We start from the raw sequence: 115,343 nt of genomic DNA, 5'->3' as shown, positions 1-115,343 counted from the left end.
TTTTCTATACCAACACCAATATAAATTGAGTCATACCGGTCGTGATTGGATTGAAGTTTTAATGTTGTTGTAGATGTATCTAAAATTTCATAAGGAAAAGCGGTATTTGTATACGTGTAATTAATTTGGGCACCAGTTTTAGAAGTAACTGCTTTATAATAATGAAAAAGTTGTTTTATATCATCTATTGAAACTGATTGTTGGTTGGATTTCGGTACAAGCGTAATAAAGGCGTGTTGCATATAAGTTCCCCCTAACTTAGTAGAATACTATCATTCTACATCCTACTGAATTTTTTGACAATTAAAAGGAGTATTACATGTTTTGTTTAATATACTATTAATGAAACGTGATGTAGAAAGGTGGAAACCAATGTTTGAAAAATTGTATGATGAGCATGAAAGTGTGAAGGTACGATTTTTAGGGTTTATGACACATGATACACGTTATGATTTTGGTGTTATTTATACAAATATGTTTTTTGGAAAGCCGCTCATTGTTTGTATGCAAACAGGAAGGTCTACTTTACTCGGACGAGATGATGTAGAGAATGTTCAATATATACAGGAGATTTTTAAATTAGGATCAGAAGAGGAAGCAAAGGAGTTAGCTCAGTTTTTCAAATTTCTAGTTCCGTCAACTTCTTTACATGCGGAATATGAAGAATAATTAATGTGAAACAGTCGTACTTATAAATATGGCTGTTTTTTATTTGAATATCGCATACTAATTTAAATTGAAAATATTTAATGTGTTATACTAAAAACCTATTGACGTAAAAAGTATAACATATTAAAATAAAGACAGAAAGTTAAGCGGTTACAAAAAAGTTTTTGGGATTATAAACTTAGGGGGAAATGAAAAATGGGAACAATCGTATGTCAAGATTGTGAAGGTACAATTGCACACTTCGAAGATGAGAAAGTAACGGTACTTTACGGGAAATGTGGATCTTGCGGATGTGATCACACAGAGCATACAAAAGCCCAATAATTGATAGGAAATGGACAGCTAAAAGTTTTTAGGACCATAAACTTAGGGGGAAATGAAAAATGGGAACAATCGTATGCCAAGTATGTGAAGGAACAATTGGACATTTTGAAGATGAGAAAACGACGGTACTTTACGGAAAATGCGGAACAAATTGTGACTGTGCTAGAAAAGATAATGCGAAAGCTTAATGATAAATAAATAGATTACTATTGAAACTCAGGGGGAAATGAAAATGGGAACAATCGTATGCCAAGTATGTGAAGGAACAATTGGACATTTTGAAGATGAAAAATCAACAGTACTATACGGGAAATGTGGATCTCATTGCGAATGTGACCATAAAGAACATACAAAAGCTTAATAATAAGAAAAAGCGCCTACATGTGTAGGCGCTTTTTTAATAAATTGTAGTTGTATGACCAACTGTTGCAACGATTGCATCATCCCTAATCGGAATAAAGCTTATGGAGGTCTGTGGTGTACTAGAAGAAGCGTATTGGCTCATTATACGACTATCGATACGGGTAATAGTATCGGTCAAGAAAGCTGAAATAAAAGCGTAAGGGACTCGTCGTTCATTTAATGAATAAATAATTTCTTCTTTTGTTTTTACACCTACGCCATGCCCGTAAAAAAAGAAATTTCCTAAATAGATTGTATTTTCTCCTTGCCATTCAATCGTAGCTGGATTTACTTGTGGGTTTTTAAAGTAAACGAGGTCACCTGGAACAAGATCGCCACCGTTTTTTGTTATGAGCCTTAGATCTTGGTCGTAGTCCCATGTATAAAGTAAAAGGTTTGCAAATAGACGATTGAAAGTTTCTTCCTCATACAATGATAGTAAAGCTTTATAAAAAATAATGATCATAGCGGTTGCGCATTCAGTTCCATATAGTTTTCCGTTTTTGAAAATATCCTGTATGGCAATAGAAGGTGGTATGTTTGGAAGAAGCTCGAATCCTCCAAGAGACGTTCTTTTCCAATACTGGGGGTTGCAAAAGGATTGCTGAAATGTACGAAACTGAAATCCACTTTGAAAAAGCTCTAGTGCAGAGATAATAATATTAACTCGTAAATTGAGATCAAAGCTGAGTTCATCAGCTGTTCGGAAGGAATAAACTTCTTGATTTCCTGCCATTATTGATAAAATTTGTTGTTTCTCTGCTGCAAATGGCTCGTATTCATTTGTAATATAAGGATGTACAATAGAACGGCCTATTACAATCATAATAGTATCCCCACCTATACGTTACATTCTTAAGTATCGTATGAAGAAAAGGAAAAAAGGTGAAAAAAAAGCCTATCAACTGATAGGCTTGTACTCTTTAATAACACGTAATGTTTGTAATGTCATATCTTCAGGACCTTGTACAGGTAAACCTGCTTCTAAGTTTTTACGAATATACTCTAAGTTTTCTTGTGTAATAATTTCCCCCGGAGTAAAGATTGGAATCCCTGGCGGATAAACCATAACAAAATCAGCTATAATACGACCCGCTGCATTTTCAAATGGAATGACTTCTGTTTCCGAATAAAAAGCATCTCGAGGAGAAAGTGCTAGCACTGGAATTTCTGGAATCTCTACTTGTACTTGAACACCTTTATCTGCCCTATTTCTAAATGTTGCTGCTAAATCTTGTAATGCTGCAATAAGTGTATTTGTATCACTTTCTGTATCTCCCAAAGTGATAAGACATAGTATGTTGTATAGATCTGAGAGTTCTACTTCAATGTTATATTGCTCTCTAAGCCATACTTCAGCTTGGTGGCCGGTAATACCTAAATCTTTTACAGATACAATTATCTTTGTAGGATCATAGTTAAAGGTAGCATCTGTACCTAACATTTCTTTTCCAGGACAGTAAAGATGCTCAATAGAATTTATAGCATCACGAACATGCTCAGCTAATTGTATTGTTTGTTCTATGAGTGCTGTTCCTTCTGTAGCAAGACGTTTTCTCGCAACATCAAGGGATGCTAACAAGATGTAAGAAGTTGATGTAGTTGTAAGCATGCTAATAATAGATTGGACATGCTTTACATTCACTAAGCCTTCTTTCACATTAAGAATAGAACTTTGAGTTAAAGAGCCTCCTAATTTGTGAACACTTGTTGCTGCCATATCCGCACCAGCTTGCATCGCTGACATAGGTAATTCATCGTGAAAATGAATATGAACACCATGAGCTTCGTCGACTAGTACAGGGATGTCATAAGAATGTGCTAATTGTACAATCTGTTCTAAGTCTGCAGCAAACCCAAAGTACGTTGGGTTAATAACAAGTAAGCCCTTTGCATCTGAGTGCTCTTCAAGTGCTTTTTTGACAGATTGAATTGTGATTCCATGAGAAATACCGAGCTTCGGATCGATTTCAGGATGCATGAAAATCGGTTTTGCACCTGAGAAAATAATAGCTGACATTACTGATTTATGCACGTTTCGTGGTACTAGGATTTTGTCACCAGGACCGCAAACGCTCATCACCATTGTCATAATAGCGCCACTTGTACCTTGAATAGAAAAGAAAGTATGATCTGCACCGAATGCGGCTGCTGCTAAATCTTGTGCTTCTTTAATCATACCTTTTGGATGATGTAAATCATCGAGTGGCGCAATATTAATTAAATCAATTGCTAATGCATTATGCCCAATAAATTCGCGAAATGTAGGATCCATGCCCTGTCCTTTTTTATGACCAGGAATATGGAATTGAATTGGATTTCGCTTACTGTGCTCAACTAAAGCGGTAAACAATGGTGTTTCGTATTGGGACAATCTATACACCCCTTCTTCTTCATAATATTTAGTGTAATTTGTTTTATATAATCCTGCTCTAAAAAAGTGTAGCCCTTTTTAGAATAAGGCTTGTTTTTCTGCCATTCAAAAAATCGTTTTTGAGATGGTAGCTTCACTTTATTTTCTATAAAACAAAAGCATTATATCACCAATAATTATAGATGTATAGAAAAAAATCTTTTTAAGGTGAGTATGTTTAATAGTTAGCCTCAACTAATGAATAGAGGAAGACAATTCCATTAAAATGAATAAATAGTGTATAATGCAGAGTGGCTATAATGAAGAATAAAATATTCTCTTTAAGATAGCATAATGAAACAAGAAGAAATGATAAATGAGGTGCAAAATGGAATATCAATATCCGTTAGATTATGATTGGTCAAATGAGGAAATGGTTACAATGGTGAAGTTTTATGAAGCGATTGAGAAAGCTTATGAAAAAGGAATTATAAGAGAAGAGTTAATGGGTTTATATCGTCGTTTTAAAGAGATTGTTCCATCGAAAGCAGAAGAAAAGAAAATTGATAAAGAATTTCAAGAGGTAAGTGGATACTCTATATATCGTGCTATTCAAAGGGCAAAAGAAGTCGAAGAACAAAAGCTTGTAAAAATGTAAAAAATATTTTGAAAAATAAAAACTGAAGTGATATAATGTGATAACAACTAAAAACGGACAATATAAATTGTCCGTTTTCTACTATCGATTACAAAGTGCATATAAAGGAAGGAGTGATTGCATCGTAGATTCAATCTTAGCAAGGAATTGTTCGTTGGTCATTGCTGAAAACTCCTCTGGTGATATATGAATACCAACTAATAATTCTGCTTTTTTTACAGTAGCTAATCGTTCAATCATCTTTTGTAAGTCTTCGGTTTCAAGTGTTTTATGTAATTTCACACTTGGTTTAGTATGGTCAATGGACCAAACGAAGTCATTTGGAATATTTGTTTTTAAATCATTTAAATGTTCTAAGAAGGCATGAGCCGTCTCAACTTTTTGTGGACACTCATAGATTAAACCAAAGTATATGAAGGCATGAGTACCCCATAAGCCGATTTGGAAATGCGGTAGCATTTTATATCCTCGTTTATTTGTTGAAAAAGCAACCCAAGTATCGTTTGGTGGATTGACTTTGCGGCGTGCGTGTTTTGCAACATGATAAAAAAAGTTCTCATCAGTTTGTTTGGATAAGTATTCTGCAAATTGTTCCCCTAAAGCTTCTAGCTTAGGATGAATGTTCGTTTTAATTGCACTCATTCGTTCTTCGAGACCATCAACTGTAAAGACATCAAAATCAGTTGACTTGAATGTTTGTATTGTCATGATTGTTCCTCCAACTCCTATTTTGCTTTTATTTTAGCATAGCTTGTACTATTCATAAAAAAAACAGCACAAAAAAATTTAAATAAAAAAATATAATTTTGTTGCATAGATGATTTATCCAACATAGTATAGTATAAAACAAAAAATCAGAAAATTGAATTAATTCTAGTCCGAGGGCAGACGAATATTGGGAGGAGGCAAATAATATGAGACAGGTGATTAATGCGTTAAAGAGAACAGATGCTGAAAAGAGAATACCGGTGCTACGTTTGGAGCTAGATTATGAATTAGCAACTTTATATGATGCGATGATGGAAGATGATAACCAGAAAAAAGAAGAGTGTGTACAAAAGTTAGAAGTGTTAAGACTTGAAATGATTCGTTTAGAAGCGTAATAATAGTATATGTATAAAAAATTAGTTGGTGCGAACCTTATAAAGGGTTCGTTTTTTCTGTGAACAGTATAGATCGGAGTGTTTAAACATGCAAGAAGTATGGAAAGACATCGATGCACACGCCAAACGGTGGATTCGGGATGCAGGAGAGCATTTAATGGCATCAATGAAAAAAGCACTTATTATAGAAACAAAATCAAATGCAGCTGACTTAGTTACAAATATGGACCGAGAGATAGAACAGTTTTTAATTGGGAAAATTAAAGAAACATTCCCGAATCATAATATTTTAGGAGAAGAGGGTTATGGAGACGAGATAACGTCTTCTGACGGGGTTGTTTGGTTAATTGATCCAATTGACGGCACGATGAACTTTGTTCATCAAAAAAGAAATTTTGCGATTTCAATTGGGATTTATGAGAACGGTATCGGAAAGATTGGACTTATATATGATCCAGTGCATGATGAACTATATCATGCAGTCAAGGGATCTGGAGCTTTTTGTAATGATATATCAATTCCTCCATTGGAAAAAGGAACTGTAGAGCAAGGTATTGTAGCTTTAAATGCGATATGGCTTACAGATAATCCATTGCTTAATATGGAAAGTATGATGGCACTTGTTAAGAAAGCAAGGGGCACAAGGTCATATGGCTGTGCAGCGTTAGAGATGGTATACGTTGCAACAGGAAGAATAGATGCATATGTAACGCCGAGATTATCACCATGGGATTTTGGCGGAGGGCAGATAATTGTAGAAGAAGTTGGAGGTAAGGTGACGACATTCTCTGGAGCGCCACTTTCTATCATAGAGAAGAGCAGTGTGTTAGTTGCAAAACCAGGAGTGTATGAAGAAGTGTTATCGTTTATATGAGAGCAACAAAAAAAGTAAGAGGCTGTGTATAAGCTTCTTACTTTTTAGCGTTATTGTGATTTGCGCATTTTTCTTTTTGTTACAAAACCGTATCCAACTGTAACAAATGTGCCGATAATGCAAATAATAATACCGATTGGACTATTTTCAGCAATCATAATGCCGATACCGATTAAGAAAATAACACCGATAATTGCAGTTAATAAAAAGCGATATTGAATGTGTTCCATTTCTTCACCCTCCAATCTCATTTTACTTTCACAAAAGTAAGAATACAACTATATTTTCATTCTTGCTTTTATTTTAATTGCTATTGTATCCCCTTCGCTCTTATAATAGAGAAGGATTAAAAAGACATTAGGAGTTGGACATGTTGAAAAAACGACAAGATTTACGTAATATAGCAATTATTGCCCACGTTGACCATGGTAAAACAACACTTGTTGACCAGTTATTACGTCAAGCGGGGACTTTCCGTGCGAACGAACACGTTGAAGAACGCGCAATGGATTCAAATGATCTAGAAAGAGAACGCGGTATTACAATTTTAGCGAAAAATACAGCGATTCACTATGAAGATAAAAGAATTAACATTTTAGATACACCTGGTCACGCTGACTTCGGTGGAGAAGTAGAACGTATCATGAAAATGGTCGATGGTGTTTTACTTGTTGTTGATGCATATGAAGGTTGTATGCCACAAACACGATTTGTTTTAAAGAAAGCTCTTGAGCAAAACTTAACTCCAATCGTAGTTGTAAACAAAATTGACCGTGACTTCGCTCGTCCAGATGAAGTAGTTGATGAAGTAATCGACTTATTCATTGAGCTTGGTGCAAACGAAGATCAATTAGAGTTCCCAGTTGTATTTGCATCAGCAATGAACGGAACAGCAAGCTTAGATTCAAATCCAGCAAATCAAGAAGAGAATATGAAATCATTATTCGATACAATTATCGAACATATTCCAGCACCAATTGATAACAGCGAAGAGCCACTTCAATTCCAAGTAGCACTTCTTGATTACAACGACTACGTTGGACGTATTGGAGTTGGTCGCGTATTCCGCGGTACAATGAAGGTTGGACAACAAGTTGCTTTAATGAAAGTAGACGGAAGCGTGAAGCAATTCCGCGTAACGAAATTATTCGGTTACATGGGATTAAAACGTCAAGAAATTGAAGAAGCAAAAGCAGGGGACTTAGTAGCCGTTTCTGGTATGGAAGACATTAACGTAGGTGAAACAGTATGTCCAGTTGAACATCAAGATGCGTTACCATTATTACGTATTGATGAGCCAACACTACAAATGACGTTCCTTGTAAATAACAGCCCATTTGCAGGTCGTGAAGGTAAATACATTACATCTCGTAAAATTGAAGAGCGTCTTCGTTCACAATTAGAAACAGATGTAAGTTTACGTGTAGATAATACAGATTCTCCTGATGCGTGGATCGTATCTGGACGTGGGGAACTACATTTATCTATCTTAATTGAAAACATGCGTCGTGAAGGTTATGAATTACAAGTATCTAAGCCAGAAGTAATCATTAAAGAAGTTGATGGCGTAAGATGTGAGCCTGTAGAGCGCGTACAAATCGATGTACCTGAAGAATACACTGGTTCTATTATGGAATCTATGGGTGCACGTAAAGGTGAAATGTTAGATATGGTGAATAACGGAAACGGTCAAGTTCGTCTTACTTTCATGGTTCCAGCACGTGGTTTAATTGGTTACACAACAGAATTCTTAACATTAACTCGTGGTTACGGTATTTTAAACCATACATTCGATTGCTACCAACCAGTACACGCTGGACAAGTTGGTGGACGTCGCCAAGGTGTTCTAGTTTCACTTGAAACAGGAAAAGCATCACAATACGGTATTATGCAAGTTGAAGACCGTGGTGTAATCTTCGTTGAACCAGGTACAGAAGTATATGCTGGTATGATTGTCGGAGAACACACTCGTGAGAACGACTTAACAGTTAACGTTGTGAAAATGAAACAACAAACTAACATTCGTTCTGCGACGAAAGATCAAACTTCAACAATGAAGAAACCACGCCTAATGACTTTAGAAGAATCATTAGAGTACTTAAACGATGACGAGTTCTGTGAAGTAACTCCAGAATCAATTCGTCTACGTAAAAAGATTCTTGATAAGAGTGAGCGCGAAAGAGCTGCTAAGAAAAAGAAATCTGTTGAAGCGTAAAAATAAAAAAACAACGCCCTTTATAAAGGGCGTTGTTTTTTTATTTTGTTTATTTTTTAGAATATTTACTCTTTTTTGTGGACAGTATTTTTTTTGCGAGTTACTCTTGTATTAAGTGTATAAAGAAAATTGCATTTTACTGCTAGGGGGGAAGAGTGTGTTAGAAAGGATGTCTTTTTTTGCAAAATTGTGTAAGGTAGATGAAAATCCAGAGTTAGGAATGTGGTTACTTTATGGGACGATTATTATATTAAGTGCTCTCGTTTATAATTTAGGGTTTGCTAGAAAGTTGTCTGTACTAAAAAATATTGTGATATACATATCATTAGCAATTGGATGCACAGTATTAACCTTTTTTGCTGTGTTTTTACCTGTTGGAGAAGGACTTGTTGTAGCGGCAATTGTACTTGGAATTTATAGACTGCGTTTGCGTCAAGCGAAACAACAAAAAGCAGGATAAGAAAGGGGAGTTTTCATGCGTTCAGTACAAGATGCACTATATAATTGGTTAACAATTAAAACAGTTGCGGAAGCACGTCCAGATGATAGTGCTGCAAAAGAAACATATTTGTTATTTCAAAATATGGTATATGAAGAACATAAATTAAGAAATGTGGAAGTCGAAAAGAACGAGGAAATGTATTTAATTACATATGAAATAAATGGAGAACGGAAATCTGCAAGGTTTCCGTTAGAAGCCATTGATTGTTTTTTGGATCAGATGAATCGTGAACCAGAAAAATATAAATAAGTCCTTATCTATATGAGTAAGGACTTATTTACATTTTACCAATCATCTTCGATTTTTTTATCACGATATAATCGGAAATTACCACTTGCATGACGTTCCATTGTACGCTCTGCAATTCGTTCCGAACATTCCATGCACATATATGTATGAATAGGGCGATTACGCAGTTTTTTTGCCATAGGATTTTCATCATCTAACATATCTTTTTTATCACAAATCATACATTTGACTCTCATTTCGTCACCTCAATACGAATTCTATCAGTATAAGTATATCATGGAAGTATAATGTTTTTGAATAATAGTGGGAAAAAATAATATTTTCGCAATTCAAAAAATAAGTTATGATAAGGATATACCAAGTATATTTGGAGGTGAAAATATGGCGAATGTAGTAGAGCCTACCTTAACAGAGGATTTAGTACAAACGTTGCGTAAAGAGTGTATTGTTATGATAGCAACGACAGATTTCGAAAAACAAGTTCCTAACGTAAGTGCTATTTCTTGGGTGTATGCAGTGAGTGAAACTAGTATTCGATTTGCAGTAGATCAACGTTCACGTATTGTGGAAAATATACGTCATAATACAGGTGTGGTATTGACTATAATGGCGAATGAATCCGTATTTTCTATAAGTGGTGCAGGTGAAATTTTGACAGATAGAATGGAAGGTATTTCTCTAAAATTAACTGTAATAGAAGTAAAGGTGCAAGAAGTGCGTGATGTTATGTTTTATGGAGCGAAACTTGCAATTGAACCAACATATGAAAAAACATATGATCTTCGGGCAGCGAAAAAGCTGGATAACGAAGTGTTAGTAGGGATAAGAGAATTATAAAGATGCTAAATAAGAAATTCGTTTATTCACTTTTGTAGTCGGTTATTGTGATTTAACGTTAATAATTATAATAAAAAGTAATATATTGAATAGAAATGAATAAAGAATAAATAAAAGGTTTAATGACTATGATTTTCGATTCTACCTCGTTTACACGGTACATATAATTATAACAATGGTTCGTCCATATTTTATGGATGAAACCCTTGTTCTACAAATTTAAAAGTGGAGTCAGGGGGTAACAGGTTGGATAAAATTTATGTGTTAGATACGAATGTACTTTTGCAGGATCCTTTATCTATTTTTTCATTTGAAACCAATGAAGTAGTGATTCCAGCAGTTGTATTAGAAGAGGTTGATTCGAAAAAACGTTATATGGATGAAGTAGGAAGAAACGCTCGTTATGTATCTAAGTTAATAGATAAATTTCGTGAAATAGGAAAGCTGCATGAAAGTATCCCGCTAGAAAACGGCGGAACATTTCGTATTGAATTGAACCATCGTTCATTTGTGCAACTACAAGATATTTTTGTAGAAAAAACAAATGATAATCGAATTTTAGCTGTAGCAAAAAATCTATCTTTAGAAGAACAGGAAAAAGAGGACGGGAAGTCTGTTATTTTAGTAAGTAAAGATGTACTCGTAAGGGTAAAAGCTGATGCAATTGGTTTGAAGGCTGAAGATTATTTAAGTGATCGCGTAATTGAAGTAGAAAATATATATTCTGGTTTTTTAGAAGGATATATATCAAAAGAACAATTGGATTATTTTTATGAGAAAGGTGAATTGCCTCTATCTGAAATTGCGAATCATCCTTTTTACCCAAATCAATTTGTAGTAATGAAAGATGCATTAGGGGGCTCTAGTTCTGCGCTTGGCATTGTGGATCACTTAGGGAAGAAGGTAAAGAAACTTATTTTTCACAATGAACAAGTGTGGGGGATACGACCACGAAACGTGCAGCAAATTATGGGATTAGAATTGTTGCTTCGTGAAGATATTCCGCTTGTAACGTTAACGGGGAAAGCCGGCACAGGAAAAACGTTACTTGCGTTAGCTTCGGGACTTATGCAAACAGAAGACTTAGGGTTATATAAAAAATTACTTGTGGCAAGACCAATTGTTCCAGTCGGAAAAGATATCGGTTATTTACCAGGAGAAAAAGAAGAAAAATTAAGACCATGGATGCAGCCAATTTTTGATAACCTAGAGTATTTATTTAATACGAAAAAGCCAGGAGAGTTAGATGCTATTTTAGCTGGAATGGGTTCGATTGAAGTAGAAGCCCTTACTTATATACGCGGGAGAAGTATTCCAGATCAGTTCATTATCATTGACGAAGCACAAAATTTAACAAAGCATGAAGTGAAGACGATATTAACTAGGGTAGGGGAAAAGAGTAAGATTGTATTGATGGGAGATCCTCAGCAAATTGATCACCCATATTTAGATGAATATAATAATGGCTTAACGTATGTTGTAGAGAAGTTTAAAGAACAGCGTATTAGTGGTCATGTGAAGTTTGTTAAAGGGGAGCGATCTAATTTAGCTCAACTAGCAGCAGATTTATTGTAAAAAGGAGTGAGCTTAAGCTCACTCCTTTTCTTTAAATAATTGTAAATTTACGGATGTTACGGATTGGATTTTGTTGATTAGATCCATCGTTGAAATAGAGATGAACAGGCCCGTCTTCTTTTAATGGTTTTCCTTCTTTTGAAAAGCCTAGTATAGCATTTTTGACAGTTTCTAATGGAAGTGTCATTGTATGATCTACCGTTTCAATTTCAACTTGCGTAGCGTCCTCTAAAATTTCAGCGTTAGCAAGGAATGGATGAAATGGTATACCAAATGTTCCAGTAATCAGCTGTTCTTTTTTATATTTCTTCACACTTTGTTGTATTGGAGGGAAAGCGGCACCATCACGGATTTCGCGATCCCAATGTTCTGAAGTGTTTTTTAAATAAGTTTCTAGTTCAGACGTGTTTTCTCTAGTTTCATCAAAGTAAGTTGTCAAATCTACTTTTCGATCATCAAAGATCCAAACAGTTGGATCAATAGTGATTGGAAAACGTACTTTTCCGTTAATAAATAAAATTTCGCTCATTGTTGTTCCCCCATTTGTGTTATACTCCCACTTTTCAGTATAATAGTATTAGACACTGTTGTCACAAAAAATGTTTCTATTGCAATTTATTAAAACTATCGCTAATATTAATAGATAGGATAGAGGAGAGTAGGACGGAAACGGAGGGAATCAATTTGGCGTCTGAGACAGTAGCAAATCATCAGGAAAAGGCACTAGCCCTTCTACAAGCGGATGCAGAGAAGATTTTAAGACTTATTAAGGTGCAAATGGACCATCTTACAATGCCGCAATGTCCATTATATGAAGAAGTGTTAGACACACAAATGTTTGGACTATCCCGCGAGGTCGATTTTGCAGTTCGCCTTGGTCTTATTGCAGAAGAACAAGGGAAAGCAATGTTAGGTGAGCTCGAACGTGAGTTATCTGCACTTCATGAAGCATTTACAAACAAACAACAATAACGGGTTCAAATAAGGGGGCTCAAACTAAATTAGTTTGAGCTTTTTATTTGTATAATAAAGCAGGAAGAATCAATGTACATATGGAATACAACAATAATTAAATTGAAACAGAAAGAGGAAATGAAATGAAAAAAGTATGGAAATCAATGGATTATTCATTGTTACTTCCTCTTGTTATCTTATGTGTGCTGGGAGTAATAATGGTATATAGTTCTAGTTCCATTGTTGCGATTTCGCGATTTGATAAACCAGCAAATTTCTTTTTTAAAAGACAATTAATTACTTTAGTTGTTGGGACAATAGTATTAATAATTATTGCTACTATCCCATATAAAGTTTGGAGAAAACGAATTTTTTTGTTGGGGAGTTACGGTGCTAGTGTTGCTTTATTAGCTGCAGCTGCCTTTTTCACTAAGTCAGTAAACGGTGCAAACGGATGGATATTTGGAATACAGCCTGCGGAATTTGTAAAGATAACGGTTATCCTCATATTAGCTCATTTTTTTGCGAAAAGACAAGAAACGAATACACCTGTTTTCAAAGGGTCAGGTCCAGTACTCATTGGTGTTGGTATAATCATGTTTTTAATATTAAAGCAAAATGATTTAGGTACTGATTTGTTAATTGCAGGAACAGTAGGAATTATGTTCCTTTGTTCGGGAGTACAGGTTAACTTATGGATTAAACGAATTGCTTTAACTTCTATAGTATGGATTCCGGCACTATATCTTCTTGGCAATTATGCATTAAATCCATATCAAAAGGCACGTTTTTCTGTTTTCCTTGATCCGTTTAATGATCCTCAAAAGGATGGATTCCAATTGGTGAATTCATTTATTGGAATTGCTTCTGGAGGGCTTAATGGTAGGGGATTAGGAAATAGTGTGCAAAAGTATGGTTATTTACCAGAACCACAAACGGATTTTATTATGGCAATTATATCGGAAGAACTTGGTTTTATAGGCGTAGCAATCATTTTGATTTGTTTATTGCTTATAATTATTCGATCATTTAGAGTCGCACAAAAGTGTACAGATCCATTTGGAAGTTTAATAGCTATCGGAATTGCAAGCTTGTTTGGAGTTCAAACGTTTATTAATGTTGGTGGTATGTCTGGAGTAATACCACTTACCGGAGTACCATTACCGTTTGTCAGTTACGGTGGTAGTTCTTTATTAGCTAATCTACTTGCGATGGGGATACTACTCAATATTGCTAGTCACGTGAAACGACAAGAGAAACAACAGAATGGATTAATGAAAGAAAAAGAACAAAATGGACCACATCTTGTAGTTGTAAAATAAAAACACATTGTGCTTTAGAGCATGATGTGTTTTTATTTTTAAGTAGTTTTAAATGTGATGTATTAATATATCTTTCGGTTAAACAATATATCACATTTAGTTTAATGTGATATACAATTAAGTTGTTAGAAAAGGAAGAGGTATGCTATACTATTTTTGTGAAACAAATTGCACAGAAAACTTATCATTTGTTAAAAAATAAGGTATGATGGATAAAAATAAAGTGAAGCTTTCTAAGTATAATATAATGTGGAAAGTGAAGAACTTCACGCTTTTTAAGGTGTGTATATATTTTATCTCTAGAGTGGTAGGAAAGTAGAGGGGGAAAATCATGACAAAGCTGCAACGTATTCAAAAAGTATTGGTAGCTAACCGTGGAGAGATTGCAATTCGTGTGTTTCGAGCTTGTTCGGAACTTGGATTAAAAACAGTTGCAATCTATTCTAAAGAGGATAGTGGTTCTTATCATCGCTATAAAGCCGATGAGTCCTATTTAGTTGGGGAAGGAAAAAAACCAATTGATGCTTATCTAGATATTGAAGGCATTATTGAGATTGCAAAAAGTAATCATGTAGATGCAATCCACCCTGGATATGGTTTCTTGTCAGAAAATATTCAATTCGCTAAACGTTGTGAAGAAGAAGGAATTATCTTTATCGGTCCGAAAAGTAAGCATTTAGATATGTTTGGAGATAAAGTGAAAGCAAGAACACAAGCGCAGCTAGCACAAATTCCAGTTATACCTGGTAGTGATGGTCCAGTAAATTCATTAGAAGAAGTCGAAAAATTTGCTGAAAAGTATGATTACCCGATTATTATTAAAGCATCCCTTGGGGGGGGCGGTCGTGGTATGCGTATTGTGCGTACTAGTGAGGAATTAGGAGAATCATATAATCGAGCGAAATCAGAAGCGAAAGCAGCCTTTGGTAATGATGAAGTTTACGTCGAAAAATTCGTTGAAAAACCTAAACATATAGAAGTACAAATTTTAGCAGATGAAGAAGGCAATGTTGTTCATTTATACGAGCGTGACTGTTCTGTACAACGTCGTCATCAAAAAGTTGTAGAAATTGCACCGAGTGTATCACTTTCAGATGATCTGCGTCAGCGTATTTGTGATGCTGCTGTGAAGTTAACGAAAAATGTAAATTATTTAAATGCAGGAACAGTAGAATTCCTTGTAAAAGATGATGAGTTTTACTTTATTGAAGTAAATCCACGTGTTCAAGTAGAACATACGATTACAGAAATGATTACGGGAGTAGATATTGTTCAATCACAAATTTTAATAGCTGATGGACATTCATTACATAGCAAAATGGTAGGTGTTCCGAAGCAAGAGGAAGTAGTTGTACATGGATTTGCAATTCAATCTCGTGTAACAACTGAAGATCCGCTAAATAATTTTATGCCGGATACAGGAAAAATTATGGCGTATCGATCAGGCGGTGGTTTTGGTGTACGTCTTGATACAGGAAATAGCTTCCAAGGTGCAGTTATTACACCGTACTACGATTCTTTACTTGTAAAAGTTACAACTTGGGCACTTACTTTTGAGCAAGCTGCTGCAAAAATGGAACGTAACTTAAAAGAATTCCGTATTCGTGGTATTAAAACAAATATTCCATTCCTAGAGAATGTAGTAAAACATAAAAACTTCTTATCAGGAGAATATGATACTTCATTTATCGATGCGTCACCTGAATTGTTCTTGTTCCCGAAACGTAAAGACCGTGGAACGAAAATGTTAAATTACATTGGTACAGTAACAGTAAATGGTTTCCCAGGAGTAGGTAAAAAAGAAAAACCAATATTCCCAGATGCTCGTATTCCATGTTTAAAACATTCAGAGCCAATCCAAAATGGAACGAAACAAATTTTGGACGAGCGTGGAGCAGACGGATTAGTAAAATGGGTACAGGATCAAAAACGTGTACTTTTAACGGATACAACATTCCGTGATGCACACCAGTCATTACTTGCAACTCGTATTCGTACAAAAGATTTACATCAAATTGCGGAGCCAACAGCGAGAATGTTACCGAACCTATTCTCAGCGGAAATGTGGGGCGGTGCAACGTTTGATGTTGCGTATCGTTTCTTAAAAGAAGATCCATGGGAACGATTACTAGATCTTCGTGAAAAAATGCCGAACGTTTTATTCCAAATGTTACTTCGTTCTTCAAACGCAGTTGGATACAAAAACTATCCAGATAATTTAATTCAAAAATTTGTGGAATGTTCTGCTCAAGCAGGCATTGATGTATTCCGTATTTTTGATAGCTTAAACTGGGTGGAAGGCATGAGAGTTGCAATTGACGCTGTACGAGACACTGGTAAAATTGCAGAAGCAACAATGTGCTACACAGGGGATATCCATGATCCACTGCGTAGTAAATATGATTTAAATTACTATAAAAATTTAGCAAAAGAGTTAGAAGCATCAGGAGCTCACATTTTAGGTATTAAAGATATGGCGGGCTTATTAAAACCAAATGCAGCATATGATTTAGTTTCTGCATTAAAAGAGACAGTGTCGATTCCGATTCACCTGCATACGCACGATACGAGTGGAAATGGTATATTAACGTATACGAAGGCAATTGAAGCGGGTGTTGATATCGTCGATGTAGCAGTGAGTTCTATGGCTGGTCAAACGTCACAACCAAGTGCGAACACGCTATACTATGCATTAGGTGGAAACGAAAGACAACCAGATGTTAATATAGATTCTTTAGAAAAACTATCTCATTATTGGGAAGATGTACGCAAATACTATGCACCGTTTGAAAGTGGTATGAATGCGCCTCATACAGAGGTATATATGCATGAAATGCCGGGTGGGCAGTATAGTAATCTTCAGCAACAAGCGAAGGCGGTTGGTTTAGGAGATCGCTTCGATGAAGTGAAAGTAATGTACCGCCGTGTGAATGACATGTTTGGAGATATTGTAAAAGTAACGCCATCATCAAAAGTTGTTGGTGATATGGCATTATTTATGGTTCAAAACCATCTGACAGAACAAGATGTTTTAGAGCGTGGACATGCTATGGACTTCCCAGGATCTGTTGTTGAAATGTTCTCTGGTGATTTAGGTCAACCGTACGGTGGTTTCCCGAAAGAATTACAAAAGATTATTTTAAAAGGGAAAGAGCCATTAACAGTAAGACCAGGTGAATTACTAGAGCCAGTAGATTTCGAAGCGTTAAAAGAAGAATTATTCCATAAACTTGGACGCGAAGTAACGATTTTTGATGTAGTTGCATATGCTTTATATCCAAAAGTATTTATGGATTATGAAAAAGTTGCTGAGCTTTATGGAAATGTATCTGTACTTGATACACCGACGTTCTTCTATGGTATGAGACTAGGTGAAGAAATTGATGTAGAAATTGAACAGGGTAAAACATTGATGGTTAAACTAGTATCAATTGGAGAACCTCAGCCGGATGGAAATCGTGTCCTTTACTTGGAATTTAACGGTCAACCACGTGAAATTATCGTGAAAGACGAGAGTGTAAAAGCAACAGTTGCACAACGTGTGAAAGGAAACCGTGAGAATCCAAATCATATTAGTGCAACGATGCCAGGAACGGTAATTAAAGTAGTTGTAAAAGAAGGCGATGAAGTGAAAAAAGGCGATTCTATGGCAATTACAGAAGCGATGAAAATGGAAACGACAGTTCAAGCGCCGTTCAATGGTAAAGTGAAGAAAGTATATGTTACCGATGGTGATGCGATTCAAACGGGTGATTTACTTATTGAATTAGATCACTAAAATAAAAAAAGAGCTGTGTAAAATACAGCTCTTTTTTTATTGCAAAAAATCCCTTGCCGAATTGGCAAGGGATTTTAGTTTTAAATTATTTTGTTTGTTTAGAAGTTAATTCGGCTTCTTTTGCATTCACTTTACTTCTTGTTCCTAACATAACTAAATAGCATAGTACGGCAAACAAGCAAGAAATGAATAGAGAATGTAACAATGCCATTGCTAAACTAGCGTTTGTAAATACAACTAAAACTCCTACTACAGCTTGAAGTGTAACAAGGATAAATGAAATGATCCATCCCCAATATACGACAGGTTGCTGTTTGTAATGGCGAATAGCGAGAATCATCGCGTATAGTATCCAAGCGAAAATTAACATCGCTGCAACTCTATGGCCCATTTGAACCCATTCATGTAGTTGAGTTGGCATAGGTCTGTTTTTGCTACATAAAGGAAAGTCTGGACAGGCTAAGCTAGCTCGTTCGTGACGTACTAAAGCACCTGTGTAGACGACGATATAACTGTAAATTGTTACACCATAAATATGAAATTTCATTTTTTTGTCCATAATAAGTGAACGTGCATCAAATTTTTGGTCAATTTCAAAGATAAGACACGTTAATAAAATGACAGAAGCAAATGAAATTAAGGAAATACCGAAGTGGATAGCAAGTACAGCTGGCATTTGGCCCCAAACAACTGCTGCTGCTCCCATTAATGCTTGTGCAACTAAAAATACGAAGGATAAAATTGCTAACGTTTTTGTTTCACGCACATGTTTATAATATTTCCAGGACAAAATACAAAGGAGAGTGACAAGAATTCCAGCTGATCCGGATGTTAATCGGTGGCTAAGTTCAATAATAGTTTCCATTGATAAATTAGATGGAACAAATTCACCGTTACAAAGTGGCCATGATTTACCACAACCTTGACCAGAACCTGTTTTTGTAACTAAAGCGCCTCCTAATAAAACTATTAATAAATCAAGGCTTGTAATGACTGCTAACCATTTAATAAAGCGTTGCAATCTCTTTCACCATCTTTCTGCTATGAAGTTATTGCGAAATATTTTCATTCCATTATGTATAGAATAAAACGCGCTAGTTCCTATGATATATAAAAAATAATAAAATAGCAAAGAAATGGAGGGGGAAGGAAAGGGGGAGAAAATAGGTGTAAAAACAGGGTTCATAAGGAAAATTTTAGGCGAAAAATAGGCTATTTTGAAAAGAAATGGGGAGAATACGTGTTAAATAAGACAAAATAGTTTATTATAGAAGGTAACATCATGTTATGATAAGGACAAGTCAGAATGAAGTTTTTTATATTCGACACAAAAAGTTCATGTTTTCTTCACAAAATGTTCGGGAAATATGATTTAATATATTGGAGTATGGGCGTAGATTAGTAGTAGAATGGGTTAACAATGTTTCTACTGTAATAATATTGCTATATAGAAGCGAATTATTTCATTTGAAATATGCGCAAAAAGAAAGATGAAAGTTTTAAGAGGGGGTTAGAGTGATGAACCATGCAACAAGTGAGCTGCATGATGAGTCCGCTGTTACAAGTGTACCGGAAACAACTCGGTTACAAGATTTAAAAGCACTCGTTAAAATGGGGATTGTAAACTCAAATACACTTACTGTATTTACAGGATTTTGGTTGGCATTACACTTTAATGGATTAAGTGTAATGGACAATCTGGATAAGTTATTCTTTACAATCGTTGGTTCTGGATTAGTTATGGCAGGGGTATGTTGTTTAAACAACTACATTGATCGAGACATCGATCCATTAATGGAAAGAACAAAGACCCGTCCAACGGTTACTGGAAAGTATAAACCAGGATTTGCACTTACATTTGGACTAGTCATATTACTTCTTGGTTTTGTATTTTTATTATTAACAACACCAATGGCAGTCTTAATGGGATTTATTGGTGCTTTCACATATGTTGTTCTATATAGTTTATGGACAAAGAGAAAGTATACACTAAATACTGTTGTAGGTAGTATATCTGGTGCAGTTCCTCCTTTAATTGGATGGGCAGCAATCGATCCATCTTTAGGCCATCCAATTGCTTGGATGTTATTTTTAATTATGTTTATTTGGCAAATCCCACATTTCCTTGCATTAGCAATGAAACGTGTTGATGAATATCGAAATGCAGGAATTCCAATGCTTCCTGTAGTTCATGGATTTGAAATTACGAAACGCCAAATTATGATTTGGACAGTATGTTTATTACCACTACCATTTTATATGAGTGGACTAGGGATAACATTTATGGTAATTGCAACACTGCTTAACATCGGATGGATCGTTTTAGGATTTTATGGCTTCCGTAAGAAAGATGACATCAAATGGTCCGTGCAAATGTTTGTTTATTCCCTAAATTATTTAACAATCTTATTTGTATCAATGATTGTAGTTACATTCTTCTAAGACAACGACATAATTGGATTTCTTTACGTTGAGATTTACTTTACTTAACTATAAAGTACAATCTAATTCACAAGGAAAGTGGGGGTTGTTTGTATGAAGAAACAGTGGCGACTGCTTTCGTTCGTTTCACTGCTGGCTTTACTGTTAGGGGGATGCGGTAAAGCCTTTCAATCTACTTTAATTCCGCAAGGAGAAGTAGCAAAAATGCAATATGATTTACTTCTACTGGCGAGTGCAATCATGGTAGGAGTAGTACTAGTAGTTACTATTATTTTCTTATATGTAATTGTGCGTTTCCGACAAAAGAAAGGTCAGGAAGATTATATTCCAGAGCAAGTTGAAGGGAATCACAAGCTAGAAATTATATGGACAGTTATTCCGATTATTCTTTTACTAATCTTAGCTGTTCCAACAGTTACATATACATTCAAACTTGCTGATGTAAGTGCGATGGAGAAAAAGAATATTGATAAAGATACTATCGTTGTTGATGTAACAGCGAATCTTTATTGGTGGGAATTTTCTTATAAATCAGAAAAGATAGTAACTTCGCAAGATTTGGTCATCCCCACAGGTAAGAAAGTGTATTTAAATTTGAAGGGTGCCGATATTAAACACTCATTTTGGGTTCCATCTTTAGCAGGGAAAATGGATACAAATACAGACAATGTGAACAAAATGTGGTTAAAGGCAGATAAATCGGGCACTTATAATGGTTTTTGTACAGAATTTTGCGGCCCATCACATTCTTTAATGCAATTTAAAGTGAAAGCTTTAGATGAAAGCGAGTACAAAAAATGGCTTGCTGATATGAAGAAGATTGATGGGAAGAAAGAAGTAGCTTCAACAAAGGCGCAAGAGGGCCAAGAAATATTTAATAAAAGCTGTATTGGTTGTCATGCAGTTGGATCTAATGATAGTAGACCACCTTCCGCTCGTATCGCACCAAACTTAGCAAACTTTGCGGATCGCGATATGGTTGCCGGTATTGCCGAAAACAATGAAGAAAACTTAAAAAAATGGCTGAAAGATCCTGAAAATATGAAGCCAGGAAACAAAATGACTGGCAAATATGGCAACTTAACGGATGATCAAATTGATGCATTAAATGCATACTTACAAACGTTAAAAGTTGAAAAGTAAAGAGGGATTATTCGCGAAGGGGAGGTTGAAAACGTGAGTTCTGTAGCAAAAAAACAGGGGATGGGTGCTGTCATATGGGATTATTTAACGACAGTAGACCATAAAAAGATTGCCATTCTCTATTTAATTGCAGGTGGATTGTTTTTTGTAATAGGCGGAATAGAAGCTCTATTTATTCGCCTTCAATTAGCGATTCCTAACAACGCTTTTCTTGTTGGGGATGCTTATAATCAAGTATTAACGATGCACGGTACAACAATGATTTTCCTCGCAGCTATGCCACTCGTGTTTGCATTTATGAACGCCGCTGTACCACTTCAAATTGGTGCACGTGATGTAGCGTTCCCGTTTTTGAATTCACTCGGATTTTGGTTATTTTTCTTTGGTGGAGTATTTTTAAATTTAAGTTGGTTTTTAGGTGGAGCACCTGATGCAGGATGGACATCTTATGCATCTTTAGCTTTAGCCTCTAAAGGTCATGGTGTTGATTTCTATGTACTCGGCTTGCAAATCTCAGGTATTGGTACATTAATTGGAGGTATTAACTTCCTTGTAACCATTATTAATATGCGGGCGCCAGGAATGACGTACATGCGTATGCCGATGTTTACATGGACGACATTTGTAACATCTTCGCTTATATTATTCGCTTTTCCGCCGTTAACTGTAGGATTAGGACTTTTAATGTTAGATCGTTTATTTGGAACAAGTTTCTTTAATCCGGCATTGGGCGGGAATACAATTATATGGGAGCATTTATTCTGGATTTTCGGTCATCCAGAAGTATACATTCTTATACTCCCAGCTTTCGGAATATTCTCAGAAATCTTCGCGACATTTTCGAAAAAACGATTGTTTGGTTATTCATCGATGGTGTTTGCGACTGTATTAATTGGATTTTTAGGATTTATGGTATGGGCGCACCATATGTTTACTGTTGGACTTGGTCCAGTTGCTAATGCTATTTTCTCGGTCGCAACAATGGCGATTGCGGTTCCAACTGGTATCAAAATATTCAACTGGCTCTTTACAATGTGGGGCGGAAGTATTCGTTTTACGACACCAATGATGTGGGCAGTAGCTTTCATTCCATCATTCGTAATGGGTGGAGTTACAGGGGTTATGCTAGCATCTGCACCAGCTGATTATCAATTTCATGATAACTATTTCGTAGTAGCGCATTTTCATTATGTAATCGTTGGCGGTGTTGTATTTGGTTTACTTGCAGGAGCTCATTATTATTGGCCACTGATGTTTAATAAAGTATTAAATGAAACATTAGGAAAGATAACGTTCTGGCTATTCTTTATCGGCTTCCATTTAACGTTCTTTATTCAGCATTTCCTTGGCTTGATTGGTATGCCACGCCGTTACTACACATATCTTGAAGGGCAAGGGTTGGAAATGGGGAATATGATTAGTTCCATCGGAGCGGTGTTTATGGCTCTTGGAACGATTGTTCTTCTATTCAATGTAATTAAAACGACAGTATCAAAAGAAAAAGCTGGTCGTGATCCGTGGGATGCACGTACATTAGAATGGACAATGCCAGCACCGACACCAGAATATAACTTTAAACAATTACCATTTGTTCGCGGATTAGATCCGTTTTGGATTGAAAAACGTGAAGGTAATAAAGAGATGACAGCAGCGGAACCAGTTGGTGATATTCATATGCCAAATCCTTCGTTTTCACCATTTGTCATTTCTTTCGGATTGTTTATAGCGGCATTTGGTGCGATGTATATGCAGGGCGGAAAAGATAAGTTCTGGTTATTAGTAGCAATTATTGGTTTAATCATTACATTTGGCGCAATGTTCCTACGTTCAGTAATTGATGATCATGGGTATCATATTCATAAAGAAGATTTAGAGGATAAGGGGGGCAAGGCATAATGCATGTAGATGAAAAATTAACGAATGAAACATTTCCAGCAGAGCCTGAAAAAGCAACCCTTGAAGGGAAAAATAAGTTTGTCGGTTTTTGGTTATTTCTTGGAGGCGAAACAGTGTTGTTCGCTTCCTTATTCGGAACATATTTAGCGTTAAAGAATTCTACAAATGGTGGACCAACATCTCAAGAGATGTTCCAAATGCCACTCGTTTTCATTATGACGATGCTTTTATTAACGAGTAGCTTAACGAGTGTATATGCGATGTATCACATGAAAAACTTTAACTTTAAGAAAATGCAGCTTTGGTTACTAGTAACAGTATTGCTAGGTTTAGGGTTTTTAGGGTTTGAGATATATGAGTTTTATCATTATACACATGAATTTAAGCATACTATGAGAAGTAGTGCGTTTGGCTCTGCGTTTTATGCTCTTGTTGGTACACATGGACTCCACGTATTGTTTGGGTTATGTTGGATTCTAACATTAATCTTTAGAAATGCGAAGAGAGGTCTAAATTTATACAATGCACCGAAGTTTTATGTTGCATCGATTTATTGGCACTTTATTGACGTAGTTTGGGTGTTTATTTTCACTGTAGTATATTTAATGGGAATGGTGGGATAAACAATGGCGATAAAGCAAACGAATAATCCTAAAGTTGATCTTGTTTATCGGAAGAGAAAAAGTGCGGAGGAAATGAGGCATCAAGTTATTACGTTTGCATTAATGATTTTTTTAACATTAGTTGCATTTGTAGCGGTGGCGTATCCAAAAACTTTTAGTCCGATTTTCTCTGTACCGTTTATTTTACTATTAGCAGTGGTACAAGTAATTTTTCAATTGTATTATTTTATGCATATGAGTCATAAAGGACATGAAGCAGCAAGTTTCTTTCTTTACTCTGGTCTGCTAATAGGGTTAATTACAATTTTAGCTTTTATGACAATCGTGTGGATTTGAAAAGTGAAAAATAAGGGAGCTTGTGTTGTCACAGCTCCCTCTTCATATTATGAGATAACCTTACGAAGGTAGGTGTGAAAATGAGTAACTTGTGGATATTTGGTTTTCAGGCTTTATGGAGTCCAATCTTTTTATTATTTATGCTTTCGATTCTTATTGGGTACTTCTTAATTATTGGGCCATATAGAATGCGATTTGAAAATGCGACGAAGGTAAGTAAGAAGCAAATTTTTTATTTTACGACTGGTATTGTTCTTTTGTATTTTGTAAAGGGAGGGCCTATTGATTTAATTGGCCATATTATATTTAGTGCTCATATGTTTGAAATGGCAGTCATGTATATTGCAGTTCCACCGTTACTGTTGCTTGGTATACCAATTTGGTTATATCGTTACATTACTTCTTTTAAGTTTGTTCAAATTATATTAAAGGCATTTGCTAAACCGCTTATTGCGTTATTTGTATTTAACGGCCTGTTTTCTTTTTATCATTTACCAGTTGTTTTTGATACGGTAAAACAAAGTCAAATAGCTCATCCTATTTGTCTCGCTATATTGTTTTTTACAGCAATCATGATGTGGTGGCCGATGTTAAATCCATTACCAGAATATCAAACATTAAGTGATATAAAGAAACTTGGTTATATGTTTGCTAATGGCATATTATTAACGCCTGCTTGTGCGTTAATCATTTTTGCGACAGCCCCGTTATTTGCAACGTATACGGATCCGGCTGCTTGGATGAAAGCGATGGAACTATGTGTACCAGCGGGCACTTTATCAGATTTAAATATAACGGGACCAGAATTTTTGCACTGGATGCCAGTCGTACAAGACCAGCAAACTGGTGGTATCATAATGAAAATTGTCCAGGAAATAGTGTACGGTACAATTATAGGCTATGTATTCTTTAGATGGGCACGTAGAGAACGTGAAAAGGATAAGGAGCAGTTGCAACAATTGCCGCCGTATTTACAGACTAAGTAAAAAAAGTGTATGGGATTCCATGCGCTTTTTTTACTTAGTTTTAGCTACCTTAAAAAGATTGAATTTTCTAATTTTTTATGTTAAGTTAGTGTAGGCGTGTACTAAAAGTGGAGATAAAATTTACTACTAGCTTTCATGCGTAATAATTCCATATGTAGTGCAAGTTTTTTAGAGAGTTACAAATATATATTGTTATCTTTAATAAACACGAACTATTTTAAGGGGGAGTTTAAATGGGTAGTAGTGGAAGTATGGTAAAGCCGATTAGTGGTTTTTTGACAGCACTAATTCAATATCCAGTACCAGTAGTAGAATCGCGTGCAGACATTGATAAACAAATTCAACAAATCATAAAAACAATTCATTCGACCAAATCAGGTTACCCTGGTTTAGAATTGATAGTATTTCCTGAATATAGTACACAAGGGCTCAATACAAAAAAATGGACTACAGAAGAATTTTTATGCACAGTGCCTGGGCCAGAAACAGACTTATTTGCTGAGGCATGTAAAGAATCTAAAGTATATGGTGTTTTTTCAATAATGGAGAAAAATCCTGATGGTGGAGAGCCATATAATACAGCAGTTATTATTGATCCACAAGGTGAAATGATTTTGAAGTATCGTAAGCTAAATCCTTGGGTGCCAGTCGAGCCTTGGAAAGCTGGAGATTTAGGCTTACCTGTTTGTGATGGACCTGGAGGAAGTAAATTAGCTGTTTGTATTTGTCATGATGGCATGTTCCCTGAAGTAGCTCGTGAAGCGGCCTATAAAGGTGCAAATGTCTTAATTCGTATTTCTGGATATAGTACACAAGTTAGTGAACAATGGATGCTAACCAATCGTTCAAATGCATGGCAGAATTTAATGTATACATTGTCGGTAAACTTAGCGGGTTATGATGGCGTATTTTATTACTTTGGTGAAGGACAAGTATGTAATTTTGATGGGACTACTTTAGTACAGGGACATCGAAATCCTTGGGAGATTGTTACTGCTGAAGTATATCCAGAACTAGCAGATCAGGCTAGATTAGGATGGGGATTGGAAAATAATATATATAATCTAGGTTCAAGAGGATATGTAGCAACTCCTGGTGGGGTGAAAGAAAATCCATATACGTTTGTAAAAGATTTAGCTGAAGGTAAATATAAGGTTCCTTGGGAAGATGAGATTAAAGTAAAAGATGGATCTATTTATGGATATCCAGTAAAAAAACGATTCATTCTTAGGGAAGGGAAATAAAACAAGCGCATCATATTGATGCGCTTGTTTTTGTTAATCAATAATTTGAAATTCTTTTAACTCTTTTTCGACATTTTGTAGGAGTTGTTCGCTTTTTTGAAGTACATTCGTTGGGAAAGTCTCATCATCACCATATTCAACGCCGTGAGGATAATAATGTTTTCCTAATAAGGGGGGGAGTAGTTTTACTTCAGCGTGTCTACTGCCAATGTCACCTTCAACAGCAACTCCTTGCACTCGTAAATAATAAACATCCTTTAATATTTCAAATTTATAATCGTATGTAACTCGCTCATAATCCCACTGTCCGGCAAGTACGAAGTGGTTGTTTTCCATGATTTCAGTTAAAAGAGTTAATTCAACGACGGCTCCATTAAATTGCGTATTTGTAAATTGCATATAATACCTCCTTTTTTAATGTTACACCATTATTTTTATAATAGTATGAATAATAAGAAAGTGCAATTCATATTGAGAGAAAAGGGATAATCCAGACTTTTTTCACAAAAATATGATATAGTGAAAAGAGTACGGTACACACAAAAAGAAAGAAAAGGATTTGTGTATATCTCAATTTTATGTTTTGTTCAGGAGGTATATCGTTTGAAGAAATTATTGCGTATCGTAATGATTACATTTTTAATTTTAGCTGTTGATTTATACGGGAAATTACTCGTTTCACAATATATATTAACCCCATCTCAATCAAAGCAAGAAAATAAAATTGTGAAAAAGAAAAAGCAAATTAAGGAAGACTCCTCAGACACTGTTTTAAATATGATTGGTGAAGACTCTGAAAACTTATTAGCGAAGTGGGGAGAACCCTCTCGAATAGAGCCATCTGCATACGGATATGAATGGTGGGTATACAACCAGGATTTAACTCAGTATGTTCAATTTGGAGTTTCTGAACGTAAAGTTGTAACGGCATACGCAGCTGGTGAACAAGTTAAGGTTCCACCTTATTATATAAATGAAAAATATGAAGAAGTATATAAAAAAAGTCCGCTTTCGCATGAAATTTCATTAAAAAGAGGGAAAAATAGTTATCAATTTGAGCTATCTGATACCGAAGTCATGGAACAACCGTTAATACCTGTAGAAGATGGATGGGCGCAATTGTATTTTGATCAATTTACACATGAGCTTATTGGTGTTCGTTATATGGATGATGAAACTTTATTACGCCAAAGACCGTATCAGCTCGTTTATTCAGGTGAATTAATAGCAGAACAACCATTGACTCCAGAAAAAATAAAACAAGTAGAAAATGGGAATATGCAACAAATTTTTGATTTAACAAATATCATTCGAAGTCGTCATAAATTACCATTATTAACATGGGATCAGGAAACAGCAGATGTTGCTGTTGGTCACAGTAAAGATATGAAAGACAATAATTATTTTTCTCATGACTCACCTACATTAGGTACACTAGGAGATCGTTTGCAGCGCGGGAAAGTAGGATTTCAACTTGCTGGTGAGAACATAGCGGCGCAACATAGTGATGGAATTGCGGCAGTGCAAGGTTGGTTAAATAGTGAGGGGCATAGAAAGAATTTATTAAATGAACAATTTACAGGATTAGGTGTTGGTGTATACGATAAATTTTATACACAAAACTTTATTCGAAAATAAAGTGAAATTGTAAGCGGTGGGGTGTTAACATCACCAAATTAGTTACTTCGTATTCACTGAATTGTAGGTGGGAATCTGACCGTATGCAAATAGCAGAAAAAAAGGTGCATGAATCGTCTAAAAATAGGCGAACCATGCGCCTTTTTTTTCTTACTATATAGTAGATATACATGGAGAGGTGAGGATTATGCCAACAACAAAAGGACCGTTACATCCATCGGTTCAACAGTTTAAAGAATTTGTAAACCATCACCCTAAAATGGTTCATGAGGTTAGAAGTGGTCATAAAACATGGCAACAATTTTATGAAGAATGGTACTTACTTGGTGAAGAAGATCCAATATGGGCAACTTATAGACCGGATGGAGCGCCTGCGTTTTCTTCGGTAAAAGAAAATAAAAAAGAAAAAGATAATCGAACTGAAGAGGAAAAAACTGCTGATGTGATGGGGCAAATGCTTTCTTTTTTTAAAAAGTTGGACGTGGAACAAATGCAGAACCATTTAGCCAATGTGACGAGTGCAATCGGGAGCGTGCAACAAGTTATTCAGCAATTTCAAGGTAACCGTACGCAGCAAGAGCAAAGTACTTCAGAAAATAACCCATTTTTCTTTCAAAAGGATTAGGGGGAAAGATGATGAGAGCAGAAATTATGGAGTTTATAAAGGCTGATGAGGATTTATCTCGCTATATTAGAGAGCAACCGTACTGGTATAGAAAATTAACACGAAATCCTGAAGAAAAAGAGGCTTTTGAGTTAGCGGCGATGCAACATTTCAAAAAAACAATACCAGATAAAGTGGAAAAGTTTCAAAATCAATTGGCCGTTGCTTCGATCATGATTGATATGTTTCAGTATATGAAGCAACAAAATGCAACCTAATTGGAAGTGAAAAATATGTCCGTCATGCAGAACTTTTGTTACAATAGAGGTTGATTATTTAAAAAGGAGTTGCAGCATGACGGAAATTTGTTTAGTACGACATGGACAAACTGATTGGAATTTTCAAGAAATTATTCAGGGGCGAGAAGATATTCCGCTTAATGAAGTTGGTAAGAAGCAAGCGAGTCAGAGTGCAGCTGCTTTACAAGAAGAAACGTGGGATATCATTATAAGTAGCCCGTTAATTAGAGCGCAAGAAACGGCTAATGAAATTGCAAAGACAGTTGGATTACAATCGATTTTATTAGATGAGCGATTTGTTGAACGGAATTTTGGAGAAGCTTCAGGGAAGCCGGTTGCGGCTGTTAGAGAGTTGATTGCTGAAGGTAAAGTAGAAGGTATGGAGCGAGATGAAGAGATTGTAGCTCGTTGCTTTGCTGCTTTAGAAGATGTTGCGACAACTCATTTTGGCAAACGTATTATTATTGTTGCTCACTCACACGCGATAAAAGCGATTTTACATGCCATTGAACCAGATGAAATTACATTTAAGACACCATTAAAAAATGCGTGTATTAGTTATGTGAAACAAAATAGTGGAAAGTGGGATGTTCTTAAATATAATATAGCGGAACATATTAATGTATAAGTGTGTACGGATATAGTGTAAAAATAGTTTCATTATATCTTTCTTTTGAGTAAGTCACTTCAATTAGTAGTTCTAATCTAAATGTGGTATGATGGATACTCGGAGGTGTCTCTCATGATTGTAGCGACGCTAGAAAGCGTATTAATATTAGATAAGGCAGAGCAGCTTGCAAAAGCGATTATCTGTTCAGATATAGCAGAAGATTATCGTAAGTATTATAGAGAATTACATGAAGATATGGAACTTCAGACGCTCATTCAGCAATTTACAGCGATGAAAGAACGGTATGAGGAAGTACAGCGTTTTGGAAAATACCATCCTGACTATACTACCGTGTCAATGAAAATGAGAGAATTAAAGCGTTCTGTGGACTTACATGATAAGGTTGCAGCTTTTAAAAGAGCAGAAACTGCTTTGCAGAAGTTATTAGACGAAGTTAGTGTAGCAATCGGTTCGGAAGTGTCTTCTTCCATTAAAGTGCCAACAGGAAATCCATTCTTTGATGCTGGTGGCTGTGGTGGAGGTTGTGGTACTGGCGGAGGTTGTGGTTGTAAAAAAACGGGGTGATGTACCCCGTTTTTTAGAAGTTGGAAGAAAACGTATACAGAGTTTGTCCTGTAATGTTATAAATTTCTGATTGGTTTTCATAGAATATAAAATATATGTTTTTAAAAGGAGAAGATGGAGAAGATTATGTTCGGGCAACGACAAAGTATGATTGTTTATTTACATTCATTGAAACATGCCAAGATTTTAAGGAAATATGGTAACATACATTACATATCAAAACGATTAAAATATGCTGTAGTATATTGTGATATGGAACAAATTGAGCATATGATGCATAAGTTGAACAAACTTCCTTTTGTGAAAAAGATAGAACAGTCGTATCGCCCGTATTTAAAAACGGAATTTGAAAATTCCCGTCCTGATCGAGCAAAAGAATACGATTATAGCTAATAGAAAAAATCCCCGGCTAAATTTAGCCGGGGATTTTTCACTTGAAATAACGTGTTATTTCATCGGAGGAATGAAATTGTTCATTCGTAAAATACCAATTAAATGATTAAAAAATAGTTCTTTTTCTGGGAAAGTTGTAGATGGTTTTACAGTAAAGGTAGCCACTTTTTTTCCGAGTTGTTCTGCCGTTTCTTCAAATAAAATGACACGTTTACTTTTTTTATTTTCAAATACAGGAATGCCTTCACGACATATGTATAATGGTTGGAAATCACCAGTAGTAGTTGGTTTTAATATTACAACAAGCGAACATACTTTTTTATCGTTTTTTATCGTTTCAAATTGTAACATATGTGCTATACGTTCTTGATTTGTTTTGGCAATTTCAAGTAATTCATATAAATCAGAGTAGCCTTCTCCAAGTTCTATAAAGCGTTGAATCATATCTTTTCCTCCTCTTTCTTTTACTGTACCATTTCACTTTTTAAATGAAAAGCACACAAAGAAAAAAAACCCTGCATAGCAGGGCCCTTCTTATACTAGCATGTACTAGTAAGAAGGCAAAGGGAGAGGAGAAACCGGAGGAAGAACTTATGGGGAAACGTAAGTCTTCTCCGCGGTTGGCAACAACATCGAAGGTGATGTTGTTATAATTATTTATGTCCAATCTAAATGAAGATATACATAATGAAATTAAATTTTATGTTGGGCTTTTTATTTTTCTTTTTTTTATTTTGTGATAGGATAAAAAAGATAAAGTGGAACTAATATACATATTGGGTTCATATTAGTGAATGATGAGATGAATACATAAAAATAACGAGAGGTTATTTGAGGCCGAGTTTTCCTATAGTTAGGTGAATGTGGTTTGTTAACGGTTACCGAAGTGGGAATGGCTTTCTATAATCGCTCGATAGATTGAAATAAAGGTAGTGACAACAGATGAGAGTAGTTTCAGGAAAATGTAAAGGACACCCGCTTAAAGCGGTTCCTGGTAATACAACACGTCCAACGACAGATAAAGTAAAAGAATCTATTTTTAATATGATAGGTCCTTATTTTGATGGTGGTATCGCCCTTGATTTATTTGGTGGTAGTGGTGGTCTTGGAATTGAGGCTTTGAGCAGAGGGATTGATAAAGCAATTTTTGTTGATCGGGATAGTAAAGCGATAAAAGTAATTCATCAAAATTTAGAAAGTTGTAGAGTACAGGAACAAGCTGAAGTATATCGAAATGATGCTGAACGTGCAGTAAAGGCGCTAATAAAACGTGAAATGTCATTCGATCTTATATTGATAGATCCTCCATATAAAGAGCAAAAAATTGTATCTTTAATTAGTATAATGGATCAACATGGATTGCTACATAGTGATGGATTAATTATGGCAGAGCATGGTAATGATGTAGTTTTACCTAATTCAATAGGAAGGCTTGTAAAAGTACGAGCTGAGAATTATGGGATTACTGCAATATCGATTTATAAGTATGAAGGTGAGGGGACAGAATGACAAGTATAGCTATTTCTTCAGGAAGTTTTGATCCAATTACCCTTGGGCATCTGGATATTATTAAAAGGGGAGCAAAAGTATTTGATGAGGTGTACGTAGTCGTTTTAAACAATTCATCAAAAAAACCATTCTTTTCAGTTGAAGAGCGATTAGAATTAATTCGAGAAGCGACAAAGGATATCCCGAATGTAAAAGTAGATTCACATAGTGGGCTATTAGTAGAGTATGCAAAAATGCGTAATGCAAATGCAATATTACGTGGTTTACGAGCAGTTTCTGATTTTGAATATGAGATGCAAATTACTTCTATGAATCGAAAATTAGATGAAAATATTGAAACATTTTTTATTATGACAAACAATCAATATTCATTTTTAAGCTCGAGTATTGTAAAAGAAGTTGCGAGGTATGGAGGAAGTGTAGTAGATCTTGTACCTCCTATTGTAGAACGTGCTTTAAAAGAAAAGTTTCAAACCCCGTTAAAGTGAACGGGGTTTTTCTTTATATGTGCGCAAAAATAATAAAATAACATATAAGTATAGACAAAATAATGTGAAAATTGGTCCATAATGTATAAAAGATGTCCAAATTTCATGTAGTATAGAAGGATGTTCGGATAAAAATACAGGAATATCTTTTGGCATAGGCGAGAAAGAACTCACTTTCTCATAAAATGGTGTCCAAAATACAAATGTAAAAATAGGGGCAAGAATACTTTGAATAATTCGTGCGAAAAAATAGGGTTTAAATCGGATATCTGTTTCAGCTAATATGCTAGCAACTTGTGCCTGAATAGAAAGACCACTAAATGCTAAAATGAAGCTTGTTACCATAGCTTGTTGTAAGAGCGGTGTTTCATTTATTTGACTAATCATTTGGCTTCCGAGTGTCATTTCGAAAATACCTGATAATATAGGTATACTAAAATCTGTACTTAGTTGGAAGAATGATAAAATATGTTGCATAATAAAAGAAAGAGCTGCTGTAATGTGAAATACAGTAATCATTTTATTTAACACAGAGAATAAAATAATAAATCCGCCAATCATAAGTAATGTTTGAATAGAAGAAACAATGGCATCCCCAAGTAATTTACCAATTGGTCTTTTTTCTTGTAAGCGTGTCTCGTGAAGGATTAAAAAAGGGTTTTGAAAGCGACGTTTTTTTGTAGTGTGTGTATTAATTTTGTAAGCGGTATTATCGCCGTAAAAACGCATAATTAATCCGACAGCAAAGTTACTGAAATAATGGGCAGCGGCTAATATAATTCCTAATTTCGGATTATTAAAAAAACCGATAGACACAGCACCGAAAATAAAAAGTGGATTAGAAGAATTTGTGAAAGAAACGAGGCGCTCTGCTTCAATCTGAGTTAAAAGATTGCTTTTTCGTAGTCTAGCGCTTAATTTGGCGCCTGCAGGGAAACCAGAAGCCATTCCCATCGCCCAAACAAATCCGCCTATCCCTGGAACGCGAAAAAGTGGGCGCATGAGTGGTTCTAATATAACGCCAATAAATTTTACAACACCGATACTAATTAGAAGTTCCGCAATGATGAAAAACGGTAGTAGTGAAGGGAATACAACTTCCCACCATATATTTAACCCGCGAATAGAAGCTTGCAAAGCGGCTTGGGGGTGGAGTACAAGAGAAAAGGTTAAAAATAGCGTTGATATGGTAAGGAAAGCGGTTTTCCATTTTTCATACATGTAAGTAAATCCCCCTTTGTCCCAAAAAACGTTCATTTCAGTATACGTGGATACGTAGTGAATTTAGACCATAAGTATGAAAAAGGAATGAAAAAAATTAAAGGGTGAGAAAAATGAAAGAACCAAAGATTGGTTTAGCACTTGGGTCTGGAGGAGCGAAAGGGTTTGCTCATATTGGTGTAATAAAGGTTTTAAGGGAAGCGGGTATCCCTATTCACATGATTGCAGGAAGTAGTATGGGGGCGCTAATAGGTACGTTTTATGCGGCAAGTAGTAACGTTGAAAGATTGTATAAATTAGCATCTGTTTTTAAGCGGAAGTATTATTTAGATTTCACGGTACCGAAAATGGGATTTATTGCTGGAAAACGTGTCAAAGATATGATTAAAATGTTTACATATAATAAAAATTTAGAAGAGTTAGATATCCCGACGGCTGTTGTGGCTACTGACATATTGAAGGGGGAAAAAGTGGTTTTTACAAGTGGGCCAGTTGCAGATGCGGTGAGGGCTAGCATATCTGTTCCTGGAGTGTTTGTACCAGAAAAAATAGATGGAAGATTATTAGTGGATGGTGGGGTCATTGATCGCATCCCAGTATCGGTTGTGAAAGAGTTAGGGGCCGATATTGTTATCGCTGTTGATGTATCTCCAATTAAGGTAAATGGTGATGTTACGTCCATTTATGACGTAATCATGCAAAGTATTGAAATTATGCAGCATGAGCTTGTAATGAATCGGCAAATTGCATCGGATTTAATGATGCGACCAGCTGTAGAGCAATTTAGTTCACGTGCTTTTACAAACATTGAAGACATTATTCGAGTTGGAGAAGTAGAAGCAGAAAAACATATTTCAAATATTTATTTATTAATTGAGCAGTGGAAGGAGAAACATAATGTTTAAGCGTTTTCGGTTTATATATGCAATCTTAATAGGGGTTATATTGGCGATGTTACTTGTTTACGTACGTTTACCGTATTATATAACAAAACCAGGAATGGCTGCCAAATTAGAGCCTTATGTTCAAGTTGAGGGTGGAACGAAAGAATCTGGTGATTTTATGCTTGTTACGGTTTCAATGGGACCAGCAAATGTGGTGAATTTAATAGCGGCACAGTTTAATAAATATACACATATTTCGAAAGCGGAAGAAATATTGCAAAAAGGTGAGAGTGATGAAGAATATCAATTTCGCCAAAATTATGCGATGAAAGATTCACAAAATGCAGCGATTTATAATGCATATAAACGTGCAAATCGCTCAGTATCTTTTGAAAATAAAGGTGTATTAGTTGCTGGTGTGGCAAAAGGAATGCCGTCAGAAGGAAAGCTTAAGCTTGGTGATGTTATTATAGCTGTTGACGGAAAAACATTTGAAAAGACGGAGCAATTTATTGAATATATGACAGGGAAAAAAGAAAATGATGCTGTAAGTATTGAGTACATGAGAAATGGAAAACAATTGAAAGAGAATTTAAATGTAAAGACGATTCCTAATGGGAATGGACGTGTCGGTATAGGTGTTTCTATCGTTACGGAAAGAGAACTAGTGGTCGATCCGAAAGTGAAAATTAATTCTAATGAAATTGGTGGACCATCCGCAGGTTTAATGTTCACATTAGAAATATATAATCAACTTGTGGAAGAAGACTTAACGAAAGGACATGAAATAGCTGGAACAGGTACAATTAATGAAAAAGGAGAAGTGGGCCCGATTGGTGGTATAAATCAAAAAGTGGTGGCTGCTAGCGATGCTGGGGCTGAAGTGTTCTTTGCGCCAAATGAAAAAGGTGCGGAGAAATCGAACTATAAAGATGCACTTGAGACTGCAAAGGATATTAAAACAAAAATGAAAATTGTACCAGTGGATACGCTGGATGATGCGTTAACATATTTAGAAAAGATGGATAAGGAAAAAACCTCTCTGAAATAGAGAGGTTTTTTATAGGAATTTTGTAGTTGTTTCATCATAGCGAATAGGATGGTGTGTTATATCCTGTTTTAATAGTTGTGTGCGTAACGGTTCGTGCATGATGGAGAAATATACAGAGTTTGCTTTTTTCTCTATATCTAAAGCGGCATGGTCGAATGTTTTTGTATGAGTAAGGATTGGAAGTTCGATTTTTTTCTTATTTTTTGAAAGGTAAGTTTGTCCTTTTTGTGACATGCCTAGCAGGCGAATATATGGTGCGTGTTGTTCTATATTTGCGCTACGTATATCCTCTTTTGTTGTGTTTGTTAAAATGTGTGTACAAGCTCTTTGTAATCTAGTCCATGTATAACGTTTTGTTTTTAATGCTTCCATGAATGAATAGAAGGAGGAACTGTTTTGTATTTTTGATAAAATACGATGCTCTAAACCTTCTTCTATTTCATATATATGTCGTAAGTCCCCTGAAGACATCGTCATGAGTCTATATTTAAAAAATGAAAAGTATTGTTCCCAATTATGTAATATCCCGTAGTTTTGTTTGTAATTTGCTAAAAGCGAAGTGGTTGCCTGTGGGAGAAAAGGTTCAATTGTTGTAAATGATCCTTCTTCGCTAAAGAGTTGTTTTCGGATGCTTGTCGCGCTTGCAATATGTTGGTCATTAAATGTTTCATCATGATAATGAGAGGCAAATCTTTTTATAGTTTGAGCTTGTATAGAGCTATTTTGTGACAGAATTGCTTTCATATATTGGAAGCCTAAAATATTATTTGGTTGTGACATATCTATGTTTTTTTCAGATGTTAAAATGTGTGAGAAAGCATCCGATGTTGCTTTTGCATAACTATTACCAGCGTCCATGAATTGTTTTACAAGGCAGTTAAAAGTCTCTTCTTCGTTTTTTTGTATGGAGATGGTATTATAAAAATTTTCGATTTGTCCATCCTCACTACCGAAACAAATTTCGGAAACACGTAGGGCATTTAAAATGGAAATAGCACCATTTGAGAAGGTTTCAGCCTTTTGTGTTGCAAAGACGTATGGAAGCTCTACAACAAGGTCTACGCCGTTTGCTAAGGCCATTTTAGTGCGATACCATTTGGAAATGAGTGCGGGCTCACCACGCTGTAAAAAAGGACCACTCATAACGGCAATTATTATATCGGATTGTGTTAACTTTTTTGTCTGTTGCACATGATAAAGATGACCGTTATGAAAAGGGTTATATTCAACAACAATACCACCAGCTTTTATGGTAATCTCTCCTTTCGATGTAGCATCTTTTTGAAAAACGTGATACTCTATATATTATTTACTATGATGACTTCATTATAGTGTAAAGAAAAAACATTGACAAATATAAAATGGCTAGCTATAATTTTGTTTGTTGCCTTGAGGTGATATGATATGAAATGGTCCATCCATCAATTGAATAAATTGAGAAATAAAGGATTGACATTGGATGAGATGGTAGATGTAAGTGAGCTAAAAGAGGTCGAGAAAGATATTCGTGAAATTAATCCTGTTCATGTAACGGGAAGAGTTGATTTTGGCTCCGGTAAGTTTACGTTTCATCTACATATAACTGGAAGCATGGTTTTACCATGTTCTCGCTCTTTAGTAGATGTGACATTACCATTTGACATTAAAACAACTGAGGTGTTCCAAACTTCACAAGAAGAATTTGAAACTGAAGCTGAAATTCATTCTTTAGAAGGAGAAGTACTTGACTTACTGCCCGTAATCAAGGAAAATATACTTTTGGAGATTCCAATGCAAATTTTCAGTGATGATGTTTCTGGTGGAGCACCGACGCAAGGTCAAGACTGGCAAGTGATTTCGGAAGAAGACAAAGAAAAGACTGTTGATCCAAGATTGGCAGGACTTGCAAAGTTTTTTGACAAATAATCGGAAGACTGGTTCAGGCCTTCATATGAAAATAACTATTTCTTTTAAGGAGGTGGGAAGAATGGCTGTACCTTTTAGAAGAACTTCTAAAACAGTAAAAAGAAAGCGTCGTACGCATTTCAAATTATCAGTACCTGGTATGGTAGAGTGCCCAAGCTGTGGTGAAGCGAAATTAGCTCACCGTGTATGTAAAGCATGCGGTACTTACAAAGGTAAAGAAGTAATCAGCAAGTAATTGCGGGAAAATAAACGCAGAAGATATCTTCTGCGTTTATTTTTTTTTGTCTTAATCTTTAGTTGTTGTATTCTATCTTTTCTAGTAACTGCATATGCTTAATAAAAAATGCATAGGGAGGACTAGAGAGATGGCGACAACAAGACAAGATGCTTGGACTGATGATGAAGATTTGCTTCTGGCAGAAGTAGTACTCCGGCATATTCGAGAAGGTGGAACACAACTTTCTGCCTTTAAGGAAGTGGGAAAAAATTTATCTCGTACACCAGCAGCATGTGGGTTTAGATGGAATTCTTACGTAAGAAAGCAATATAAAGAACGTATTGAGGAAGCAAAGCAACTTCGTAAAGTAGAACATTATGAAGTGAAAGAGACAAAGGTGTTAGAACCTACGTCAATTACGTTGAATGATGTTATTGATTTCTTGCAAAATTATAAAGATGAAAACTCTTTAACGGTGTTGCAACAACAAGTTGAATCATTACAAACAGAAAGAGAGCGCCTTCTGGAGCGATTATCAGTATATGAAGAAGAGTATAGAACATTACTTGATTATATCGATCAAAAAAGAAGTGTAATGGTAGCGGAAAGAAACAATGCTCGCTCGAATGAGAAGTTAGAGAAGCTTAAGAAATAAAAAACAGCTGTTATACAGCTGTTTTTTTATTTTTTAAGCCGATTCTTCGTTTGTAACCGCATTCAAATTTGTTTCTGGATGCCAAATATAAAAATCACCATCAGTTACTGATACGGGGTTGAAATTTAATTTATCCCAAAAACCAGCTGAATGAATACGTGCTATTGTTTTAATAGGAAATTGCATTTGTTTCGCATGATTTACAAGCATTTGCCCGAATCCTTGTTTTTGAAAAGTTGGTAATACTTCAAGTTTATAAAGTTCTAGGTAAGGACCTGTAATTTCGAATGGTTCTCCGCCGTTTCTTTTCATATATAGACTCATACGTGCGATTAGTGATCCACCATAATAAATGCCATAAAATGGAGATTCACTGTCGTTTTCAATAATGTTTGCTTGCAATTCTTCCAGCATAGATAGTTCCTGGGCTCCGCACCCTTTAAATTTTTTGAATTCATCTAACGTTTTATAATTGATGAGCAAGCGCTCAACTTTTGGGAATCCCATTACATCACATCCTTTTGTTATCTTGTTGAATGCAGAAAAGTAAAAATATTTACAATAATATTATAACTCATTTTTTTATTTTTATGAAGAAGATAGTATATTTCTTTTATTATTTTTTTGAGGATTTGCTAAACTAAGAGTATAAGTGTATTAATAGGCAGTATTATACATAGCGAAAAAAGAGAGTGTATTTGTTTGACAGAGGACAACGAAATTATAGGGCGTGCTCATGTACTTTAAAAAGATATAAAAAGGAGGGGAGGCAAGGGCGCTTAATGTGAATCCCTTGTGTGAAAATGAAAATTGGAGTTGTCGGACCAGGTGCTATTGGTCTATTGTATACATTTTATTTACAAAAAAGTAACCAAGATGTTACGTTGTTTACAAGAACGGCTAAGCAGGCTGAAGAGTTGAATGAAACAGGTGTAACTTGTATTAGAGATGGAAGATGTGAAACAGTATATCCATCTGTTTTACCGATAGAAAGTATGGTAGCACAAAATTTAGATTATATATTTATTTCTGTGAAGCAATATCATATAGATGACGTACTACCGTTTGTGGAAGGGGCATCATCATTAATCTTTTTGCAAAACGGAATGTCGCATCTTCAAAAGATGCTGAAAATAGGGAGTGAAAATATAGCTGTTGGTATTGTAGAACATGGTGCGAAAAAAGAGGGAGGGCATATCGTTCATCATACTGGGATAGGGGTAACAAAATTTGGAGTGGTTTGTGGTCAATCTATACATTTCAAGAAAATATTCCGTTATTTTCCTGTTACTTATTTTCCAGTTCAAATAGAAACGGATTGGGAAGAGATTATGCACAAAAAATTAGTAGTAAATGTATGTATCAATCCATTGACAGCACTATTGGGAGTTAAGAATGGTGAATTAATCACGAATCGTTTTTTTTATCAAATGATGGAGCAAGTGTTTCAGGAGGTCGCATTTCTTATTAGAGGAGAAAAAGAAATGGTATGGCAAATGGTACGAAATGTGTGTGAAGGAACGTCTCGTAATACATCCTCTATGTTAGCGGATGTAAGAGCGAATAGACAGACGGAAATTAATGCGATTGTTGGATATGTATTAGAAGAAGCTAAGAAACAGCAACTACCAGTTCCGACACTTCAATTTTTGTTCGATGCAATAAAAGGGTTAGAAACAAGAGTATAAGTGTTATTCTTTGCTTTTACGTGAAACATTGACTACAATGTGGATTGGTGAGAGAACTGGATACGAAAGGAAGAATTATATGGAGATAAAAGAAATCTCTGTTCCGCAACAAGGTGTTGTAGCGGACTATATGAACGGTAAAAAAGAGATACAGTCATGTTTTGATTATATGTTAACAGAAGATGCTTTTAAACAACGTTTACATGATTTGCGTGAAAGGGAGTTTTTCCGCCAAGATTTAGTAGCGCATTTATTAGAATATAATACAAAATTACAAGCGGGAGAATCTACACTTCAAAATGTAAAAGCGCTTGGAGATGAAAATACATATGTTGTTATAGCTGGACAACAAGCAGGGTTATTAACTGGACCGCTTTATACAATTCATAAAGTTATTTCAATTTTACAGCTTGCAAAGGAAAAGGAAGAAAGTTTAGGAGTTAAAGTTGTCCCTGTCTTCTGGATTGCGGGTGAAGACCATGATATGGATGAGATTAACCATACTTTTGTAGCGAAAAATAAAAAGATGAAAAAAACTATTTTTTATGACCGTAATCCGAAAAAGGCGAGTGCTTCTGAGTCTGAACTTTCTGTTGAAGATTGTAGAAATTGGATTGAAGAGATTTTTAAAACATACCCAGAAACAAATTTTACAAAGGATGTATTAAAATTTGTTGATGATGCTTTGAAAAAATCGAATACGTATGTAGATTTCTTTGCTCATCTTATTACGAAAATCTTTGCTAATTCTGGTTTAATCCTTGTTGATTCACATCATCCTGAATTAAGAAAGTTAGAAATTCCATTTTTCAAGCGAATTATAAGTAAGTATAAAGAGGTACAAGAGGGGCTTCGTAATCAGCAAGAAGTAATTAAAGAACTAGGATACAAACCGATTATTGAAACGAAGTCTCATGCAGTGCATATATTCATGGAAATAGATAATGAACGAGTATTGCTTGAAGATCAACAAGGTAAGTTTGTTGGAAAGGATGGGGCGCATTCCTTTTCATACGAAGAGTTGATTGAAGAGATGGAGAGAAATCCGGCGCGTTTTAGTAATAATGTTGTAACACGTCCTCTTATGCAAGAGTATGTATTTCCTACGCTCGCATTTATTGGAGGTCCAGGAGAATTAGCTTATTGGAGTGAATTACAACAAGTATTCCATACTGTCGGTTTTCAAATGCCACCTGTCGTTCCTCGTCTTACAATTACTTATGTGGAGAGAGATATAGCGACGGATTTATTTGATTTGCAATTGAGAGAAAGTGATCCGTTTTTAAATGATGTCGATAAATTGCGTGAAAACTGGTTGTCTAATCAAATAGAGGAACCGATTGATGATCATTTTGAAAAGGCGAAAAAAGAAATTGCCGATATTCATACATCTTTACAGCAATTTGTAAAGAAAATAGAGCCAGGGTTAGGTGCGTTTGCAGGGAAAAACGAATTGAAAATTAATGAACAAATTGAACTGCTGGAAAGAATGTTGAAAAGAAATGTTGAGAAAAAGTATGAGGTTCAGCTAAATAAATTCCGCCGTATACAATTCGCACTTCGTCCATTAGGTGCACCGCAAGAACGTGTGTGGAATGTATGTTATTATTTAAATCAGTTTGGTTTGGATTTCGTTGATCGTGTAATGGAAAACCCTTTTTCTTGGGACGGAAAACATCATGTTATAAAACTATAAAATCTTGCTCTTTGGAGCAGGATTTTATTTTTATTCCGTTGAATTTACTGTGAAGTGATTTTTTTCTGAATTATCAATCAAAAAGTGTTAAATATGGCAATTGTGTTGGATACTTAAATATATGACAAAATAGCACAAAATGTAAACGTATTATTCGCTTTTTCGACAGTTTTTTATTTAAATTCCCGCAAAAGATGATAAAATTTAGTATATAATAAAAGAAAATAGCGATTTGTATAGTATGTTGCCTTTGTTGGTAAGTTAAATGAGTCGTTCTTTCGTATTATTTCATTCTCTAAGCGTGAAATATGTGTTTAGAGGAAGGGATACATTCAACATAATTAATTGGAAAAAGAGTAGGTGCAACAATGTTTAAACACGTAACAGTGCTTTTAAAGGAAACAGTAGACGGCTTAGATATAAAGCCAGATGGTACATATGTAGATTGTACACTGGGGGGAGGAGGACATAGTTCTTATTTATTATCCCAATTAACTGAAGGTGGAAAATTAATAGCGTTTGATCAAGATGAGATAGCGATTCAAAACGCGAAAGAAAAGTTCTCTTCATACGGTGAACAGTTTATAACAGTAAAGAGTAACTTCCGTTATTTAGCTGAAAAACTGCAGGAAATAGGTATAACAGAAGTAGACGGTATTTTATTTGATTTAGGTGTTTCATCCCCACAATTAGATACACCAGAACGAGGCTTTAGTTATCATCATGATGCACCGCTAGATATGCGGATGGATCAAGATGCCCCATTAACAGCGTACGATGTTGTAAATAGCTGGTCATATGAACAACTTGTAAGGATTTTCTTCCAATACGGTGAAGAGAAATTTTCAAAACAAATTGCAAGAAAAATTGAAGCTTATCGTGAGAATAAAGCTATTGAAACGACAGGAGAATTAGTAGAGCTAATTAAAGAAGGTATTCCGGCTCCTGCTCGTAGAACGGGTGGGCATCCTGCTAAGCGAGTGTTTCAGGCAATTCGTATAGCTGTAAACGATGAATTAAAAGTATTTGAAGAAGCATTGGAATCTGCTATTGAGATGGTTAAGCCAGGTGGAAGGGTTAGTGTTATAACATTCCATTCATTAGAAGATCGTATTTGTAAAACAACGTTTAAGCGAAATAGTACAACGCCACAATTGCCGCCAGGATTACCGATTATTCCTGATGAATTTAAGCCGAAATTAAAGCTTATTACAAGAAAACCGATTTTACCTTCTGATATAGAGCTAGAAGAAAATAATCGTGCGCGTTCTGCGAAGTTGAGAATCGCTGAAAAACGATAAAAGGGAGAGAGAGGTATGACTAATTTAGCTGTAAAGTACAAACAACAAGCGCAAGAAGAGGTGCAAATTCAAACGCCCCCACAGCAGATGGCTAAGCCGAAGGTTAAAGCGAAAATTACAAGAATCGAAAAACTGTTGTATGTAGCGTTTATTGGCTTTTTATTGTATGCCTGTGTCGCGTTTATTGGAAATAAAGCAGGCCTTTATCAAGTTAATGTAGAAGCAGCGACGATAGAAGAAAAAATTGTACAGCAGCAAAAAGAAAATCAAGAATTACAAGCTGAAGTAGAGAAGTTAAGTCGCTATGAACGAATCGCTGAAGTTGCAAAAAAACATGGGCTAGAAATTAATGCGAATAATGTGAAAGGCCTCAAATAAGGCAATAGGTGTGAAGGAACGATGAAGAAGAATATGACTAAATTTCATACCAATAAGGGAGCAGGTTATTTTATGATATTTTTCCTCCTGCTCTTTTTGCTGTTATTAGCCCGATTTTTTTACATACAATCAACAGGAACCGTTCATAATCAGGATTTAGATGCACTTGCTAAACAAAAGCATAGTAAAAAAGGAGTTCTTGAAGCGAACCGAGGAACCATTTATGATCAAAACGGTCATGTGTTAGCGCAAGACGCAAACTCTTACAAAATGGTAGCTGCACTAAAAGGTGCTAACTCAGTTGAGAATAAAGAAGATACTGCAAAGAAAATTGCAGGAGTACTTGGAAAAGGCGAAGAGGATATTTTAGCTTCTTTAAACAAGGAAGGTAGAAGTCAAGTCGAATTTGGAACGTTAGGCAAGGATTTGACGAAAGAAAAGAAGGAACAAATAGAAGCGTTGAAGTTGCCGGGAATATCTTTTATTACAGAAAATGCAAGGGTGTATCCAAACGGTGATTTTGCATCTTACGTTATAGGTCATGCAAAACCAAATGAGAATGGAACCTCGGTAGGTCAATTTGGCATAGAGAAAAGCTTGGATAAATACTTAAGTGCTTCGAATGGAGAAGTAGCATATACAGGTGATCGTAAAGGTGTGTCCCTTGATGGGGGAAAAGTTAATGTAAAGGCACCTAAAAATGGAGATAATGCTTATTTAACAATTGATCAACGTGTCCAAAGTTATTTAGAAGACGCGATGAAAGCAGCAAGTAAGCAATATGAGCCAGAAAGTTTAATAGGGATTGTTGCAGATCCGAAAACTGGGAAAATATTAGCGATGTCTACTAAACCTAGTTATGACCCTAATGATCGCCAAATTAAATATTTCTTCAATGACGCGATTGCCAATGCATTTGAACCTGGATCAACAATGAAAATTTTTACGTTAGCGGCAGCTATTAATGAAGGTGTGTACAAAGGACAAGATTATTATCAATCCGGGACATATCAAGTCGGAAATAGGAAAATAAAAGATCATAATGGCGGTGCTGGTTGGGGCTCTATCACGTTTGATGAAGGGGTAGAGCGTTCTTCAAACGTAGCGTTTGCAATTTTAGGAGATCAAAAACTTGGTCCAGAACGTTTCCGAAAATATATTCATAGTTTTGGATTAGATGAAAAAACGAACATTGATTTATCAGGTGAAGGATCGAATACAATTTTATTTGATCAGCAAATACAACAAGTGACAACAGCTTTTGGACAAGGTTCCACTGTAACACCAATTCAGCTTGTACAAGCTGCAACGGCCATTGCAAATGATGGGAAAATGATGAAACCTTATGCAATTGATAAAATTGTAGATCCGATAACAGACAAAGTAAAATTAGAACATAAGCCAGAAGAAGTAGGAAAACCTGTTACAAAGGAAACAGCAGCGCAAGTAAGACAGTTATTAGAACGTGTTGTTACATCTCCGAAAGGTACAGGGACAGCTTATAAAATTGATGGATATTCAGTTGGTGGTAAAACAGGTACAGCGCAAATTCCGGATGGAAAAGGCGGCTATATGACAGGAAGACAGAATTATATATTCTCATTCTTAGGTATGGCACCAATGGACGATCCACAACTTGTCGTGTATGTAGCTGTTAAACAGCCGAAATTAAAAGATGATGAGAACGGCGCACAACCTTTAGCTGATATTTTTAAATATGTAACAAAAAATAGTTTAGAGTATTTAAAGATTAAGCCAAATGAAGTGAAAGATCCGAAAAAACATCTGAAAGAACAACAAACTACTGTTCCAGATGTAACTGGTAAAACGATGGCTGAAGCGGGGAAAGCGATTGATAAAGCAAAACTTCGTCCAATCGTACTAGGTGAAGGGAAAGTACAGCAACAAGTACCAAAAGCGACTGAACAAACATTAAAAGGCGACCGAGTCTTCTTGGTAGGAGATAAGCCTACAATGCCAAATATACAAGGATGGGCACTGCGTGATGTTATGAATTTAGCGAAGACATTACAGCTTAACTTGAAACCTTCTGGTACAGGATACGTAACAGAACAAAGTGTGGCGGAAGGAACATTATTACAACCTGGTACAGAATTAGGTGTCACACTCGTACCGCCACTCGAACCACAGCAAGAAGCAGAAAAGCCGTAATGGTAAAAGAGAATAAGTTCTAATTAAATAAGTACAAGCATATATTGGAACAAGCTAGGCGTAAGGGAGGCTTGTTCCGATATGCGTGTATCAAATGTAACAGTTAGAAAACGACTTATTTTTATACTTATATCAGGTATACTTATTTTCACTATTATCGATATTCGTCTTGGATATGTGCAATTTTTTCTTGGGAATATGTTAACGGATCGTGCGAAAGATTCATGGAGTCGTAATATTACTTTTGAACCCGAACGTGGGAAAATTTTAGACCGAAATGGTGTGGAACTTGCCACGAATAAAAGTGCTCCAACTGTCTTTGTTGTACCGAGGCAAATTGAAAAACCAGCAGAGACTGCAGAGAAGTTAGCTGCAGTATTAGGTGTGGAAAAAGATGAGATTTATAAAAGGATTACAAAAAAAGAATCGATTGTAAGGTTAGATAAAGGCGGAAGGAAAATATCACATGACAAAGCGAAAGAAGTACGAGGATTAAGTTTGAAGGGCGTGTATATCGCAGAGGATTCTATCCGGTACTATCCATTTGGAAACTTTTTATCACATGTATTAGGTTTTGCAGGTAGCGATAACCAAGGTCTTATGGGACTAGAAAAATATTATGATAAAGAGCTAAATGGGGACAAAGGTCATGTGCGTTTTTTTGCAGATGCGAAAGGACAAAGGATGCCTAATGTTGGTGATGATTTCAAAAAGCCAGAAGCTGGTTTAAATTTAGGATTAACAATCGATGCGCGTATTACAAGGATTATGGAAAGAGAAATGAATATTGCGGAGTCAACTTATAATCCTGACGGTATGATTGCGATTGCAATGAATCCTAAAAATGGTGAAATTTTAGGTATGTCTAGTCGACCGAGTTTTGACCCAGCGGATTTTCAAAGTGTCTCTCCAGAAGTGTATAACAGAAATCTACCTGTATGGAGTACGTATGAGCCTGGTTCAACATTTAAGATCATTACATTAGCTGCAGCATTGAATGAAAATTTAGTAGACTTAGAGAAGGATACGTTTTATGATGATGGAGCAGCTGAAGTAGGTGGAGCTAGATTGAAATGCTGGAAAGCAGGAGGTCATGGCAGTCAAACGTTTTTAGAAGTCGTTCAAAACTCATGTAACCCGGGATTTATTGAACTTGGTGATCGCCTTGGTAAAGACCGATTATTTAAATACATTCGTAATTTTGGTTTTGGGCAGAAGACTGGAATTGACTTGCAAGGTGAAGGCAGTGGGATTTTATTTAATTTAGATAAAGTTGGTCCAGTAGAGCAAGCAACAACTTCATTCGGCCAAGGGGTTTCTGTTACACCGATTCAACAAGTAGCAGCTGTAGCGGCGGCTGTAAATGGTGGAACATTGTATCAGCCGTATATAGCTAAGGAGTTTATTGATCCGAAAAATAATCAAGTTGTTAGTAAAAAGACACCTGTTGAGAAAAGAAAAGTTATTTCCAAGGAAACTTCAGAAAAAGTTCGTTATGCATTAGAGAATGTTGTAGCGAAAGGTTCTGGTAAAGGTGCTTATATTGATGGATATCGTGTAGGTGGAAAAACGGGTACTGCTCAAAAGGTGAAAGATGGTAAATATTTAGAGAATAATTATATAGTATCTTTTATCGGATTTGCTCCAGCGGATGATCCAGAGATTGTTGTGTATGTTGCTGTTGATAATCCAAAAGGGGTTACACAGTTTGGTGGAGTGGTAGCAGCTCCGATTGTCGGGAATATCCTTCGAGATGCGCTTCCTGTTATGGGAGTGAAACCGAGAAAAGAACAAGTTGAGAAAGAATATAAATGGGGCGATACACCAACTGTGGAAGTTCCGAATTTAATTGGAATGAAAAAGAAAGACTTACAAACACAACTCGTCGATTTGAAGCTTGATATAAGTGGAGATGGAGAGAAAGTAATTAAACAATCACCAGAAGCGGGAGCTAAAGTAAAAGAAGGCTCAAAAATTAGAATTTACTTCGGGAATTAAAGGTAACATAGTACGTTTTATGGTACAATTGGTGGAAGTGAGTTCTTTATAGAACAGTTACTTAATTTGAGACAGTAAGTGTCTCATTCATAAATAGGTCAGTAGCACTTACCTCCTTATATAGGAGGTAATGTGTTGCTTACTGAAAAAAGATAAATAAACAATGTAGAGAGGGTTTAGTGAAATGAAGTTGCATACACTTGTATCATGTTTGCATGATTTTCCAGTTGTTCCAAAAGAAAATCCAGAAATCACATCTATAGAAGCTGATTCACGTAAAGTGAAAGAGGGAAGCTTATTTGTATGTATGAAAGGATATACGGTTGATAGCCATGATTTTGCTAAGCAAGCAGCGGCACAAGGAGCGGCTGCTATTGTTGCGGAAAGACCAATTGATGTTGACGTTCCAGTTGTACTTGTGAAAAATACTTTTCGTTCGTTAGCGGTTTTAGCTGATTATTTTTATGGTCAACCGACACACAAGTTACATTTAATCGGAATTACAGGTACAAATGGAAAGACAACAACATCGCATATTATGGATGAGATTATGCGAGCACATGGTCATAAAACAGGGCTAATTGGAACGATTAATATGAAAATCGGTGATGAAACATTTGAGGTGAAAAATACAACACCAGATGCACTAACACTTCAACAGACGTTTTCAAAAATGGTTGAACAAGGTGTGGACAGCACGGTAATGGAAGTTTCGTCACATGCGTTAAATCTTGGTCGTGTACACGGATGTGATTACGATGTAGCGGTGTTTACGAATTTAACACAAGATCATTTAGACTATCATAAAACGATGGAAGAATATAAACATGCAAAAGGGTTACTATTTGCACAGCTTGGCAATAGTTATAATCATAATCGTGAAAAGTACGCTGTGCTGAATAGCGATGATAATGTAACAGAAGAGTATATGAGAAGTACTGCAGCAACAGTTGTAACATATGGTATTGATACAACAAGTGATATTATGGCAAAAAATATCGTTATGACGAGTGGCGGGACTACATTTACGCTTGTCACACCATATGAAAGTGTAAATGTTACGATGAAATTAATAGGTAAATTTAATGTATATAACGTACTTGCAGCAACAGCAGCAGGACTTGTTTCGGGTGTGAAATTAGAAACAATCATTGCTGTTATAAAGGATTTAGCTGGGGTTCCAGGACGTTTTGAAGTTGTTGATGGAGGGCAAAATTATACAGTTATTGTTGATTACGCACATACGCCAGATAGTTTAGAAAATGTATTAAAAACTGCAAAACAATTTGCAAAAGGTGATGTGTATTGTATCGTTGGTTGTGGTGGCGATAGGGACCGAACGAAGAGACCGATAATGGCAAGTGTTGCAACAAAATATGCAACTCATGCAATTTATACATCAGATAATCCAAGAAGTGAAGATCCAGCGGCTATTTTAGATGATATGGTACATGGTGCAAGCGGGAAAAATTATGAAATGATCATTGATAGAAAAGAAGCAATACACCATGCAATCGCTAAAGCGAAAGCAGATGATATCATTATTATTGCTGGTAAGGGGCATGAAACGTATCAAATTATTGGTAAAGAAGTTCATCATTTCGATGATCGTGAAGTTGCTAAAGAAGCAATTACAGGGCGTTTAAACAACGAAGAGTAACAACGTGAGAGGAGGACTACATGTGCTTGAGCAAGGTTTATTAGTAACGGCTGGGGTAGCATTCTTAATTTCTGTTGCCCTTTCGCCATTGTTTATTCCATTTTTAAGAAAATTAAAGTTCGGACAGAGTATTCGTGATGAGGGACCAAAGTCACATCAAAAAAAATCAGGGACACCGACAATGGGTGGTATCGTCATATACGTATCTATGATGGTAACTTCACTTATTATGGCGATTAAGTTTAATTATTTAGGTGCAGAGGTTTCGTTATTACTATTAGTGACGTTTGGTTACGGATTGATTGGATTTTTAGATGACTACATAAAGGTAGTTAAGAAGAGAAATCTTGGTTTAACATCAAAGCAAAAATTAGTAGGTCAGCTTGTTATTGCTATTGCATTCTTTTTAATTGGAAAAGGGCAAGCGTTCCACACATACATCATGATTCCGGGAACGGATGTTAAGTTTGAATTAGGTTGGGCGTATTTCGTACTTGTACTATTTATGCTTATTGGTGGATCAAATGCAGTTAACTTAACTGACGGTTTAGATGGTTTATTATCAGGAACAGCTGCTATTGCATTTGGAGCATTTAGTATTATTGCTGTGGCACAAGAGCAATTTGGAGTAGCGATATTCTGTATGGCAGTTGTAGGAGCTGTACTTGGATTTTTAGTATTCAATGCGAATCCAGCAAAAGTGTTTATGGGAGATACAGGTTCATTAGCTTTAGGTGGAGCCATTGCAGCTGTAGCGATTTTATTAAAACAAGAATTGCTACTTGTAATTATTGGCGGAGTATTCGTAATGGAAACTTTATCGGTTATCATTCAGGTCATTTCATTTAAAACAACAGGAAAACGTGTCTTTAAAATGAGTCCATTACACCATCACTATGAATTATGTGGTTGGTCAGAGTGGCGTGTTGTTGTGACGTTTTGGTCTGCAGGATTTTTATTAGCTGTGTTAGGAATTTATATCGGGGTGTGGATGTAATTGAAAACTGTAACTGAATTTCAAAATAAGAATATTCTTGTATTGGGCATTGCAAAAAGTGGTTATGCAGCAGCTACATTGTTACAAAAGTTAGGGGCAAATGTTATTGTAAATGACGGAAAGCCTTTAGCAGAGAATGTACTTGCTGCAGAATTACAAGCAAAAGGAATGGACGTTGTATGCGGTGGTCATCCTTTAGAATTATTAGAGAGAAATATTTCTCTTGTAGTAAAAAATCCAGGAATCCCGTATTCTAATCCAATATTAGTTGCTGCGAAAGAAAAGCAAATTCCGATTGTTACGGAAGTTGAATTAGCATATCGTATTTCAGAAGCACCATTTGTTGGGATTACGGGGTCTAACGGTAAAACGACGACGACAATGCTGACATTTGAAATGCTAAAAGAAGGACAAAAGCATCCTGTAATTGCAGGGAACATTGGAACTGTAGCGTGTGAAGTAGCACAGGATGCAAAAGAAAATGAAGTTGTAGTTACAGAACTTTCATCGTTTCAATTGATGGGAGTAGAATTGTTCCAACCTAAAATTGCTGCGTTTTTAAATTTATTTGAGGCCCACTTAGATTATCATGGGACGAAGAAAGAATATGGTTTAGCAAAAGCAAATATTTTTAAAAACCAAACAGAAAATGATTATAGTGTAATAAATGCGGATGATGCAGATGTGATGGCTTTGTCTGCGTATTCTAAAGGTCAAAAAATCCTGTTTTCGACAACGAAAGAAATTGAAGATGGTGCGTGTATAAAAGATAACGCTCTTTATTTCAAAGGTGAAAAAGTTATTGAAGTAAGCGATATCGTTTTACCTGGTCAACATAATCTAGAAAATATTTTAGCTGCGATGAGTATTGCGAAATTATTAGGTACTTCTAATGAAGCAATTACGGTCGTGTTAAAACGTTTTACGGGTGTAAAACATCGTTTAGAATATGTAACAACGATTAACAACCGTAAGTTTTATAATGATTCAAAAGCAACGAATATGTTAGCGACTGAGAAAGCACTATCTGCGTTTACACAACCGATTGTGTTACTAGCAGGTGGGCTTGATCGCGGAAATGAATTCGATGATTTAATTCCGTATTTCAAAAATGTAAAAGCGATTGTAACATTTGGACAAACAGCTCCTAAACTAGTAAGAGCGGCAGAAAAAGCGGGATTAGATATAATTGAAAGTGTCGATACTTTAGATGAAGCAGTGGTGAAAGCTTATGCTCATTCTAAAGATGGTGATGTCGTTCTTCTTTCTCCAGCGTGTGCAAGCTGGGATCAATTTAAAACATTTGAAGAAAGAGGAGACATTTTTATACAAGCTGTGCATAAACTTATATAAAGTAAATCAAAACATCAGTAGGCTAACACCTACTGATGTTTTGTTACATAGGGCAAAAGGTTCTGCCTAAAGAGGTGGTGTTTGTGGGTAATGAAGAAAACGCCTGATTTTATTCTCATCATCGTAACACTTTCATTGTTGACAATCGGAATGATTATGGTTTATAGTGCGAGTGCAGTTTGGGCCTCTTATAAAATGGGGGACTCATTCTTTTTTGCAAAAAGACAATTACTGTTTGCGGGTCTTGGTGTAGTAGCTATGTTTTTTATTATGAAAATTGATTATTGGGTGTGGCGTACGTATTCAAAAGTGATTTTGCTAGTTTGCTTCATTCTTCTTATTCTCGTTCTTATTCCTGGAGTAGGTCTTGTTCGAGGAGGAGCACGAAGTTGGATTGGAATCGGAGCATTTTCGATTCAGCCGTCAGAATTTATGAAGTTTGCGATGATTATTTTCTTGGCAAAGTTTTTAGCAGAACGGCAAAAATTGATTACATCTTTTAAACGTGGTTTATTACCGGCTCTTAGTTTTGTGTTTCTTGCTTTTGGGATGATTATGTTACAGCCAGACCTTGGGACAGGAACGGTAATGGTTGGGACATGTATCATTATGATATTCATTTCGGGAGCGAGAGTTTTTCACTTTGCAATGTTTGGTTTGATTGGTGTAGCAGGATTTGTAGGGTTAATTGCATCAGCACCGTATCGAATGAAACGCATTACATCATATTTAGATCCGTGGTCAGATCCGCTCGGGAGTGGATTTCAAATTATCCAATCATTACTTGCAATTGGACCTGGTGGATTATTTGGGCTTGGACTTGGACAAAGTAGACAAAAATTTCTTTATTTACCTGAACCACAAACTGACTTTATATTTGCGATCTTATCCGAGGAATTAGGTTTTATTGGTGGTTCATTTGTGTTATTATTATTTAGTCTATTATTATGGCGCGGGATTCGTATCGCATTAGGAGCGCCAGATTTATATGGTACGTTTTTAGCAGTAGGTATTGTGGCGATGATTGCGATTCAAGTAATGATTAATGTTGGTGTTGTAACAGGACTAATGCCTGTTACGGGTATTACCTTGCCGTTTTTAAGTTATGGTGGATCAAGTTTGACATTAATGTTAATGGCGGTAGGTGTATTATTAAATATAAGTCGCCATTCTCGCTACTAAACCCTGTTTATAAGACAGGGTTTTTCGTATGTGTGTAAAAATGCAATATGTATATAGAAATAAATATAATGGAAATAAGAAAAGAGAAGCGGAGGAGTTAGTAGTGCGTGTATTAGTGAGTGGTGGGGGTACTGGTGGTCATATTTATCCAGCTCTTGCTTTAATTAGAGAAATAAAAAAGTTAAATCCAGAAGCAAGATTTTTATATATTGGTACGGAAAATGGACTAGAGAGTACAATCGTTCCAAAAGCAGGTATACCATTTCAATCTATTGTTATAAGTGGATTTAAACGAAAAATATCATTAGATAATGTGAAAACAGTAATGCGTTTTCTAAAAGGTGTACAGGATAGTAAACGATATATTCGTCGTTTTAATCCGGATATCGTAATTGGAACGGGTGGATATGTATGTGGACCAGTTGTATACGCTGCAGCCAAATTAGGTATTCCAACTATTGTACATGAACAAAATAGTGTACCAGGTGTAACGAACAAGTTTTTAAGCCGTTATGTTGATAAAGTTGCTGTTTGTTTTGAAGCAGCTATAGAGCATTTTCCGGAGTCAAAAGTGGTAATGACAGGTAATCCACGAGCATCAGAGGTAATGGAACAAAATGGAATGAAGGGGAAACGTTCAGTTGGGCTTTCTCTTCCTAAAAAGTCTGTACTTATATTTGGTGGAAGTCGTGGGGCTAGACCGATTAACGATGCCTTCGTTGAAGCAATTGAACAGTTTGGGAACAAAAGCTACGAAATACTATATGTAACAGGTGAAGTACATTATGACAAAGTGATGGAAGCCGTGAAGCAAAAAGGGAACCCAAGCAATGTTATTATTAAGCCGTTCATTCATAATATGCCAGAGGTACTAACTGGTGTAGACCTTGTTGTTTCAAGGGCTGGGGCAACAACACTTGCAGAATTAACAGCGTTAGGAAAACCAAGTGTGTTAATACCGAGTCCGTATGTAACAAATAATCATCAGGAAAAGAATGCACGTTCAGTTGTTGATAAAGGAGCGGCAAAAATGTTACTTGAAAAAGATTTAACAGCTGAAACGCTTATTCGTGATATTGATGAGATTTTATTAGATGCACAAACATTACAAAATATGAAGCTAGCTGCTAAGCAACTAGGTATTCCAGATGCAGCAAATAAGCTGTATGAAGTAATGAATAAACTTGTAAAAAAATAAAGTGAGGCTTTAATCAGTGGGGAGTGATTCTCTCTCTTTGATTATTACCTTTCACTAATCGGATGTTTACTGGTATCCTCATTCCGCCTAATTTCTTTGTTATCACCTAATTTTGATTTAGGAGCTGTACTGCCCGTAAATAGAGGGATAACGTTAGGTGAACGCCCTGCATATTATTGTCATAAGGAGACTTAATATGGGGGAGATTGTCTATGGAACAATTAGTAAATGAGCTTATAGAAGCAGACGTTGGTCGTGTTTTGGTTAACGAGCCGTTAGCACGTTATACAACTATGAAAATAGGTGGCCCAGCGGATATTTTAATTGTGCCAAAGCATGTAGCCGGTATTGAAAAAACATTACAGTTAGTAAAGCAATACAAAACGAAGTGGACTGTAATTGGTCGCGGTTCAAACCTTCTTGTATCTGATCAAGGCATAGAAGGTGTCGTTATTCGTTTAGGAGAAGGATTAGATCACTTAGAGGTCGAAAAACATAAGGTAAGAGTTGGTAGTGGATATCCTCTTATTAAATTGTCAACTTTACTTAGTCGTCAAGGGTTAGCTGGATTGGAGTTTGCAAGCGGTATTCCAGGAAGTGTCGGTGGTGCAGTATATATGAATGCAGGTGCACATAAATCGGATATATCGAGTGTATTATCGAAGGCTCTCATTCTGTTTGAAGACGGTGCAATTGACTGGTTAACGAATAAAGAACTGGAGTTTTCTTATCGGGCATCTGTATTGCAAACGAAACGTCCTGGTATTGTTTTAGAGGCGGTGTTTCAATTACAGGCGGGGAAACGTGAAGAAATTGTACGTAGCATGCAAAATAATAAAGATTACCGCCGTGAAACGCAACCATGGAATCACCCGTGTGCAGGAAGTGTATTTCGGAATCCAATCCCACATTTTGCAGGAGATTTAGTAGAAAAAGCAGGGCTTCGTGGCTATAGGATTGGTGGAGCTCAAATTTCTGAAATGCATGGCAATTTTATTGTTAATACTGGGGGAGCTTCAGCGCAAGATGTATTGTCTTTAATTGAATTAATAAAACATACAATTAAGGATAAATTTGATGTAGATATGCACACAGAAGTAGAAATCATTGGAAGATAACGGTTATTCGTTCCGCTCATTATCATTTATGTTATAATAAGAAGATAAGAACGGCATGAGGAACATGCCGTTCTTTATGTTACATAGGGGGATCGTACATGAATAATAGTAAAGTGATTAAACTACAAGATCGTGTACCAAAATTGAAAAATCAAAAGAAAAAAAACAAAAAAAATGTTAATCATCGATTGATTTTATACATATCAATTTTATTTTTATTAGTGCTCTTTTTAATTTATTTTCGGTCTCCGCTTAGTAATATAAAAAAGATTAGTGTGTTTGGAAATCACTATATGACGGATGAACAAGTAATGAAGGATTCAGGCGTGACATATGATACAAGTTATTTCCGAGTGACAGCACATAAAGCTGAAGAAAACTTAACGAAGCGAAAAGAAATTAAAGCAGTAAATGTAAAAAAACGTTTTCCAAACAATATTGATATTCATATCGAAGAATATTTAACGATTGGTTATATAAATAAAGAGGGAAAATTACAACCGTTATTAGAGAATGGAAAAACGCTTGATGTACTACCTAATGGAAAACTTCCTGTTGCAGCACCGATTTTCGAACCTTTTAAAGAAGAGAAAATGAAGGAGTTAATCGCTGAACTAGAAAAATTAACACCAGCTATTTTAAAATCTATTTCGGAGATTCGCTATTCACCAACGAATGCGAATGAAGATCATCTTACTTTATATATGAATGAAGGTTATGAAGTGAGCACTACAATTCAAAATTTCGCAAAACGTATGGAAGCCTATCCGCTTATTTTAAAAACAATTGAGCCAGGTAAGAAGGTATTAATTGACTTAGAAGTAGGTGCATATACGAAAGAATTAGGTGCGGAAGAAAAAAAAGAATAGAATGGTAGTTTTCGTTACTTATAGCAGAAAAAACGAAACGAATGTTCTATTATGTGTATACGAATTTAGAAGAATGGTTCATTTGATGAAAAATATGTAAAAATTCTTAGATTCATACTAGTATTGGTACAAGTTTCACTTTTCTATGAGTACATCTTAGTGTAGACTTATACTTGGCGGTAAACTTTACACTCGAAATAGAATTATTTCAAGATAAGCAGTTATTCATAGTTTACTGCGATATTCTTAATTGAATGCTAAATAAAAATAAGAAAAATATAGGGTTAAAAAAGGGAAACGTATAAAGACGTTGAATATTTTTCTTATAAATAGTAAAGTTGCGATTGTTGTTCCATATATTGAGTTGTATGGTATAAATAAAGAAGGAGGTGCCAAAGAATGAACAGCAATGAAATATATGTTAGTCTTGACATCGGTACATCCAATGTTAAAGTCATCATTGGTGAAATGGTTAATGACAGCTTAAACATTATTGGTGTTGGAAATGTAAAATCAAATGGTTTAAAGAAGGGATCGATAGTTGATATAGACGAGACTGTTCGATCAATTAAAAAAGCAATTGAACAAGCTGAGCGCATGGTGGGAATCCACATTGAGCAAGTTGTAGTAGGTGTCAATGCAAACCAGGTACAGCTACTTCCTTGTCACGGAGTAGTCGCTGTTTCAAATGAAGATCGTGAAATCGGGAATGAAGATGTCTTACGCGTTCTAGATGCAGCACAAGTTGTGTCAATTGCTCCAGAACGTGAGTTTATTGATGTGGTACCTCGACAGTTCATCGTAGACGGTCTTGACGAGATTAACGATCCACGCGGGATGATCGGTGTAAGATTAGAAATGGAAGGTACACTTATTACAGGCTCGAGAACTTTACTACATAACCTACTTCGTTGTGTAGAAAAAGCAGGTCTTGAAATTGTTGATATTTGTCTTCAACCTTTAGCGGCTGCAACAGTTGCAATATCTTCAGATGAAAAAAATAGAGGAGTAGCCCTTGTTGATATGGGGGGAGGATCTACAACTTTATCTATTTTTAAAGATGGAGAGTTACAAGCGACAAGCGTATTACCATTAGGTGGAGACCATATAACGAAAGATATTGCGATTGGGTTGAAAACTTCAACAGAAAATGCAGATCAAATTAAGTTGAAATATGGACATGCTTTTTATGATACAGCATCTGAAGAAGAGATGTTTACGGTTCCTATTATGGGAAGTGATCAAACAGAACAATATTCTCAGTTGGAATTATCGGATATAATAGAGGCTCGTGTAGAGGAAATTTTAATGTTTGTTCAAGATGAAGTGCGTAAGTTAGGAGTAAAGCAAGTGGCTTCTGGTTATGTACTAACTGGCGGAATTGCTTCTATGCCAGGTGTTCTTGATCTTGCATATGATATTTTACATGAAAATGTTCGTGTAGCAACTCCTGATTATATTGGTGTGCGTGAGCCCCAATATACAAGTGGAGTTGGATTAATTAAACATTCTTATCAAAAAGCTAAATTACGTGGGAAAAATGTGCAGGAAAAGCAAGAGCATTTTGAACCAGTACCAGCACCAGCACCAACGCCGGTACAACAGCAACCCACGAAACAAAAAACTCGTAATCAAAACAATAATAATCAAAATGATGACCGCATGATGTCAAAAGTAAAACGTGTATTCCGTTATTTATGGGATTAAAATTGGACACGAAAAATGAGGTTCTAGGGGGATTTCGACATGTTAGAGTTTGATACTACTCAAGATCAATTAGCGAATATAAAAGTTATCGGTGTCGGCGGTGGCGGAAACAATGCTGTAAACCGTATGATTGAACACGGTGTACAAGGTGTAGACTTTATCGCTGTGAACACTGATGCACAAGCATTAAATCTATCAAAAGCTGAAACAAAAATGCAAATTGGTGGAAAATTAACGCGTGGACTTGGTGCAGGCGCAAACCCTGAAGTAGGGAAAAAAGCTGCAGAAGAAAGTAAAGAACAGATCCAAGAAGCACTTCGTGGTGCGGATATGGTCTTCGTAACTGCCGGTATGGGCGGTGGAACTGGAACTGGTGCAGCTCCAGTTGTTGCTCAAGTTGCAAAAGAATTAGGTGCTTTAACAGTAGGTGTTGTAACACGTCCATTTACTTTTGAAGGACGTAAGCGTGCGACGCAAGCAGCATCTGGTATTGCAGCATTTAAAGAAAATGTAGATACTCTTATTGTAATTCCAAACGATCGCTTATTAGAGATTGTTGATAAAAATACGCCAATGTTAGAAGCATTCCGTGAAGCTGATAACGTATTACGTCAAGGTGTTCAAGGTATTTCGGATTTAATTGCAACGCCAGGTTTAATTAACTTAGACTTTGCAGACGTAAAGACAATTATGTCTAATAGAGGTTCTGCTTTAATGGGTATTGGTTCTGGTAATGGGGAAAATCGTGCTGCAGAAGCTGCGAAAAAAGCGATTTCTAGCCCATTACTAGAAACATCTATTGATGGAGCTCAAGGTGTTATCATGAACATTACGGGTGGCGCTAACTTAAGCTTATATGAAGTACAAGAAGCGGCAGACATCGTAGCTTCAGCTTCAGATCCAGAAGTAAATATGATCTTCGGTTCTGTTATTAACGAAGGATTAAAAGATGATATCGTTGTAACTGTAATTGCAACTGGTTTTGATGATAGCATTGCAACTCAACCACCAAAACCAATTATTCGTCCGAATGCGAACCACACGCAACAACAGCAACAACCAGTAGCTCAACCTTCAAAACAGCGTGAAGTAAAACGTGAAATGAAGCGTGAAGAGCCAGTTGTACATGAGCGTCATTCAGATTCAGATGATATCGATATTCCAGCATTTTTACGTAACCGTCGTAGACGATAAAAAAAGGAGCTTTCATGCTCCTTTTTATTTTTTATGGAAAAGACCTGCTAAGCAGGTCTTTTTTTATTTCGTATATTTCAATATATTTTGTTTGTGAAAATAAGAGTATATCATTCTATGAATTTGTACTTTTATTTTTTACCGACAGATTATGTCTAGAAATCACAAAATAACAAAAAAACACCTCCGCAAATTGACACACTTTCCTATTGGATATGCATTATACTAGTCTCAACTTGAAAAAAGAGGTGAATTGTTTGGTTGTTTACGCCGACGTTGTTTGGTTGTTAAACGCCTGCATTGATTTTCTTTTGCTTTTATTAACAGCTACCGTGTTAAAAAAGAAAATCAAAAGATGGAGGCTTGTGTTAGGGGCATTTATAGGTTCAACTATTGTTATTTTTGCCTTTACTCCTTTTGCTTCTATGATGACACATCCAATTATGAAACTACTGTACTCGTTACTTATTGTGTATACAGCATTTGGGTTTACGACATTTAGAAATTATGCACAAACTGTTTTTACTTTTTACTTTGTAACCTTTATGGTTGGCGGAGGATTAATTGGAACTCATTTCTTTTTGCAAACGAATGAAATGGTAAATGGATTGGTTCAATCTCAGTCAATTTCTTACGGTGATCCAATTAGTTGGTTATTTGTTATTTTTGGTTTTCCAGTAATTTATTATTTTTCTAAAAAGCGTATTGAAAGCGTAGAGGTCACGAAAATACACTATGATCAAATTGTGAAAGTAAAAATTCAATTAGCCGAAGAAGAACTAGAACTCGCAGGTCTTATTGACAGTGGGAACCAACTTTATGACCCATTAACAAAAACACCTGTTATGATTATGCATGTTTCATCATTAGAACATTGCTTACCATCTTGGTTAACAGAACAAATTTATTCCAAAACAGAAATTCCTCAAATACCAGAAAATGATTCTGGTTGGGCGACCAAATTACGCTTAATTCCTTTCCGTGCAGTAGGAGTAGAGAGTCAATTTTTGTGGGCAATTAAGCCTGACAGTGTGCAAGTTGACCATGAAGGTAGTTCTATTGTTGTAAACAAAGTATTAATTGGATTAAATACACAACAGCTGTCTACTAATGGGGAGTATCAATGTATTGTGCATCCAAAAATGTTGATTTCGCAAAAAATGGTGATCGCTTAATAAATGAGAGGCGGGATAATATGATGAAATTAAAATTTTATTTAGTATACCTTTGGTATAAAGTATTGCTGAAATTAGGAATTAAGACCGATGAAATTTATTATATTGGTGGAAGTGAAGCGTTGCCACCACCGTTAACAAAAGAAGAAGAGGAAGTTCTTTTGAATAAATTGCCAAAAGGAGATCAGGCAGCAAGGTCATTACTTATTGAACGTAACTTAAGGCTCGTTGTATATATAGCAAGAAAGTTTGAAAATACAGGGATAAATATTGAAGATTTGATTAGTATAGGAACAATCGGCCTTATTAAAGCGGTAAATACATTTAATCCAGAAAAGAAAATAAAATTAGCAACATATGCATCGCGTTGTATAGAAAATGAAATTTTAATGCATTTACGTCGAAATAACAAAAATCGTTCGGAAGTTTCTTTTGATGAACCACTAAACATTGATTGGGATGGGAATGAACTGTTATTGTCTGACGTGTTAGGTACAGATGATGATATTATTACAAAAGATTTAGAAGCTACTGTAGATCGTCACCTTTTAATGAAAGCATTACACCAATTAAATGATCGTGAAAAACAAATTATGGAACTTCGGTTTGGGCTTGCTGGAGGAGAGGAAAAGACGCAAAAAGATGTGGCTGATATGCTTGGGATTTCACAGTCATACATTTCGCGTTTAGAAAAAAGAATTATAAAAAGATTACGAAAAGAATTTAATAAAATGGTGTAAAGAATAAGACCAGCCGTTATGTAGGCTGGTCTTATTCTATTTAGTTGTATTAGGAAAGATAATTTAAATAATAAATCGTGAAAAAACCACATGCATAAAATCCCCTTCAAAGGAAATACTTTACACTGTACAGCAACTCCCGATAGGAGGGAACACTTTGACGAGAAACAAAGTAGAAATTTGCGGTGTTGATACAGCTAAACTTCCAGTATTAAAAAATGAAGAGATGCGTAAATTATTTCGTGAAATGCAAAGTGGAGAGATAAGCGCAAGAGAAAAATTAGTGAATGGAAACTTACGTCTTGTACTGAGCGTCATCCAAAGATTTAATAACAGAGGAGAATATGTTGACGATTTATTTCAAGTTGGTTGCATCGGACTTATGAAATCAATTGATAATTTTGATTTAGGCCAAAATGTAAAATTTTCAACGTATGCTGTGCCGATGATTATTGGGGAAATACGCAGATATTTGCGTGATAATAATCCGATTCGCGTATCGCGCTCATTGCGAGATATTGCGTATAAAGCTTTGCAAGTAAGAGAAAAATTGATTGCAGAAAATTCAAAAGAACCAACAGCAATGGATATTGCAAAAGTGCTAGAAGTAACTCATGAAGAGATAGTATTTGCTTTAGATGCGATTCAAGATCCAGTTTCATTATTTGAACCGATTTATAATGATGGGGGAGATCCTATCTTTGTTATGGATCAGTTAAGTGATGAAAAACAAAAGGACGAGCAGTGGGTTGAAGAATTAGCATTGAAAGAAGGAATGAAGCGTTTAAATGATAGAGAGAAAATGATTATTAGAAAACGTTTCTTCCAAGGAAAGACACAGATGGAAGTTGCAGAAGAAATTGGGATTTCCCAAGCGCAAGTATCACGTTTAGAGAAGTCAGCCATTAAACAAATGAATAAAACGATTCAAGGATAAGGTCTCACCAATTATGGTGAGACCTTTTTATATGTAATATGGTTTGTGCTCATAGTAGGGGATTAGTGTTCATATAATGAAACTAGCATGGTGTTTCGTATAGGTGGCTTCCTGTAAATATGAGAAACAGTTTCCAATTTGTCATATAAGGGAGAGGATAAAAATGGTGATACGAATTTCAGAGTTACAGATGAAGGATGTTATAAATATTTCAGATGGAAAAAGGATTGGGAATATTGGAGATATTGAAATTGATATGAACACAGGGAAAATTTGTTCTGTTATTATTTCCAAACAGACACGTATGCTAGGTATTTTTGGAAAAGATGTTGAGATTGTAATTCCTTGGAAGGAAATTGTGAAAATTGGGGAAGATGTCATACTTGTAAGAGTAAATCCTGTTAATTCTGTAACAGAATCAATACAAACATCGACAATTTCATAAAGAATATTACAAATTCCTCTTTTTTTTCTGTTAGGATTATGAAAAAATAAAAGTATGGTAAAATAGACAGGAAGTACCATGCTTTTTTCTGTTATTTTAATTAAAAGGAGCCGCTTTATTATGAGAGAACCATTTAAATATGTGGACGGTATACTGTATTTACAAGCGTGGAAAGAACTTGGAAACATTACTGCTGGATTTACGACAAAAGATGGTGGGATAAGTACGGGCTCCTTTCATGCGATGAATTTAGGATTACATGTGAATGATATCGTGGAGAACGTTCATGAAAACAGACGCATTTTAGCAAATAAGTTACAAAAACCATTAGAAAACTGGATTTGCTCTGAACAAGTTCATGCTCATCATGTTGAAAAAGTAGGGCAACAGGAAAAGGGAAGTGGTGTCTATTCATATGAGGACGGCATTTCAAAAACAGATGGCATTTATACGAGTAATGAAGATGTTCTGTTAACGTCTTGTTACGCGGATTGTGTTCCGCTCTATTTTTATGCACCATCACATGGTATGATAGGACTTGCGCATGCTGGATGGAAAGGCACTGTACAAGAGATTGCAAAGGAAATGATTCAAAAGTGGAATGCAGAAGGTATTTCAAGTGATGAAATTCATGTTGCAATTGGGCCGTCGATCGGATCTTGTTGTTATGTTGTGGATGATCGTGTATTAACAGCAGCACAGGAAGTAGTTAGCGGTGCTGTTCCTCATCAAAAAATTTCTGACGGGCAGTACGCAATTAATTTAAAAGAAATTAATCGTATATTATGTGTACAAGCAGGCATAAAAGAAGAGCATATTGTAATGTCATCTCTTTGTACAAGCTGTGAAGAGCAACTATTTTTCTCTCATCGTCGTGATCAAGGTAAGACAGGAAGAATGTTGAGTTTCATAGGTTTTAAGGAGGAAGGAAGCAAGTGACAGTACAAGAAAATTTAGTAATTGTAAATGAAGCTATTAAAGAATCTTGCGCTCGAGCTGGACGTTCGTTGCAAGATATTAAACTTGTTGCAGTTACAAAAACTGTAGGGATTGAAAAAACAAACGAAGTAATTGAAGCTGGAATTATCGATTTAGGTGAAAATAGAAATGAAGGTTTCTTACAGAAATACGAGCATTTCGGTTCAAAAGTTAATTGGCACTTTATTGGCTCATTACAAACGAGAAAAGTAAAAGAAATCATTAATGAAATTGATTATTTACATTCGTTAGATCGTCTTTCGCTGGCGAAAGAAATTCAGAAACGTGCTGATAAGAAAGTGAAATGCTTTATTCAAGTGAAAACCTCATCTGAAGAATCGAAGCAAGGATTGGCAATAGAAGAGGTTGTTTCTTTTATTCAAAGTTTGCAAGAATTCGATAAAATTGAAGTGGTTGGACTAATGACGATGGCTCCATTTACAGAAGAAGAGGAAGAAATCAGACGCTGTTTTAAGGAATTACGTATGCTGCAAACAGAGGTGCAGGAGCTAGAGTTATTACATGCGCCATGTAAAGAATTATCAATGGGAATGTCCAACGATTACACAATTGCAATTGAAGAAGGGGCTACATATATTCGTTTGGGAACGATTTTAGTAGGAAAAGCGTAAAAGGAAGGAGAATCTTATTATGAGTTGGTCAAAAGTAAAATACTTCTTTTTTGATACACCGGAAGAAAAAGAAGCAGCTCAATATGGTTATGAAAAGGAGCAAACAGACATGAAAAAGCAGCAAGATCCACCAGAACAACAAGACGTTACGTTTCCGAAAGCGCAACCGAAGCAAAATGTTGTGAGTATTGAAACAGCAAAACAATCTTCAAAAGTTGTTTTATTAGAACCACGCACATATTCGGAAGCACAAGGGATTGCGGACCACTTAAAAGGTAGACGAGCTGTTGTAATTAATTTGCAGAGAATGTCTACTGATCAAGCGGTACGTATCGTTGACTTTTTAAGTGGTACTGTATACGCTATAGGCGGGGACATTCAAAAAATAGGGCCGAAAACATTTATGTGTACACCTGAAAATGTAGATATTGTTGGTGCGATTTCAGAGTTATTCGGTGAAGAAGAAGAAACAAATATAAAGAGGTGGTAATACGCCATGACAACAGTTTTTATAGTGTTAAGTTATGCTATCGAGATTTACTCGTGGGCACTTATTATTTACATTCTCCTATCATGGTTTCCTGGTGCAAAGGAATCATCTTTTGGAGAGTTCCTGGCACGTATTTGTGAACCGTATTTAGAACCATTCCGCCGCTTTATTCCGCCGCTTGGAATGATTGATATTTCTCCAATCGTTGCGATCTTTGCGTTGAAACTTGCTAAAACTGGTTTGTTCAGTTTATTAAGCTATTTCTTATAGTAAGAAGGTAAATACATGAGCATCTACGAACATTTTAGGCCTGATGAGGAGGTCTTTGTGGATAAAGTGCTAGAGTGGAAGCGAGCGGCGGAGTACCATCAAGTGAAGTTAACGGATTTTCTTGATCCTAGGCAACAACAAATTGTTTCTATGGTAATAGGACAAGGTGATGTTGCTGTACAATTTGGTGGTGCAACGCCTAATGCAGAGCGTAAAAGAGCACTTATTTATCCAGACTATCTAGAATTAAATGAAGAAGAATTTCAAGTAGAAGTATTAGAAATTGACTATCCTTCCAAGTTTTATACGCTAGAACATAGGCAAATATTAGGTACATTTATGTCTCTTGGTTTAACAAGAGAAAAATGTGGTGATATTTTGCTGCAAGAAAATCGTGCCCAAATTGTAGTTGCGAAAGAAATTGTATCGTATATTGAGATGAACTTACAATCAATAGGGAAAGTAAAAGTCTCTTTAGCGTCAGTGCAAGGAGAACAAATTCTACAGATAGATGAAACGTGGGGAGAGAAATCTGGAACGGTTTCTTCACTTCGTTTAGATGTTATGTTAGCTGAAATGTTACATTTATCTAGACAGAAAGTACAACCTTTCATAAAAAATGGTTTAGTAAAAGTCAATTGGAAAACAGTGGAGCAAACTTCTTATGAATGCTATCCAGGAGATGTTTTTTCTGTTAGAGGATATGGCCGAAGTAAATTATTTTCTGTAGAAGGTAGAACAAAACGCGACAAATGGAGAATTTTGTATGGTATACTAAAATGATTGGTTTTTTAGAAGGAAATCCTCCTATTTTGTCGAAGAAAAGATATAATTGAAAGAGGAAATTTAGATAACTACTTGGAGGTGGCGTTGTGCCGTTAACACCATTAGATATTCATAACAAAGAATTTGGTCGCGGATTCCGTGGCTATGATGAAGATCAAGTAAATGAGTTTCTTGATCAAATTATCAAAGATTATGAATTGGTCATTCGTGAGAAAAAAGCTTTAGAAGAAAAAGTTGCGCAGTTAGAAGGGAAGTTAGATCATTTCTCTAATATTGAAGATACGTTAAACAAATCTATCGTCGTTGCACAAGAAGCAGCGGAAGAAGTAAAACGTAATGCGCAAAAAGAAGCGAAATTAATTGTGCGTGAAGCTGAAAAGAATGCTGATCGTATTATTAACGAAGCATTAGTAAAATCAAGAAAAGTTGCTTTTGATATTGAAGAGCTAAAGAAACAAGCGAAAGTATTCCGAACTCGTTTCCGTATGTTATTAGAAACACAGCTTGAGATGTTAAACAACGATGATTGGGATAAACTAATTGAATTAGAAGACGAAGTAGATGAACTGTTGAAAAAAGAAGAAACAGTGTAAGCTTGACGTTTTTCTCATTATTACATATAATTTTAAACAACATATTTATTAAGAAAACGAAGATAGGGATAAGTACCTTTTCAAACCTTATATAGCGAACTGAGGATGGTGTAAGCTCAGGATAAGGAGATAGTGGGAATATCACCCTGGAGTTCCGCGCTGAACAAATAGAGTAAGCGTAGGCGTGTATTCGCGTTAAGAATATAAAGAGGATTCTATACATATGTATATGATCTACTAGGGTGGTACCGCGGGAGACTTTCTCGTCCCTTTTTGGGATGAGAAGGTCTCTTTTTTATTCCGTTTTTTAAGTGTTTCTTTTATACATGTAAGGAGGAATTGAGCATGGAGTACAAAAATACATTACTGATGCCAAAAACAGAGTTCCCAATGCGTGGGAATTTACCAAAACGTGAGCCTGCAATGCAAGAAAAATGGGCTGAAATGAATATTTACGAAAAAGTACAAGAACATACAAAAGGACGTCCTTTATTTGTATTGCATGATGGACCTCCATATGCGAATGGTGACATTCATATGGGACATGCATTAAATAAAGTATTAAAAGACTTTATTGTTCGTTATAAATCAATGACTGGTTTTAGTGCGCCATATGTTCCAGGATGGGATACGCACGGTTTACCAATTGAACAAGCTTTAACAAATAAAGGTGTAAAACGTAAAGAAATGACAGTTGCTGAGTTCCGTAAGTTATGTGCAGAGTATGCATATGAACAAGTAGAACGTCAACGTGAACAATTTAAGCGTCTAGGTGTACGTGCAGATTGGGATAATCCATATATTACTTTAGAGCCAGCTTATGAAGCACAACAAATCAAAGTGTTTGGTGACATGGCGAAAAAAGGTTATATCTATAAAGGTCAAAAACCAGTTTACTGGTCTCCAACGAGTGAATCTGCTTTAGCGGAAGCTGAAATTGAATATCAAGATAAAAAATCAGCATCTATTTACGTAGCATTCCCTGTAAAAGATGGAAAGAACGTATTAGAAGGTGATGAAAAGTACATCATTTGGACAACGACACCTTGGACATTACCTGCAAACTTAGGTATTTCTGTTCACCCAGAGCTTGAATATAGCATTGTAAAAGTAAACGATGAGAAATATATCATTGCTTCTGAGTTGTTTGAGACAGTTGCAAAAACGTTAGAGTGGGAAAATGCTGAAGTTGTGAAAACAGTAAAAGGTAGCGAACTTGAGTACACAGTTGCAAAACATCCATTCTACGATCGTGATTCATTAGTTATGCTAGGAGACCACGTAACAACAGATGCAGGTACAGGTTGTGTTCATACAGCACCAGGACACGGGGAAGATGACTTCGTTGTTGGTAAAAAGTATGGATTAGAAGTACTTTGCCCAGTCGATGATAAAGGTGTATTAACAAATGAGGCACCTGGATTTGAAGGCTTATTCTATGATAAAGCTAATAAACCAATTACAGAAATATTAGAAGAAGTAGGCGCGTTACTGAAACTAACATTCATTACACATTCATACCCACATGATTGGAGAACGAAAAAACCAATTATTTTCCGTGCGACAGCACAGTGGTTTGCATCTATTGAAGCATTCCGTAAAGAATTAATAGAAGCTGTAGCAGAAACAAAATGGGTACCAGCATGGGGAGAAACTCGTCTTCATAATATGGTTCGTGACCGTGGTGACTGGTGTATTTCTCGTCAGCGTGCATGGGGTGTGCCAATTCCGGTATTCTATGCTGAGAATGGTGATCCAATTATTACGGATGAAACAATTAACCATGTAGCAGATTTATTCCGTGAACACGGTTCTAACGTATGGTTCGAGCGTGAAGCGAAAGATCTATTACCAGAAGGATTTACACATCCAGGTAGCCCAAATGGCGAATTCCGTAAAGAAACAGACATCATGGATGTATGGTTCGATTCAGGTTCTTCTCACCAAGCGGTATTAGAAGAGCGCGAAGATTTACAGCGTCCAGCTGATTTATATTTAGAAGGATCTGACCAGTATCGTGGTTGGTTTAACTCTTCATTATCAACAGCAGTTGCTGTAACAGGTAAAGCTCCATATAAAGGCGTACTAAGTCACGGTTTCGTACTAGATGGTGAAGGACGTAAGATGAGTAAGTCGATTGGAAACATTGTCGTACCGAAGAAAATTATGGATCAATTAGGCGGAGACATTTTACGCTTATGGGTATCTTCTGTTGACTATCAATCTGACGTACGTATTTCAGATGATATTTTAAAACAAGTAGCAGAAGTGTATCGTAAAATCCGTAACACATTCCGTTTCTTATTAGGAAACTTAGACGACTTTAAGCCAAGTGAAAATGCAGTAGCTGTAGCTGAACTTCGTGAAGTAGATCGTTACATGTTAGTGAAATTAAATGACTTAATTACAAAAGTTAAAGAAGCATATGAGACATACGACTTCGCTGCTGTGTATCATGCAATTCATAACTTCTGTACAATTGATTTAAGTTCATTCTATTTAGACTTTGCAAAAGACATTTTATATATTGAAGGTGCAAACCACGAAGATCGTCGTGCGATTCAAACTGTATTATATGATGTTCTTGTTGCGTTAACGAAACTTGTAACACCAATCTTACCGCATACAGCTGATGAAGTATGGCCATACATTCCAGGCGTAACAGAAGAAAGTGTACAATTAACTGATATGCCAGAAGCTGTACAATTAGATGACGCGGAAGCGTTAAAAACAAAATGGGATGCATTTATGACATTACGTGATGACGTGTTAAAAGCACTAGAAGTAGCTCGTAATGAAAAAGTAATCGGTAAGTCATTAAATGCAAGCATTACGCTATATCCAACTGCAGAAATGAAAGCTATGTTAGAGTCTATTAGCGAAGACTTAAAGCAATTATTCATCGTTTCTGAGTATAAACTTGGTGGTATGATGGATGAAGCGCCAGCAGATGCACCGAAGTATGAACATACAGCGGTTGTTGTTGCTCAAGCAACTGGTGAAACATGTGAACGTTGTTGGGTAGTTTCAGAAACAATTGGTAAAGATGCTGAACATGAAACATTATGTGAGCGTTGTGCAACAGTTGTTAAAGAAAACTATGTAAAATAATAAAAAAAGCTGACTGCTATTGATGCAGTCAGTTTTTTTGTTTATGGCATATCAAAATCACTTTCAGACTCTTTCCTGTGAAGGAAAAATGTGTGTGAGGTAAGCAAATAAATTTCGGACACACTAACTGTACATTACAGCTAGGAGGAATGTACACGTGAATGAAATTTACATGGAAATAAAAGAAGAATTGCAATTGATGAGAAAAGAGTTGCAAGAGAGACTAGCTAAAGAAGTAATGCACAAATATGATGTCGAGTTCAGCCAAGAGCTTGGATATGAAATTAAGGAAGAGATAAAGAAAAAATTGCTATTACATGATATAAAAGAGGATTTAAAGGATGTAGAACGCGCATTATTTAAAATGGAAATAGACATGTATGGTATTTGTGAAGAGACGGGGAGATTAATTTCGACAAAGCAAATGAAGACAATGCCGACTGCCCGTACGATTCATGAATTCTTTTATGAAAAGGTAAATGTATGAATACGCACAACGATATTATATTACCTTTTTTTAATTTATTTTATTCTTCTATAAAGGTTCATTGTGAAAAGGTAGCAGCTATGCTAAAATTTTGAGGTACACTGTCTTTGTGGGGGAAATGAAAATGATATATTATGTAATAGCGTTATTCGTCATTGCTATCGATCAAATATCGAAGTGGTTAATTGTAAAGAACATGGAATTGGGTACGAGTATTCCGATTATCGACAATGTATTATACATAACATCACATCGAAATAGAGGCGCTGCTTGGGGTATTTTAGAAAATAAAATGTGGTTCTTCTACATTATTACAGTTGTTTTTGTAGTGTTTATTGTATTTTATATGAAAAAGTATGCGAAAACAGACAGGCTTCTAGGTATTTCGTTAGGCCTAATTTTGGGCGGGGCAATTGGTAACTTTATTGATCGTGTATTTAGACAAGAAGTAGTGGATTTCATTCACGTGTATATTTTCTCGTACAACTATCCAGTATTCAATATAGCTGATTCAGCATTATGTATTGGTGTTGTATTAATTATTATTCAAACATTATTAGAAGGCAAGAAAGCGAAGGAGTAATTGAATGAGTGAAGTAGTACAAGTAACAGTTGCAGCAGAGCAAAAAAACGAGCGAATTGATAAATTCGTTGCAGGGATAAATAACGAATGGTCACGTACGCAAGTGCAGCAATGGATTAAAGATGACGTTGTGACAGTAAACGGGAAAGCGGTAAAAGGGAATTATAAAGTAAAAGAAGAAGATGAAATTACAGTAACAATTCCTGAACCAGAAGAGTTAGATATTCAACCAGAGGATTTAAATTTAGAAATTTATTATGAAGATGCAGATGTGCTTGTTGTAAATAAGCCACGTGGTATGGTTGTACATCCAGCACCAGGGCATACAAGTGGTACACTTGTAAATGGCCTTATGCATCATTGTACAGACTTATCAGGCATTAACGGTGTAATGCGTCCAGGTATCGTGCATCGTATTGATAAAGATACATCTGGACTATTAATGGTTGCTAAAAATGATATGGCACATGAATCGCTTGTGAATCAGCTTGTAGCAAAAACAGTAACGAGACGTTACAAAGCGATTGTACACGGTGTGATTCCGCATGATAAGGGAACGATTGATGCTCCGATTGCTCGTGATAAGAAAGAGCGTCAAAGTATGACAGTTGATGAAAATGGTAAGAACGCTGTTACGCACTTCCAAGTGTTAGAACGCTTTAAAGACTTTACACTTGTAGAATGTCGCTTAGAAACGGGACGTACGCACCAAATTCGTGTTCATATGAAATATATTGGCTATCCACTTGCAGGAGATCCGAAGTATGGTCCGAAGAAAACGTTAGATATGAATGGACAAGCACTTCATGCGGGTATTTTAGGCTTTGATCATCCTCGTACGGGTGAATATATTCAGTTTGAGGCACCGATTCCAGAAGTGTTTGAAGACGCATTAAATATTTTACGAAAATAGTATTGACAAATCATAAGAAAACTGAGATACTGACAACAGTTAAATAATGATCCTTTAACACAGCCCCGTGAGGTTGAGAAGGTAACGGTTTGAAATACTTAGGGTATGTTGTACCCTTTTTTCAAAAGTCCTCTCGCACACGCTGAGAGGACTTTTTTTATACCATTACTCTCACGCAAGAAAAAAGCTTGGAGGTGTAGAGCATGCAAGAGAAAGCTGTCGTTTTAGATGACCAAATGATTCGCCGCGCTTTAACACGAATTAGTCATGAAATCGTGGAACGAAATAAAGGTGTCGATAATTGTGTTCTTGTCGGAATTAAAACTCGTGGAATTTTTATTGCACAACGTTTGGCAGAACGAATTGGTCAAATTGAAGGAAAAGAAATGGAAGTTGGAGAGTTAGACATTACGTTATATCGTGATGATTTAACACTACAATCGAAAAATAAAGAACCACTTGTAAAAGGTTCTGATATCCCTGTAGATATTACGAAGAAAAAAGTTATCCTTGTGGATGACGTATTATATACAGGAAGAACAGTTCGAGCAGCAATGGATGCTCTTATGGATTTAGGTAGACCATCTCAAATCCAATTGGCGGTTCTTGTTGATAGAGGTCATCGCGAATTACCAATTCGCGCTGATTATGTAGGGAAGAATATTCCAACATCAAGTGAAGAGCGTATCGAAGTTGATTTGCAAGAGACAGATCAACAAGATCGAGTAAGCATATACGATAAGTAAAGCCCTTTTAAATGTAGTCCTGTGAGGCTGCCAAAGGGTCTCGGCTTTCATATGTCAAATTTGGCATACGAAAGTGTAGGACTCTTTGTGCACAGGCACAAAGAGTTTTTTTATTGCAAAGATTTAAACTGAAGGAGGATGTAACAATGGAACAAAAGCCAGTGTTAGACGTTAATGAAGTACCGAAACCGGGAAAATGGTTATTTTTAAGTATACAACATTTGTTCGCGATGTTTGGATCAACAGTGCTTGTTCCGTTTTTAACAGGATTGAATCCATCAGTAGCATTAATATCAAGTGGATTAGGAACGTTAGCATTCCTTCTTATAACGAAAGGTCAAGTACCTGCTTATCTAGGATCATCATTCGCCTTTATCGCACCGATTATAACAGCGAAAACGGCAGGTGGACCGGGAGCGGCAATGCTTGGTGGTTTGCTAGCAGGACTTGTGTACATCTTAATCTCACTCGGAATTAAGAAATCAGGATCAGAGTGGATTATGAAATTACTACCACCAATCGTAGTTGGTCCAGTAGTAATGGTAATCGGTCTAGCTTTAGCACATACAGCAGTTAACATGGCGATGAACGGTGCGGATGGCAAATATAGCTTTACACACTTTTCAGTAGCGTTAGTAACATTAGCAATTACAATTATATGCTCGATATTTGGAAGAGGATTTTTCAGTATCATACCAGTGTTACTTGGCATTATCGGTGGATATATCTTCGCTTACTTCCAAGGGCTAGTAGACTTAAAGCCGGTAGCTGAGGCAAAATGGTTTGTTGTACCAGATTTCACAGTACCATTTGTAACATACACACCAGAGTTTTCATGGAAGATTGTACTCTTGATGGTACCAGTTGCACTAGTAACAATATCAGAACATATCGGACATCAAATTGTTCTTGGAAATGTTATTAAAAGAGATTTAATTGAAAAACCAGGTTTACACCGTTCAATCTTCGGTGACGGAGTAGCAACATTAATCGCGTCACTAATCGGTGGGCCACCGAATACAACGTATGGTGAAAACATCGGTGTGCTAGCAATTACGAGAGCATACAGTGTATACTTATTCATCGGTTCAGCAGTATTCGCAATCATGTTCGGATTTATCGGTAAGATTTCTGCACTGATTCATTCGATCCCAACACCAGTTATGGGTGGTGTATCAATCTTACTATTCGGTGTAATCGCATCAAGCGGATTACGCATGATGGTAGATGATAAAACAGATTTAAGTGACAAACGAAACTTAATGATTGCATCAGTAATATTAGTAATCGGTATTGGTGGAGCGGTACTTCACGTAGGAGAATCATTCCAAGTAGAAGGAATGGCACTAGCAGCAATTGTAGGTGTACTGTTAAATCTACTACTACCGGAAACGAAACAAATAAAACAATCTAAGCAGATTGCTTCATAATAATAACCTTTTAATTCAGTCCTGTGAGACCGGAAAGGGTGGCTTCTTTCTTGCATCCTAGTCTCACACGATTAGGGTATTTTTATGCAAAGGTTGTTATAAAAATTCAAAAGTGGTAACATAAAAATCAGAAAGATGAGGGATGACGATGAGCCATTTGTTAACGATGAGTGAATTATCGGAAGTAGAAATTTCAGAAATCCTAAAATATGCAGAAGATTTTGCGAATGGAAAAGAGAGCAAAACGACAGAGCAAACTTTTGTTGCGAACTTGTTCTTTGAGAATAGTACGAGAACGAGATTTAGCTTTGAAGTTGCTGAGAAGAGATTAGGACTTGATGTTTTAAACTTTTCAGCTGATGCATCTAGCGTACAAAAAGGAGAAACTCTATACGATACGATAAGAACACTAGAATCAATCGGAACAAAAGCAGTGGTCATCCGCCACGAGCAAGATCGCTACTTCGATGAACTAAAAGATCAGGTGAATATTCCAATCTTAAATGCTGGAGATGGATGCGGAAACCACCCAACACAGTGCCTACTGGACCTTCTTACAATTAAACAAGAGTTTGGAAGATTTGAAGGTTTGAAGATTGCAATAGTAGGAGATGTTCGTCATAGCCGAGTAGCACGTTCTAATGCAGAAGCATTAACGAAGCTTGGTGCAACAATTTACTTTGCAAGTCCAGAAGAGTGGAAAGATGAAGACAACACATTTGGAACATACAAACCATTAGATGAACTTGTTCCAGAAGTTGATGTAATGATGTTACTCCGTGTACAACATGAGCGTCATAATCATTATGAAACAGACATTATGAAAGAATATCATGAGAAACACGGATTAACAGTAGAAAGAGAAAAGCGTATGAAAGAAGGAAGCATTATTATGCATCCAGCTCCTGTAAACCGTGATGTTGAAATTGCAAGTGAACTTGTTGAGTGTGAGCGTTCACGTATATTTAAACAAATGGAAAATGGAGTTTACGTAAGAATGGCTGTACTAAAACGCGCCTTACCAAATGTATTAGGAGGAATGAAACATGAATTATTTGTTTAAAAATGGTCGTTATATGAATGAAGAAGGAAAAATCGTAGCAACGGATCTTCTCGTACAAGACGGTAAAATCGCTAAGGTAGCAGAAAATATTACGGCAGATAATGCTGAAGTAATCGATGTGAACGGAAAGTTAATCGCACCTGGATTAGTAGATGTACACGTACATCTTCGTGAACCAGGTGGTGAACATAAAGAAACAATTGAAACAGGTACACTAGCAGCGGCAAAAGGTGGATTCACTACAATTTGCGCAATGCCAAATACACGCCCGGTACCAGATTGCAGAGAACATATGGAAGACTTGCAAAAACGTATTGAAGAAAAAGCTCATGTTAACGTACTACCATACGGAGCAATTACAGTACGTCAAGCTGGTTCTGAAATGACAGATTTCGAAACATTAAAAGAACTTGGAGCATTTGCTTTCACAGATGACGGCGTAGGCGTACAAGATGCGAGCATGATGTTAGCGGCTATGAAACGTGCAGCAAAATTAGATATGGCAGTAGTTGCGCACTGTGAAGAGAATACGCTTATTAATAAAGGTTGTGTACATGAAGGGAAGTTTTCTGAGAAACACGGATTAAACGGTATCCCATCAGTATGTGAATCTGTACATATTGCAAGGGATATACTGCTTGCTGAAGCAGCAGATTGCCACTATCACGTATGTCATGTAAGTACGAAAGGTTCTGTACGTGTAATCCGTGATGCGAAACGCGCTGGAATTAAAGTAACAGCAGAAGTAACACCGCATCACCTAGTGTTATGTGAAGATGATATCCCATCAGCTGATCCTAACTTTAAAATGAACCCACCGCTTCGTGGAAAAGAAGACCATGCAGCATTAATTGAAGGTTTATTAGATGGAACGATCGATATGATCGCAACTGACCATGCACCGCATACAGCGGAAGAGAAAGCACAAGGAATTGAAAGAGCACCGTTTGGAATTACTGGTTTTGAAACAGCATTCCCGCTTCTATACACAAACCTTGTGAAAAAGGGAGTTATTACGCTAGAACAGTTAATTCAATTCTTAACAGAAAAGCCAGCTGATACATTCGGCTTAGAAGCAGGTCGCCTAAAAGAAGGTAGAGCAGCTGATATTACAATCATTGATTTAGAACAAGAAGAAGAGATTGACCCAACAACATTCTTATCAAAAGGAAAAAATACACCATTCGCAGGTTGGAAATGCCAAGGATGGCCGGTAATGACAATCGTTGGTGGTAAGATCGCATGGCAAAAGGAGAGTGCATTAGTATGAAAAGACAACTTATCTTAGAAGATGGAACAGTATTAATTGGAACAGGTTTCGGAGGCGAAATCGAAAAGTCAGGTGAGGTTGTATTTACAACAGGAATGACTGGATATCAAGAAACATTATCTGATCCATCATATTGCGGTCAAATCGTAACATTCACGTACCCATTAATCGGAAACTACGGCATTAACCGTGACGATTTTGAATCCATTCACCCATCTGTAAATGGTTTAATCGTAAACGAAATTTGTGATCACCCATCAAACTTCCGTAATGAAATTTCGTTAAATGATTACTTGAAAGAAAGAAATATCCCAGGATTAGCAGGGATTGATACGAGAAAATTAACGAGAAAAATTCGTCAATACGGTACATTACGTGGACGCCTTTGTAACATGGATGCAGATGTAGAGTACATTGTAAGCCAATTAAAAGCGACAGTATTTACAGATCATGTAAAACGCGTATCAACGAAAGATCCATACCCAAGCCCAGGTCGTGGTCACCGAGTTGTACTAGTAGACTTCGGTATGAAACATGGTATTTTACGAGAATTAAATAAGCGTGACTGTGATGTAATTGTAGTTCCTTACAACACAACAGCGGAAGAAATTTTACGCCTTAGCCCAGATGGAATTATGTTAAGTAATGGACCTGGAGATCCGAAAGATGTACCAGAAGCAATTGAAATGTTAAAAGACATTATCGGTAAAGTTCCTTTATTCGGAATTTGCCTAGGACATCAATTGTTCGCTCTAGCATCAGGTGCAAATACAAGTAAGTTGAAATTTGGTCACCGTGGTTTAAACCATCCAGTAAAAAATCTTGCAACTGGAAAAGTAGCAATTACATCTCAAAACCACGGATACGCAGTAGAAGAAGAATCAGTTGAAAATACAGATCTTGAAATTACACATGTTGCTTTAAACGATGGAACGGTAGAAGGTCTTCGTCATAAGAAGTTCCCGGCATTTACAGTACAATACCATCCAGAAGCTTCAGCGGGACCAGAAGATGCAAATGATTTATTCGAAGATTTCTTAACAATGATTGAAAACTTCAAGAAAGAAGGGGAAGAGTTATGCCAAAACGCCTAGACATTAACACAATTTTAGTAATCGGATCAGGACCAATTGTAATTGGGCAAGCAGCGGAGTTTGACTACTCTGGTACACAAGCTTGTCAATCTCTTAAAGAGGAAGGTTACAAAGTAATCCTTGTTAACTCTAACCCAGCAACAATTATGACGGATACTGCAACAGCAGATAAAGTATACATCGAGCCATTAACATTAGAATTCGTAAGCCGTATTATTCGTAAAGAACGTCCTGATGCAATCCTACCAACATTAGGTGGTCAAACAGGTTTAAACATGGCTGTTGAACTTGCAAAATCAGGCGTACTTGACGAGTGCGGAGTTGAAATTTTAGGAACAAAATTATCAGCAATCGAGCAAGCGGAAGATCGTGATTTATTCCGTACATTAATGCAAGATTTAAATGAACCAACACCACCAAGTGAAATTATTCATAACCTTGATGAAGCATATGGATTTGTAAACGAAATTGGTTACCCAGTAATCGTTCGACCAGCGTTCACATTAGGAGGAACGGGCGGCGGAATTTGTCATAACGAAGAAGAGCTAATTGAAATCGTAACAAGTGGTTTAAAACATAGCCCAGTAACACAATGTTTATTAGAGAAAAGTATTGCTGGCTGTAAAGAAATTGAATACGAAGTAATGCGTGATTCAAATGATAACGCGATTGTAGTGTGTAACATGGAAAATATCGATCCAGTTGGTGTTCATACAGGTGATTCAATCGTTGTAGCACCGAGCCAAACGCTAAGCGACCGTGAATACCAAATGTTACGTAACACGTCATTACGAATTATTCGTGCACTAGGAATTGAAGGTGGATGTAACGTTCAGCTTGCACTAGATCCATATAGCTTCCAATACTATGTAATCGAAGTAAATCCACGTGTAAGTCGTTCATCTGCACTAGCATCTAAAGCAACTGGATATCCAATTGCGAAATTAGCAGCAAAAATTGCAGTCGGCTTAACGTTAGATGAAATCGTAAACCCAGTAACACAAAAAACTTACGCTTGCTTCGAGCCGGCGTTAGACTATGTTGTTTCAAAAATTCCACGTTGGCCGTTTGATAAGTTTGAATCAGCGAACAGAACGCTTGGAACACAAATGAAAGCAACTGGTGAAGTTATGTCAATTGGACGTAACTTAGAAGAATCATTACTAAAAGCAGTTCGTTCTTTAGAGCTTGGCATTTATCACTTAGAATTAGACCACTTAAAAGAACTTGATAAAGAAACGATGAAAAAACGTATCATTAAAGCGGATGATGAACGACTGTTTATTGTAGCAGAAGCAATTCGCCAAGGTGTAACGAAAGAAGAAATCAATGAATGGTGTGAAATGGACTTCTTCTTCTTACAAAAAGTTGAAAACATCGTAAATATGGAACGTGAAGTAAAAGCGAATGTAGGAAATATGGAAGTACTACAAACTGCAAAAGAAATGGGCTTCAGCGATCACTACATTGCAGCAGCTTGGAACAAAACGGAGCGCGAAATTTACGATATGCGTAAAGAAAATAATATGATGCCAGTATTCAAAATGGTAGATACTTGTGCGGCAGAGTTTGAATCTGCAACGCCATATTACTACAGCACATATGCGGACGAAAATGAATCGATTGTAACAGATCGTAAGAGTGTAGTAGTTCTAGGATCTGGTCCGATCCGTATTGGTCAAGGTGTTGAGTTTGATTACGCAACAGTTCACTCAGTATGGGCAATTAAAGAAGCTGGATATGAAGCAATTATCATTAACAACAACCCAGAAACAGTTTCAACAGACTTCAGTATTTCTGACAAATTATACTTTGAACCATTAACGATTGAAGATGTAATGCATATTATCGATTTAGAAAAACCAGAAGGTGTTATCGTTCAGTTCGGTGGACAAACGGCAATTAACTTAGCAGCGAAACTAGAAGAACACGGTGTGAAAATTTTAGGAACATCACTTGAAGACTTAGACCGTGCAGAAGATCGTGATAAATTCGAAGCTGCTTTAACAAAACTTGGCATCCCGCAACCAGTTGGTAAAACAGCAACGACTGTAGAACAAGCGGTAGCAATCGCAGAAGAAATTGGTTACCCAGTATTAGTAAGACCATCTTACGTACTAGGTGGACGTGCGATGGAAATCGTATATCGTCAAGAAGAACTACTGCACTACATGAAAAATGCAGTTAAAGTTCATGCAGATCACCCAGTATTAATCGACCGTTACATGGTTGGTAAAGAAATTGAAGTAGATGCAATTTCCGATGGTGAGAATGTATTCATTCCAGGTATTATGGAACATATTGAACGCGCTGGAGTTCACTCTGGTGACTCAATTGGAGTATATCCACCACAAAGTTTATCTGAAAAACTAAAAGAACAAATCATTGAACATACAATTGCACTTGGAAAAGGATTAAACATTGTTGGATTACTAAATATCCAGTTTGTAGTATTCAAAGATCAAGTGTACGTAATTGAAGTAAATCCACGTGCAAGCCGTACAGTACCGTTCTTAAGTAAAATTACAGGCGTACCGATGGCGAATGTTGCAACGAAAGTTATTTTAGGGCAAGACCTAGTAGAGCAAGGATACGGAACTGGCTATCACCCAGAAGAGAAAGAAGTATATGTAAAAGCTCCGGTATTCTCATTCGCGAAACTACGCTCAGTTGATACAACATTAGGACCTGAAATGAAATCAACAGGGGAAGTAATGGGTAAAGACTTAACGCTTGAAAAAGCATTATATAAAGGATTAGTTGCTTCTGGAATTAACATCCCAACGCACGGCTCAGTAATCATTACTGTAGCGGATAAAGATAAAGAAGAGGCGATGGAAATTGCAAAACGTTTCCACGAAATCGGCTATAACTTATTAGCAACAGCTGGAACAGCACAATCATTAGAAGAGCAAAATATCCCAGTACAAGTTGTAAACAAAATTGATTCTGAAGACTACAACTTACTAGATATTATCCGTCAAGGAAAAGCACAGTTTGTAATTAACACATTAACAAAAGGTAAACAACCAGCGCGTGATGGTTTCCGCATTCGCCGTGAATCAGTAGAAAATGGTGTGGCTTGCTTAACATCACTTGATACAACAAGAGCAATCTTACGAGTATTAGAATCTATGACATTCTCAGCTCATTCAATGAAAGAAATTACGCAAACAAAGCGTCACGAGGTGGTACATGCATGATGCAAAAGCAAAATATGATCGTCGTTAACCAAAAAGAAATCGCAAAAAATATTTACGAATTAGTGCTTCAAGGAACGTTAGTACAGCAAATGAACGAACCAGGGCAGTTTGTACACATTAAGGTAGCAGAGGGCATTGCGCCCCTTCTGCGCCGCCCAATTAGTATTTGTAATGTAGATCAAGAGAAGAACGAATTTACAATGCTATATCGTGCCGAAGGACAAGGGACAAAAACATTAGCAACTAGAAAACAAGGTGAAATGGTAGATGTACTAGGACCATTAGGACACGGTTTTCCTGTAGAAGAAGCAGAAGCTGGTCAAACAGCTTTACTAGTAGGTGGGGGAATTGGTGTACCACCACTTTATGAATTATCACAGCGCCTCGTTGCAAAAGGTGTACGTGTTATTCACATCTTAGGCTTTCAAACGAAAGATGTAGTTTTCTATGAAGAAAAATTTGCAGAACTTGGTGATACGTACGTTGCGACAGTAGACGGTACACACGGTACAAAAGGATTTGTCACAGATGTAATTGATAATTACGGAATTGACTTTGATATTCTTTATTCATGTGGTCCGCTAGCGATGCTTCGTGCACTAGAAGGACGTTACAAAGAGAAAAAAGCCTATATTTCATTAGAAGAACGTATGGGCTGTGGTATTGGAGCTTGTTTCGCATGTGTATGCCACTTACAAGAAGATCCAAGTGGACATTCTTACAAGAAGGTGTGTAGCGACGGACCAGTATTTCCAATCGGGGAGGTTGTACTATGAACAGATTGCAAGTTGAATTACCAGGATTATCATTAAAAAATCCAATTATACCGGCATCTGGATGCTTTGGGTTTGGTCGTGAATATGCACAGTTTTACGATTTAAGTGTACTAGGATCAATCATGATTAAAGCGACGACAGAACAACCACGTTATGGAAATCCAACGCCTCGTGTTGCTGAAACACCAGGGGGCATGCTAAATGCAATCGGACTTCAAAACCCGGGATTAGACAAAGTAATGAATTCGGAATTACCATGGTTAGAACAATTTGACCTTCCAATTATTGCAAACGTTGCAGGCTCACAAGCTGAGGATTACGTAGCGGTTGCGAAGGAAATTTCTAAAGCGCCTAATGTCCATGCACTAGAATTAAACATTTCTTGTCCGAACGTAAAAACAGGTGGTATCGCCTTTGGTACAAATCCTGAAATTGCTGCTGATTTAACGAAGCGAGTAAAAGAGGTTTCTGAAGTACCTGTATACGTGAAATTGTCACCGAACGTGGCAAACATAGTAGAAATTGCAAAAGCGATTGAAAATGCAGGTGCAGATGGTTTAACGATGATTAATACATTGCTTGGTATGCGTCTAGATTTAAAAACAGCTAAACCAATTTTAGCAAACCGTACAGGCGGATTATCAGGTCCTGCGATTAAGCCAGTAGCAATTCGCATGGTACATGAAGTAAGCCAAGCGGTTAACATTCCAATTATCGGAATGGGTGGTATTGAAACAGCTGAAGATGTAATTGAATTCTTCTATGCTGGCGCAAGCGCAGTTGCAGTAGGTACAGCGAACTTTATCGATCCGTTCGTATGTCCGACAATTATTGAAGAGTTACCAGCATTATTAGATGAATTAGGATTTGATCACATTTCGGAATGTCAAGGAAGGAGCTGGAAGCAAACATGTCACAGTCGTTAATCGTTGCACTAGATTTTCCAGGGAAACAAGAAGTAGAACAATTCTTACACCACTTTGAAGGGGAAGAGTTATTTGTCAAAGTAGGTATGGAGTTATTTTACAAAGAAGGCCCTGCGATTATTACGTACTTAAAAGAAAAGGGACATAAGATCTTCTTAGATTTAAAACTTCATGATATTCCGAATACAGTAAAAAGCGCTATGCGTAGCCTAGCTAGTCTAGATGTTGATATGGTAAATGTTCATGCTGCTGGGGGAAGCAGCATGATGAAAGCTGCGATTGAGGGATTAGAGGAAGGTAAGCAAGAAGGAAAAGAGAGACCGATTTGTATTGCAGTTACACAACTAACAAGCACTTCGGAAGCTATGATGAAAAAAGAGATCGGCATTGAGAAAACGTTAGAAGAAGCGGTTGCTCATTATGCAAAATTAACGAAAGAAAGTGGACTTGATGGCGTTGTTTGTTCAACACTTGAAGTTCCAAAATTACGTGAAGTATGCGGAAATGAATTTGTAACAGTAACACCGGGGATTCGTCTTGCAAGCGATGATGTAAATGACCAAGTGCGCGTAGCAACACCGAAACGTGCGAGGGAACTTGGCTCAAGCTACATCGTAGTTGGACGTAGTATTACAAAAGCAGAAAATCCGCTTGAAGCGTATAAAACAGTAAAACAACAGTGGGAAGGTGTAACAGTATGAAAAAAGAAATCGCATCGCATTTATTAGAAATTGGAGCAGTATTTTTACAACCGAATGATCCATTCACTTGGTCTTCAGGTATGAAATCACCAATTTATTGTGATAACCGTTTAACTTTATCTTATCCAAAAGTACGTCAAGCGATTGCAGCTGGATTAGAAGAGTTAATTAAAGAGCACTTCCCAACTGTAGAAATTATTGCAGGAACAGCAACTGCTGGTATTGCGCACGCTGCATGGGTAAGCGATCGTATGGATTTACCAATGTGCTACGTACGTAGTAAAGCAAAAGGTCACGGTAAAGGGAACCAAATCGAAGGAAAAGCTGAAAAAGGTCAAAAAGTCGTAGTAGTAGAAGACTTAATTTCAACTGGCGGTAGTGCAATTACATGTGTAGAAGCACTTCGCGAAGCTGGATGTGAAGTATTAGGAATCGTATCAATCTTCACATATGAGTTAGAAGCAGGAAAAGAAAAACTAGAAGCAGCTAACGTAGCATCATATTCTTTAAGTGATTACAGTGCATTAACTGAAGTTGCAGCAGAAAAAGGTATGATTGGACAAGCTGAAACGAAAAAATTACAAGAGTGGCGTAAAAATCCAGCAAACGAAGCTTGGATCACAGCGTAACACGAAAAAAACGACTGCGGGGGAACGCGGTCGTTTTTTTATATTATTGTTAAAAATTCAAGTAAAGTTCCATCAATATCAAAGAAAATCATATTACAATCTCCTTAACTACTTAGTGCTTTCTGCAAGCTTATATCTTTTTACAAACAATAGAGTCACATAAGAAACAATAAATGAGAAAATGCTATACATGCCGACCCAAAAGAAAAATTTTGGAGTAAAGGCGATAACACCTATTATTAAAAAACTAGCAAACGTTACAATCGGCATTACGTAATACGTTTTCGTTTTGCGTGTTCCAATAACAGATACGATAAAGATAAATAATGGACAAATTAATAAGACGAAAATCAATTCATTCATAGGTATGTCCCCTTTTCTAATTGCAGTAATCTGTTTCTCGTAAACGTTTTGAAATAATTACTCTCCTAATATAATTTCGCTGAGTAATAACGAATCCCTCTTGAAAACTGATAATTCATGATGAATTTTACAAGCAAAAAACGTAAGCAAGAGAACACTTGCTTACGTTATAGGATAAACATCGCAACGATCGTGGTGACAATTAAACCGATAACAACCGGTAAAAAGTTTCGGCGTGCAAGTTCAAATGGATCGACTTTACAAATCGCAGCAGCAGGAATAAGTGCCCAAGGAATTAACGTCCCGCCCCCGGTCCATATAGCTGCAATTTGCCCGAGTGCTGTTAATGTAGCTGTTCCATGGCCAAGTGCTGTTCCAAAAAGATTGGCAATGGAACCAGCAAGTGATATACCTGAAAAACCTGATCCATCTAAGCCGGTAATGACACCCACGATGGTTAATGTCCCTGCCGATACATATTGATTTAAAGGAACAGTTTGAGATAAAGCGATGCCTAAGTCGTTAATGATTCCGTGTGAACCTTTCGGTAAATAGTCTCCGATAATTTTCACAAAGCCACTATCTCCTAAATAAAAGAGTGCAGCGATAGGAATAACTGGTCCGAAAATTTTAAAGCCAAATTGGAGCCCTTCTATGAAATAATCGGTTGTTTTATTCAGTCCATTACCTTTGTAGGCGATGAGAGAAATGATGATAATCATAATAACAGTTGTTCCGCCGATAAGTGCAGTTGCGTCGCTTCCTTGTAGTTTAAATTGAATCATGCAAAGGATATCAATGATATATACGATAGGGATACAAATAGCGAGCCATTTCTTTGTGCGAGGAGATAATGAAGTGAGCGTTTTAGAAGACTCAGTTGATAGAATAGATTCTTGTATAGCTAAGCCTGTATGAAACTCTTTTCGTAAGAAGAAAAAAGCGACGGAAGTTGTCACAACGCCCATAACGATAACGAGTGGAACACTTGCAGATACGACGCTGGAAACAGGGAGACCAGCCGCGTCTGCAGTTAATTTCGGTGCACCTTGAATAACGAAGTCTCCAGATAAGGCGATGCCGTGTCCAAATAAGTTCATAGCAATTGCAACCCCAATTGGAGGAAGGCCGACACGTACAGCAACCGGTAATAAAATAGCTCCCATTAAGGCGACAGCTGGAGAAGGCCAAAAGAAGAAAGAAATGGTCATCATTAAAAGGCCGATAATCCAGTAGGCGAGTGTAGGTGTACGAATCATTTTTGTAAATGGTGAAATCATCGTATCATTTATGCCAGTATGAACGAGTAAATTGCTCATTGATACGATAATGGAGATGATTAATATAGTTGGTAATAGCTCAGTAATGGCGTAAATGAAACTTTGAAAAATCCCGCTAATGGCAAGAGGGATAGAACTTGTTGCAGTTAATGCTAATAAAAAGATAAAAACGATACAAATGATAGTCGTATCTTTCCGGAGAATAAAAAAGGTAATAATAGTGAGTAAACAAATAATGTAGAGAGCGTGTAATAGCGTTAATTCAACTCCCATAACATTCACATCCTTTAGGCATTCGTGTAGTTTATTGTATGAAAGCAGTGAAAGTATGTGAGTATAGGAAAAAGAAAAAAAGTAAAATTTCATGTACTGTAATGATGAGAACGATAAATGGATGTTACAATACAGTTAATCCTAAAAAATGAATAAAAGAAAGTGCCACCTTATCTGGTGGCACTTTCTTATTTTACTGCATGAGCTTTTTGCATCTTCCTAATTAAGCGAATTTGTCCGCGATGATTGATTTCATCTTCAAATACGTGAAACCATTTAAAGTAGTTGTTAGCTGGTTTGTCATACCAAAAGTCTGTCGTTTTAAATAGCCATTCATCAGGTAAAGATTGAAATGTTTCAATTGTTTTAGAGCGTACTTCTTGTAATGTATTAATGTAAAATTCTAAAGAGTTTCCTTTTATTTTTTCTCGTCCAAGATTCCCTAACTCAATAGCTGGCAACCAATGTTCTAATTCAGCTTCCGTCGGTTCACGATCCTCAAAGGTATGGATTTGGTAGTAAAATTCAATAGCAGCCATGTGATATAACAGCATGCCAATTGAATTGGCTTCTTTATCATATAAATAATCAAGTTCTTCAATTGTTAAACTTTCCACTGCTTGCATTGTTGTATAACGAGCGTAATTCATCATGGAAACAAGTTTTGAAAACTCAACTTGTAAACCATCTATTTTATCAATTACAAAATTCAATTTAAATTCCCCCTCTTTAAATGAACACTCCAGAGAAGGAATTCTATGTGTAGAAAAAACTCCTTTTAAAAAGGCCATGATTTTAACAAGGGATTACAATTAGTTCTCTATTTGATTTTGTAATAACTTCATATCCGTCTTTTGTAATGACGATATCATCTTCAATTCTACAACCGCCCCAGTTCGGTATGTAAATGCCCGGTTCAACTGTAACAACCATACCTTCTTTTAATGTAGCTTTACTTTCTTGGGATAAGCGAAGAGGTTCATGTATTTCTAAGCCAAGACCATGACCAGTAGAATGACCAAAATATTGACCATATCCACAATCTGTAATGTAGTTTCTTGTTACATCATCGATACTTTTCGCAGTTTCTCCAGGCTTAATCGCTTCAGTCCCACGTTTTAACGCTTCTCGTACAACATTGTATATTTTTTTGAATTCTTCCGATGGTTCCCCTATTGCTACGGTACGTGTTATATCGGAACAATATCCGTCGTAAAGTGCACCAAAGTCTAATGTAACGATGTCGCCTCGTTCAATTATTTTATTTGATGCAACTCCATGTGGAAGAGAAGAACGAACACCAGAAGCTACAATAATTTGAAATGATGAAGATGTAGCACCTTTTTTTCGCATGAAAAATTCTAATTCATCTCGTACAGCATTTTCACTTATTCCTGGTTTTAGAAACGTAAGAATGTGATGAAATGCTTCGTCCGCGATATTAGCTGCAATTTTCATTGTTTCTATTTCAGGCGTGTCTTTAATGATACGAATATTTTCGATAATTTCGCACACTTGAATCATTTCCGCCTGTACGTATTTTTGCAAGTTTTTATATTGTTGCAATGTCATGTTGTTTTCTTCAATTCCAAGTTTTTGAATGTTTAATTTCGATACTTGATGTGCAATTTCTTTTTCTAAATTTCCTTTATGCATAATAATTTCAGCATCTTTTATTTGTGATTTCGCTTGATCTACATAGCGGAAATCAGTGATGAAAACAGCTTGATCGGCAGAGAGTAAGACGACGCCAGCACTACCTGTAAAGCCTGTTGCATATTGGCGGTTTTCTTTTTTTGTAATAAGTAACCCCTCAATTTCATAGTTTTGTAGTTGATTTTGGATTTTATTAATTTTTAAAGTCATGTTAATTCCTCCTATTCATAGTATTGAATAAAGCAAATAGCGTGCCAAAATGTATATTTGAAGAAAGGATAGTAGGGACAACATATATTTTAGGGGAGATAAAAAAATAGCCCGTAATTTGTGGGAGACGGTTTGTTCATAAAATCTAGATTGCTTCAATGAATAGCAGGGGGATGGGGAAAAATGATTGGAGTTACACTTGTACTTTATTTACATGCTGTAAAAAATTTTATACAAATGTGAAATGATACTGTCAATTTTTTTGACAATATTGAATGGATATAGCAACGAAATTGAAAACATATAAAAAATGCGCTGCATACAAGCAACGCATTTTTTTATTTATGCTTTTAATTTCATTACAATATCAGCATCTGGTGTTACATATACGGTTTGCTGATTGTCGTACGTAACAAAACCAAGTTTTGCACCACTCGGTTTTTTGACATGGCGTATTTTGGTGAAATCAACAGGTACAGAGCTAGACTCTTTCGCTTTACTGTAATAGGCAGCAATTTTGGCGGCTTCTAGTAAAGTTTCTTCAGCAGGCTCTAAAGAACGAATGACAACGTGAGAGCCAGGTATATCTTTCGTATGTAACCAAATTTCATCACGGCGGGCAAACTTCGTTGTTAAATAATCATTTTGTTTATTGTTTTTACCAACGAAAATCTCTGTGCCATCACTTGCTACATATTTATCTAATACTGGTTTAGTAGGCTTTTTCTTTGCGTTTTTCGTTTTGCGATTGCGCACATAACCTTCTTCAGCTAATTCCTCACGAATTTCTTCAATGTCTTTTGAAGAAGCAGCTTCCATTTGTTGAAGTAAGCTATCAAAATAAAGAATTTCTTCATTTGTTTTTTCGATTTGTTCTTCTACAACAGCAACCGAATTTTTTGCTTTTTGATACTTTTGGAAATAGCGTTGTGCATTTTCAGATGGTGTTTTTAAAGGATCTAATGTGATTTTTACAGTTCCACCATCCTCATCGTAATAATTAACGACCTCAATATCTTTATCGCCCTTTTTTAAAGCGTACATATTGGCTGTAAGTAGCTCTCCAAATAGTTGATATTTATCTGCTTTTCCAGCATCTTGCAGTGTTTTTTCGAGTTTAATGAGTTTTTTCTCGTTTTTATTTTTTTCGTTTTGCATAAAGCGTTCTAAATCATGAGCTTGTTGTTTTACACGATCACGTTCTGCTTTGCCAAAGAAGAAACGATCTAACAATTCGCTCACTGATGAGAATGTTTTTTCTTCTCCTTGCAAGTGTGTAAGAGGGAAAAGATAAAAGAATTCTTTTCCATTTGCAGTAATCATTGTAGGTGTATATGCATGAGATAGTAATGGTGTTTGTATAGAGAAAAATGCTTCTGATAATGCTTTCTCGTTTACCATACCGGCTTTCTTTACTACTTCTTTTGCAAATAATGGGGATATTCCCATGAAAGCACCGACGAGTTGTTTATCCATATTTCCAGATAGAAAGTCTAGCGGTCTAATAAAATCATCTGCGGTTTCAATTTGCAGAGGATTGATTTTATGTTGGGCTGGTGGCGCGACGTACTCAGCACCAGCATATACAGTTCGGTGACGGTTTACGGCTAATGAAACGTGTTTTAAGCTATCTAAAATCACGTTTGTTTTCGTATCTAATAAGATAATGTTACTATGTCGTCCCATTATTTCAATTACTAATGTTTTTAATGATTCGTCTCCGATTTCATTACGACTGCGAACTGTAATTTGAATAATGCGTTCTAAGTCGATTTGTTCAATTTTTTCAATAAATCCACCTTCTAAATGTTTGCGAAGAAGCATACAGAACATCGGCGGTATTGCTGGCGAATCGTAGTTTTGATTCGTTAAGTGCATACGCGCATATGTAGGATGAGATGAAAGAATTAGTTTTTGGTTCTTTCCATTCGCTCGAATATGTAATAAAATCTCGTATTTTGAAGGTTGATATATTTTGGAAATTCTTCCTGTGTAAAGAGAATTTTCAATTTCATGTGTAATCGCTCTTGTAAATAATCCATCGAATGCCATAAATGAACACTCCTTTCTAACTAAATGTTAATTATAGCATTTTTTTGGACGAGGCTGAATAAGCTTTCAATAGAGTATGTCTGGAATCAGGAGGTCGATAGCAGGATGAACTGGTATGGAATGCGAGCACATGAAGTGGAAGAAAGAACGAATACGAATGTAAAGGTTGGACTTACAGAGAAAGAAGCAGAAGGGCGAGTAAAGAAATTTGGTACTAATGAATTAGAAGAAGCAAAAAGGCCTTCTGCACTAATGGTATTTTTAGCACAGTTTAAAGATTTCATGGTACTCGTTTTGTTTGGAGCAACAATTGTTTCTGCGTTTTTAGGTGAATACATTGATTCTATTGCTATTGTTGCCATTGTTATTATCAATGGTATTCTCGGCTTTTTTCAAGAAAGAAAAGCTGAAAAATCATTGGAAGCTTTAAAGGAACTAGCTGCCCCGCAAGTTACTGTAATGCGGAATGGAAAGTGGGTAAAAGCACCATCTAAAGCACTTGTTTTAGGTGATATTATTAAGTTTTCCAGTGGTGATCGTATTGGGGCTGATGTGCGTCTTGTTGAGGCATCAAGTTTATATATTGAAGAGTCTGCTTTGACAGGGGAGTCCGTACCTGTACAAAAGAAGGTAGAAGCACTGCAAGGGCAAGATGTTGCAATTGGGGATCAAAAAAATATGGCTTTTATGGGGACAATGATTACGCGAGGATCTGGTACAGGAGTCGTTGTAGCAACTGGTATGAATACAGCGATGGGGCAAATTGCAAATATGTTGCAAAATGCAGAGCAAATGGAAACGCCACTGCAAAGAAGGTTAGAACAGCTCGGAAAAATATTAATTATTGTAGCTCTTATTTTGACAGCGCTAGTTGTATTGGCTGGTGTGTATCAAGGGAATGAAGTATATCATATGTTTTTAGCTGGCGTATCGCTAGCTGTTGCGGCTATTCCAGAAGGATTGCCAGCAATTGTTACAGTAGCTTTATCACTTGGTGTACAGCGTATGATAAAAAAGAGAGCAATTGTAAGGAAGTTACCGGCCGTAGAAACGTTAGGTTGCGCTTCTGTTATATGCTCTGATAAAACGGGAACAATGACACAAAACAAAATGATGGTAACACATATGTGGTCAGGCGGAGAATTGTGGAAAGTGACAGGGCAAGGATATGAACCTAATGGCTCTTTTATGAAAGGTGAAAAAGAAGTGAATCCAGCTAAGACAAAATCACTTTATCAGCTACTTACATTTGGTTCACTATGTAACAATGCAAATATTATTCAAAAGAAAAAGGCGTACGTATTAGATGGGGATCCAACAGAGGGAGCGCTTGTAGCTGCGGCAATGAAAGCTGGGATAACACGTGAGGCATTGAAAGGGAAATTTGAAATTATTCGTGAATTTCCCTTTGATTCAACTCGAAAAATGATGAGTGTTATTGTACGAGATCGAGAGGGGAAAAAGTTTATTGTTACGAAAGGAGCACCGGATGTTCTTTTGCAACTGAGTCAAACAATCTTATGGGGGGATAAGCAGCAGCCGTTAAGTGAGCTATATAGAAAAGAAGTACAGGCGGCTATTCATAGCTTAGGTAGTCAAGCGCTTCGAACAATTGCAGTTGCGTTTAAACCTTTAAAAGTAACGGATTCTATTGAACATGAAAGAGACGTTGAAAAAGATTTTATGTTGGTTGGAATACAAGGTATGATTGACCCGCCAAGGCCAGAAGTCGCGCAGGCGGTAAAAGAGTGTAAAGAAGCTGGTATTCGAACAGTAATGATTACAGGTGATCATAAAGTTACAGCAATGGCGATTGCTGAACAATTAGGAGTTTTACCACCAGATGGACGCGTTGTTGAAGGAGTAGAACTCGCGAATATGGATGTGGAGGAATTAGAAAATGTTGTAGAAGATACGTATGTATTCGCTCGTGTATCACCTGAGCATAAATTGAAAATTGTTAAAGCATTGCAAAATCAAGGACATATAGTAGCGATGACAGGTGATGGAGTGAACGATGCTCCAGCGATAAAAACAGCGGATATTGGGATAGCGATGGGGATTACAGGGACAGATGTTGCAAAAGAAGCCTCTTCACTTGTTTTACTAGATGATAATTTTGCTACAATTAAGTCAGCGATTAAAGAAGGAAGAAATATATACGAGAACATACGTAAGTTCATTCGCTACTTATTGGCGTCAAATGTTGGAGAAATTTTAGTTATGTTATTTGCGATGTTACTTGCATTACCACTGCCGATGGTTCCTATTCAAATTTTATGGGTGAACTTAGTTACTGATGGTTTACCAGCGATGGCATTAGGTTTGGATAAGGCTGAAGGAGATGTGATGAAGAGAACACCGCGTCACCCGAAAGAAGGGGTATTCGCTAGAGGGCTTGCGTGGAAAATAATAAGTCGAGGGTTTTTAATTGGAGCAGTGACGTTAGTGGCGTTTATTATTGCGTATAACCAACATCCAAATGAACTGAAATATGCACAAACTGTAGCGTTCGCGACGTTGGTACTTGCACAGCTTATTCATGTATTTGATTGTCGTAGTGAGCATTCTGTCTTTCACCGTAATCCATTTGGGAACGTGTATTTAGTAGGGGCGGTTATTATTTCGTTACTACTTATGCTAGTGGTTATATATTATCCACCGTTACAACCGATCTTTAGCACAATGCCGATACAAGCAAGAGATTGGTTATTAATTGGAGGTTTGTCATCAATTCCGACTTTCTTACTAGTAGGTTCTTTATTAACAGGGAAAAAGGCTAAGAAGAAAAAGCCGATGTTATATAAGAAGGGATTAAACTTGAAATAGTCAATGTTATGAAAATGTGATATAATTTACAGAAGGTAGTAGAGCCTTGTCTCTATTACCTTTTTCATTGAGTTATTTTATGGCTTGGATGTGATAAAAATGATTTCTAGTATGACAGGGTTTGGAAGATCGAAAGTAGAAAGTGATACTTTTCAAATTACAGTAGAAATGAAATCGGTGAACCACCGTTTTTTAGAGATGAGTATTCGACTTCCTAAGCAAATGATGGTATTTGAGGACAAAATTCGTAAAATAATTGCACAGCAAGTTCGACGTGGACGCATCGAAGTGTCTATTAGTATAGCAGGTGAAGGACTTGTTGAAAGAAAATTAAGTGTGAATTGGTCACTTCTTGAGCAGTACCAATCGATGATGGAAGATATAAAAGGGAAATTTCAATTACAAGATTCTATTACACTCGAACAATTAATGGCAATGCCAGAAGTAACAGCAATTGAAGAAATAGAAAATGTAAATGAACATTTTGAGAACAGTTTATATGAGGCTGTTCGTCAAGCTGCTCATATGTTGAAAACGATGAGAGATGGCGAAGGAGAACGATTACATAAAGATATAGCGTATCGTTTACAAGAGATTAGCAATTGTGTAAATGCAATTATTCCACATGCACCAATTGTTACACAAAAATATCGTGAACGATTAGAAAATCGCTTAAAAGAATTACATAATCAAGATCTAGATGAACAAAGATTGCTAACAGAAGTTGCAATCTTTGCAGAGCGTTGTGATATTCATGAAGAGTTAGTTCGTTTGCAAAGTCATTTAGAGCAATTTCGTGAAACATTGCAGATTGAAGAGCCTGTTGGAAGGAAAATGGATTTCATCGTGCAAGAGATGCATAGAGAAATTAATACGATTGGTTCTAAGGCAAATGACTTAACAATTTCAAAATATGTTGTAGAAATGAAAAATAACCTTGAAAAAATTCGTGAACAAGTACAAAATATTGAGTAGCTTTCAAAAAATATATAAAGTTATACGTGGTGGAGAAATCGGATAGACTTACTAGGAGGCGCAAACTATGGCCATGCGGTTTTTAAATATTGGATACGGAAATATTGTATCTGCTCATCGAATTATTGCTATTGTAAGTCCGGAGTCAGCTCCTATTAAACGAACAGTACAAGAAGCACGCGAACATAATGCTTTGCTTGATGCTACGTATGGGAGAAAAACAAGGGCGGTTATTGTTATGGATGATGGGCATGTTGTATTAAGTCCAATTCAACCAGAGACGATTGCACATCGTTTGAATAATAAAGAAGATTTAAGTGAGGAAGGGTAGGTTTTACATATTTATGAGAAGTAGAAGAGGATTGCTCATCGTTCTTTCAGGGCCTTCTGGGGTTGGAAAAGGGACGGTTCGTAAAGAGCTGTTTAGCCATGAGGATACACGTTTTCAGTACTCTATTTCAGTAACGACACGTAAGCCGCGTGAAGGTGAAGTAGATGGTGTGGATTATTTCTTTAAAGAAAGAGAAGAATTCGAGGAAATGATTCGTAATGAAAAATTACTTGAGTGGGCTGAGTTCGTAGGTAATTATTACGGAACACCGATTGACTATGTTGAAAAAACATTACAAGAAGGAAAAGATGTATTCTTAGAAATTGAAGTGCAAGGAGCAATTCAAGTTAAGAAAGCTTTCCCAGAAGGTGTATTTATTTTCTTAGCACCTCCAAGTTTATCTGAACTAAAGAGCCGTATTGTCGGACGTGGTACAGAGACTGAAGATGTTATTGAAAATCGTTTAACTGTAGCGAAAGAAGAAATCGAGATGATGGACGCTTACGACTATGTAGTAGAAAACGATCAAGTTGAATTAGCTTGTGATAGAATTAAAGCAATTGTGGTTGGCGAACATTGCCGCCGCGAAAGGGTAGCAAAATATTATAAAGAAATGACGGAGGGTCTATAATTATGTTAAATCCATCAATTGACTCATTACTACAAAAAATCGATTCTAAGTACACTTTAGTAACAGTGGCTGCAAAACGCGCACGTGAAATGCAACTTGCTAATAACTGTGTTGTAGAAAAACCTGTTTCTCATAAATGTGTAGGTAAAGCATTAGAAGAAATCGATGCAGAAGCATTAAGCTACGTACCAAGTGAAGATAAAGTAGCTGAATAAGCCTTTGCCTTCGACAAAATAAAACATAGACTTTATAATTTTCTATGTAACGGTAACAACCTATTTACAAGTAGGTTGTTATTTTTTTACGAAAGGAATGAAATATCGGTACTGACGAGCTGAGAATTCTATTTCAGTATTATAAGTTTGAAAAAGAAAGAGGACGAGTCATATGCTAAAAGGGAAAAAGATACTTTTATGTGTAACAGGAGGCATTGCGGTTTTTAAAGCAGCTGCGTTAACGAGTAAATTGACACAATCTGGCGCGATTGTCAAAGTAATGATGAGTGAGTCGGCAATGAAGTTTGTTACGCCTCTTACATTCCAAGCGCTTTCTCGCCATGATGTATATACGGATACATTCGATGAGAAAGACTCAGCTGTTATTGCTCATATTGATTTAGCAGATTGGGCGGATGTTGTACTTGTCGCACCTGCTACTGCCAATTGTATTGGAAAGTTAGCTGGTGGTATTGCAGATGATATGATTACAACTACTTTGTTAGCTACTACAGCTCCGGTATGGATTGCGCCTGCTATGAATGTGCATATGTATGAAAATAAAATAGTTCAAAAAAATATGATGACATTGAAAACGCTAGGATATACATTTATTGAGCCTGGGGAAGGCTTTTTAGCATGTGGATATGTAGCGAAGGGACGACTAGAAGAACCTGAAGCAATTATTGCACGGTTAGAGGAAGCTTTCTCAGAACACAAACCATTGCAGGGAAAAAGAATATTAATAACTGCTGGCCCAACACGTGAAAAGGTTGATCCAGTACGTTTTATGACGAATTTTTCTTCTGGGAAAATGGGGTATGCGATTGCGGAAGTGGCAGCGAATTTAGGCGCTGATGTTATACTCGTTTCAGGACCGACAGCATTAAATCCACCGTTACATGTAACGACAGTGCAAGTGGAATCTGCACAAGATATGTTAGAAGCAGTTCTTCAACATTATCAAAACGTAGACGTTGTCATTAAAACAGCAGCAGTTGCAGATTATCGTCCGAAATATGTGCATGAGAATAAAATGAAAAAGCAAAATGGTGATGCTGTCATTGAACTTGAAAGAACGGTGGATATTTTAAAAACATTAGGTCAGAAAAAGGATAAACAGTTACTTATCGGTTTTGCTGCTGAAACGACAAATGTAGAGGAATATGCAACGAAAAAACTACGTGAGAAAAATGCAGATATGATTGTCGCGAATGATGTAAAAGCGCAAGGAGCTGGATTTGGCACGGATACGAATATTGTAACAATGTATAGAAAAGATGGAAAAGTTATTGAGTTGCCACTTTTAATGAAAAAAGAGGTAGCTCGTGAAATATTGAAGCAAATTGAAATGATGTTAGAAGATGATCGTTTATGAAATTTGCAAGTGTAATTGTTGATGTACCTGCCCGTCAGACAGATCGACCATTTGATTACATTATTCCTAAAAAATGGGAAGATATTGTACAGACAGGAATGCGTGTAGTAGTTCCGTTTGGGCCAAGAAAATTGCAAGGTTTTATTATTGGGATTAAAGATTCGGTGGATGTAGAAAGTAAGAAGTTAAAGACAATCCATGAAATATTAGATGTAACACCGGTTTTAAATGATGAATTATTAAAGCTTGGATATTGGCTTACAAGTGAAACGTTATGCTACATGATTTCAGCTTTTCAAGTGATGCTTCCAACTGCGATAAAAGCAACGTATAAAAAACGTCTACAACTTTGTAAACAGGAAGAAATAGCACCTGAAATACTATATTTATTTCAGGATAAAGAAGCAATTGATTTTGAAGTAATCGAGCAACAGCCACATTTATACCGAACTATTCAACAAGAAATTAAAAATGGTACGGTTGAAGTCGTTTATCAGGTGAAAGATAAAGTACAAAAGAAGAAGCAAAGAGTGGTTCAGCCGGAGTTGCCAGAAGATAAATTGGAATTAGCGGCATTTGAACTGAAAAGTAAAAAACAACAAGATGTACTTTATTATTTTGTGGAAAATTATAAAAGTACACCGTTGAAAGTAATTACAGAAGAGTTACAAATAACAGATGCTCCAATAAAAGCACTTGTTAAAAAGGGATTCATTTCAGAAAAGTATGTGGAAGTATACCGAAATCCGTATGACGATGATGATTTTGAACAAACAAAACCATTTCCACTTACGGAGGAACAAAAACAAGTTATTACACCGATTTTATCATCAATTACAAATGAAACTTATAATCCATTTTTACTATATGGTGTTACAGGAAGTGGAAAGACAGAAGTATATTTACAATCTATAGCAGCAGTGCTCAAGAAAGGAAAAGAAGCTATCGTTCTTGTTCCTGAAATTGCACTAACGCCCCAAATGGTGGATCGTTTTAAAGGTAGGTTTGGCTCGCAAGTTGCAGTTCTTCATAGTGCGTTGTCTGTTGGAGAAAAGTATGACGAGTGGCGTAAGATTTTAAGAAAAGAAGTGAAAGTTGTAGTTGGTGCGCGTTCAGCTGTTTTTGCGCCTTTTGAGAATTTAGGGATTATTATTATTGATGAAGAGCATGAATCAAGTTACAAACAAGAAGATAATCCGAGGTATCATGCAAGAGATGTAGCTGTCTGGAGAGGACAATATCATAAATGTCCTATCGTTCTTGGTAGTGCGACACCAACACTTGAATCGTTTGCAAGGGCGAAAAAAGGTGTTTATGAACTATTAACAATGGAAAAACGTATGAATGAACAAGCTTTACCAACGGTAGAGATTGTTGACATGCGAGAAGAACTTCGTGACGGGAATCGATCAATGTTTTCTAAGGCGCTGCATGAAAAAATAGCAGATCGATTAGAAAAGAAAGAACAAATGGTACTCTTTTTAAATAGAAGAGGTCATTCTACATTTGTTATGTGCCGTGATTGTGGGTATGTTGTCCAATGTCCGCATTGTGATATTTCATTGACATATCATAAAATGAATCATCGTTTAAAATGTCATTATTGTAGTTACGAAGAGAATATGCCAACTGAGTGTCCAGCTTGTCAAAGTACATACATTCGTTTCTTTGGTACAGGTACACAAAAGGTAGAAGAAGAAATTACAAAACTATTTCCAGAGGCACGAGTCATTCGAATGGATGTAGATACGACAAGTCGAAAAGGAATGCATGAAAAATTATTAAAGGCGTTTGGGGAAGAAAAAGCAGATATATTACTTGGAACACAAATGATTGCTAAAGGATTAGATTTTCCGAAAGTAACGCTCGTTGGGGTTTTAACTGCAGATACGATGCTTCACTTACCTGATTTTCGGGCGAGTGAAAAGACATATCAGTTATTGACGCAAGTAAGTGGACGAGCGGGTAGACATGAATTGCCAGGGGAAGTTGTGATTCAAACGTATACGCCAGAACATTACAGTATAGAGTTAGCGAAGAACCAACAATATGATGTGTTTTTTGACCAAGAAATGCAAATGAGACGAACAAGACAATATCCCCCATATTACTATGTTGTACTTGTAACTGTATCTCATCCAGAATTATTAAAAGCGGTACAAGTGACGGAAAAAATTGCCTCGTATTTACGAACGCATTGCTCACAGCAAACAATGGTGCTAGGACCAGTTGCTTCAGCGATTCCAAGGATAAAAGATAGATATCGTTATCAATGCATGATAAAATACAAACGGGAACCAAACTTAAAGAACGTGCTCAAAATGGTAAATGAACATTATCAAGCAGAAATGCAAAAAGAGCTACAAATCTCAATTGATTTTAATCCAACAATGTTAATGTAGCGGAGGGAAATATGGCAGTTTTAGAAATAATAAAGCATCCAAATGAAGTGTTAGAAACACCATGCGAAAGAGTAATTAACTTTGATAAAAAGTTAGTGAAATTGTTGAAAGATATGCATGAAACAATGTTAATTGCGGACGGAGTCGGTTTAGCTGCGCCTCAAGTAGGTGTAAGCTTGCAAGTAGCGGTTGTTGATGTCGATGATGATACTGGGAAAATCGAGTTAATCAATCCATCAATATTAGAAAAACGTGGTGAACAAGTAGGTCCCGAAGGCTGTTTAAGCTTCCCGGGACTTTATGGTGAAGTAGAACGTGCCGATTATATTAAAGTAAGAGCGCAAAATCGCCGTGGGAAAGTATTCTTATTAGAAGCGGAAGGATTTTTAGCGCGTGCAATTCAACATGAAATTGATCATTTACACGGTGTTTTATTTACATCGAAAGTGACAAGATATTATGAAGAAAACGAACTAGAATAGGTGTTAAAAGGAGCGGTTTTTAAATGATAAAAGTAGTGTTTATGGGAACACCGGACTTTTCAGTGCCGGTGCTTCGTCGTCTTATTGAAGATGGCTATGAGGTAGTAGGTGTTGTGACGCAACCTGATCGTCCAGTAGGTAGAAAAAAAGTATTAACACCTACACCTGTTAAAGTTGAAGCGGAAAAACATGGTATCCCTGTGTTACAGCCGTTAAAAATTCGTGAAAAAGATGAATATGAAAAAGTATTGGCATTAGAGCCAGATTTAATTGTAACAGCTGCATTTGGGCAGATTGTACCAAATGAAATTTTAGAAGCACCAAAGTATGGGTGTATTAATGTTCACGCTTCTTTACTTCCTGAACTTCGTGGTGGTGCACCAATTCATTATGCAATTATGGAAGGTAAAGAAAAAACAGGTATTACAATTATGTATATGGTAGAAAAATTGGATGCTGGTGATATCTTAACGCAAGTGGAAGTTGAAATTGAAGAGCGTGAAACGACAGGCTCATTATTTGATAAATTAAGTGAAGCAGGAGCACACCTTCTATCTAAAACAGTGCCTTTATTAATTCAAGGTAAGTTAGAACCGATTAAACAAAACGAAGAAGAAGTAACGTTTGCGTACAATATAAAACGTGAGCAAGAGAAAATTGATTGGACAAAAACAGGTGAAGAAGTATACAATCACATTCGCGGATTGAATCCATGGCCAGTTGCTTATACAACTTTAGCAGGACAAGTTGTTAAAGTATGGTGGGGGGAAAAAGTGCCTATAACTGAACCGGCTGAAGCAGGTACGATTGTTGCAATCGAAGAAGATGGTTTTGTTGTAGCAACGAGTAATGAAACAGGTGTTAAAATTACTGAATTGCAACCTTCTGGTAAAAAGCGTATGAGTTGTTCACAATTTTTACGTGGAACAAAACCTGAAATTGGAACGAAGTTAGGAGAAAATGCATGAGACAAAATGTTCGTGAATTAGCTCTTGATGGTTTAATTCAAGTGGAAAAAAGTGGTGCATATAGCAACTTACTTTTAAATAATCTAATTGAAAAAAGTGCAATTGATAGAAAAGATATTGGTTTATTAACTGAAATTGTATATGGAACGATTCAACGTCGTGACACATTAGATTATTATTTACAGCCTTTTTTAAAAAAGAAGGTTGAGGCGTGGGTAAGAGTATTGCTTCGCTTATCTTTATATCAAATGATTTATTTAGACCGAGTGCCAGAAAGAGCGGCTATTCATGAAGCGGTTGAGATTGCAAAGCGTCGCGGGCATAAAGGAATTGCTGGTATGGTGAACGGTGTATTACGTTCGATTCAGAGAGAAGGTGTACCTTCTGTAGATGAAATCAAGGATCCAGTAGAACGTCTTGCAATTACAACAAGTCATCCAGTTTGGCTTGTCCAAGAGTGGACTTCAGAATACGGTTTAGAAACTGCAGAAAAAATGTGCGAAGTAAACATGTTACCCCCTGTACCAACAGCGCGTGTGAATGTTGATAAGGTAACTGTAGAAGAAGCGATTGAGTTGTTAGCAAGTGAAGGTATAGAAGCAAAACGTGGTGACTTATCAGATGATGCTATTCAGATTGAAAGAGGAAATGTAGCGCATACAGAAGCGTTTAAAAAAGGATTTCTTTCTATTCAAGATGAAAGTTCTATGCTTGTAGCACGCGCTTTAGAACCGAATACGGGAGATGCAGTTCTTGATAGTTGTGCTGCTCCAGGCGGAAAAACAACGCATATCGCGGAACGATTAAAGGGAACTGGTAAGGTCATGTCCCTTGATTTACATGCACACAAAGTACGTTTAATTAAACAGCAAGCAGAGCGACTTGGTCTAGAAAATGTCGAAACTAAAGCGCTAGATGCTAGAAAAGTGCAAGAGCACTTTGCAAATGAAACGTTTGATAAAATATTGGTAGATGCACCGTGTTCTGGATTTGGTGTAATTAGACGTAAACCTGATATTAAGTTAGGAAAAGATAAAGGCGATAGTGAAAGATTATCGACGATTCAAATTGCAATACTAGAAAAAATAGCACCATTATTAAAACAAGGCGGTCGTCTTGTTTATAGTACGTGCACAATTGAGAAAATAGAAAATGAACAAGTAATAGAGAAATTTTTACAAGAACATCCTGAATTTGAATGGGATACTACGCTTAAAGAGCGTATGCCAGAAAAATTAACTCCGTATATTGATGAAGGTCAAGTGCAAATTTTACCGCATTATTTTGCGACGGATGGCTTTTATATTGCTTGTTTAAGGAAGAAGGTGTAGCATCATGGAAACGACTGTAAGAAAACAAAAGAAAAATTTAGAAACGAAGAAACCATCAATTTACTCTTTACAACTTCATGAAATGCAAGATTGGTTAAAGGAACAAGGAGAACCGAAGTTCCGTGCTGGACAAATTTTTGATTGGTTATATAAAAAACGTGTAAAAAATTATGAGGATATGTCAAACCTTTCTAAAGGATTGCGTGATAAATTGTCGAATTCCTTTGATATTACTACTTTAAAAACGTTAGTAAAACAAACGTCTTCGGATGGAACAATTAAATTCTTATTCCAATTATATGACGGATATTCTATTGAAACGGTATTAATGCGACACGAATATGGAAATTCCATTTGTGTAACAACGCAAGTTGGTTGTCGTATTGGGTGTACGTTCTGTGCTTCGACACTTGGTGGATTAAAGCGAAACCTAGAAGCTGGAGAAATCGTAGCGCAAGTAGTAGAAGTTCAGCGTGCGCTTGATGAAACAGAAGAACGTGTAAGTTCTCTTGTTGTTATGGGCATTGGAGAACCATTTGATAACTATGATAATTTAATGGGATTCTTACGCATCATTAACCATGAAAAAGGACTTCATATTGGTGCGAGACATATGACTGTTTCGACGAGTGGAATTATCCCGAAAATTTATAAGTTTGCTGAAGAAGATCTACAAATTAATTTTGCGATTTCATTGCATGCTCCAAACTCAGAATTACGTTCAAAATTAATGCCGATTAACCGTGCTTATAAATTACCAGATTTAATGGAAGCTATTAAATACTATGTAAATAGAACAGGGCGTCGTATTACTTTTGAATATGGATTATTTGGAGGAGAAAATGACCAAGTAGAGCATGCTGAAGAGCTTGCTGCGCTCTTAAAAGGTGTAAAATGTCATGTGAACTTGATTCCGGTAAACTACGTACCTGAACGTGATTATGTACGTACGCCACGTGAACAAATTTTCTTGTTCGAAAAAACGTTAAAAGATCGTGGAGTGAATGTAACGATTCGCCGTGAACAAGGTCATGATATTGATGCAGCCTGCGGTCAGTTGCGTGCGAAGGAGCGCAAAGAAGAGACGAGGTGACGAGATGAAAGCCGTATTTCTATCGGATAAAGGAAAAGTTCGTCAACATAATGAAGATAGTGCAGGAGTTTTTCACAATTTAGATGGAAATGTATTAGCGGTAGTAGCAGATGGAATGGGAGGTCATCGAGCTGGTGATGTAGCTAGCTCGATGGCCATTCAATTATTCCATGATTATTGGAAGCAAACACATAATATGAATGAGCCGAAAAAAGTAGAACAATGGTTACATACTAGTGTTGGGATTATTAATGAGCGTATATATGAATATGCTCAGCAAAATGCAGAATGTAATGGTATGGGAACAACGCTTATAATAGCTGTTTGTACACCAAGCTTTGTGACAATAGGGCATATAGGAGATAGTCGTTGCTATATGGTATCAGAAGGAGAAATGACGCTAGTAACGGAAGATCATTCACTTGTAAATGAGCTGGTGAAACATGGTGAAATTTCAAAGGAAGACGCAGAGTATCATCCGAAAAAGAATGTGTTATTAAGAGCATTAGGAACAGAAGAAAAAGTTGGGTTAGATGTTAAAACGTTGGTGATTGAGGAAGATGATCAATTACTTCTTTGCTCTGATGGGTTATCAAACAAAGTTTCTATTGATGATATGCGACAAATTTTACAGTTAAATGAACAGCTTGAAGGTAAAGGGCAGTGTCTCATTCAATTGGCAAATGATCGCGGTGGAGAAGATAATATCACACTTGTTCTTATTGATTATGCGGGTTCGACAAACGAAAGTAGGTGAAGTGCAACGTGCTGATTGGAAAACGCTTAAATGACCGTTATAAGCTGCTGAAAATGATTGGTGGTGGCGGAATGGCCAATGTATATTTAGCTCATGATGATATACTTGGCCGAGATGTAGCGGTAAAAATATTAAGACTCGACTACTCAAATAACGAAGAGTTTATTAAACGTTTCCATCGAGAAGCGCAGTCTGTTACAACGTTGTCGCATCCAAATATTGTGAATATGTATGATGTCGGAGAAGAAGATGGTATATACTATCTTGTCATGGAATATGTACCAGGACAAACATTGAAGCAATACATAATTGAGCGAGGGATGTTACCTATAGGAGAAGCTCTTGATATTATGGAGCAGTTAACATCCGCTATGGCACACGCCCATCATTTTGAAATTGTGCATCGTGATATAAAGCCGCACAATATTTTAATTCGAGCTGATGGAATAATAAAAGTAACAGATTTTGGAATTGCGACAGCTACAAGTGCAACAACAATTACACATACAAATTCAGTGCTCGGTTCAGTCCATTATTTATCACCAGAACAGGCACGTGGCGGAATAGCAAATAAACAATCAGATATCTATTCTCTTGGGATAGTTATGTTTGAATTGTTAACAGGAAGACAACCGTTTTCTGGCGAATCTGCTGTTGCTATAGCTTTAAAACATTTACAAAGTGAAATCCCATCACCAAAAAGATGGAATGAAAATATTCCGCAAAGTGTTGAAAATATTATATTAAAAGCAACTGCAAAAGATCCGTTCCATCGATATCAATCTGCCAATGCGATGAAGCGAGATATTGAAACTGCGCTATATCCAGAGAGGATAAATGAGCAACCGTTTTACATACCAGAAGATATGGAAGCGACGAAAGCGATTCCGATTATTCAACAAGAACAATTATTTGAAAATGTAAGTGATGAAACGATTGTTTTAAAAGGGAGTAAGGTGGAAGAACCGATAAGAGCAGAAGCAGCTGAGTTAGATAAGAAGAAAAAACGGAGTAACAAGTGGCTTAAAGTTTTAATTTCAACATTTTTATTTTTAGCAATAGGAATAACATTAGCGCTTACGGTTATTCCAGGATTATTTATTCCGAAAGATGTGAAAGTTCCTGATGTGGCTGGTATGAAATACACGACAGCTGTAAATACATTAGTAGAAAAGGGCTTTGAGGTGACGGAGCCTAATATTGTATATACAGATGATGTTGAAGTTGGGGATGTAATAAAAACGGACCCTGTAGCAGGAAGAGTCGTAAAAGAAAACGCTAAAATTACTATCTATCAATCAGGTGGGAAAAAGAAAAGTAAGATGGCGAATTTCACAGGGCAAAACTTTGAGAGTGTAAAAGCTGAGTTAGAAGAAAAATATAAACAAGTTACAGTAAATTATATTGAAAATGATAAGCCGAAAGGTGAAATTGTAGAGCAAATTCCGACGCCTGATCAAATGGTTATAGAAGCGGAGCAAGAACTGAAAATCTGGGTAAGTAAAGGTCCTTATCAAATTAGACCAGGTGACTTTTCGGGGTGGACTGAAAATAGTGTAACTGGTTATTTGAATGAGAGAAAACTAACGTCAGATATAAAACGAGAGTATTCAGATACAGTCGAAAAAGGACTTGTAATTTCGCAATTTCCAAAACCAGGTACACCATTAAAAGAGGGAGATAAAGTAACTATTATTATCTCTGATGGTCAAAAGCCTAAAGTGACTAAAACGGTAAAATTGGACAATATCTCTATCCCATATGAGCCTGCTGTAACAGGTGAAAAAAAGCCGCAAACAATAGAAATTTATAAAGAAGACATGCAGCAAAAAATGGATAGACCGGTTGAAACGAGAACAATTACTGAATCAGCGACTATTTCTTTAGAATTTGTAATTCAAGAAGGTTCAAAGGGACACTATAAAATTGTACGAGATGGAGTAACGATTATTGATAAAGAAGTACCATATCCAACTCAATAATAGTGAAAGTCTACTTATTATTATTGCCTGTTATGCTGTCTACAAAGTGGACGGTATAGCAGGCAAAAATATATGATTCAAAAAGCTAGTAACGTGATGCAGCTGTAAATATTTTTTTGCATTTAATGGGAAATTTAATGTATATTAGCGAAAGTATATATGGTAGGTTTTGAAATCGTTATTTAGAAAATTTAAATCCATTCATTTTTAAATTCAGCATCACCTTATACAAAAAAGGAGAATTCTATGCCAGAAGGAAAAATTATAAAAGCTTTAAGTGGGTTTTATTACGTGCAGCATGAAGAAGGGGTTACGCAATGTCGTGGACGAGGTGTATTTAGAAAAAATAAAATTACACCACTTGTAGGAGACCAAGTTGTTTTTCAGGCAGATAATCCAACTGAAGGTTATGTGCTTGAAGTGTTTGATCGAAAAAATGAACTTGTTAGACCTCCTATTGCTAATGTCGATCAAGCGATCCTTGTGTTCTCTGCAGTAGAACCAGATTTTAATCCTGGACTGTTAGATCGATTTTTAGTGCTGATTGAATATCATAACATTAAGCCAATTATTTGTATTAGCAAGATGGATTTAGTAGATGAAAAGATGAAAGCAACTGTTGAAGCTTATGCGAATGATTATCGTGAGATGGGTTATGATGTTTTATTTACTTCTATTAATACGTCAGAAAGTATTGATATATTAAAACCATACTTAGAAAATTGTGTTTCTGTCGTTGCGGGTCAATCTGGTGTGGGGAAATCTTCAATGCTTAATGTGCTACGTCCAGAATTAGAGCTGAAAACAAATGATATTTCCTCCCATTTAGGACGCGGGAAGCATACGACAAGACACGTAGAATTAATTGCAATTGGGAGTGGACTAGTAGCAGATACACCGGGTTTTAGTTCACTAGATTTCATTGATATAGAAGTAGAAGATCTTACATATTGTTTTCCAGAGTTGAAAGAAGCGAGCCAATACTGTAAATTTAGAGGGTGTACACATCTTTCTGAACCGAAATGTGCGGTGAAAGCTGCGGTTGAAGAAGGGAAGATTACAGAATATCGCTATAAGAACTATAAACAATTCGTAGAAGAAATTAGAGAGAGAAAGCCGAGGTATTAGTTATGATTAAAATTGCACCATCGATTTTATCAGCAGATTTTTCAAAATTAGGGGAAGAGATTAAAGATGTAGAAAAGGGCGGAGCGGATTACATTCACGTTGACGTAATGGATGGACATTTCGTACCAAATATTACGATTGGACCGTTAATTGTAGAAGCTATCCGTCCAATTACATCATTACCATTAGATGTACATTTAATGATTGAAAATCCTGATAACTATATCCCGACTTTCGCACAAGCGGGAGCGGATATTATTACTGTTCACGTAGAGGCGTGTCCACATCTACATCGTACAATTCAGTTAATTAAATCTCATGGTATTAAAGCGGGCGTTGTATTAAATCCACATACGCCAGTTTCAGTAATTGAGCATGTATTAGAAGATATAGATATGGTATTACTTATGACAGTAAACCCTGGATTTGGTGGACAGAAGTTTATCCATTCTGTATTACCGAAAATTAAACAAGTTGCAGACATGGTGAAAGAGCGCAATCTAGAAGTAGAAATTGAAGTTGATGGTGGTGTAAATGCTGAAACAGCAAGACTTTGTGTGGAAGCAGGAGCAAATGTACTTGTAGCTGGATCAGCAGTATACAATCAAAAAGACCGCGGTGAAGCAATTCGCGTAATTCGTGGGTAGTGATGAACTTTATCCTAGTAAGGTATTCATAGGATAGCGTAAAAATATGTAAAAAGGCAATCTACCGAATGGCAGATTGCCTTTTTACAATGGAAGGGGAAGAAAAAATGATTATTCATATTTTGGCAGGAGGACCTTCGGAATATTGTGCAGATTTTGCTCGATATGAGGATGAGGAAGTAGTGTGGGCAGCGGTTGATAGGGGAGTATACCGTCTATTAAAGAAAGGGATTACACCGGCTGTTGCGTTTGGAGATTACGATTCAGTTACCGAAGAAGAATTAGTATGGATGGGACAGCAAACGAACGAATTACATATTGTTCCGCGAGAAAAAGATCAAACGGATTTAGAAATTGCAATTAACTGGGCATTAGGACAGAAGCCGGCACTAATTCGTATTTTTGGTGCTACCGGTGGAAGGCTTGATCACGGTTTGGCAAATATACAGATGCTTTTAAAAGGGTTAGAAGTAGAGATAGAAATGTGTATTGTGGACAATAAAAATGAAATAACAGTTAAAAAAGTGGGTACACATATAATTGAAGAAAATAAAAATTTTCCTTATGTATCTTTTGTACCAGTTACTGAAATAGTGGAAGGGATTACATTGTTTGGTTTTAAGTACCCGCTTACTAATAAAACAATAGAGTGGGGATCAACACTTTGTATTAGTAACGAACTCGTTGAGGAAAAAGGTACTTTTTCATTTACTTCTGGCATATTAATGTTGATAAGAAGCACTGATTGAAGAAACAATTTTGCTCCTTACATCATATAGTGACCAAGTGGAGTAATGGGGATTAGGAGGGAAACCATGAGATTTTATACAATTAAGTTACCTAAATTTCTTGGTGGAATTGTTCGTGCAATGTTAAATACCTTCAAAAAAGATTAAAAAAAGCACCTATCACCGGTGCTTTTTCCATTGTTATAGTAAAAAAAGAGCCTATCGGCTCTTTTTTTTATTATTAAACACGTTCGATTTTGCCAGATTTTAATGCTCTAGCAGAAACGTAAACACGTTGAACTTTTCCGTCGATGCGTACGCGAACTTTTTGAAGGTTAGCGCCCCACTTACGTTTTGTAGCGTTCATTGCGTGAGAACGAGAGTTACCAGAACGAGCTTTTCTTCCAGTAATAGCACAAACACGAGCCATTTATATTTCCCTCCCTTGATACCTTACCATACGTAATTTTTCAATGTTAGTCTTTTATGCGATGCTAAAAACACTACTATAATTTAACACAACTAAAAAGAGAATGCAACACCGTAGAAAAAAGAAATCAAGAAAATTTACTTGACACTATATGTCAATGAAGAAAAGTTGAAATCCATAAAAATTGAAATCCATAAAAATTGCTTGACATATTATAGTGGTACATGTTGTATAATAACAATGGACTATTTTGCTCATCATAAAAAAGTGTAATTTAAAACATAAAATATGAGAGTGAAAAGAAAGAACGATGGAATTTTCTTTAAAAAGATTATATGATAGTAACTAAAGTAGTCTAGCTCACTTTCACCATTTATGAAGGGGGAAACGAGATGTCAATTGAAATTAAAACGAAGTACGGTCAAATTGATATTAGTACAGATGTAATTGCAACAATTGCTGGAGGTGCCGCGGTAGATTGCTACGGTATCGTAGGTATGGCATCAAAAAATCAGTTAAAAGATGGATTAACAGACATTTTACGAAAAGAAAATTTCACTAGAGGTGTTATTGTTCGTAAAAATGAAGATGAAGTACATATTGATATGTATATTATTGTGAGCTATGGTACGAAAATTTCAGAAGTGGCACATAATGTGCAGACGAAAGTGAAATATACATTAGATCAAACTGTAGGACTAGCAGTAGATTCTGTAAACATCTACGTACAAGGAGTTAAAGTAATAAACTTGTAATGTGCATTAAGGAGGAAAATCTGTGTCAATTCAAAAAATTGATGGAAAACGTTTATCACAAATGATCATGCAAGGAGCGAATAATTTAACAAATAATGTTCAGCTTGTTGATGCATTAAACGTATTTCCAGTTCCAGATGGCGATACCGGTACAAACATGAACTTATCTATGACTTCAGGTGCGCGTGAAGTGAAAGCAAATCCTTCACAGCATGCTGGTAAAGTCGGCGTAAGTTTAGCCAAAGGATTATTAATGGGAGCTCGTGGTAACTCTGGAGTTATTTTATCTCAGTTGTTCCGTGGTTTCTCTAAATCCATTGAACAAAAAGAAGAATTAACAACAGTTGATTTTGCTGCAGCACTAGAAGCTGGAGTAGAGGCGGCTTATAAAGCGGTTATGAAACCGATTGAAGGAACGATTTTAACGGTTGCAAGAGAAACGGGTAAATATGCAGTAACAGTTGCGAAAAAACAGCGCGACTTTGTTTTGTTTATGGAAGACGTTGTGAAAGAAGCAAACGCATCGTTAAATCGTACGCCAGATTTATTACCTGTATTAAAACAAGTTGGCGTTGTAGATAGCGGTGGTAAAGGTCTTGTAGTGGTATACGAAGGGTTTTTAGCTGACTTAAAAGGAGAAACGATTTCTTCTGATGCACCGACGCAACCATCTATGAATGAAATGGTACGCGCAGAACATCACCGTAGTGTACAAAGCCAATTGAGTACAGAAGATATTAAGTATGGATATTGTACAGAGTTCATGGTGAAATTAGAGGCTGAAAAGGTGAAAGAGCATAATTTCTCTGAACAAAAATTCCGTGAAGATATTAGTGTATATGGTGATTCTCTACTAGTTGTGTCTGATGATGAAATTGTAAAAGTTCATATCCATGCAGAACATCCTGGAGACGCTATGAACTACGGGCAAAAATACGGTAGTTTAATTAAGATTAAAGTAGAAAATATGCGTGAACAGCATACTGCTTTGTTAGATGAACCTACTATGGTTCCTGAGCAACCAGCTCAATCGAAAGAAAAACAACCATATGGTATCGTAACTGTAGCTATGGGATCTGGTATTAAAACTTTATTTGAGAGCATCGGCGCAACGAAAGTTATCGAAGGTGGTCAAACGATGAATCCAAGTACGGAGGATATCGTAAAGGCAATTGAAGAAGCAAATGCTGAAAAAATCATTATTTTACCGAATAACGGAAATATTGTAATGGCAGCAGAACAAGCGGCATCAGTTGTAGATCAAGAAGTTATTGTTGTTCGTTCGAAAACAGTTCCTCAAGGTATGGCAGCAATGTTAGCATTTAACCCAGTTGGAACGTTAGAAGAGAATGAAGAAAACATGCAAGAAGCTTTATCTCATGTGAAAACAGGTCAAATTACGTATGCTGTACGTGATACGGAAATTGATGGTGTAGCAATTCAAAAAGATGATTTCATGTGTATTGCAGATGGGAAAATTGTATCTACAAATGCTGAAAAAGTAGGAGCTGCGAAGCAATTACTAGAAGCGCTTATTGATGAAGATTCTGAAATCGTAACGATTCTACAAGGGGAAGATGCAACTGATGAAGAAGTAGCGGAGTTAGTTGAATTTGTAGAAGAGAAATTTGAAGATGCAGAAGTAGAAGTACATGCTGGAAACCAACCAGTGTATTCTTTCATCTTCTCTGTAGAATAAGATAAGATTCGTTTTGAAAATAAATGGATTACTTACTTGCTAATGGATAAGAAGTAGTAATATGAAGTTTATTACTAGTTTTTATTCAAAAGGCTAGCATATTGAAGAGAGAAAAGAGCCTTGCTGCTAATAGTGAGGCTCTTTTTTACTTGTTTTATATAAGGGATTTGAGTAGTTTCTCTTAGAATGCCTATGATAGAATATATAAGGTGAAAGAGAGCGATTACAGATGCTAATTGGTACTCAAATAAAATGCAATAAAGAAAATAATGTGACGGGGTGTGAGAATCTTGAATGATGTTGTACAAGTTCCTGTTACGGATGTAAAGGGGATCGGAGGAGAAACATCTGAGTTACTACATGAGATGGGTATTTATACAGTTTCTCATCTATTAGAACATTTTCCGTACCGTTATGAAGATTATGCGATGAAAGATCTTGCTGAAGTAAAGCATGATGAACGTGTAACGGTTGAAGGGAAGGTTCATAGTGCTCCTTTGCTGCAATATTATGGTAAGAAGAAATCGCGTTTAACAGTTCGTGTTCTCGTCGGTCGTTATTTAATTACGGCGGTATGTTTTAATAGGCCTTACTATAAGCAAAAATTAAAGTTAGATGAAACGATAACGATTACTGGTAAATGGGATCAACATCGTCAAACAATTGCTGTATCAGAACTTCATTTTGGACCGGTTGTACGTCAACAAGAAGTGGAACCTGTTTATTCAGTAAAGGGGAAACTTACAGTAAAACAGATGCGTCGTTTTATTGCTCAAGCGTTAAAGGAATATGGAGATTCTATAGTCGAAGTGTTACCGGATGGTTTGTTAGGGCGATATAAATTATTACCAAGATATGAAGCGCTCAGGGCATTGCATTTTCCGGTAGGACAGGAAGATTTGAAGCAAGCGCGTCGCCGTTTTGTATATGAAGAATTTTTCTTATTTCAGCTGAAAATGCAAACGCTCCGGAAAATGGAGAGGGAAAATTCAAAAGGGACGAAGAAAGAGATTCCGTCAGCAGAATTACAAGAATTTATCGATGCACTGCCGTTTCCATTAACGGGTGCGCAGCGCCGAGTTGTAGATGAAATTTTGAAAGATATGACATCTCCTTATCGGATGAACCGACTATTGCAAGGTGACGTTGGTTCTGGGAAAACAGTTGTTGCTGCGATTGGTCTTTATGCATCGAAATTAGCTCATTATCAAGGTGCTTTAATGGTTCCTACAGAAATTTTAGCTGAGCAACATTATCAGTCGCTTGCTGAAACGTTTTCGCATTTTGGTATGAAGGTGGAACTGTTAACAAGTTCTGTTAAAGGGGCGAGACGTCGAGAAATTTTAGCGAAGTTAGAACAAGGAGAAATAGATATTCTTGTTGGAACGCATGCCTTAATTCAAGATGAAGTTATATTTCATAGGTTGGGTCTCGTTATTACAGATGAACAGCATCGATTTGGTGTAGCGCAGCGCCGAGTTTTACGGGAGAAAGGTGAAAGTCCAGATGTATTATTTATGACAGCGACACCAATTCCGCGTACGCTTGCAATTACTGCATTTGGAGAGATGGATGTTTCGATAATCGATGAGATGCCAGCAGGTAGAAAGGTGATTGAAACATACTGGGCAAAACATGATATGTTAGATCGCGTTCTCGGTTTCGTTGAAAAGGAGATAAAAAAAGGAAGACAGGCATACGTTATTTGTCCTCTAATTGAAGAATCTGAGAAACTTGATGTGCAAAATGCTATCGACTTACATAGTATGCTGACGCATCATTACCAAGGGAAATGCCAAGTTGGATTGATGCATGGGAGATTATCGTCTCAGGAAAAAGAAGAGATAATGGGACAGTTTAGTGAAAATAAAGTACAAATTCTTGTATCGACAACAGTTGTTGAAGTAGGTGTGAACGTACCGAATGCGACTGTAATGGTTATTTATGATGCAGAACGTTTCGGTTTATCGCAGCTTCATCAGCTTAGAGGGCGTGTCGGCCGTGGTAGTGAACAATCATATTGTTTATTAATAGCAGACCCTAAATCAGAAACAGGGAAAGAAAGAATGCGCATAATGACTGAAACAAATGATGGATTTGTATTGTCAGAAAAAGATTTAGAATTACGAGGTCCTGGAGATTTCTTTGGGAGTAAGCAAAGTGGCTTACCAGAATTTAAGGTTGCTGACATGGTACATGATTATCGAGCGTTAGAAACGGCAAGGCAAGATGCGGCGATACTAGTAGATTCAGAAGCGTTTTGGCACAATGATCAGTATGCTGCCTTGCGTACGTATCTTGATGGGACAGGTGTGTTCCAAGGAGAGAAGCTCGATTAAAGGGAGTCAACAAAAGTTTTTGTTGCATTCTACTTTTAATGATTATATACTACTGTTAGTACCTAGTCATAAAAATGGATGGTGCGGTATGAAAAAAAGAATAAGTAAAAAAGAAAGACAAGAGTTATTACAACAAACAATCGAATCAAATCCTTTTATTACGGATGAAGATTTAGCGGAAAAATTTCAAGTGAGTATACAAACGGTACGACTTGATCGTATGGAATTGTCTATTCCTGAATTAAGAGAGAGAATTAAACATGTAGCTACAAAGCAACATGAAGAAGATGTGAAATCTTTACCGTTAGAAGAGGTTGTTGGAGAAATTATTGATATTGAATTAGATAGACATGCAATCTCTATCTTTGAAGTAAAGATAGAACATGTATTTAAAAGAAATCAAATCGCTCGTGGGCATCATCTGTTTGCGCAAGCAAACTCACTAGCTGTTGCGGTTATTGATGAAGAATTAGCTTTAACTGCAAAGTCTACCATTCGATACATTCGCCCTGTAAAATTAGGAGAGCGTGTTGTTGCAAAAGCGCGCGTTGAAGATGTAGAGAATGATAAAGGACGGACGGTTGTCAAAGTGCGTAGCTTCGTTGGAGAAGAACTTGTTTTTACAGGCACTTTTGAAATGTATCGATCTAGTAATTATAGTGAGGAAGGTAACAACTTATGAAAATCGCAATAGATGCAATGGGCGGAGATCACGCTCCAAAGGCTGTAGTATTAGGGGCAATGAAAGCTATTAAGGAATATTCTGATTTACATATTACGTTAGTAGGGAAAGAAGAGGAAATTCGTCAATACTTAACGAGTGATGAACGAATTACTATTCTTCATACAGACGAAAAAATAGAATCAACGGAGGAACCAGTAAGAGCGGTTCGTCGAAAAAAACAAGCTTCAATGGTGCTTGCGGCACAACAAGTAAAGGATGGAGAAGCAGACGCTTGTATATCCGCAGGTAGTACAGGAGCTTTAATGGCAGCTGGATTATTTGTAGTCGGTCGTATGGAAGGAATTGAGAGACCAGCTTTATCGCCTACAATGCCAACTGTAGATGGAAAAGGTTTTGTTATGTTAGATGTTGGAGCAAATGTTGATGCAAAACCAATTCATTTATATCAATATGCAGTAATGGGATCTGTTTATGCTGAGAAGGTAAGAGGAATTGAAAATCCTCGCGTTGGACTATTAAACGTTGGAACAGAGGATGGAAAAGGAAACGAGCTTTCAAAGCAAGTATTTGCAATGCTTAAAGATGCGCCAATTAATTTCGTGGGGAACGTTGAATCAAGAGATTTATTGCAAGGTGTAGCAGATGTTGTTGTATGTGATGGTTTTACAGGGAATGTAGCGTTGAAATCATTAGAGGGAACAGCACTTGCGCTATTCTCTATGTTGAAAGAACAGTTAATGAGTTCATTTACGAGCAAATTAGCAGCGGCGGTATTAAAGCCAAAACTTATGGTATTAAAAGATAAAATGGATTATTCGGAGTATGGAGGAGCTGCATTATTTGGATTGAAAGCACCTGTCATTAAGGCTCACGGTTCTTCTAATGATCAGTCGATATTTAGTGCGATTCGTCAAACGAGAGAAATGGTAGCGAAAGAAGTAATTCCTACGATTTCAAGCGTAATGGAGAAAGAGTCACTCCAATAAGAGGAGGATTTGAAATGGGAAAAATAGCATTTCTTTTTCCGGGCCAAGGTTCACAGGCAGTTGGAATGGGTAAACAATTAGCAGAGAATAATAAAGAGGTTGCAAAAGTGTTTGCAAAAGCAGATGAGGTGTTGGAAGATTCACTTTCAGAAGTGATTTTTGAAGGACCGCAGGAAAAGCTTACATTAACAACAAATGCGCAGCCTGCATTATTAACAACGAGTTTTGCTATTTTGACAGCTTTGAAAGAGTATGACATTACACCTGACTTTGTCGCTGGTCATAGTTTAGGTGAATATAGTGCTCTTGTAGCAGCTGGTGCATTAACTTTTGAAGATGCTGTATATGCTGTAAGGAAACGTGGCGAATATATGGAAGAAGCTGTTCCGGGCGGGGAAGGCGCAATGGCAGCTATATTAGGTGCTGACCCACATATGCTGAAACAAGTTACAGAAGAAGTAACAAGTGAAGGATATGCAGTGCAAATCGCTAATATGAATAGTACGAAGCAAATTGTGATTTCTGGAACGAAGCAAGGCGTAGAGGTTGCTTCTCAAAGAGCGAAGGAAAATGGTGCAAAGAGAGCGATTCCACTAAAAGTAAGTGGGCCATTCCATTCTTCACTTATGAAGCCGGCAGCTGAGAAGTTCCAAAGTGTTTTAAATGAAATTACAATTCATGACACGAATATTCCTGTTATTGCAAATGTTACGGCGGAAGTTATTACACGTGGTGCAGACATTCAAGAAAAGTTAATCGAACAGCTTTATTCGCCTGTATTATGGTACCCGTCTATTGAATATATGGTGAACCAGGGAGTAGATACATTTATTGAAATTGGACCTGGAAAAGTACTTGCTGGACTTATGAAGTCAATTGATTCATCAGTAAAAGCATATGCGATATACGATGAAGAGACATTAAAAGATACCATTTCAAATTTGAGAGGAGAAAACTGATGTTAAAAGGGAAGGTAGCATTAGTAACTGGCGCTTCACGTGGAATTGGTCGCGCGATTGCGATTGATTTAGCGAAACAAGGGGCAAATGTAGTAGTAAATTATGCTGGTAATGAACAAAAAGCAAATGAAGTAGTAGATGAAATTAAAAAATTAGGTTCTGATGCAATTGCGGTAAGAGCAGATGTTGCAAATGCTGATGATGTTACAAATATGGTGAAACAAACAGTAGATACATTTGGACAAGTTGATATTCTTGTAAATAATGCTGGTGTAACGAAAGATAATTTATTAATGCGTATGAAAGAAGAAGAATGGGATACAGTTATTAATACAAACTTAAAAGGTGTATTCTTATGTACAAAAGCAGTATCTCGTTATATGATGCGTCAACGTCACGGTAGAATTATAAACATCGCTTCGGTTGTTGGTGTTATAGGAAACCCAGGACAAGCTAACTATGTTGCTGCTAAAGCGGGTGTTATTGGATTAACAAAAACATCTGCAAAAGAGTTAGCAAGTCGAAATATTACAGTGAATGCAATTGCGCCGGGCTTTATTGCGACTGATATGACGGATGTACTAGATGAGAATATTAAAGCCGAAATGTTAAAAGTTATTCCAGCTGCTCAATTTGGTGAAGCGAAAGATATCGCGAATGCTGTAACGTTTTTTGCTTCTGATCAAAGCAAATATGTTACAGGTCAAACGTTAAATGTTGATGGCGGTATGGTAATGTAATAAAAG

General features: G+C 36.5%; 117 protein-coding genes and 1 other annotated feature (1 of these 118 only partly in view). Of the genes, 98 read left to right on the top strand and 19 right to left on the bottom strand.

What is annotated here, in order from left to right:
- Positions 1–242: the 5' portion of a DUF1885 family protein gene (locus ACTL4X_RS20095; protein WP_001163291.1), read on the bottom strand. It extends 151 nt beyond the left edge of the window; the window shows 242 of its 393 coding nt (coding positions 1–242); it begins with the start codon at positions 240–242; its stop codon lies off the left edge, out of view.
- 130 nt (positions 243–372) lie between these two features.
- Between ACTL4X_RS20095 and ACTL4X_RS20090 the strand changes: the two genes are divergently transcribed.
- The 4 genes from ACTL4X_RS20090 to ACTL4X_RS20075 all read left to right on the top strand — a co-directional run bounded on the left by ACTL4X_RS20090 (position 373) and on the right by ACTL4X_RS20075 (position 1,354).
- A complete protein-coding gene (locus ACTL4X_RS20090; RefSeq protein ID WP_000462038.1) occupies positions 373–669 on the top strand; it encodes a DUF3055 domain-containing protein in 297 nt (98 codons plus the stop codon).
- A 195-nt stretch (positions 670–864) separates the two neighbouring features.
- Complete coding sequence (locus ACTL4X_RS20085; RefSeq protein WP_000536778.1) at positions 865–993, top strand: GapA-binding peptide SR1P; 129 nt, start codon at positions 865–867, stop codon at positions 991–993.
- Positions 994–1,052: 59 nt separating this feature from the next.
- Positions 1,053–1,181: a GapA-binding peptide SR1P gene (locus tag ACTL4X_RS20080; protein WP_000536803.1), complete on the top strand. Its 129-nt coding sequence runs from the start codon at positions 1,053–1,055 to the stop codon at positions 1,179–1,181.
- Between the two features lie 44 nt (positions 1,182–1,225).
- On the top strand, positions 1,226–1,354 hold the full coding sequence (locus ACTL4X_RS20075; protein ID WP_000536796.1) for a GapA-binding peptide SR1P: 129 nt from the start codon (positions 1,226–1,228) through the stop codon (positions 1,352–1,354).
- Positions 1,355–1,390: 36 nt separating this feature from the next.
- Here the strand turns inward: ACTL4X_RS20075 and ACTL4X_RS20070 are convergent, their stop codons facing one another.
- Both ACTL4X_RS20070 and speA read right to left on the bottom strand, forming a co-directional pair.
- Positions 1,391–2,221, bottom strand: a complete 831-nt coding sequence (locus tag ACTL4X_RS20070) for a protein-glutamine gamma-glutamyltransferase (RefSeq protein ID WP_000635337.1) — start codon at positions 2,219–2,221, stop codon at positions 1,391–1,393.
- 75 nt (positions 2,222–2,296) lie between these two features.
- Positions 2,297–3,769 (bottom strand): arginine decarboxylase, encoded by a 1,473-nt coding sequence (speA, locus tag ACTL4X_RS20065; protein WP_000084899.1) that lies wholly within the window; start codon positions 3,767–3,769, stop codon positions 2,297–2,299.
- Between the two features lie 367 nt (positions 3,770–4,136).
- Here speA and ACTL4X_RS20060 point away from each other — a divergent pair, with 367 nt between their 5' ends.
- Positions 4,137–4,406, top strand: coding sequence for a UPF0223 family protein (locus tag ACTL4X_RS20060; RefSeq protein ID WP_000456562.1), 270 nt, complete (start codon positions 4,137–4,139; stop codon positions 4,404–4,406).
- An 81-nt stretch (positions 4,407–4,487) separates the two neighbouring features.
- On the opposite strand, the gene ACTL4X_RS20055 is transcribed toward ACTL4X_RS20060, so the two are convergent.
- Complete coding sequence (locus ACTL4X_RS20055) at positions 4,488–5,114, bottom strand: YktB family protein (RefSeq protein ID WP_000155317.1); 627 nt, start codon at positions 5,112–5,114, stop codon at positions 4,488–4,490.
- A 206-nt stretch (positions 5,115–5,320) separates the two neighbouring features.
- On the opposite strand from ACTL4X_RS20055, the gene ACTL4X_RS20050 reads away from it, so the two are divergent.
- Both ACTL4X_RS20050 and ACTL4X_RS20045 read left to right on the top strand, forming a co-directional pair.
- Complete coding sequence (locus ACTL4X_RS20050) at positions 5,321–5,509, top strand: hypothetical protein (protein WP_001250165.1); 189 nt, start codon at positions 5,321–5,323, stop codon at positions 5,507–5,509.
- 88 nt (positions 5,510–5,597) lie between these two features.
- The gene (locus ACTL4X_RS20045) at positions 5,598–6,383 is read left to right on the top strand and encodes an inositol monophosphatase family protein (protein WP_001158701.1); all 786 of its coding nucleotides are present in this window, start codon (positions 5,598–5,600) and stop codon (positions 6,381–6,383) included.
- A 50-nt stretch (positions 6,384–6,433) separates the two neighbouring features.
- On the opposite strand, the gene ACTL4X_RS20040 is transcribed toward ACTL4X_RS20045, so the two are convergent.
- Positions 6,434–6,613 carry a DUF5325 family protein gene (locus tag ACTL4X_RS20040; RefSeq protein WP_000400127.1) on the bottom strand — a complete coding sequence of 60 codons (180 nt, stop codon included), beginning with the start codon at positions 6,611–6,613 and terminating at the stop codon, positions 6,434–6,436.
- Positions 6,614–6,753: 140 nt separating this feature from the next.
- Between ACTL4X_RS20040 and typA the strand changes: the two genes are divergently transcribed.
- The 3 genes from typA to ACTL4X_RS20025 all read left to right on the top strand — a co-directional run bounded on the left by typA (position 6,754) and on the right by ACTL4X_RS20025 (position 9,349).
- Positions 6,754–8,598: a translational GTPase TypA gene (gene typA, locus ACTL4X_RS20035; RefSeq protein WP_000914762.1), complete on the top strand. Its 1,845-nt coding sequence runs from the start codon at positions 6,754–6,756 to the stop codon at positions 8,596–8,598.
- A 157-nt stretch (positions 8,599–8,755) separates the two neighbouring features.
- Positions 8,756–9,058: a YlaH-like family protein gene (locus ACTL4X_RS20030; RefSeq protein WP_000893662.1), complete on the top strand. Its 303-nt coding sequence runs from the start codon at positions 8,756–8,758 to the stop codon at positions 9,056–9,058.
- Positions 9,059–9,073: 15 nt separating this feature from the next.
- Positions 9,074–9,349: a hypothetical protein gene (locus tag ACTL4X_RS20025; RefSeq protein ID WP_001258151.1), complete on the top strand. Its 276-nt coding sequence runs from the start codon at positions 9,074–9,076 to the stop codon at positions 9,347–9,349.
- Positions 9,350–9,384: 35 nt separating this feature from the next.
- On the opposite strand, the gene ACTL4X_RS20020 is transcribed toward ACTL4X_RS20025, so the two are convergent.
- A complete protein-coding gene (locus ACTL4X_RS20020; protein WP_002082250.1) occupies positions 9,385–9,585 on the bottom strand; it encodes a YlaI family protein in 201 nt (66 codons plus the stop codon).
- 145 nt (positions 9,586–9,730) lie between these two features.
- Here ACTL4X_RS20020 and ACTL4X_RS20015 point away from each other — a divergent pair, with 145 nt between their 5' ends.
- Both ACTL4X_RS20015 and ACTL4X_RS20010 read left to right on the top strand, forming a co-directional pair.
- Positions 9,731–10,186 carry a pyridoxamine 5'-phosphate oxidase family protein gene (locus ACTL4X_RS20015; RefSeq protein ID WP_000024593.1) on the top strand — a complete coding sequence of 152 codons (456 nt, stop codon included), beginning with the start codon at positions 9,731–9,733 and terminating at the stop codon, positions 10,184–10,186.
- A gap of 246 nt (positions 10,187–10,432) precedes the next feature.
- Positions 10,433–11,761, top strand: a complete 1,329-nt coding sequence (locus ACTL4X_RS20010; protein WP_000358083.1) for a PhoH family protein — start codon at positions 10,433–10,435, stop codon at positions 11,759–11,761.
- A gap of 31 nt (positions 11,762–11,792) precedes the next feature.
- Here the strand turns inward: ACTL4X_RS20010 and ACTL4X_RS20005 are convergent, their stop codons facing one another.
- On the bottom strand, positions 11,793–12,290 hold the full coding sequence (locus tag ACTL4X_RS20005; RefSeq protein ID WP_001289809.1) for a hypothetical protein: 498 nt from the start codon (positions 12,288–12,290) through the stop codon (positions 11,793–11,795).
- A 155-nt stretch (positions 12,291–12,445) separates the two neighbouring features.
- Here ACTL4X_RS20005 and ACTL4X_RS20000 point away from each other — a divergent pair, with 155 nt between their 5' ends.
- The 3 genes from ACTL4X_RS20000 to pyc all read left to right on the top strand — a co-directional run bounded on the left by ACTL4X_RS20000 (position 12,446) and on the right by pyc (position 17,815).
- Positions 12,446–12,733, top strand: a complete 288-nt coding sequence (locus tag ACTL4X_RS20000; protein WP_000135694.1) for a YlaN family protein — start codon at positions 12,446–12,448, stop codon at positions 12,731–12,733.
- Between the two features lie 125 nt (positions 12,734–12,858).
- On the top strand, positions 12,859–14,037 hold the full coding sequence (locus ACTL4X_RS19995; protein ID WP_000758402.1) for an FtsW/RodA/SpoVE family cell cycle protein: 1,179 nt from the start codon (positions 12,859–12,861) through the stop codon (positions 14,035–14,037).
- Between the two features lie 331 nt (positions 14,038–14,368).
- Positions 14,369–17,815, top strand: coding sequence for a pyruvate carboxylase (gene pyc, locus ACTL4X_RS19990; RefSeq protein ID WP_441394945.1), 3,447 nt, complete (start codon positions 14,369–14,371; stop codon positions 17,813–17,815).
- A gap of 85 nt (positions 17,816–17,900) precedes the next feature.
- On the opposite strand, the gene ctaA is transcribed toward pyc, so the two are convergent.
- Entirely contained in the window at positions 17,901–18,836 is a 936-nt protein-coding gene (ctaA, locus tag ACTL4X_RS19985) for a heme A synthase (RefSeq protein WP_001188743.1), read from the bottom strand.
- 497 nt (positions 18,837–19,333) lie between these two features.
- Here ctaA and ctaB point away from each other — a divergent pair, with 497 nt between their 5' ends.
- The 7 genes from ctaB to ACTL4X_RS19950 all read left to right on the top strand — a co-directional run bounded on the left by ctaB (position 19,334) and on the right by ACTL4X_RS19950 (position 26,485).
- The gene (gene ctaB, locus ACTL4X_RS19980) at positions 19,334–20,257 is read left to right on the top strand and encodes a protoheme IX farnesyltransferase (RefSeq protein ID WP_001015058.1); all 924 of its coding nucleotides are present in this window, start codon (positions 19,334–19,336) and stop codon (positions 20,255–20,257) included.
- Positions 20,258–20,350: 93 nt separating this feature from the next.
- A complete protein-coding gene (gene coxB, locus ACTL4X_RS19975; RefSeq protein WP_000745268.1) occupies positions 20,351–21,400 on the top strand; it encodes a cytochrome c oxidase subunit II in 1,050 nt (349 codons plus the stop codon).
- A 60-nt stretch (positions 21,401–21,460) separates the two neighbouring features.
- On the top strand, positions 21,461–23,296 hold the full coding sequence (gene ctaD, locus ACTL4X_RS19970) for a cytochrome c oxidase subunit I (protein WP_153579316.1): 1,836 nt from the start codon (positions 21,461–21,463) through the stop codon (positions 23,294–23,296).
- On the top strand, positions 23,296–23,919 hold the full coding sequence (ctaE, locus tag ACTL4X_RS19965; protein WP_000557861.1) for a cytochrome c oxidase subunit III: 624 nt from the start codon (positions 23,296–23,298) through the stop codon (positions 23,917–23,919). Before ctaD ends, ctaE begins: the two co-directional genes overlap by 1 nt.
- Before the next feature lie 3 nt (positions 23,920–23,922).
- Positions 23,923–24,255: a cytochrome c oxidase subunit IVB gene (gene ctaF, locus ACTL4X_RS19960; RefSeq protein WP_000985706.1), complete on the top strand. Its 333-nt coding sequence runs from the start codon at positions 23,923–23,925 to the stop codon at positions 24,253–24,255.
- A gap of 80 nt (positions 24,256–24,335) precedes the next feature.
- Complete coding sequence (ctaG, locus tag ACTL4X_RS19955; RefSeq protein ID WP_000069023.1) at positions 24,336–25,241, top strand: cytochrome c oxidase assembly factor CtaG; 906 nt, start codon at positions 24,336–24,338, stop codon at positions 25,239–25,241.
- Between the two features lie 233 nt (positions 25,242–25,474).
- Positions 25,475–26,485, top strand: coding sequence for a formamidase (locus ACTL4X_RS19950; RefSeq protein WP_086692348.1), 1,011 nt, complete (start codon positions 25,475–25,477; stop codon positions 26,483–26,485).
- A gap of 33 nt (positions 26,486–26,518) precedes the next feature.
- Here the strand turns inward: ACTL4X_RS19950 and ACTL4X_RS19945 are convergent, their stop codons facing one another.
- Positions 26,519–26,884 carry a YugN family protein gene (locus ACTL4X_RS19945; RefSeq protein WP_001160952.1) on the bottom strand — a complete coding sequence of 122 codons (366 nt, stop codon included), beginning with the start codon at positions 26,882–26,884 and terminating at the stop codon, positions 26,519–26,521.
- 204 nt (positions 26,885–27,088) lie between these two features.
- On the opposite strand from ACTL4X_RS19945, the gene ACTL4X_RS19940 reads away from it, so the two are divergent.
- The 6 genes from ACTL4X_RS19940 to ACTL4X_RS19915 all read left to right on the top strand — a co-directional run bounded on the left by ACTL4X_RS19940 (position 27,089) and on the right by ACTL4X_RS19915 (position 30,614).
- On the top strand, positions 27,089–28,123 hold the full coding sequence (locus tag ACTL4X_RS19940) for a CAP domain-containing protein (RefSeq protein ID WP_000735375.1): 1,035 nt from the start codon (positions 27,089–27,091) through the stop codon (positions 28,121–28,123).
- Positions 28,124–28,310: 187 nt separating this feature from the next.
- Positions 28,311–28,748 carry a YlbD family protein gene (locus tag ACTL4X_RS19935; RefSeq protein ID WP_001143346.1) on the top strand — a complete coding sequence of 146 codons (438 nt, stop codon included), beginning with the start codon at positions 28,311–28,313 and terminating at the stop codon, positions 28,746–28,748.
- 11 nt (positions 28,749–28,759) lie between these two features.
- Positions 28,760–29,005, top strand: a complete 246-nt coding sequence (locus tag ACTL4X_RS19930) for a YlbE-like family protein (protein WP_001200990.1) — start codon at positions 28,760–28,762, stop codon at positions 29,003–29,005.
- Between the two features lie 76 nt (positions 29,006–29,081).
- Positions 29,082–29,654, top strand: a complete 573-nt coding sequence (locus ACTL4X_RS19925) for a histidine phosphatase family protein (RefSeq protein WP_000134946.1) — start codon at positions 29,082–29,084, stop codon at positions 29,652–29,654.
- A 114-nt stretch (positions 29,655–29,768) separates the two neighbouring features.
- The gene (locus tag ACTL4X_RS19920) at positions 29,769–30,221 is read left to right on the top strand and encodes a YlbF family regulator (protein WP_000634366.1); all 453 of its coding nucleotides are present in this window, start codon (positions 29,769–29,771) and stop codon (positions 30,219–30,221) included.
- 126 nt (positions 30,222–30,347) lie between these two features.
- On the top strand, positions 30,348–30,614 hold the full coding sequence (locus tag ACTL4X_RS19915; RefSeq protein ID WP_002082261.1) for a YlbG family protein: 267 nt from the start codon (positions 30,348–30,350) through the stop codon (positions 30,612–30,614).
- Between the two features lie 54 nt (positions 30,615–30,668).
- Here the strand turns inward: ACTL4X_RS19915 and ACTL4X_RS19910 are convergent, their stop codons facing one another.
- Positions 30,669–31,058 (bottom strand): DUF7147 family protein, encoded by a 390-nt coding sequence (locus ACTL4X_RS19910; RefSeq protein WP_000616017.1) that lies wholly within the window; start codon positions 31,056–31,058, stop codon positions 30,669–30,671.
- A 498-nt stretch (positions 31,059–31,556) separates the two neighbouring features.
- Between ACTL4X_RS19910 and rsmD the strand changes: the two genes are divergently transcribed.
- Positions 31,557–32,123, top strand: a complete 567-nt coding sequence (gene rsmD / locus ACTL4X_RS19905; RefSeq protein WP_001266978.1) for a 16S rRNA (guanine(966)-N(2))-methyltransferase RsmD — start codon at positions 31,557–31,559, stop codon at positions 32,121–32,123.
- Positions 32,120–32,611 carry a pantetheine-phosphate adenylyltransferase gene (coaD, locus tag ACTL4X_RS19900; RefSeq protein WP_000200601.1) on the top strand — a complete coding sequence of 164 codons (492 nt, stop codon included), beginning with the start codon at positions 32,120–32,122 and terminating at the stop codon, positions 32,609–32,611. Before rsmD ends, coaD begins: the two co-directional genes overlap by 4 nt.
- Here the strand turns inward: coaD and ylbJ are convergent.
- Positions 32,603–33,832 (bottom strand): sporulation integral membrane protein YlbJ, encoded by a 1,230-nt coding sequence (gene ylbJ / locus ACTL4X_RS19895; protein WP_000273082.1) that lies wholly within the window; start codon positions 33,830–33,832, stop codon positions 32,603–32,605. The two genes, coaD and ylbJ, sit on opposite strands and share 9 nt — an antisense overlap.
- Before the next feature lie 113 nt (positions 33,833–33,945).
- On the opposite strand from ylbJ, the gene ACTL4X_RS19890 reads away from it, so the two are divergent.
- Together ACTL4X_RS19890 and ACTL4X_RS19885 are read left to right on the top strand one after the other, a co-directional pair.
- Positions 33,946–34,737, top strand: coding sequence for a patatin-like phospholipase family protein (locus ACTL4X_RS19890; RefSeq protein ID WP_000662588.1), 792 nt, complete (start codon positions 33,946–33,948; stop codon positions 34,735–34,737).
- The gene (locus tag ACTL4X_RS19885; protein WP_000476281.1) at positions 34,730–35,767 is read left to right on the top strand and encodes a SepM family pheromone-processing serine protease; all 1,038 of its coding nucleotides are present in this window, start codon (positions 34,730–34,732) and stop codon (positions 35,765–35,767) included. The genes ACTL4X_RS19890 and ACTL4X_RS19885 overlap by 8 nt, the downstream gene beginning before the upstream one ends.
- A 9-nt stretch (positions 35,768–35,776) precedes the next feature.
- Here the strand turns inward: ACTL4X_RS19885 and ACTL4X_RS19880 are convergent, their stop codons facing one another.
- On the bottom strand, positions 35,777–36,958 hold the full coding sequence (locus ACTL4X_RS19880) for a nucleotidyltransferase (protein WP_256941546.1): 1,182 nt from the start codon (positions 36,956–36,958) through the stop codon (positions 35,777–35,779).
- A 213-nt stretch (positions 36,959–37,171) separates the two neighbouring features.
- Here ACTL4X_RS19880 and ACTL4X_RS19875 point away from each other — a divergent pair, with 213 nt between their 5' ends.
- The 3 genes from ACTL4X_RS19875 to ACTL4X_RS19865 all read left to right on the top strand — a co-directional run bounded on the left by ACTL4X_RS19875 (position 37,172) and on the right by ACTL4X_RS19865 (position 38,544).
- The gene (locus ACTL4X_RS19875; RefSeq protein ID WP_000872149.1) at positions 37,172–37,672 is read left to right on the top strand and encodes a YceD family protein; all 501 of its coding nucleotides are present in this window, start codon (positions 37,172–37,174) and stop codon (positions 37,670–37,672) included.
- A 61-nt stretch (positions 37,673–37,733) separates the two neighbouring features.
- Complete coding sequence (gene rpmF / locus ACTL4X_RS19870) at positions 37,734–37,907, top strand: 50S ribosomal protein L32 (protein ID WP_001984764.1); 174 nt, start codon at positions 37,734–37,736, stop codon at positions 37,905–37,907.
- Positions 37,908–38,037: 130 nt separating this feature from the next.
- Complete coding sequence (locus ACTL4X_RS19865) at positions 38,038–38,544, top strand: RsfA family transcriptional regulator (RefSeq protein ID WP_000246467.1); 507 nt, start codon at positions 38,038–38,040, stop codon at positions 38,542–38,544.
- Positions 38,545–38,577: 33 nt separating this feature from the next.
- On the opposite strand, the gene ACTL4X_RS19860 is transcribed toward ACTL4X_RS19865, so the two are convergent.
- Positions 38,578–39,051: an N-acetyltransferase gene (locus tag ACTL4X_RS19860; RefSeq protein WP_000506694.1), complete on the bottom strand. Its 474-nt coding sequence runs from the start codon at positions 39,049–39,051 to the stop codon at positions 38,578–38,580.
- Between the two features lie 296 nt (positions 39,052–39,347).
- On the opposite strand from ACTL4X_RS19860, the gene panE reads away from it, so the two are divergent.
- From panE to pyrE, 39 genes are all read left to right on the top strand, one after another.
- Positions 39,348–40,232: a 2-dehydropantoate 2-reductase gene (panE, locus tag ACTL4X_RS19855; protein ID WP_142244312.1), complete on the top strand. Its 885-nt coding sequence runs from the start codon at positions 39,348–39,350 to the stop codon at positions 40,230–40,232.
- Positions 40,233–40,311: 79 nt separating this feature from the next.
- On the top strand, positions 40,312–41,928 hold the full coding sequence (gene bshC / locus ACTL4X_RS19850) for a bacillithiol biosynthesis cysteine-adding enzyme BshC (RefSeq protein ID WP_016125157.1): 1,617 nt from the start codon (positions 40,312–40,314) through the stop codon (positions 41,926–41,928).
- A gap of 368 nt (positions 41,929–42,296) precedes the next feature.
- Entirely contained in the window at positions 42,297–43,229 is a 933-nt protein-coding gene (gene rsmH, locus ACTL4X_RS19845) for a 16S rRNA (cytosine(1402)-N(4))-methyltransferase RsmH (protein ID WP_000472508.1), read from the top strand.
- Between the two features lie 15 nt (positions 43,230–43,244).
- Entirely contained in the window at positions 43,245–43,607 is a 363-nt protein-coding gene (ftsL, locus tag ACTL4X_RS19840; protein ID WP_000182804.1) for a cell division protein FtsL, read from the top strand.
- A 21-nt stretch (positions 43,608–43,628) separates the two neighbouring features.
- Positions 43,629–45,779, top strand: coding sequence for a penicillin-binding protein (locus ACTL4X_RS19835; protein ID WP_000739960.1), 2,151 nt, complete (start codon positions 43,629–43,631; stop codon positions 45,777–45,779).
- Positions 45,780–45,860: 81 nt separating this feature from the next.
- Positions 45,861–47,777, top strand: coding sequence for a stage V sporulation protein D (locus ACTL4X_RS19830; RefSeq protein ID WP_001266234.1), 1,917 nt, complete (start codon positions 45,861–45,863; stop codon positions 47,775–47,777).
- A 184-nt stretch (positions 47,778–47,961) separates the two neighbouring features.
- Complete coding sequence (gene murE / locus ACTL4X_RS19825) at positions 47,962–49,437, top strand: UDP-N-acetylmuramoyl-L-alanyl-D-glutamate--2,6-diaminopimelate ligase (protein WP_000766320.1); 1,476 nt, start codon at positions 47,962–47,964, stop codon at positions 49,435–49,437.
- Between the two features lie 22 nt (positions 49,438–49,459).
- Positions 49,460–50,434 (top strand): phospho-N-acetylmuramoyl-pentapeptide-transferase, encoded by a 975-nt coding sequence (gene mraY / locus ACTL4X_RS19820; protein ID WP_000893060.1) that lies wholly within the window; start codon positions 49,460–49,462, stop codon positions 50,432–50,434.
- Positions 50,435–51,787, top strand: a complete 1,353-nt coding sequence (gene murD / locus ACTL4X_RS19815) for a UDP-N-acetylmuramoyl-L-alanine--D-glutamate ligase (RefSeq protein WP_000860115.1) — start codon at positions 50,435–50,437, stop codon at positions 51,785–51,787.
- Between the two features lie 90 nt (positions 51,788–51,877).
- Complete coding sequence (gene spoVE, locus ACTL4X_RS19810) at positions 51,878–52,969, top strand: stage V sporulation protein E (RefSeq protein ID WP_000753520.1); 1,092 nt, start codon at positions 51,878–51,880, stop codon at positions 52,967–52,969.
- A 103-nt stretch (positions 52,970–53,072) separates the two neighbouring features.
- Positions 53,073–54,167: an undecaprenyldiphospho-muramoylpentapeptide beta-N-acetylglucosaminyltransferase gene (murG, locus tag ACTL4X_RS19805; RefSeq protein WP_025689214.1), complete on the top strand. Its 1,095-nt coding sequence runs from the start codon at positions 53,073–53,075 to the stop codon at positions 54,165–54,167.
- Between the two features lie 212 nt (positions 54,168–54,379).
- Positions 54,380–55,285 (top strand): UDP-N-acetylmuramate dehydrogenase, encoded by a 906-nt coding sequence (gene murB, locus ACTL4X_RS19800; RefSeq protein ID WP_000437020.1) that lies wholly within the window; start codon positions 54,380–54,382, stop codon positions 55,283–55,285.
- A 98-nt stretch (positions 55,286–55,383) separates the two neighbouring features.
- Positions 55,384–56,154 carry a cell division protein DivIB gene (divIB, locus tag ACTL4X_RS19795; RefSeq protein WP_001065793.1) on the top strand — a complete coding sequence of 257 codons (771 nt, stop codon included), beginning with the start codon at positions 55,384–55,386 and terminating at the stop codon, positions 56,152–56,154.
- 399 nt (positions 56,155–56,553) lie between these two features.
- Positions 56,554–57,861, top strand: a complete 1,308-nt coding sequence (gene ftsA, locus ACTL4X_RS19790; RefSeq protein WP_001087558.1) for a cell division protein FtsA — start codon at positions 56,554–56,556, stop codon at positions 57,859–57,861.
- Between the two features lie 39 nt (positions 57,862–57,900).
- Positions 57,901–59,055: a cell division protein FtsZ gene (gene ftsZ, locus ACTL4X_RS19785; RefSeq protein WP_000888984.1), complete on the top strand. Its 1,155-nt coding sequence runs from the start codon at positions 57,901–57,903 to the stop codon at positions 59,053–59,055.
- Between the two features lie 257 nt (positions 59,056–59,312).
- Positions 59,313–60,230 (top strand): sigma-E processing peptidase SpoIIGA, encoded by a 918-nt coding sequence (gene spoIIGA, locus ACTL4X_RS19780; protein ID WP_000261975.1) that lies wholly within the window; start codon positions 59,313–59,315, stop codon positions 60,228–60,230.
- Positions 60,231–60,250: 20 nt separating this feature from the next.
- Positions 60,251–60,970: an RNA polymerase sporulation sigma factor SigE gene (gene sigE / locus ACTL4X_RS19775; protein ID WP_000976948.1), complete on the top strand. Its 720-nt coding sequence runs from the start codon at positions 60,251–60,253 to the stop codon at positions 60,968–60,970.
- Between the two features lie 157 nt (positions 60,971–61,127).
- The gene (gene sigG, locus ACTL4X_RS19770; RefSeq protein WP_000197755.1) at positions 61,128–61,907 is read left to right on the top strand and encodes an RNA polymerase sporulation sigma factor SigG; all 780 of its coding nucleotides are present in this window, start codon (positions 61,128–61,130) and stop codon (positions 61,905–61,907) included.
- A gap of 163 nt (positions 61,908–62,070) precedes the next feature.
- Complete coding sequence (locus tag ACTL4X_RS19765) at positions 62,071–62,352, top strand: YlmC/YmxH family sporulation protein (protein ID WP_086691891.1); 282 nt, start codon at positions 62,071–62,073, stop codon at positions 62,350–62,352.
- A 120-nt stretch (positions 62,353–62,472) separates the two neighbouring features.
- Complete coding sequence (gene pgeF, locus ACTL4X_RS19760) at positions 62,473–63,291, top strand: peptidoglycan editing factor PgeF (protein ID WP_001209008.1); 819 nt, start codon at positions 62,473–62,475, stop codon at positions 63,289–63,291.
- The gene (locus ACTL4X_RS19755; RefSeq protein ID WP_000218005.1) at positions 63,288–63,962 is read left to right on the top strand and encodes a YggS family pyridoxal phosphate-dependent enzyme; all 675 of its coding nucleotides are present in this window, start codon (positions 63,288–63,290) and stop codon (positions 63,960–63,962) included. The genes pgeF and ACTL4X_RS19755 overlap by 4 nt, the downstream gene beginning before the upstream one ends.
- 19 nt (positions 63,963–63,981) lie before the next feature.
- Positions 63,982–64,452, top strand: a complete 471-nt coding sequence (locus ACTL4X_RS19750) for a cell division protein SepF (protein WP_000119129.1) — start codon at positions 63,982–63,984, stop codon at positions 64,450–64,452.
- Between the two features lie 6 nt (positions 64,453–64,458).
- Complete coding sequence (locus ACTL4X_RS19745; RefSeq protein ID WP_000214233.1) at positions 64,459–64,722, top strand: YggT family protein; 264 nt, start codon at positions 64,459–64,461, stop codon at positions 64,720–64,722.
- A 15-nt stretch (positions 64,723–64,737) separates the two neighbouring features.
- Positions 64,738–65,505, top strand: a complete 768-nt coding sequence (locus ACTL4X_RS19740; protein ID WP_002164454.1) for a YlmH family RNA-binding protein — start codon at positions 64,738–64,740, stop codon at positions 65,503–65,505.
- An 89-nt stretch (positions 65,506–65,594) separates the two neighbouring features.
- A complete protein-coding gene (gene divIVA, locus ACTL4X_RS19735; RefSeq protein WP_001131611.1) occupies positions 65,595–66,101 on the top strand; it encodes a septum site-determining protein DivIVA in 507 nt (168 codons plus the stop codon).
- Between the two features lie 50 nt (positions 66,102–66,151).
- Positions 66,152–66,375, top strand: a binding site (T-box leader).
- Positions 66,376–66,446: 71 nt separating this feature from the next.
- Complete coding sequence (gene ileS2, locus ACTL4X_RS19730) at positions 66,447–69,212, top strand: isoleucine--tRNA ligase (RefSeq protein WP_086691889.1); 2,766 nt, start codon at positions 66,447–66,449, stop codon at positions 69,210–69,212.
- 157 nt (positions 69,213–69,369) lie between these two features.
- A complete protein-coding gene (locus ACTL4X_RS19725) occupies positions 69,370–69,699 on the top strand; it encodes a molecular chaperone DnaK (RefSeq protein WP_001002956.1) in 330 nt (109 codons plus the stop codon).
- Positions 69,700–69,823: 124 nt separating this feature from the next.
- A complete protein-coding gene (gene lspA, locus ACTL4X_RS19720; RefSeq protein ID WP_000642185.1) occupies positions 69,824–70,282 on the top strand; it encodes a lipoprotein signal peptidase LspA in 459 nt (152 codons plus the stop codon).
- A gap of 4 nt (positions 70,283–70,286) precedes the next feature.
- Entirely contained in the window at positions 70,287–71,195 is a 909-nt protein-coding gene (locus tag ACTL4X_RS19715) for an RluA family pseudouridine synthase (RefSeq protein ID WP_000005829.1), read from the top strand.
- 203 nt (positions 71,196–71,398) lie between these two features.
- Positions 71,399–71,941: a bifunctional pyrimidine operon transcriptional regulator/uracil phosphoribosyltransferase gene (gene pyrR, locus ACTL4X_RS19710; protein WP_001156491.1), complete on the top strand. Its 543-nt coding sequence runs from the start codon at positions 71,399–71,401 to the stop codon at positions 71,939–71,941.
- Between the two features lie 146 nt (positions 71,942–72,087).
- Positions 72,088–73,371 carry a uracil permease gene (gene uraA / locus ACTL4X_RS19705; protein ID WP_000435928.1) on the top strand — a complete coding sequence of 428 codons (1,284 nt, stop codon included), beginning with the start codon at positions 72,088–72,090 and terminating at the stop codon, positions 73,369–73,371.
- A gap of 148 nt (positions 73,372–73,519) precedes the next feature.
- Complete coding sequence (pyrB, locus tag ACTL4X_RS19700; protein WP_441394944.1) at positions 73,520–74,434, top strand: aspartate carbamoyltransferase; 915 nt, start codon at positions 73,520–73,522, stop codon at positions 74,432–74,434.
- Positions 74,418–75,704: a dihydroorotase gene (gene pyrC / locus ACTL4X_RS19695; protein WP_001108367.1), complete on the top strand. Its 1,287-nt coding sequence runs from the start codon at positions 74,418–74,420 to the stop codon at positions 75,702–75,704. The genes pyrB and pyrC overlap by 17 nt, the downstream gene beginning before the upstream one ends.
- Positions 75,701–76,798: a carbamoyl phosphate synthase small subunit gene (locus tag ACTL4X_RS19690; RefSeq protein ID WP_000828680.1), complete on the top strand. Its 1,098-nt coding sequence runs from the start codon at positions 75,701–75,703 to the stop codon at positions 76,796–76,798. The genes pyrC and ACTL4X_RS19690 overlap by 4 nt, the downstream gene beginning before the upstream one ends.
- Positions 76,783–80,001, top strand: coding sequence for a carbamoyl-phosphate synthase large subunit (carB, locus tag ACTL4X_RS19685; protein ID WP_001126101.1), 3,219 nt, complete (start codon positions 76,783–76,785; stop codon positions 79,999–80,001). The genes ACTL4X_RS19690 and carB overlap by 16 nt, the downstream gene beginning before the upstream one ends.
- Positions 79,998–80,777 (top strand): dihydroorotate oxidase B electron transfer subunit, encoded by a 780-nt coding sequence (pyrK, locus tag ACTL4X_RS19680; protein WP_000983359.1) that lies wholly within the window; start codon positions 79,998–80,000, stop codon positions 80,775–80,777. Before carB ends, pyrK begins: the two co-directional genes overlap by 4 nt.
- Positions 80,774–81,703, top strand: coding sequence for a dihydroorotate oxidase B catalytic subunit (pyrD, locus tag ACTL4X_RS19675; RefSeq protein WP_001081049.1), 930 nt, complete (start codon positions 80,774–80,776; stop codon positions 81,701–81,703). The genes pyrK and pyrD overlap by 4 nt, the downstream gene beginning before the upstream one ends.
- Complete coding sequence (pyrF, locus tag ACTL4X_RS19670; RefSeq protein WP_000083510.1) at positions 81,688–82,404, top strand: orotidine-5'-phosphate decarboxylase; 717 nt, start codon at positions 81,688–81,690, stop codon at positions 82,402–82,404. The genes pyrD and pyrF overlap by 16 nt, the downstream gene beginning before the upstream one ends.
- Entirely contained in the window at positions 82,401–83,033 is a 633-nt protein-coding gene (gene pyrE / locus ACTL4X_RS19665) for an orotate phosphoribosyltransferase (RefSeq protein WP_000711440.1), read from the top strand. Before pyrF ends, pyrE begins: the two co-directional genes overlap by 4 nt.
- 108 nt (positions 83,034–83,141) lie before the next feature.
- On the opposite strand, the gene ACTL4X_RS19660 is transcribed toward pyrE, so the two are convergent.
- The 5 genes from ACTL4X_RS19660 to ACTL4X_RS19640 all read right to left on the bottom strand — a co-directional run bounded on the left by ACTL4X_RS19660 (position 83,142) and on the right by ACTL4X_RS19640 (position 88,867).
- Positions 83,142–83,396, bottom strand: coding sequence for a YbeF family protein (locus tag ACTL4X_RS19660; RefSeq protein WP_001003919.1), 255 nt, complete (start codon positions 83,394–83,396; stop codon positions 83,142–83,144).
- A gap of 167 nt (positions 83,397–83,563) precedes the next feature.
- The gene (locus ACTL4X_RS19655; protein ID WP_000537875.1) at positions 83,564–84,949 is read right to left on the bottom strand and encodes a membrane protein; all 1,386 of its coding nucleotides are present in this window, start codon (positions 84,947–84,949) and stop codon (positions 83,564–83,566) included.
- Between the two features lie 188 nt (positions 84,950–85,137).
- On the bottom strand, positions 85,138–85,662 hold the full coding sequence (locus ACTL4X_RS19650) for a DinB family protein (protein ID WP_001012048.1): 525 nt from the start codon (positions 85,660–85,662) through the stop codon (positions 85,138–85,140).
- Positions 85,663–85,744: 82 nt separating this feature from the next.
- The gene (locus tag ACTL4X_RS19645) at positions 85,745–86,815 is read right to left on the bottom strand and encodes a M24 family metallopeptidase (protein ID WP_000172817.1); all 1,071 of its coding nucleotides are present in this window, start codon (positions 86,813–86,815) and stop codon (positions 85,745–85,747) included.
- A gap of 342 nt (positions 86,816–87,157) precedes the next feature.
- Complete coding sequence (locus ACTL4X_RS19640) at positions 87,158–88,867, bottom strand: Rqc2 family fibronectin-binding protein (RefSeq protein ID WP_000863284.1); 1,710 nt, start codon at positions 88,865–88,867, stop codon at positions 87,158–87,160.
- Between the two features lie 105 nt (positions 88,868–88,972).
- Here ACTL4X_RS19640 and ACTL4X_RS19635 point away from each other — a divergent pair, with 105 nt between their 5' ends.
- The 17 genes from ACTL4X_RS19635 to spoVM all read left to right on the top strand — a co-directional run bounded on the left by ACTL4X_RS19635 (position 88,973) and on the right by spoVM (position 106,912).
- Positions 88,973–91,696, top strand: a complete 2,724-nt coding sequence (locus ACTL4X_RS19635; protein WP_001104776.1) for a calcium-translocating P-type ATPase, SERCA-type — start codon at positions 88,973–88,975, stop codon at positions 91,694–91,696.
- Positions 91,697–91,795: 99 nt separating this feature from the next.
- Positions 91,796–92,671, top strand: a complete 876-nt coding sequence (locus ACTL4X_RS19630; RefSeq protein WP_000625866.1) for a YicC/YloC family endoribonuclease — start codon at positions 91,796–91,798, stop codon at positions 92,669–92,671.
- 67 nt (positions 92,672–92,738) lie between these two features.
- Complete coding sequence (gene remA / locus ACTL4X_RS19625) at positions 92,739–93,002, top strand: extracellular matrix/biofilm regulator RemA (protein WP_001251456.1); 264 nt, start codon at positions 92,739–92,741, stop codon at positions 93,000–93,002.
- Between the two features lie 13 nt (positions 93,003–93,015).
- On the top strand, positions 93,016–93,633 hold the full coding sequence (gene gmk / locus ACTL4X_RS19620; protein WP_001257741.1) for a guanylate kinase: 618 nt from the start codon (positions 93,016–93,018) through the stop codon (positions 93,631–93,633).
- Between the two features lie 2 nt (positions 93,634–93,635).
- Entirely contained in the window at positions 93,636–93,848 is a 213-nt protein-coding gene (rpoZ, locus tag ACTL4X_RS19615; RefSeq protein WP_000933960.1) for a DNA-directed RNA polymerase subunit omega, read from the top strand.
- Between the two features lie 172 nt (positions 93,849–94,020).
- Positions 94,021–95,226, top strand: coding sequence for a bifunctional phosphopantothenoylcysteine decarboxylase/phosphopantothenate--cysteine ligase CoaBC (gene coaBC, locus ACTL4X_RS19610; RefSeq protein ID WP_000911750.1), 1,206 nt, complete (start codon positions 94,021–94,023; stop codon positions 95,224–95,226).
- Positions 95,223–97,628: a primosomal protein N' gene (priA, locus tag ACTL4X_RS19605; protein ID WP_000666720.1), complete on the top strand. Its 2,406-nt coding sequence runs from the start codon at positions 95,223–95,225 to the stop codon at positions 97,626–97,628. Before coaBC ends, priA begins: the two co-directional genes overlap by 4 nt.
- A gap of 11 nt (positions 97,629–97,639) precedes the next feature.
- Positions 97,640–98,110 (top strand): peptide deformylase, encoded by a 471-nt coding sequence (def, locus tag ACTL4X_RS19600; RefSeq protein WP_000279455.1) that lies wholly within the window; start codon positions 97,640–97,642, stop codon positions 98,108–98,110.
- 23 nt (positions 98,111–98,133) lie between these two features.
- Positions 98,134–99,078, top strand: coding sequence for a methionyl-tRNA formyltransferase (gene fmt / locus ACTL4X_RS19595; protein ID WP_000598804.1), 945 nt, complete (start codon positions 98,134–98,136; stop codon positions 99,076–99,078).
- Positions 99,075–100,409, top strand: coding sequence for a 16S rRNA (cytosine(967)-C(5))-methyltransferase RsmB (gene rsmB / locus ACTL4X_RS19590; protein WP_001249666.1), 1,335 nt, complete (start codon positions 99,075–99,077; stop codon positions 100,407–100,409). Before fmt ends, rsmB begins: the two co-directional genes overlap by 4 nt.
- Before the next feature lie 4 nt (positions 100,410–100,413).
- A complete protein-coding gene (rlmN, locus tag ACTL4X_RS19585; RefSeq protein ID WP_000450540.1) occupies positions 100,414–101,502 on the top strand; it encodes a 23S rRNA (adenine(2503)-C(2))-methyltransferase RlmN in 1,089 nt (362 codons plus the stop codon).
- 4 nt (positions 101,503–101,506) lie between these two features.
- Positions 101,507–102,259 (top strand): Stp1/IreP family PP2C-type Ser/Thr phosphatase, encoded by a 753-nt coding sequence (locus tag ACTL4X_RS19580; RefSeq protein ID WP_000648703.1) that lies wholly within the window; start codon positions 101,507–101,509, stop codon positions 102,257–102,259.
- Positions 102,260–102,267: 8 nt separating this feature from the next.
- The gene (pknB, locus tag ACTL4X_RS19575; RefSeq protein ID WP_000904747.1) at positions 102,268–104,241 is read left to right on the top strand and encodes a Stk1 family PASTA domain-containing Ser/Thr kinase; all 1,974 of its coding nucleotides are present in this window, start codon (positions 102,268–102,270) and stop codon (positions 104,239–104,241) included.
- Positions 104,242–104,487: 246 nt separating this feature from the next.
- Complete coding sequence (rsgA, locus tag ACTL4X_RS19570) at positions 104,488–105,369, top strand: ribosome small subunit-dependent GTPase A (RefSeq protein WP_001113932.1); 882 nt, start codon at positions 104,488–104,490, stop codon at positions 105,367–105,369.
- A 2-nt stretch (positions 105,370–105,371) separates the two neighbouring features.
- Positions 105,372–106,016, top strand: coding sequence for a ribulose-phosphate 3-epimerase (gene rpe, locus ACTL4X_RS19565; protein ID WP_000589974.1), 645 nt, complete (start codon positions 105,372–105,374; stop codon positions 106,014–106,016).
- A gap of 68 nt (positions 106,017–106,084) precedes the next feature.
- Positions 106,085–106,765 (top strand): thiamine diphosphokinase, encoded by a 681-nt coding sequence (locus ACTL4X_RS19560; RefSeq protein WP_002026234.1) that lies wholly within the window; start codon positions 106,085–106,087, stop codon positions 106,763–106,765.
- A 66-nt stretch (positions 106,766–106,831) separates the two neighbouring features.
- Entirely contained in the window at positions 106,832–106,912 is an 81-nt protein-coding gene (spoVM, locus tag ACTL4X_RS19555; protein WP_001213599.1) for a stage V sporulation protein SpoVM, read from the top strand.
- 73 nt (positions 106,913–106,985) lie between these two features.
- On the opposite strand, the gene rpmB is transcribed toward spoVM, so the two are convergent.
- The gene (gene rpmB, locus ACTL4X_RS19550) at positions 106,986–107,174 is read right to left on the bottom strand and encodes a 50S ribosomal protein L28 (protein ID WP_000124776.1); all 189 of its coding nucleotides are present in this window, start codon (positions 107,172–107,174) and stop codon (positions 106,986–106,988) included.
- A 392-nt stretch (positions 107,175–107,566) separates the two neighbouring features.
- On the opposite strand from rpmB, the gene ACTL4X_RS19545 reads away from it, so the two are divergent.
- The 7 genes from ACTL4X_RS19545 to fabG all read left to right on the top strand — a co-directional run bounded on the left by ACTL4X_RS19545 (position 107,567) and on the right by fabG (position 115,337).
- Positions 107,567–107,929, top strand: coding sequence for an Asp23/Gls24 family envelope stress response protein (locus tag ACTL4X_RS19545; RefSeq protein ID WP_002173116.1), 363 nt, complete (start codon positions 107,567–107,569; stop codon positions 107,927–107,929).
- A 22-nt stretch (positions 107,930–107,951) separates the two neighbouring features.
- On the top strand, positions 107,952–109,628 hold the full coding sequence (locus tag ACTL4X_RS19540) for a DAK2 domain-containing protein (RefSeq protein ID WP_000027129.1): 1,677 nt from the start codon (positions 107,952–107,954) through the stop codon (positions 109,626–109,628).
- 290 nt (positions 109,629–109,918) lie between these two features.
- Complete coding sequence (gene recG / locus ACTL4X_RS19535; protein ID WP_001000816.1) at positions 109,919–111,967, top strand: ATP-dependent DNA helicase RecG; 2,049 nt, start codon at positions 109,919–109,921, stop codon at positions 111,965–111,967.
- An 88-nt stretch (positions 111,968–112,055) separates the two neighbouring features.
- Positions 112,056–112,649, top strand: a complete 594-nt coding sequence (fapR, locus tag ACTL4X_RS19530; RefSeq protein ID WP_441394943.1) for a transcription factor FapR — start codon at positions 112,056–112,058, stop codon at positions 112,647–112,649.
- Positions 112,646–113,638 (top strand): phosphate acyltransferase PlsX, encoded by a 993-nt coding sequence (plsX, locus tag ACTL4X_RS19525; protein ID WP_000684100.1) that lies wholly within the window; start codon positions 112,646–112,648, stop codon positions 113,636–113,638. The genes fapR and plsX overlap by 4 nt, the downstream gene beginning before the upstream one ends.
- Before the next feature lie 14 nt (positions 113,639–113,652).
- Entirely contained in the window at positions 113,653–114,597 is a 945-nt protein-coding gene (gene fabD / locus ACTL4X_RS19520; RefSeq protein ID WP_000515899.1) for an ACP S-malonyltransferase, read from the top strand.
- On the top strand, positions 114,597–115,337 hold the full coding sequence (gene fabG, locus ACTL4X_RS19515; protein WP_000911773.1) for a 3-oxoacyl-[acyl-carrier-protein] reductase: 741 nt from the start codon (positions 114,597–114,599) through the stop codon (positions 115,335–115,337). Before fabD ends, fabG begins: the two co-directional genes overlap by 1 nt.
- Positions 115,338–115,343 lie beyond the last annotated feature (6 nt).

The organism is Bacillus sp. RE35 (assembly GCF_052146655.1).
In the GTDB taxonomy this organism is placed as follows: domain Bacteria; phylum Bacillota; class Bacilli; order Bacillales; family Bacillaceae_G; genus Bacillus_A; species Bacillus_A cereus.
This window is presented reverse-complemented; position numbering and strand designations above follow the sequence as displayed.

Coding starts and splice junctions, on each gene's coding strand:
- ACTL4X_RS20075 (WP_000536796.1), top strand. CDS start 1,226: ATGGGAACAATCGTATGCCAAGTATGTGAAGGAACAATTGGACATTTT.
- ACTL4X_RS19930 (WP_001200990.1), top strand. CDS start 28,760: ATGAGAGCAGAAATTATGGAGTTTATAAAGGCTGATGAGGATTTATCT.
- priA (WP_000666720.1), top strand. CDS start 95,223: ATGAAATTTGCAAGTGTAATTGTTGATGTACCTGCCCGTCAGACAGAT.
- ACTL4X_RS19925 (WP_000134946.1), top strand. CDS start 29,082: ATGACGGAAATTTGTTTAGTACGACATGGACAAACTGATTGGAATTTT.
- ctaD (WP_153579316.1), top strand. CDS start 21,461: ATGGGTGCTGTCATATGGGATTATTTAACGACAGTAGACCATAAAAAG.
- ftsZ (WP_000888984.1), top strand. CDS start 57,901: ATGTTAGAGTTTGATACTACTCAAGATCAATTAGCGAATATAAAAGTT.
- remA (WP_001251456.1), top strand. CDS start 92,739: ATGGCCATGCGGTTTTTAAATATTGGATACGGAAATATTGTATCTGCT.
- ACTL4X_RS19915 (WP_002082261.1), top strand. CDS start 30,348: ATGTTCGGGCAACGACAAAGTATGATTGTTTATTTACATTCATTGAAA.
- murB (WP_000437020.1), top strand. CDS start 54,380: ATGGAACAATTAGTAAATGAGCTTATAGAAGCAGACGTTGGTCGTGTT.
- ACTL4X_RS19890 (WP_000662588.1), top strand. CDS start 33,946: ATGAAAGAACCAAAGATTGGTTTAGCACTTGGGTCTGGAGGAGCGAAA.
- pyrE (WP_000711440.1), top strand. CDS start 82,401: ATGAAAAAAGAAATCGCATCGCATTTATTAGAAATTGGAGCAGTATTT.
- ACTL4X_RS19835 (WP_000739960.1), top strand. CDS start 43,629: ATGAAGAAGAATATGACTAAATTTCATACCAATAAGGGAGCAGGTTAT.
- fabD (WP_000515899.1), top strand. CDS start 113,653: ATGGGAAAAATAGCATTTCTTTTTCCGGGCCAAGGTTCACAGGCAGTT.
- ctaG (WP_000069023.1), top strand. CDS start 24,336: ATGAGTAACTTGTGGATATTTGGTTTTCAGGCTTTATGGAGTCCAATC.
- ctaB (WP_001015058.1), top strand. CDS start 19,334: ATGAACCATGCAACAAGTGAGCTGCATGATGAGTCCGCTGTTACAAGT.
- ACTL4X_RS19945 (WP_001160952.1), bottom strand. CDS start 26,884: ATGCAATTTACAAATACGCAATTTAATGGAGCCGTCGTTGAATTAACT.
- coaBC (WP_000911750.1), top strand. CDS start 94,021: ATGCTAAAAGGGAAAAAGATACTTTTATGTGTAACAGGAGGCATTGCG.
- ACTL4X_RS20060 (WP_000456562.1), top strand. CDS start 4,137: ATGGAATATCAATATCCGTTAGATTATGATTGGTCAAATGAGGAAATG.
- ACTL4X_RS19660 (WP_001003919.1), bottom strand. CDS start 83,396: ATGAATGAATTGATTTTCGTCTTATTAATTTGTCCATTATTTATCTTT.
- plsX (WP_000684100.1), top strand. CDS start 112,646: ATGAAAATCGCAATAGATGCAATGGGCGGAGATCACGCTCCAAAGGCT.
- pyrD (WP_001081049.1), top strand. CDS start 80,774: ATGAACAGATTGCAAGTTGAATTACCAGGATTATCATTAAAAAATCCA.
- ACTL4X_RS20055 (WP_000155317.1), bottom strand. CDS start 5,114: ATGACAATACAAACATTCAAGTCAACTGATTTTGATGTCTTTACAGTT.
- ftsL (WP_000182804.1), top strand. CDS start 43,245: ATGACTAATTTAGCTGTAAAGTACAAACAACAAGCGCAAGAAGAGGTG.
- ACTL4X_RS20070 (WP_000635337.1), bottom strand. CDS start 2,221: ATGATTGTAATAGGCCGTTCTATTGTACATCCTTATATTACAAATGAA.
- ctaF (WP_000985706.1), top strand. CDS start 23,923: ATGGCGATAAAGCAAACGAATAATCCTAAAGTTGATCTTGTTTATCGG.
- ACTL4X_RS20005 (WP_001289809.1), bottom strand. CDS start 12,290: ATGAGCGAAATTTTATTTATTAACGGAAAAGTACGTTTTCCAATCACT.
- ACTL4X_RS20080 (WP_000536803.1), top strand. CDS start 1,053: ATGGGAACAATCGTATGCCAAGTATGTGAAGGAACAATTGGACATTTT.
- fabG (WP_000911773.1), top strand. CDS start 114,597: ATGTTAAAAGGGAAGGTAGCATTAGTAACTGGCGCTTCACGTGGAATT.
- ACTL4X_RS20020 (WP_002082250.1), bottom strand. CDS start 9,585: ATGAGAGTCAAATGTATGATTTGTGATAAAAAAGATATGTTAGATGAT.
- typA (WP_000914762.1), top strand. CDS start 6,754: ATGTTGAAAAAACGACAAGATTTACGTAATATAGCAATTATTGCCCAC.
- gmk (WP_001257741.1), top strand. CDS start 93,016: ATGAGAAGTAGAAGAGGATTGCTCATCGTTCTTTCAGGGCCTTCTGGG.
- ACTL4X_RS19560 (WP_002026234.1), top strand. CDS start 106,085: ATGGCAGATTGCCTTTTTACAATGGAAGGGGAAGAAAAAATGATTATT.
- ACTL4X_RS19860 (WP_000506694.1), bottom strand. CDS start 39,051: ATGGGATTCCCAAAAGTTGAGCGCTTGCTCATCAATTATAAAACGTTA.
- ACTL4X_RS19630 (WP_000625866.1), top strand. CDS start 91,796: ATGATTTCTAGTATGACAGGGTTTGGAAGATCGAAAGTAGAAAGTGAT.
- ACTL4X_RS19935 (WP_001143346.1), top strand. CDS start 28,311: ATGCCAACAACAAAAGGACCGTTACATCCATCGGTTCAACAGTTTAAA.
- ACTL4X_RS20040 (WP_000400127.1), bottom strand. CDS start 6,613: ATGGAACACATTCAATATCGCTTTTTATTAACTGCAATTATCGGTGTT.
- uraA (WP_000435928.1), top strand. CDS start 72,088: ATGGAACAAAAGCCAGTGTTAGACGTTAATGAAGTACCGAAACCGGGA.
- ACTL4X_RS19645 (WP_000172817.1), bottom strand. CDS start 86,815: ATGACTTTAAAAATTAATAAAATCCAAAATCAACTACAAAACTATGAA.
- ACTL4X_RS19655 (WP_000537875.1), bottom strand. CDS start 84,949: ATGGGAGTTGAATTAACGCTATTACACGCTCTCTACATTATTTGTTTA.
- rlmN (WP_000450540.1), top strand. CDS start 100,414: ATGGAAACGACTGTAAGAAAACAAAAGAAAAATTTAGAAACGAAGAAA.
- ACTL4X_RS19765 (WP_086691891.1), top strand. CDS start 62,071: ATGGTGATACGAATTTCAGAGTTACAGATGAAGGATGTTATAAATATT.
- ACTL4X_RS19640 (WP_000863284.1), bottom strand. CDS start 88,867: ATGGCATTCGATGGATTATTTACAAGAGCGATTACACATGAAATTGAA.
- ileS2 (WP_086691889.1), top strand. CDS start 66,447: ATGGAGTACAAAAATACATTACTGATGCCAAAAACAGAGTTCCCAATG.
- spoVM (WP_001213599.1), top strand. CDS start 106,832: ATGAGATTTTATACAATTAAGTTACCTAAATTTCTTGGTGGAATTGTT.
- rsgA (WP_001113932.1), top strand. CDS start 104,488: ATGCCAGAAGGAAAAATTATAAAAGCTTTAAGTGGGTTTTATTACGTG.
- ftsA (WP_001087558.1), top strand. CDS start 56,554: ATGAACAGCAATGAAATATATGTTAGTCTTGACATCGGTACATCCAAT.
- def (WP_000279455.1), top strand. CDS start 97,640: ATGGCAGTTTTAGAAATAATAAAGCATCCAAATGAAGTGTTAGAAACA.
- spoVE (WP_000753520.1), top strand. CDS start 51,878: ATGAAGAAAACGCCTGATTTTATTCTCATCATCGTAACACTTTCATTG.
- rpe (WP_000589974.1), top strand. CDS start 105,372: ATGATTAAAATTGCACCATCGATTTTATCAGCAGATTTTTCAAAATTA.
- pyrB (WP_441394944.1), top strand. CDS start 73,520: ATGAGCCATTTGTTAACGATGAGTGAATTATCGGAAGTAGAAATTTCA.
- panE (WP_142244312.1), top strand. CDS start 39,348: ATGAAAATTGGAGTTGTCGGACCAGGTGCTATTGGTCTATTGTATACA.
- rpmF (WP_001984764.1), top strand. CDS start 37,734: ATGGCTGTACCTTTTAGAAGAACTTCTAAAACAGTAAAAAGAAAGCGT.
- ACTL4X_RS19910 (WP_000616017.1), bottom strand. CDS start 31,058: ATGATTCAACGCTTTATAGAACTTGGAGAAGGCTACTCTGATTTATAT.
- pyrR (WP_001156491.1), top strand. CDS start 71,399: ATGCAAGAGAAAGCTGTCGTTTTAGATGACCAAATGATTCGCCGCGCT.
- ACTL4X_RS19690 (WP_000828680.1), top strand. CDS start 75,701: ATGAAAAGACAACTTATCTTAGAAGATGGAACAGTATTAATTGGAACA.
- fmt (WP_000598804.1), top strand. CDS start 98,134: ATGATAAAAGTAGTGTTTATGGGAACACCGGACTTTTCAGTGCCGGTG.
- ACTL4X_RS19950 (WP_086692348.1), top strand. CDS start 25,475: ATGGGTAGTAGTGGAAGTATGGTAAAGCCGATTAGTGGTTTTTTGACA.
- bshC (WP_016125157.1), top strand. CDS start 40,312: ATGGAGATAAAAGAAATCTCTGTTCCGCAACAAGGTGTTGTAGCGGAC.
- murE (WP_000766320.1), top strand. CDS start 47,962: ATGAAGTTGCATACACTTGTATCATGTTTGCATGATTTTCCAGTTGTT.
- ACTL4X_RS19875 (WP_000872149.1), top strand. CDS start 37,172: ATGAAATGGTCCATCCATCAATTGAATAAATTGAGAAATAAAGGATTG.
- ctaE (WP_000557861.1), top strand. CDS start 23,296: ATGCATGTAGATGAAAAATTAACGAATGAAACATTTCCAGCAGAGCCT.
- rpoZ (WP_000933960.1), top strand. CDS start 93,636: ATGTTAAATCCATCAATTGACTCATTACTACAAAAAATCGATTCTAAG.
- rsmB (WP_001249666.1), top strand. CDS start 99,075: ATGAGACAAAATGTTCGTGAATTAGCTCTTGATGGTTTAATTCAAGTG.
- ACTL4X_RS19580 (WP_000648703.1), top strand. CDS start 101,507: ATGAAAGCCGTATTTCTATCGGATAAAGGAAAAGTTCGTCAACATAAT.
- ACTL4X_RS19635 (WP_001104776.1), top strand. CDS start 88,973: ATGAACTGGTATGGAATGCGAGCACATGAAGTGGAAGAAAGAACGAAT.
- ACTL4X_RS19885 (WP_000476281.1), top strand. CDS start 34,730: ATGTTTAAGCGTTTTCGGTTTATATATGCAATCTTAATAGGGGTTATA.
- coxB (WP_000745268.1), top strand. CDS start 20,351: ATGAAGAAACAGTGGCGACTGCTTTCGTTCGTTTCACTGCTGGCTTTA.
- sigE (WP_000976948.1), top strand. CDS start 60,251: ATGATGAAATTAAAATTTTATTTAGTATACCTTTGGTATAAAGTATTG.
- ACTL4X_RS20015 (WP_000024593.1), top strand. CDS start 9,731: ATGGCGAATGTAGTAGAGCCTACCTTAACAGAGGATTTAGTACAAACG.
- ACTL4X_RS19750 (WP_000119129.1), top strand. CDS start 63,982: ATGAGTTGGTCAAAAGTAAAATACTTCTTTTTTGATACACCGGAAGAA.
- pyrK (WP_000983359.1), top strand. CDS start 79,998: ATGATGCAAAAGCAAAATATGATCGTCGTTAACCAAAAAGAAATCGCA.
- carB (WP_001126101.1), top strand. CDS start 76,783: ATGCCAAAACGCCTAGACATTAACACAATTTTAGTAATCGGATCAGGA.
- fapR (WP_441394943.1), top strand. CDS start 112,056: ATGAAAAAAAGAATAAGTAAAAAAGAAAGACAAGAGTTATTACAACAA.
- ACTL4X_RS19715 (WP_000005829.1), top strand. CDS start 70,287: ATGAGTGAAGTAGTACAAGTAACAGTTGCAGCAGAGCAAAAAAACGAG.
- ACTL4X_RS20050 (WP_001250165.1), top strand. CDS start 5,321: ATGAGACAGGTGATTAATGCGTTAAAGAGAACAGATGCTGAAAAGAGA.
- pyrF (WP_000083510.1), top strand. CDS start 81,688: ATGTCACAGTCGTTAATCGTTGCACTAGATTTTCCAGGGAAACAAGAA.
- divIB (WP_001065793.1), top strand. CDS start 55,384: ATGAATAATAGTAAAGTGATTAAACTACAAGATCGTGTACCAAAATTG.
- ACTL4X_RS19740 (WP_002164454.1), top strand. CDS start 64,738: ATGAGCATCTACGAACATTTTAGGCCTGATGAGGAGGTCTTTGTGGAT.
- ACTL4X_RS19995 (WP_000758402.1), top strand. CDS start 12,859: ATGAAAAAAGTATGGAAATCAATGGATTATTCATTGTTACTTCCTCTT.
- ACTL4X_RS20045 (WP_001158701.1), top strand. CDS start 5,598: ATGCAAGAAGTATGGAAAGACATCGATGCACACGCCAAACGGTGGATT.
- ACTL4X_RS20090 (WP_000462038.1), top strand. CDS start 373: ATGTTTGAAAAATTGTATGATGAGCATGAAAGTGTGAAGGTACGATTT.
- pyrC (WP_001108367.1), top strand. CDS start 74,418: ATGAATTATTTGTTTAAAAATGGTCGTTATATGAATGAAGAAGGAAAA.
- ACTL4X_RS19545 (WP_002173116.1), top strand. CDS start 107,567: ATGTCAATTGAAATTAAAACGAAGTACGGTCAAATTGATATTAGTACA.
- ylbJ (WP_000273082.1), bottom strand. CDS start 33,832: ATGTATGAAAAATGGAAAACCGCTTTCCTTACCATATCAACGCTATTT.
- lspA (WP_000642185.1), top strand. CDS start 69,824: ATGATATATTATGTAATAGCGTTATTCGTCATTGCTATCGATCAAATA.
- rsmD (WP_001266978.1), top strand. CDS start 31,557: ATGAGAGTAGTTTCAGGAAAATGTAAAGGACACCCGCTTAAAGCGGTT.
- pyc (WP_441394945.1), top strand. CDS start 14,369: ATGACAAAGCTGCAACGTATTCAAAAAGTATTGGTAGCTAACCGTGGA.
- pgeF (WP_001209008.1), top strand. CDS start 62,473: ATGAGAGAACCATTTAAATATGTGGACGGTATACTGTATTTACAAGCG.
- ACTL4X_RS19920 (WP_000634366.1), top strand. CDS start 29,769: ATGATTGTAGCGACGCTAGAAAGCGTATTAATATTAGATAAGGCAGAG.
- ACTL4X_RS20085 (WP_000536778.1), top strand. CDS start 865: ATGGGAACAATCGTATGTCAAGATTGTGAAGGTACAATTGCACACTTC.
- rpmB (WP_000124776.1), bottom strand. CDS start 107,174: ATGGCTCGTGTTTGTGCTATTACTGGAAGAAAAGCTCGTTCTGGTAAC.
- ACTL4X_RS19865 (WP_000246467.1), top strand. CDS start 38,038: ATGGCGACAACAAGACAAGATGCTTGGACTGATGATGAAGATTTGCTT.
- ACTL4X_RS19830 (WP_001266234.1), top strand. CDS start 45,861: ATGCGTGTATCAAATGTAACAGTTAGAAAACGACTTATTTTTATACTT.
- coaD (WP_000200601.1), top strand. CDS start 32,120: ATGACAAGTATAGCTATTTCTTCAGGAAGTTTTGATCCAATTACCCTT.
- ACTL4X_RS19745 (WP_000214233.1), top strand. CDS start 64,459: ATGACAACAGTTTTTATAGTGTTAAGTTATGCTATCGAGATTTACTCG.
- rsmH (WP_000472508.1), top strand. CDS start 42,297: ATGTTTAAACACGTAACAGTGCTTTTAAAGGAAACAGTAGACGGCTTA.
- ACTL4X_RS20025 (WP_001258151.1), top strand. CDS start 9,074: ATGCGTTCAGTACAAGATGCACTATATAATTGGTTAACAATTAAAACA.